Origin of the sequence: Massilia sp. TSP1-1-2 (assembly GCF_049896185.1) — a bacterium.
Lineage (GTDB): Bacteria > Pseudomonadota > Gammaproteobacteria > Burkholderiales > Burkholderiaceae_D > Telluria_A.
Genome location: NZ_JAFCTU010000006.1, coordinates 1 through 115,343, shown reverse-complemented (window position 1 = coordinate 115,343; position 115,343 = coordinate 1). Strand labels below are relative to the sequence as shown.

Annotated in this window: 91 protein-coding genes and 2 tRNA genes (1 of these 93 running past the window's edge); 51 read left to right on the top strand and 42 right to left on the bottom strand. The window is 62.4% G+C overall.

The window, feature by feature from the left end; all coding sequences use genetic code 11:
- Positions 1 to 1,556, top strand: the 3' portion of a protein-coding gene (locus ACP7BV_RS07315) for a ShlB/FhaC/HecB family hemolysin secretion/activation protein (protein WP_426103033.1). 115 nt of this gene lie to the left of the window's left edge; the window shows 1,556 of its 1,671 coding nt (coding positions 116–1,671); its start codon lies off the left edge, out of view; its stop codon occupies positions 1,554 to 1,556.
- Positions 1,557 to 1,566: 10 nt separating this feature from the next.
- Here the strand turns inward: ACP7BV_RS07315 and ACP7BV_RS07310 are convergent, their stop codons facing one another.
- From ACP7BV_RS07310 to ACP7BV_RS07280, 7 genes are all read right to left on the bottom strand, one after another.
- A complete protein-coding gene (locus tag ACP7BV_RS07310) occupies positions 1,567 to 2,412 on the bottom strand; it encodes an endonuclease/exonuclease/phosphatase family protein (protein ID WP_426103031.1) in 846 nt (281 codons plus the stop codon).
- Positions 2,413 to 2,548: 136 nt separating this feature from the next.
- The gene (gene tsaD, locus ACP7BV_RS07305) at positions 2,549 to 3,589 is read right to left on the bottom strand and encodes a tRNA (adenosine(37)-N6)-threonylcarbamoyltransferase complex transferase subunit TsaD (protein WP_426103029.1); all 1,041 of its coding nucleotides are present in this window, start codon (positions 3,587 to 3,589) and stop codon (positions 2,549 to 2,551) included.
- A 170-nt stretch (positions 3,590 to 3,759) separates the two neighbouring features.
- Positions 3,760 to 4,818, bottom strand: a complete 1,059-nt coding sequence (locus tag ACP7BV_RS07300) for a 3-deoxy-7-phosphoheptulonate synthase (RefSeq protein WP_426103027.1) — start codon at positions 4,816 to 4,818, stop codon at positions 3,760 to 3,762.
- Positions 4,819 to 4,968: 150 nt separating this feature from the next.
- Positions 4,969 to 6,093, bottom strand: a complete 1,125-nt coding sequence (locus tag ACP7BV_RS07295) for a HupE/UreJ family protein (RefSeq protein WP_426103025.1) — start codon at positions 6,091 to 6,093, stop codon at positions 4,969 to 4,971.
- A complete protein-coding gene (locus ACP7BV_RS07290; protein WP_426103023.1) occupies positions 6,093 to 7,277 on the bottom strand; it encodes a tetratricopeptide repeat protein in 1,185 nt (394 codons plus the stop codon). The genes ACP7BV_RS07295 and ACP7BV_RS07290 overlap by 1 nt, the downstream gene beginning before the upstream one ends.
- A gap of 112 nt (positions 7,278 to 7,389) precedes the next feature.
- Complete coding sequence (locus ACP7BV_RS07285) at positions 7,390 to 7,644, bottom strand: hypothetical protein (protein WP_426103021.1); 255 nt, start codon at positions 7,642 to 7,644, stop codon at positions 7,390 to 7,392.
- Between the two features lie 24 nt (positions 7,645 to 7,668).
- Complete coding sequence (locus ACP7BV_RS07280) at positions 7,669 to 9,183, bottom strand: DUF4331 domain-containing protein (RefSeq protein ID WP_426103019.1); 1,515 nt, start codon at positions 9,181 to 9,183, stop codon at positions 7,669 to 7,671.
- 120 nt (positions 9,184 to 9,303) lie between these two features.
- On the opposite strand from ACP7BV_RS07280, the gene ybiB reads away from it, so the two are divergent.
- The 8 genes from ybiB (at position 9,304) to ACP7BV_RS07240 (ending at position 18,152) form a co-directional block, all read left to right on the top strand.
- Entirely contained in the window at positions 9,304 to 10,293 is a 990-nt protein-coding gene (ybiB, locus tag ACP7BV_RS07275) for a DNA-binding protein YbiB (RefSeq protein ID WP_426103017.1), read from the top strand.
- Positions 10,277 to 11,068 carry a uroporphyrinogen-III C-methyltransferase gene (gene cobA / locus ACP7BV_RS07270; protein ID WP_426103015.1) on the top strand — a complete coding sequence of 264 codons (792 nt, stop codon included), beginning with the start codon at positions 10,277 to 10,279 and terminating at the stop codon, positions 11,066 to 11,068. Before ybiB ends, cobA begins: the two co-directional genes overlap by 17 nt.
- Before the next feature lie 69 nt (positions 11,069 to 11,137).
- A complete protein-coding gene (locus tag ACP7BV_RS07265) occupies positions 11,138 to 12,352 on the top strand; it encodes an NAD(P)/FAD-dependent oxidoreductase (RefSeq protein ID WP_426103013.1) in 1,215 nt (404 codons plus the stop codon).
- Positions 12,353 to 12,472: 120 nt separating this feature from the next.
- Positions 12,473 to 12,685, top strand: a complete 213-nt coding sequence (gene rpsU / locus ACP7BV_RS07260) for a 30S ribosomal protein S21 (protein ID WP_008451879.1) — start codon at positions 12,473 to 12,475, stop codon at positions 12,683 to 12,685.
- Between the two features lie 132 nt (positions 12,686 to 12,817).
- Positions 12,818 to 13,267 carry a GatB/YqeY domain-containing protein gene (locus ACP7BV_RS07255; protein WP_426103010.1) on the top strand — a complete coding sequence of 150 codons (450 nt, stop codon included), beginning with the start codon at positions 12,818 to 12,820 and terminating at the stop codon, positions 13,265 to 13,267.
- Positions 13,268 to 13,459: 192 nt separating this feature from the next.
- Entirely contained in the window at positions 13,460 to 15,256 is a 1,797-nt protein-coding gene (dnaG, locus tag ACP7BV_RS07250) for a DNA primase (RefSeq protein WP_426103008.1), read from the top strand.
- A gap of 523 nt (positions 15,257 to 15,779) precedes the next feature.
- Entirely contained in the window at positions 15,780 to 17,987 is a 2,208-nt protein-coding gene (gene rpoD, locus ACP7BV_RS07245; protein WP_426103227.1) for an RNA polymerase sigma factor RpoD, read from the top strand.
- Positions 17,988 to 18,073: 86 nt separating this feature from the next.
- Positions 18,074 to 18,152 (top strand) — tRNA-Ile (locus tag ACP7BV_RS07240).
- Positions 18,153 to 18,421: 269 nt separating this feature from the next.
- On the opposite strand, the gene ACP7BV_RS07235 is transcribed toward ACP7BV_RS07240, so the two are convergent.
- On the bottom strand, positions 18,422 to 18,697 hold the full coding sequence (locus tag ACP7BV_RS07235) for an EAL domain-containing protein (protein ID WP_426103006.1): 276 nt from the start codon (positions 18,695 to 18,697) through the stop codon (positions 18,422 to 18,424).
- A 248-nt stretch (positions 18,698 to 18,945) separates the two neighbouring features.
- Entirely contained in the window at positions 18,946 to 20,016 is a 1,071-nt protein-coding gene (locus ACP7BV_RS07230; RefSeq protein WP_426103004.1) for a flavodoxin family protein, read from the bottom strand.
- A gap of 888 nt (positions 20,017 to 20,904) precedes the next feature.
- Between ACP7BV_RS07230 and ACP7BV_RS07225 the strand changes: the two genes are divergently transcribed.
- Positions 20,905 to 22,044: a glutathione-independent formaldehyde dehydrogenase gene (locus ACP7BV_RS07225; RefSeq protein WP_426103002.1), complete on the top strand. Its 1,140-nt coding sequence runs from the start codon at positions 20,905 to 20,907 to the stop codon at positions 22,042 to 22,044.
- Between the two features lie 444 nt (positions 22,045 to 22,488).
- On the opposite strand, the gene ACP7BV_RS07220 is transcribed toward ACP7BV_RS07225, so the two are convergent.
- Positions 22,489 to 23,160, bottom strand: coding sequence for a tetratricopeptide repeat protein (locus tag ACP7BV_RS07220; protein WP_426103000.1), 672 nt, complete (start codon positions 23,158 to 23,160; stop codon positions 22,489 to 22,491).
- Positions 23,161 to 23,320: 160 nt separating this feature from the next.
- Between ACP7BV_RS07220 and ACP7BV_RS07215 the strand changes: the two genes are divergently transcribed.
- Positions 23,321 to 25,222: a PAS domain S-box protein gene (locus ACP7BV_RS07215; protein WP_426102998.1), complete on the top strand. Its 1,902-nt coding sequence runs from the start codon at positions 23,321 to 23,323 to the stop codon at positions 25,220 to 25,222.
- A 29-nt stretch (positions 25,223 to 25,251) separates the two neighbouring features.
- Positions 25,252 to 25,683 (top strand): DUF1801 domain-containing protein, encoded by a 432-nt coding sequence (locus ACP7BV_RS07210; protein WP_426102996.1) that lies wholly within the window; start codon positions 25,252 to 25,254, stop codon positions 25,681 to 25,683.
- Here ACP7BV_RS07210 and ACP7BV_RS07205 read toward each other — a convergent pair.
- Entirely contained in the window at positions 25,661 to 26,590 is a 930-nt protein-coding gene (locus ACP7BV_RS07205) for a prolipoprotein diacylglyceryl transferase (RefSeq protein ID WP_426102994.1), read from the bottom strand. The genes ACP7BV_RS07210 and ACP7BV_RS07205 overlap by 23 nt on opposite strands.
- Positions 26,591 to 27,204: 614 nt before the next feature.
- Between ACP7BV_RS07205 and ACP7BV_RS07200 the strand changes: the two genes are divergently transcribed.
- The 5 genes from ACP7BV_RS07200 (at position 27,205) to ACP7BV_RS07180 (ending at position 35,030) form a co-directional block, all read left to right on the top strand.
- Entirely contained in the window at positions 27,205 to 30,171 is a 2,967-nt protein-coding gene (locus ACP7BV_RS07200; protein WP_426102992.1) for a TonB-dependent receptor, read from the top strand.
- Between the two features lie 122 nt (positions 30,172 to 30,293).
- Positions 30,294 to 31,805 (top strand): tryptophan halogenase family protein, encoded by a 1,512-nt coding sequence (locus ACP7BV_RS07195; RefSeq protein WP_426102990.1) that lies wholly within the window; start codon positions 30,294 to 30,296, stop codon positions 31,803 to 31,805.
- A 24-nt stretch (positions 31,806 to 31,829) separates the two neighbouring features.
- Positions 31,830 to 32,528, top strand: coding sequence for a SapC family protein (locus ACP7BV_RS07190; protein ID WP_426102988.1), 699 nt, complete (start codon positions 31,830 to 31,832; stop codon positions 32,526 to 32,528).
- Positions 32,521 to 33,513, top strand: a complete 993-nt coding sequence (locus ACP7BV_RS07185; RefSeq protein WP_426102986.1) for a cupin-like domain-containing protein — start codon at positions 32,521 to 32,523, stop codon at positions 33,511 to 33,513. The genes ACP7BV_RS07190 and ACP7BV_RS07185 overlap by 8 nt, the downstream gene beginning before the upstream one ends.
- Positions 33,514 to 33,524: 11 nt before the next feature.
- A complete protein-coding gene (locus tag ACP7BV_RS07180) occupies positions 33,525 to 35,030 on the top strand; it encodes a tryptophan halogenase family protein (RefSeq protein ID WP_426102984.1) in 1,506 nt (501 codons plus the stop codon).
- Here the strand turns inward: ACP7BV_RS07180 and ACP7BV_RS07175 are convergent.
- Both ACP7BV_RS07175 and ACP7BV_RS07170 read right to left on the bottom strand, forming a co-directional pair.
- Positions 35,027 to 36,319 carry an ATP-binding protein gene (locus ACP7BV_RS07175; protein ID WP_426102982.1) on the bottom strand — a complete coding sequence of 431 codons (1,293 nt, stop codon included), beginning with the start codon at positions 36,317 to 36,319 and terminating at the stop codon, positions 35,027 to 35,029. The genes ACP7BV_RS07180 and ACP7BV_RS07175 overlap by 4 nt on opposite strands.
- 78 nt (positions 36,320 to 36,397) lie before the next feature.
- A complete protein-coding gene (locus ACP7BV_RS07170; RefSeq protein WP_426102980.1) occupies positions 36,398 to 37,672 on the bottom strand; it encodes a ferritin-like domain-containing protein in 1,275 nt (424 codons plus the stop codon).
- A 163-nt stretch (positions 37,673 to 37,835) separates the two neighbouring features.
- Between ACP7BV_RS07170 and ACP7BV_RS07165 the strand changes: the two genes are divergently transcribed.
- From ACP7BV_RS07165 to ACP7BV_RS07145, 5 genes are all read left to right on the top strand, one after another.
- Entirely contained in the window at positions 37,836 to 38,801 is a 966-nt protein-coding gene (locus tag ACP7BV_RS07165; protein ID WP_426102978.1) for an extracellular catalytic domain type 1 short-chain-length polyhydroxyalkanoate depolymerase, read from the top strand.
- A gap of 191 nt (positions 38,802 to 38,992) precedes the next feature.
- Complete coding sequence (locus tag ACP7BV_RS07160; RefSeq protein ID WP_426102976.1) at positions 38,993 to 45,808, top strand: HAMP domain-containing protein; 6,816 nt, start codon at positions 38,993 to 38,995, stop codon at positions 45,806 to 45,808.
- On the top strand, positions 45,793 to 46,638 hold the full coding sequence (locus ACP7BV_RS07155) for a hypothetical protein (protein ID WP_426102974.1): 846 nt from the start codon (positions 45,793 to 45,795) through the stop codon (positions 46,636 to 46,638). The genes ACP7BV_RS07160 and ACP7BV_RS07155 overlap by 16 nt, the downstream gene beginning before the upstream one ends.
- Positions 46,639 to 46,686: 48 nt before the next feature.
- Entirely contained in the window at positions 46,687 to 47,031 is a 345-nt protein-coding gene (locus ACP7BV_RS07150; RefSeq protein WP_426102972.1) for a DUF5710 domain-containing protein, read from the top strand.
- On the top strand, positions 47,028 to 47,285 hold the full coding sequence (locus ACP7BV_RS07145; RefSeq protein ID WP_426102970.1) for a hypothetical protein: 258 nt from the start codon (positions 47,028 to 47,030) through the stop codon (positions 47,283 to 47,285). The genes ACP7BV_RS07150 and ACP7BV_RS07145 overlap by 4 nt, the downstream gene beginning before the upstream one ends.
- 24 nt (positions 47,286 to 47,309) lie before the next feature.
- Here the strand turns inward: ACP7BV_RS07145 and ACP7BV_RS07140 are convergent, their stop codons facing one another.
- Positions 47,310 to 49,184, bottom strand: a complete 1,875-nt coding sequence (locus tag ACP7BV_RS07140; RefSeq protein WP_426102968.1) for a prolyl oligopeptidase family serine peptidase — start codon at positions 49,182 to 49,184, stop codon at positions 47,310 to 47,312.
- Positions 49,185 to 49,508: 324 nt separating this feature from the next.
- Positions 49,509 to 50,267, bottom strand: a complete 759-nt coding sequence (locus tag ACP7BV_RS07135) for a hypothetical protein (protein WP_426102966.1) — start codon at positions 50,265 to 50,267, stop codon at positions 49,509 to 49,511.
- Positions 50,268 to 50,405: 138 nt separating this feature from the next.
- Here ACP7BV_RS07135 and ACP7BV_RS07130 point away from each other — a divergent pair, with 138 nt between their 5' ends.
- Genes ACP7BV_RS07130 through ACP7BV_RS07120 form a run of 3 tightly spaced genes read left to right on the top strand, consistent with a single transcriptional unit; the run spans position 50,406 to position 52,279 of the window.
- On the top strand, positions 50,406 to 51,128 hold the full coding sequence (locus tag ACP7BV_RS07130; RefSeq protein WP_426102964.1) for a substrate-binding periplasmic protein: 723 nt from the start codon (positions 50,406 to 50,408) through the stop codon (positions 51,126 to 51,128).
- Positions 51,128 to 51,622 (top strand): cupredoxin domain-containing protein, encoded by a 495-nt coding sequence (locus tag ACP7BV_RS07125; RefSeq protein ID WP_426102962.1) that lies wholly within the window; start codon positions 51,128 to 51,130, stop codon positions 51,620 to 51,622. Before ACP7BV_RS07130 ends, ACP7BV_RS07125 begins: the two co-directional genes overlap by 1 nt.
- 39 nt (positions 51,623 to 51,661) lie before the next feature.
- The gene (locus ACP7BV_RS07120) at positions 51,662 to 52,279 is read left to right on the top strand and encodes an LON peptidase substrate-binding domain-containing protein (RefSeq protein WP_426102960.1); all 618 of its coding nucleotides are present in this window, start codon (positions 51,662 to 51,664) and stop codon (positions 52,277 to 52,279) included.
- 46 nt (positions 52,280 to 52,325) lie between these two features.
- Here ACP7BV_RS07120 and ACP7BV_RS07115 read toward each other — a convergent pair whose 3' ends face one another.
- On the bottom strand, positions 52,326 to 52,862 hold the full coding sequence (locus tag ACP7BV_RS07115; protein WP_426102958.1) for a hypothetical protein: 537 nt from the start codon (positions 52,860 to 52,862) through the stop codon (positions 52,326 to 52,328).
- A 92-nt stretch (positions 52,863 to 52,954) separates the two neighbouring features.
- A complete protein-coding gene (locus ACP7BV_RS07110; RefSeq protein WP_426102956.1) occupies positions 52,955 to 54,193 on the bottom strand; it encodes a S8 family serine peptidase in 1,239 nt (412 codons plus the stop codon).
- Between the two features lie 196 nt (positions 54,194 to 54,389).
- Here ACP7BV_RS07110 and ACP7BV_RS07105 point away from each other — a divergent pair, with 196 nt between their 5' ends.
- Together ACP7BV_RS07105 and ACP7BV_RS07100 are read left to right on the top strand one after the other, a co-directional pair.
- Complete coding sequence (locus ACP7BV_RS07105) at positions 54,390 to 54,896, top strand: RNA polymerase sigma factor (protein WP_426102954.1); 507 nt, start codon at positions 54,390 to 54,392, stop codon at positions 54,894 to 54,896.
- Positions 54,893 to 55,645 carry an anti-sigma factor family protein gene (locus ACP7BV_RS07100; RefSeq protein ID WP_426102952.1) on the top strand — a complete coding sequence of 251 codons (753 nt, stop codon included), beginning with the start codon at positions 54,893 to 54,895 and terminating at the stop codon, positions 55,643 to 55,645. Before ACP7BV_RS07105 ends, ACP7BV_RS07100 begins: the two co-directional genes overlap by 4 nt.
- A gap of 248 nt (positions 55,646 to 55,893) precedes the next feature.
- On the opposite strand, the gene ACP7BV_RS07095 is transcribed toward ACP7BV_RS07100, so the two are convergent.
- Positions 55,894 to 58,968, bottom strand: a complete 3,075-nt coding sequence (locus ACP7BV_RS07095) for a diguanylate cyclase domain-containing protein (RefSeq protein ID WP_426103225.1) — start codon at positions 58,966 to 58,968, stop codon at positions 55,894 to 55,896.
- Between the two features lie 493 nt (positions 58,969 to 59,461).
- On the opposite strand from ACP7BV_RS07095, the gene ACP7BV_RS07090 reads away from it, so the two are divergent.
- On the top strand, positions 59,462 to 60,970 hold the full coding sequence (locus ACP7BV_RS07090; protein WP_426102950.1) for a DEAD/DEAH box helicase: 1,509 nt from the start codon (positions 59,462 to 59,464) through the stop codon (positions 60,968 to 60,970).
- Between the two features lie 87 nt (positions 60,971 to 61,057).
- Here the strand turns inward: ACP7BV_RS07090 and ACP7BV_RS07085 are convergent, their stop codons facing one another.
- On the bottom strand, positions 61,058 to 61,915 hold the full coding sequence (locus ACP7BV_RS07085) for a sulfurtransferase (RefSeq protein ID WP_426102948.1): 858 nt from the start codon (positions 61,913 to 61,915) through the stop codon (positions 61,058 to 61,060).
- Positions 61,916 to 62,107: 192 nt separating this feature from the next.
- Between ACP7BV_RS07085 and ACP7BV_RS07080 the strand changes: the two genes are divergently transcribed.
- The 3 genes from ACP7BV_RS07080 to ACP7BV_RS07070 all read left to right on the top strand — a co-directional run bounded on the left by ACP7BV_RS07080 (position 62,108) and on the right by ACP7BV_RS07070 (position 69,426).
- On the top strand, positions 62,108 to 64,543 hold the full coding sequence (locus tag ACP7BV_RS07080; RefSeq protein WP_426102946.1) for a DUF1631 family protein: 2,436 nt from the start codon (positions 62,108 to 62,110) through the stop codon (positions 64,541 to 64,543).
- Between the two features lie 303 nt (positions 64,544 to 64,846).
- Positions 64,847 to 68,395, top strand: coding sequence for a DNA polymerase III subunit alpha (gene dnaE / locus ACP7BV_RS07075; RefSeq protein ID WP_426103223.1), 3,549 nt, complete (start codon positions 64,847 to 64,849; stop codon positions 68,393 to 68,395).
- Positions 68,395 to 69,426, top strand: coding sequence for a glycosyltransferase family 9 protein (locus ACP7BV_RS07070; RefSeq protein WP_426102944.1), 1,032 nt, complete (start codon positions 68,395 to 68,397; stop codon positions 69,424 to 69,426). Before dnaE ends, ACP7BV_RS07070 begins: the two co-directional genes overlap by 1 nt.
- A gap of 340 nt (positions 69,427 to 69,766) precedes the next feature.
- On the opposite strand, the gene ACP7BV_RS07065 is transcribed toward ACP7BV_RS07070, so the two are convergent.
- Entirely contained in the window at positions 69,767 to 70,870 is a 1,104-nt protein-coding gene (locus ACP7BV_RS07065; protein WP_426102942.1) for a glycosyltransferase family 2 protein, read from the bottom strand.
- Between the two features lie 123 nt (positions 70,871 to 70,993).
- Here ACP7BV_RS07065 and ACP7BV_RS07060 point away from each other — a divergent pair, with 123 nt between their 5' ends.
- Complete coding sequence (locus ACP7BV_RS07060) at positions 70,994 to 72,055, top strand: glycosyltransferase family 4 protein (RefSeq protein WP_426102939.1); 1,062 nt, start codon at positions 70,994 to 70,996, stop codon at positions 72,053 to 72,055.
- Positions 72,056 to 72,091: 36 nt separating this feature from the next.
- Here ACP7BV_RS07060 and ACP7BV_RS07055 read toward each other — a convergent pair whose 3' ends face one another.
- Both ACP7BV_RS07055 and ACP7BV_RS07050 read right to left on the bottom strand, forming a co-directional pair.
- Positions 72,092 to 73,315 (bottom strand): glycosyltransferase family 2 protein, encoded by a 1,224-nt coding sequence (locus ACP7BV_RS07055; RefSeq protein ID WP_426102937.1) that lies wholly within the window; start codon positions 73,313 to 73,315, stop codon positions 72,092 to 72,094.
- Between the two features lie 110 nt (positions 73,316 to 73,425).
- Positions 73,426 to 74,517 carry a glycosyltransferase family 2 protein gene (locus ACP7BV_RS07050; RefSeq protein WP_426102935.1) on the bottom strand — a complete coding sequence of 364 codons (1,092 nt, stop codon included), beginning with the start codon at positions 74,515 to 74,517 and terminating at the stop codon, positions 73,426 to 73,428.
- A gap of 335 nt (positions 74,518 to 74,852) precedes the next feature.
- Between ACP7BV_RS07050 and msbA the strand changes: the two genes are divergently transcribed.
- A complete protein-coding gene (gene msbA / locus ACP7BV_RS07045) occupies positions 74,853 to 76,577 on the top strand; it encodes a lipid A export permease/ATP-binding protein MsbA (RefSeq protein ID WP_426102933.1) in 1,725 nt (574 codons plus the stop codon).
- Positions 76,574 to 77,599, top strand: a complete 1,026-nt coding sequence (gene waaF / locus ACP7BV_RS07040) for a lipopolysaccharide heptosyltransferase II (RefSeq protein WP_426102930.1) — start codon at positions 76,574 to 76,576, stop codon at positions 77,597 to 77,599. Before msbA ends, waaF begins: the two co-directional genes overlap by 4 nt.
- A gap of 364 nt (positions 77,600 to 77,963) precedes the next feature.
- Here the strand turns inward: waaF and ACP7BV_RS07035 are convergent, their stop codons facing one another.
- Entirely contained in the window at positions 77,964 to 79,040 is a 1,077-nt protein-coding gene (locus tag ACP7BV_RS07035) for a substrate-binding domain-containing protein (protein ID WP_426102928.1), read from the bottom strand.
- A 125-nt stretch (positions 79,041 to 79,165) separates the two neighbouring features.
- Between ACP7BV_RS07035 and ACP7BV_RS07030 the strand changes: the two genes are divergently transcribed.
- From ACP7BV_RS07030 to ACP7BV_RS07000, 7 genes are all read left to right on the top strand, one after another.
- Complete coding sequence (locus tag ACP7BV_RS07030) at positions 79,166 to 80,803, top strand: OFA family MFS transporter (protein WP_426102926.1); 1,638 nt, start codon at positions 79,166 to 79,168, stop codon at positions 80,801 to 80,803.
- Positions 80,804 to 80,869: 66 nt separating this feature from the next.
- On the top strand, positions 80,870 to 82,573 hold the full coding sequence (locus ACP7BV_RS07025) for an NAD(P)H-dependent oxidoreductase subunit E (RefSeq protein WP_426102924.1): 1,704 nt from the start codon (positions 80,870 to 80,872) through the stop codon (positions 82,571 to 82,573).
- Positions 82,570 to 85,389 carry a formate dehydrogenase subunit alpha gene (gene fdhF, locus ACP7BV_RS07020; protein WP_426102922.1) on the top strand — a complete coding sequence of 940 codons (2,820 nt, stop codon included), beginning with the start codon at positions 82,570 to 82,572 and terminating at the stop codon, positions 85,387 to 85,389. Before ACP7BV_RS07025 ends, fdhF begins: the two co-directional genes overlap by 4 nt.
- Positions 85,390 to 85,391: 2 nt before the next feature.
- Complete coding sequence (locus ACP7BV_RS07015; protein ID WP_426102920.1) at positions 85,392 to 86,252, top strand: formate dehydrogenase accessory sulfurtransferase FdhD; 861 nt, start codon at positions 85,392 to 85,394, stop codon at positions 86,250 to 86,252.
- Positions 86,252 to 86,953 (top strand): ABC transporter permease, encoded by a 702-nt coding sequence (locus ACP7BV_RS07010; RefSeq protein ID WP_426102918.1) that lies wholly within the window; start codon positions 86,252 to 86,254, stop codon positions 86,951 to 86,953. Before ACP7BV_RS07015 ends, ACP7BV_RS07010 begins: the two co-directional genes overlap by 1 nt.
- Positions 86,950 to 87,606: an energy-coupling factor ABC transporter ATP-binding protein gene (locus ACP7BV_RS07005; RefSeq protein WP_426102916.1), complete on the top strand. Its 657-nt coding sequence runs from the start codon at positions 86,950 to 86,952 to the stop codon at positions 87,604 to 87,606. The genes ACP7BV_RS07010 and ACP7BV_RS07005 overlap by 4 nt, the downstream gene beginning before the upstream one ends.
- A 143-nt stretch (positions 87,607 to 87,749) precedes the next feature.
- Positions 87,750 to 88,514: a substrate-binding domain-containing protein gene (locus tag ACP7BV_RS07000; protein ID WP_426102914.1), complete on the top strand. Its 765-nt coding sequence runs from the start codon at positions 87,750 to 87,752 to the stop codon at positions 88,512 to 88,514.
- On the opposite strand, the gene ACP7BV_RS06995 is transcribed toward ACP7BV_RS07000, so the two are convergent.
- Both ACP7BV_RS06995 and ACP7BV_RS06990 read right to left on the bottom strand, forming a co-directional pair.
- A complete protein-coding gene (locus ACP7BV_RS06995) occupies positions 88,503 to 90,170 on the bottom strand; it encodes a cation acetate symporter (protein WP_426102912.1) in 1,668 nt (555 codons plus the stop codon). The two genes, ACP7BV_RS07000 and ACP7BV_RS06995, sit on opposite strands and share 12 nt — an antisense overlap.
- The gene (locus tag ACP7BV_RS06990) at positions 90,170 to 90,475 is read right to left on the bottom strand and encodes a DUF485 domain-containing protein (RefSeq protein WP_426102910.1); all 306 of its coding nucleotides are present in this window, start codon (positions 90,473 to 90,475) and stop codon (positions 90,170 to 90,172) included. Before ACP7BV_RS06990 ends, ACP7BV_RS06995 begins: the two co-directional genes overlap by 1 nt.
- Before the next feature lie 138 nt (positions 90,476 to 90,613).
- Here ACP7BV_RS06990 and ACP7BV_RS06985 point away from each other — a divergent pair, with 138 nt between their 5' ends.
- Both ACP7BV_RS06985 and ACP7BV_RS06980 read left to right on the top strand, forming a co-directional pair.
- Positions 90,614 to 91,282: an NAD-dependent epimerase/dehydratase family protein gene (locus ACP7BV_RS06985; RefSeq protein ID WP_426102908.1), complete on the top strand. Its 669-nt coding sequence runs from the start codon at positions 90,614 to 90,616 to the stop codon at positions 91,280 to 91,282.
- A gap of 4 nt (positions 91,283 to 91,286) precedes the next feature.
- Positions 91,287 to 91,613 (top strand): hypothetical protein, encoded by a 327-nt coding sequence (locus tag ACP7BV_RS06980; RefSeq protein ID WP_426102906.1) that lies wholly within the window; start codon positions 91,287 to 91,289, stop codon positions 91,611 to 91,613.
- 16 nt (positions 91,614 to 91,629) lie between these two features.
- On the opposite strand, the gene ACP7BV_RS06975 is transcribed toward ACP7BV_RS06980, so the two are convergent.
- The 10 genes from ACP7BV_RS06975 to ACP7BV_RS06930 all read right to left on the bottom strand — a co-directional run bounded on the left by ACP7BV_RS06975 (position 91,630) and on the right by ACP7BV_RS06930 (position 101,276).
- Positions 91,630 to 93,387, bottom strand: coding sequence for a rhamnogalacturonan lyase B N-terminal domain-containing protein (locus ACP7BV_RS06975; RefSeq protein WP_426102904.1), 1,758 nt, complete (start codon positions 93,385 to 93,387; stop codon positions 91,630 to 91,632).
- Between the two features lie 710 nt (positions 93,388 to 94,097).
- Entirely contained in the window at positions 94,098 to 94,751 is a 654-nt protein-coding gene (locus ACP7BV_RS06970) for a ribonuclease T2 family protein (RefSeq protein WP_426102902.1), read from the bottom strand.
- 77 nt (positions 94,752 to 94,828) lie between these two features.
- A complete protein-coding gene (locus ACP7BV_RS06965; protein WP_426102900.1) occupies positions 94,829 to 95,836 on the bottom strand; it encodes a tetratricopeptide repeat protein in 1,008 nt (335 codons plus the stop codon).
- A gap of 94 nt (positions 95,837 to 95,930) precedes the next feature.
- Positions 95,931 to 97,394: a ribonuclease G gene (rng, locus tag ACP7BV_RS06960; RefSeq protein ID WP_426102898.1), complete on the bottom strand. Its 1,464-nt coding sequence runs from the start codon at positions 97,392 to 97,394 to the stop codon at positions 95,931 to 95,933.
- Between the two features lie 65 nt (positions 97,395 to 97,459).
- Complete coding sequence (locus ACP7BV_RS06955) at positions 97,460 to 98,080, bottom strand: Maf family protein (protein WP_426102896.1); 621 nt, start codon at positions 98,078 to 98,080, stop codon at positions 97,460 to 97,462.
- A 12-nt stretch (positions 98,081 to 98,092) separates the two neighbouring features.
- Positions 98,093 to 98,563: a 23S rRNA (pseudouridine(1915)-N(3))-methyltransferase RlmH gene (gene rlmH, locus ACP7BV_RS06950; protein WP_426102894.1), complete on the bottom strand. Its 471-nt coding sequence runs from the start codon at positions 98,561 to 98,563 to the stop codon at positions 98,093 to 98,095.
- Positions 98,564 to 98,569: 6 nt separating this feature from the next.
- Positions 98,570 to 99,274, bottom strand: coding sequence for a ribosome silencing factor (rsfS, locus tag ACP7BV_RS06945; protein ID WP_426102892.1), 705 nt, complete (start codon positions 99,272 to 99,274; stop codon positions 98,570 to 98,572).
- Complete coding sequence (locus ACP7BV_RS06940; protein ID WP_426102890.1) at positions 99,274 to 99,924, bottom strand: nicotinate-nucleotide adenylyltransferase; 651 nt, start codon at positions 99,922 to 99,924, stop codon at positions 99,274 to 99,276. Before ACP7BV_RS06940 ends, rsfS begins: the two co-directional genes overlap by 1 nt.
- Positions 99,921 to 100,832: an oxygen-dependent coproporphyrinogen oxidase gene (gene hemF / locus ACP7BV_RS06935; protein ID WP_426102888.1), complete on the bottom strand. Its 912-nt coding sequence runs from the start codon at positions 100,830 to 100,832 to the stop codon at positions 99,921 to 99,923. Before hemF ends, ACP7BV_RS06940 begins: the two co-directional genes overlap by 4 nt.
- A gap of 165 nt (positions 100,833 to 100,997) precedes the next feature.
- Complete coding sequence (locus ACP7BV_RS06930; protein WP_426102886.1) at positions 100,998 to 101,276, bottom strand: hypothetical protein; 279 nt, start codon at positions 101,274 to 101,276, stop codon at positions 100,998 to 101,000.
- A gap of 351 nt (positions 101,277 to 101,627) precedes the next feature.
- Here ACP7BV_RS06930 and ACP7BV_RS06925 point away from each other — a divergent pair, with 351 nt between their 5' ends.
- Both ACP7BV_RS06925 and ACP7BV_RS06920 read left to right on the top strand, forming a co-directional pair.
- Positions 101,628 to 101,954, top strand: coding sequence for a hypothetical protein (locus ACP7BV_RS06925; protein WP_426102884.1), 327 nt, complete (start codon positions 101,628 to 101,630; stop codon positions 101,952 to 101,954).
- The gene (locus ACP7BV_RS06920) at positions 101,902 to 103,812 is read left to right on the top strand and encodes a hypothetical protein (protein ID WP_426102882.1); all 1,911 of its coding nucleotides are present in this window, start codon (positions 101,902 to 101,904) and stop codon (positions 103,810 to 103,812) included. Before ACP7BV_RS06925 ends, ACP7BV_RS06920 begins: the two co-directional genes overlap by 53 nt.
- Positions 103,813 to 103,888: 76 nt before the next feature.
- On the opposite strand, the gene ACP7BV_RS06915 is transcribed toward ACP7BV_RS06920, so the two are convergent.
- From ACP7BV_RS06915 to ACP7BV_RS06890, 6 genes are all read right to left on the bottom strand, one after another.
- A complete protein-coding gene (locus ACP7BV_RS06915; RefSeq protein ID WP_426102880.1) occupies positions 103,889 to 104,254 on the bottom strand; it encodes a hypothetical protein in 366 nt (121 codons plus the stop codon).
- Positions 104,251 to 104,757: a DUF2199 domain-containing protein gene (locus ACP7BV_RS06910; RefSeq protein WP_426102878.1), complete on the bottom strand. Its 507-nt coding sequence runs from the start codon at positions 104,755 to 104,757 to the stop codon at positions 104,251 to 104,253. The genes ACP7BV_RS06915 and ACP7BV_RS06910 overlap by 4 nt, the downstream gene beginning before the upstream one ends.
- A gap of 48 nt (positions 104,758 to 104,805) precedes the next feature.
- Positions 104,806 to 105,192 carry a VOC family protein gene (locus ACP7BV_RS06905; protein WP_426102876.1) on the bottom strand — a complete coding sequence of 129 codons (387 nt, stop codon included), beginning with the start codon at positions 105,190 to 105,192 and terminating at the stop codon, positions 104,806 to 104,808.
- Between the two features lie 325 nt (positions 105,193 to 105,517).
- Positions 105,518 to 105,700 (bottom strand): cyclic-phosphate processing receiver domain-containing protein, encoded by a 183-nt coding sequence (locus ACP7BV_RS06900; RefSeq protein WP_426102874.1) that lies wholly within the window; start codon positions 105,698 to 105,700, stop codon positions 105,518 to 105,520.
- 9 nt (positions 105,701 to 105,709) lie between these two features.
- Positions 105,710 to 106,978 (bottom strand): phosphoribosylamine--glycine ligase, encoded by a 1,269-nt coding sequence (gene purD / locus ACP7BV_RS06895; protein ID WP_426102872.1) that lies wholly within the window; start codon positions 106,976 to 106,978, stop codon positions 105,710 to 105,712.
- A gap of 9 nt (positions 106,979 to 106,987) precedes the next feature.
- The gene (locus ACP7BV_RS06890) at positions 106,988 to 107,713 is read right to left on the bottom strand and encodes a YebC/PmpR family DNA-binding transcriptional regulator (protein WP_426102870.1); all 726 of its coding nucleotides are present in this window, start codon (positions 107,711 to 107,713) and stop codon (positions 106,988 to 106,990) included.
- A 110-nt stretch (positions 107,714 to 107,823) separates the two neighbouring features.
- Here ACP7BV_RS06890 and ACP7BV_RS06885 point away from each other — a divergent pair, with 110 nt between their 5' ends.
- From ACP7BV_RS06885 to ACP7BV_RS06875, 3 genes are read left to right on the top strand one after another with little or no spacing between them, the layout of a single operon-like run.
- Positions 107,824 to 108,744 (top strand): DMT family transporter, encoded by a 921-nt coding sequence (locus ACP7BV_RS06885; protein WP_426102868.1) that lies wholly within the window; start codon positions 107,824 to 107,826, stop codon positions 108,742 to 108,744.
- 17 nt (positions 108,745 to 108,761) lie between these two features.
- Positions 108,762 to 109,154, top strand: a complete 393-nt coding sequence (locus ACP7BV_RS06880) for a methylglyoxal synthase (protein ID WP_426102866.1) — start codon at positions 108,762 to 108,764, stop codon at positions 109,152 to 109,154.
- Positions 109,155 to 109,156: 2 nt separating this feature from the next.
- Positions 109,157 to 110,131 carry a quinone oxidoreductase family protein gene (locus ACP7BV_RS06875; RefSeq protein ID WP_426102864.1) on the top strand — a complete coding sequence of 325 codons (975 nt, stop codon included), beginning with the start codon at positions 109,157 to 109,159 and terminating at the stop codon, positions 110,129 to 110,131.
- 9 nt (positions 110,132 to 110,140) lie between these two features.
- Here ACP7BV_RS06875 and ACP7BV_RS06870 read toward each other — a convergent pair whose 3' ends face one another.
- Entirely contained in the window at positions 110,141 to 110,791 is a 651-nt protein-coding gene (locus ACP7BV_RS06870) for a DUF4136 domain-containing protein (protein ID WP_426102862.1), read from the bottom strand.
- Positions 110,792 to 110,972: 181 nt separating this feature from the next.
- Here ACP7BV_RS06870 and pepN point away from each other — a divergent pair, with 181 nt between their 5' ends.
- The 3 genes from pepN (at position 110,973) to ACP7BV_RS06855 (ending at position 114,842) form a co-directional block, all read left to right on the top strand.
- Complete coding sequence (pepN, locus tag ACP7BV_RS06865; RefSeq protein ID WP_426102860.1) at positions 110,973 to 113,618, top strand: aminopeptidase N; 2,646 nt, start codon at positions 110,973 to 110,975, stop codon at positions 113,616 to 113,618.
- Positions 113,619 to 113,680: 62 nt separating this feature from the next.
- Positions 113,681 to 114,682 carry a class 1 fructose-bisphosphatase gene (locus ACP7BV_RS06860; RefSeq protein ID WP_426102858.1) on the top strand — a complete coding sequence of 334 codons (1,002 nt, stop codon included), beginning with the start codon at positions 113,681 to 113,683 and terminating at the stop codon, positions 114,680 to 114,682.
- Between the two features lie 84 nt (positions 114,683 to 114,766).
- Positions 114,767 to 114,842 (top strand) — tRNA-Thr (locus tag ACP7BV_RS06855).
- The last annotated feature ends 501 nt before the right edge of the window (positions 114,843 to 115,343 follow it).

Genomic DNA, 115,343 nt, shown 5'->3' with positions numbered 1-115,343 from the left:
CGCAGGTGGCGCCCACGCAGATCGACCCGGCCGCCTTGCAGCGCCAGGAAGCCGAGCGGCGCCGCTTCCTCAACGAGCAGGCGCCGCCGGCAGCGCCTGCACCGGCGGTGATTCGCGACGAGACGCGCGAGCAAGCCAAACCGGCGCCGGCCAGCGGTCCCAAGTTCATGCTGCAACAGGTGGTGTTTGGCGAGAGCGCCTTCCTGAGCAAGGACGAACTGGCCGCGATCGCGGCGCGCTACGTGGGCCGTGAAGCGGACTTTGCGCTGCTAACCAGCATGGTCGAGGAAGTCAATGCGCGCTACCGGGCGCATGGCGTGGTGACGGCGCGCGCGGTGATCGGCGCGCAGAAAATCCAGAACGGCGTGGTCAGGATCGACCTGGTCGAAGCGCGCCTGGCGGGCGTCAGCGTAGCCGGCGCCACCTACACCAGCAAGGCGTTCGTGGCCGAGTGGTTCGCGCCCCAGCAGGGCAAGACGCTGGTCGTGGGCGACCTGGAACAGCAGATCAAGCGTTTTAACCGCAGCGGCGAACTGCAGATCGAGGCGGGCCTGCGGCCGGGGGCAAGCGTCGGCCAGACCGACATGCTGCTCACCGTGCGCGAACCCAAGCGACTGCAGTTGCGCGCCTTTGCCGGCAATGAAGGCGCGCGCAGCATTGGCGAAGCGCAGGTCGGCTTTGACGCCGCCGTCAACGGCCCGCTGGGCCTGGGCGACCGCGCCTCGGTCTATGTGTCGCGCTCGCGCGGCGCCACCTCCGGCACGTTTTCGTACGCGGTGCCGATCAACCACCTGGGCGGCCGGCTGACCGAGACATACAGCGACAGCGTGACCGACATCGTGGCCGGACCCTACCGGGAACTGGGCATCAGCGGGCGCTCGAAGTCGGTGCAGATCGGCGTCACGCAGCCGCTGTGGCGCACCGGCGGGTGGTGGTTCGACCTTGGCGCCACGGCGGGCAAGACGCGCAGCCGCAACCAGGTTGGCGCTCTTGAGCTGAGCCGCACCAGCATCCTGAATCAGTCGCTGGTGGCCAGCGCCGCCGGTACGTTCGAGCAGCGCACGGTCAACCTGGGCCTGACGGTGACGCATGCCACGGAACAGTCGGCGACCGGCCAGGAACGCAGCTTCAACCTGCGCCAGTTGAGCGGCAGCTGGGCCGAGACGATGGGAGCGAAGCAGTTCGCGCTGCTGCGCGCCAGCGTGCAGGATACCAGCGTGGTGAACCTGTCGCCGTCGCTGTTGTTCCAGCTTGGCGGCACCGGCACGGTACGCGGCTACGAGGCGGGCGCGCTGTCGGGCGACCGCGGCTACCTGCTGAACCTGGAGCTGCACCGGGCGCTGCGCGAGAACGTCGACGCCTATGTGTTCGCCGATGCGGGCGAAGTGCGCACCACCGGCGTGCTACGCCAGCGGGCACACTCGGCGGGCGTGGGCACCGACTTCCAGCTGGGCGCCAAAATGCGGGGCAATATCACCGCCGCGCGCGCGCTGAAAAAAGTCATGCCGGACCAGTCCGACTGGCGCGTGACGGGCCGGGTCAGCTACGAGTTTTGAGCCTTGCCGGCTAGTTGATGTCGAGCACGATTGGCTGGTGGTCGGACGCGGCTGTTTCAGACTGCACTTCGCACTCCGCCACCCGGCCCACCAGGTCTTCGGTCACGAAAAAGTAATCGAAGCAATCGGCCCGCTCGGGCCACTTGAAACCATGCAGGCCGGCGGTAGGCGCGCGCGCCACATGGGGATGCTTGAAGCGCCAGGCGTCGACCAGCGGCAAGGCGACGCCTTCATCGGGCGCGATCAGCTCCTTGTATTCCGGCGTATCCGGCACAAAATTAAAGTCGCCGCAATAGATGGCCGAGCCCGGTCGGAAACCAAGCTGGTAGGGTGATTCGAGCGTGGGATCGGGCTGGAAGATGCGGGCCCGTTCGCACGCTTCCCAGTGCAGGTACTTGACATGCCGGACCTGCGCCATGCGCTGCACGGGCGAGTAATATTCAAGGTGGGTGGTCAGCACGCGCACCTTGCCACCCGGCGCTTCGATCACCGCTTCGATCAGTCCGCGCGGCATGCCTGCGGGGCTGTGCGGATCGGGCGGCCACGGCAGCAAATAGCGGTGCACTTGATTGATCCTGAACTTGGACAGAAGCAAGTTGCCGAACTGGCGCGGCATATTGTTCTGGTAAATTTCACTGGTCGGTTCAAGCACCGGCTGGTAGCCGCCAAAAGCCCCCGCCAGCTGGCGGAACTGGTTCGCGTTGGCGTTGCCTTCCAGCTCCGCATGATTGGCTGCAACTTCTTGCAGGCAGATGATGTCCGGGTTCAACTTGCGCAAGACGTCGATAATGGCATGGATGCGAATCCGGCCATCCTTGCCACAACCCCAATGAATATTCCAGCTGACAACACGCATAAAAAGCACCTCTGGAAAAACACAACCGGTCGAGTTTGCCATTGATTACGAATGGGCGGTCACACCGTAGGATCGGCGCGGGCCGCGCGAGTTCACTGGTGAAGCAGGAAATTGGCGCGCTCAACCGGCTGGGCCGTCAGACGACCTTGATTTCGTCGAGCGGCCAGCGCGGCCTGACGTTAAAGCTGTAGTCGCGCCGGGCGGCTTCGGGATTGATCATCAGGCGCATGGCGCCGGCAAAGGCGATCATGGCGCCGTTGTCGGTGCAGAACTCAAGTTCCGGATAATACACGCGAAATTTTTTAGCCACGGCGGCCGCATTCAAGGCTTCGCGCAGCTGGCTGTTGGCGCCCACGCCGCCGGCGATCACCAGGCGCTTGAGGCCGCTGTGGCGCAGCGCGCTGATGCATTTGGCCGTTAGCACATCGACGATGGCGTCGACAAAGCCGCGCGCGATGTTGGCCTTGTCCTGCTCGCAGATATTGGCGATGATTTTTTCTTCATGGTTTTTCACCACGGTGAGCACGGCTGTCTTCAGGCCTGAAAAGCTGAAGTTGAAGTCCTTGGAATGGAGCATCGGGCGCGGCAGCTTGTAGGCGCTGGGATCGCCAAATTCAGCCAGGCGCGAGATGGCAGGGCCCCCCGGGTAACCCAGGCCGAGCAGCTTGGCGGATTTGTCGAAGGCTTCGCCGGCGGCGTCGTCCAGCGTTTCGCCCAGCAGCGTGTACTGGCCCACGCCGTCGACCCGCATCAGCTGCGTGTGGCCGCCCGAGACCAGTAGCGCGATGAACGGGAACTGGGGCGGGTCGCTCGCCAGCAGCGGCGAGAGCAAATGGCCTTCGAGGTGATGCACGCCGAGCACCGGCTTGTCGAGCGCCAGCGCCAGGCTGCAGGCGATCGAGGAGCCGACCAGCAGCGCGCCGGCCAGGCCCGGACCCTGGGTGTAGGCGATGGCGTCGATGTCGGCCAGGGCCAGGTTGGCGCCTTTGAGCGTTTGCTCGAGCAGCGGAATGGCGCGCCGGATATGGTCGCGCGAGGCCAGTTCAGGGACCACGCCGCCGTACTGCTCGTGCATGGCAACCTGCGAGTGCAGGGCGTGGGACAGCAGGCCGCGTTGCGTGTCGTATAACGCAAGACCAGTTTCATCGCAGGAGGATTCGACGCCGAGGACAATCATGGGGGACAGTAGATGTTCTTAATGCGCCATTGTAAAGCACGGCGTCGGCGGGCCATGGCGGAATGCGCGCTGCGCGCTTTTCCGCCCTACATGGTCCTGGCCGATCGTAGAGTCAATCGTAGGGCGGAAAAGCGAAGGCGCATTCCGCCAAGCGCCGCCGACGGCTCGCTTTAAGGCCGGTTCAGCAATTCCGCATGCGCGCTGCGCAGCATCGACTCCGTTGCAGCCCAGTCGATGCAGCCGTCGGTCACCGAGCAGCCATACTGCAACTGCGACAAATCCGACGGAATCTTCTGGTTCCCGCCCACGATGTTCGACTCGATCATCACGCCCACCAGCGAGGTGTTCCCGTGCTTGATCTGCTGGATTACGTCCGACATCACCAGCGGCTGCAGCTCGGGCTTTTTGTAGCTGTTCGCGTGCGAGCAGTCCACCACCAGGTTAGCCGGCAGCTTGGCCTTGGCCAGCGCCTGCTCGGCAATGGCGATCGACACCGAATCATAGTTCGGCCTTCCATCGCCGCCGCGCAGCACCACGTGGCCGTAGGCGTTGCCCGCGGTGCGCACGATCGATACCTTGCCCTGGCCGTTGATGCCCAAAAACGAGTGCGGATGCGCCGACGATAAAATGGCGTTGATCGCAATGCTGATATCGCCGTCGGTGCCATTCTTGAAGCCGACCGGCGTCGACAAGCCCGACGACATTTCGCGGTGGGTCTGCGATTCGGTGGTGCGCGCGCCGATCGCGGTCCATGCGATCAGGTCGCCCAGGTACTGCGGCGAGATCGGGTCCAGCGCTTCGGTGGCGGTCGGCAAACCGAGCTCGCACACGTCGATCAGGAACTGGCGCGCCTTTTCCATGCCTTCGTTGACGTGGAACGAGTCGTCCATGTCCGGGTCGTTGATGTAGCCTTTCCAGCCGGTGGTGGTGCGCGGCTTTTCGAAGTACACGCGCATCACCAGCAGCATGCTGTCGGCGACTTCTGCCTGCAGCGCCTTGAGGCGGCGCGCGTAATCGAGGCCCGCGACCGGGTCATGGATCGAGCACGGGCCGACGACGACGAACAGCCGCTTGTCCTTGCGGTCGATGATGTCGCGCAGCGCCGCGCGCCCTTTCATGACGGTGGCAAAGGCGCTGTCGGTTAGCGGCAGGCGGGCATGCAGTTCCTCGGGCGTGGGCATGGTCGCGAACGAGGTGACGTTGGTATTTTCAATATCTGGCGTGATCATGAAGTGCACTTTTCGGTGTATTTACTATAAGGATCCTTGATTTTAGACTGAAATTACGTTTGTTGCATTGCATCAGCCAAAAAAAACGGGCGGTCCGCGTGCAGCACGCAGAACCGCCCAAAAACCACGCACTTACCCTTCACTTGCTCATTACACCGGCATCAGCTTCATGTCGAACGCCCGTTCGACCAGCCATACCGCCGCCAGCAGGGCGATCAGGGCCGAGCCGCTGGTCATCAACTGCCGGTAAAACCAGGTCCGGCGCGCCAGGAAGGCGAGCGGCAGGAACACGGCGACGATGGCCAGTTGGCCGATTTCGACCCCCACATTAAAGCCGGCCAGCGACAGCGCCAGCGTGCCTTGGGGCAGGCCCAGGTCGGCCAGTACGGTGGCAAAACCGAAACCGTGCAGCAGCCCGAACGCAAAGGCGGCGTGCGGGCGGCGGCCGCGAAACAGCGGAAAAATATTGTTCAGCGCCGCCAGCACGACCGACGCCGCAATGGCCGATTCCACCCAGCGCGAAGGCAGCGCCACCACGTGCAGGCTGGCCAGCGTGAGCGTGATCGAATGCGCCAGCGTGAACGCCGTCACCACCTTGAGCACGTCGATCAGGGCGCCCCGGAAGTTTTGCGCCTGCTCGGACGCTTTGTGCATCAAGACGGCCGGCAGCAGCAGCGAGAGCAGGAACAAGATGTGGTCAAAGCCGATCCAGATGTGCCAGATGCCTTCCTTGACGTAGTCGGCAAACTGGGTCCACTTGCTGGGCGCGCGCAGCGACAAGGTCTGGCTGGCATGCTCGGGACTGAAGATGGCGGTGGAGGTGACGCCGTCGCTGACCAGTTTGAGCAGCCCTTTGTGCTGCGGATCGAGTTCGGCGAACAGGCGGTAGTTCACGCCCAGCGTCGCGAGCTTGCCGGGGCAGGCCGCGCTGAAACGCAGCACGGTGTAAGCGCCGTCGGTATGGTTGTCGATCAGCTGTTCGCCGGCGCGCACCACGCAGGCCTGCTCGCCATTGGTCAGCGCCAGGCGCCCCAGCGCGTAGGCGGCAATTGCGCCATGCTGGGCGCGTACTTCGTCCCAGGTCAATTCGCCATTGCCGTCCTGGTCCAGGTTGAGCGCGAAATCGAGGTCGCGCAAGGCGATGTCCCATTGACCGGTGACTTTGTCGCCGGCGACGTTGACGGTCAGGTAGCTGTCGCTGGGCTTGTGGGCTTGGGCCGGCAGCATCGGGCACAGCAACAGCAGGGCGAGCATGCAAGAGAGCAGGGCGCGCATCAGGCACCGCCTTTGAGCTGCCGGGACAGGCGCGCCACCACCACGTCCTCGGTGCGGTTGTTGGCGATCCAGTCGAGCACCGGCGCGGCGGCGGCCTTGTTGCCCGCCTTGAACGCCGCTTCCAGCAGCACGCGGATGTCGGCCGATTCCTTTTGAACCTCCCAGTTTTTTTGCGCCAGCGTCAGCGCGGTTGCTGCGTCGCCGCGTACGTGCAGTTCATAGCGGGCTTGCTCGCGCTGATGCACGGTGTCGCCGCGCTGCATGGCGGCGCTAAAGCGCGCTGCCAGTTCGGCGTCGGCAGTGCGCAGCGCTTCGTTAGAACCGGGTGTCTGCTTGAGCGCCAGCGCATAGCGCAGCAGCAGGCCGTCGATGCGCCGCTGGTCCTTGACCAGTGCGATCACTTCGGCCGGGCGTTTTTGGTCGAGCAGGAAGTCGGCGTAGGCGCCCACCAGGTAGCTGTCCTGGGGACTCATGGCCAGCGCCTTTTTGTAGCGCGCCTCGGCGGCGGCGCCATTGCCGCGCCGTTCGGCGATTTCGGCCAGCAGCGTCAGCACCCACACCTGCAATTCCGGGTCGGCGTCGGCATTGCGGGCAAGCGTGGTGTCGAGCAGCGCTTCGCTGGCCCCCGCGCGCCCCGTCATGGCGCCCACGCTGGCGATGCAGGTCAGGCTGACCAGCTGCTCGGTGATGCTCGACAGGCGCGCACAGCTGGCGGTGGCAGCCTGGTAATCGCCGCGCACGGTCTGGACCGTGGCGCGCGTGAGCCAGGCCTGCACGTTTTGCGGGTCGGCCGCGACGATCGCGTCCAGATCGCGCATCGCTTCGGGAAAGTGGTGGGTGCTTTGCAGCAGCGTGGCGCGCAACAGGCGCACGGCGCTTGGCGGGGCCGCCAGCGACCACCAGGGCGCCAGCGCGGCCTGGGCGTAACCGAGGTAGCGCGGATCGGTCTGGCTGCGGGCGGTGGCAATGTGATGCTGGGCGACCGAGGTGGCAAGCGTCACGTCGGTGGGGTTGGCGGCAAGCTGCTTGCGCAGGCGCTGCAGCTCAAGCTGGGCGGGATCGTTGCGGCGCGGGAGGCGCTCGACGACGTCGCTGCCTTTGGCGGGAATGTAGGGCGCGGCGTGAGCCGCGGGCGCAAGCAACGCGCAGGCAACAGCGGCGATCAATGCAGATCGAATCAACATGGTATTTTCTCAGTGCGTGAGAACGACTATTTTTATGAATGCTGCTCCGGCCGGGGGTGGTCCCCCGGTCCGGATTATTGCTGCGATGCACTACTTCGATTACTGCTGCCTGTTACGTGAACTCGACCGGTTCCGTGTCTTCAGGCTGGGTGGCTACTACTTCATCGATTGGCGTGGCGTCGGTGTCCTCGCTGGTGGGCGAGAAGTACTGCGTCACCATGGTGTAGAACGCGTCGACCATGGTAGAGGGCGGCGTGGGAACGCCTCCGTCCGTGGGCGAACCGTTGTTACTGCTGCTACTGCTGTGGCACGCGCTCAGCAGCAAGGTGGCGCACACGGCGCACAGCAAGCTCAGTTTTTTCATCATGCTCTCCTTGTGAATGCGGCCGGCTTATTGCTGTGGCGAGCCAGGAATTGGCGACTTCAGGTACGGGAAGGTGGTGTTGGTCATCTTCTCGTCAAGGAAGGCGCCGTCGGTGAACTGAATCGTGCCGGCCGGTGCATCAGCTGGTGCGCAGCCAATGTTCAGCGTGCACAGCTTGCCCATGACGACGCGCAGCGAAATGTCGACTACGTCGTCGCCAGGACGGCGGCCGTTCGGGTAGCCGGCGGTATCGCCCCCGATCACGCCCAGGCGCTTTTGCGAACCGGCGGCAGTGATGTCCTTGCTTGTATCCAGGCGCAGCATTTCCGACGCAACAGGTTTCGGGTTGGCTGTCGGCTTGTTGATGCCGGTAATGCCGGTCAGGAAGGTAGCGACCAGGTCGGCACGGGGGAACTTGGTCGGTGCCTTGGCGCCCTGCGCACCGTACAGGATTTCGATCAGCGCCGGGAACGTCGGGTTGGTCACATAGTCCCCGAATTGCATGTCGGCCACTGGTTTGCTGGCATTGAAACGGTCTTTGTCCTTCAGACCAATGACCACCTCATTGACAAGCGGCATGCCCAAACGCGATACCTGGGTCCAGGCGCCACCTTCGCGGCTGACGTCGGCATCCGACTTCGGCGATGGGTTGATCAAGCGGCCCTGGCGCAGGCTGGCCGTGGTCCAGGCACCGATGACCGGGTCAGGCGCGGTGGTGCTGATCAGGCAGGCGGTCGGCACTTCCACGCTCAGCGTGGTGACGTTTTTGAAGCGCAGGTCGTCTTTGGCGTTGCTTTCGGCGCCCGGGAGGAATTCGACGGCCGGGGCCTTGATGTTGATCAGGTCGAATGTTTCGCCCAGGTTGACGACGAACGGGTCCTTGCGCTGGCCGACGAACATGCGGCCCGGGGTGGCGCAGCCAGGAATATTGATGTCGTACACGTGCTTTGCCGCATAGGCTTCATAGTTGGGAATCGACTTGTTGCCGATGTTGTCGAGCGGCTTGTCGAATGTAGCGCCGCCGCCGGCGGCATTGGTCACGGCAGTGCGGGTGCCCGAGCGGCGGTTGCCACGGACCACATTGACGGTGAAGGTTTCGCGCACGTTGGCGCCTGCCGCGTTGGCCTCGGCGATCGCGCCGCCATTGATGACCAGTGGAATGGCCATGTCTTTGCCGCCGATTTTCAGCGTCGTGTTTTTGTTCAAGTTCTTGAAACGGAACTGGAAAGTGATGTCTTCGACAGCGTCGGCGTTGTTGTCGACGTGAATTTCATACAGCGCTTCCGGGTCCATCATGAAATAATTCGGGCCGCCGTAAGCGTCTTGCAGGGGAACGTAGTTGGCAATCAGCGTCGTGTACGCGCTGCGGCCTTCCTGGTAGCTGCGGAACATGTAGAAGTCGGTCGCATCTACTTTCGGATGCTTGGTGATGAAGGGTGCTTCGCGGTGGCTCGAGGCCATCGCTGCGGGTGCCAGCATGGCGGCGATGACGTTGCCTACCAGTACAGCGCCGATCGTTGCCCGCAGTCTCAGTTGTTTCATTTTTCGCTCCTTAATAGGGTTTTACACCAGTGTGTGATTTTTTATACGGGGCGGTGGTTCAACTGGATTCATTTAGTTACAAATATTTTTTAACGCATTGCACCGTATAGACTGCTACCCATGAACACTTCCAACGAACCATTCCTCGCCGCTACTGTTATTAAAGATATCGGACGTGGCAAAAAGGGTGCGCGTGATTTGCCAAGGCAAGACGCGCGCGATTTGTACACTGCCATGTTGAACGGAAACGTCTCCGACCTTGAGCTGGGCGCGATCCTGATGGCAATGCGCATCAAGGGCGAATCGGTCGAAGAAATCGGCGGCTTCATGGATGCGGCCGACGCCTCGTTCCAGCGGATTGCCGCCGTTGACAGCGCCTATGCGCCGATCAGCATTCCAAGCTACAACGGCGCGCGCAAGATGGCCAACCTCACGCCCTTGCTGGCGCTGCTGCTCGCGCGCGAAGGCGTGCCGGTGCTGGTGCATGGCGTGTCAACCGACCCCGGGCGCGTGACGACGGCGGAAATTTTCGCTGCGCTGGGCCTGGCCCCGGCACAATCGGTGGCCGACGCGCAAGCTGCTTTCGCGCAGCGGCAGCCGAGCTTCATGTCGATCGAATTGCTGGCGCCTAAAATGGCGCATCTGCTGTCGCTGCGCACGATTCTTGGCGTGCGCAGTTCGACCCATACGCTGGTCAAGATCTTGCAGCCATTCGACGGACCAGCCTTGCGGCTGGTTTCCTATACCCATCCGGAATACCTGGAAATGCTCGGCGAATACTTTATGACGGCCACGCCGCATGAGCGGGGCGACGCTTTTTTGATGCGCGGCACGGAAGGCGAAACCGTGGCCAACGCCAACCGGGCGCAGCAGATCGACTGGTTCCATCAGGGGCAACGCACCTTGTTGGTGCAGCGCGATGCACCAACAGATGAACTTGCGCAAGTTCCCGAGGGGCGCGATGCGGCCACCACGGCTGCCTGGATTGCCCGGGCGCTGCGGGGCGAGATGCCGGTGCCGGCATCGATTGCCAGCCAAGTGGCACAGTGTTTGCTAGTTTCAAAGGAACTTAACGCAAATACGGGTGGTCGCCATGGAGAACAACGGTAAGGTGTATCTGGTCGGTGCAGGTCCAGGAGACCCGGAACTGCTGACATTGAAAGCGGTCAAAGCGATCGCGGCGGCCGATGTGCTGCTGGTGGACGACCTGGTCAATCCCGACGTGCTAGTACACGCGTCGCCCCACGCGCGCGTCGTTCCCGTTGGCAAGCGGGGCGGTTGCCGGTCCACGTCGCAAGCCTTCATTGAACGGCTGATGATTGCCGAAGCGCGCGCCGGCAAGCGCGTGGTGCGCCTGAAAGGCGGCGACCCGTTCATTTTCGGGCGCGGCGGCGAAGAGCGCGCACACATCATGGCGGCCGGCATCGAAGTTGACGTCATCAACGGTATCAGCAGCGGTCTGGCCGCGCCCGCCTCGATCGGCGTGCCGCTCACCCACCGCGACTGGAGCTCGGGCGCCATCTTCGTCACGGGGCACGAGCGCGCCGATGACGCGGGCAGCGCCCGCACGCCCGACTGGGCATTGCTGGCGCAAACGGGCCTCACGCTCGTCATCTATATGGGCGTGGCGCGTTGCCGCCAGATCCAGGCGGCCTTGCTGGCCGGCGGCAAGGCTGGCGCCACCCCGGTGGCGGTGATCCAGTCGGCCAGCGGGGCAGGGCAGGCCCAGTTGCTGACCACGCTTGAAAATCTGTCCGAAGACCTGGCCGCCTCAGGCTTGGGCAGCCCCGGCATTATTGTGATTGGCGACGTGGTGCGCTGCGCCACCCGCGCCGGGCAAGACTTGTCGCAACTGGAAGAACGATTCACCGCCACGGCAAGTTGAGAAGGACGGCCGGGCCGCCCAGCGTTTACAATCACGTCTTTAAGTGATTAGCGGAAATCGGCAACAGCCATGGCAAAACAATTTGATGTAGCGGTGATCGGCGCCGGCGCGGCCGGCATGATGTGTGCGGCCGTTGCCGCAGGGCGCGGCAAGCGCGTGGTGTTGATCGATCATGCCGAGAAACTTGCCGAGAAGATCCGCATTTCCGGCGGCGGACGGTGCAATTTCACCAACGTCAATGCCGGGCCGGCCAATTTTTTGTCCGACAATCCCCATTTCTGCAAAAGTGCCTTGTCGCGCTACACGCCGGCCGACTTTGTTGCGCTGGTCAAAAAGCACCGCATCGGCTACCACGAGAAACACCGTGGACAATTGTTTTGCACGGAGTCGGCAGAACAGATCATCCAGATGCTCAAGGAAGAATGCGCCTCGGTCGACGTTACCTGGCGCATGCCCACCAGCGTGGCGTCCATCGACAAAACCGATGAGGGTTACCTCTTGATCACCGACACTGGCGACATTATTGCCGACAGCGTCGTGATCGCCACGGGCGGCCTGTCGATTCCCAAGATCGGCGCGACCGACTTTGGCTACCGCATCGCCACCCAGTTCGGCCTGAGCATCGTGGAGACGCGCCCCGGCCTGGTGCCGCTGACCTTTGACGGCCCCAGTTGGGAAGCGTTCGTGCCGCTGGCCGGTATTGCGCTGGAAGTGGAAGTGGAGACCGGCAGCAGCAAGGGCAAGGGCAAGGGCAACAAGGGTGGGTTTTTCAAGGAAGACTTGCTGTTCACCCACCGCGGCCTGTCGGGTCCGGCGATCCTGCAAATTTCCAGCTACTGGCAACCGGGCACACCCATCATCATCAATCTGCTGCCCGAGATGGATGTGACGCAAGCGCTGATCGAAGGCAAGAGCACGCTCAAGAAGCAGATGGGCAATGTCTTGTCGCAATGGCTGCCGACCCGCCTGGCCGAAGGCTTGCTGCTTGCCAATGGCATCGAGCTCGACGCCCGTCTGGCCGACATGCCCGACGCCAAGCTGCGTAAATTGGGCGACGCCATCAACCGCTGGGCCATCGTGCCGACCGGATCGGAAGGCTACCGCAAGGCCGAAGTGACGCTGGGCGGCATCGATACGCGCGAGCTTTCCCAGCAAACCATGATGGCGAACAAGGTGCCGGGCCTGTATTTTATCGGCGAAGCGGTGGATGTCACGGGCTGGCTCGGCGGATACAATTTCCAGTGGGCATGGGCCTCCGGCGTAGCTGCCGGGCAAGCTGTTTAAGTGGCGTTTCAGTGGCGTTTTTGCGTCGCCGTGGTGGGTCAGGCAAGTGAAAAGCTTCCCTTCATTACCAAACGGTGCTATGATCTCGTTCTTCCCCTAATCTAACGGTTTGATTTTTACATGACCACTATTCGCCTTAAAGAAAACGAGCCGTTCGAAGTCGCTATGCGTCGCTTCAAGCGCACCATTGAAAAAACTGGTCTGCTGACCGAACTGCGTGCTCGCGAGTTCTACGAAAAGCCTACGGCTGAGCGCAAGCGCAAGCTGGCTGCTGCTGTCAAGCGCCACTACAAGCGTATCCGCAGCCAACAGCTGCCTAAGAAATTATTCTAAGATTGCAGTAAATAACGCATCCGGTGACGGCGTCAGCCTGTCCGGATGACTGTTTTGCTGAAGTCGCAGGCCCGCTCCGGTTTACCGCAGCGGGTTTTGCTATTTTATACCTACCAAATTGCGAGGATTGACATGGGCCTGAAAGCACAAATCACAGAAGACATGAAAAATGCCATGCGCGCGAAAGAAGCGAGCAAGCTGGGCACGATTCGCCTGATCATTGCCGAAATCAAGCGCAAGGAAGTCGATGAGCGCATTGACGTTACCGACGACCAGGCCTTGGCCATCATCGAAAAAATGATTAAGCAGCGCAAGGATTCGATCAGCCAGTTTGAAACGGGCAACCGCCAGGATCTGGCCGATATCGAAAAGGCTGAGCTGGTGGTGTTGAATGCCTACATGCCTGCCGGCTTGTCGGATGAAGAGATCGCCGCTGCCGTCACGGCTGCTGTGGCCGAGTCCGGCGCTGCCGGTCCGCAAGACATGGGCAAGGTCATGGCGATTTTGAAGGCAAAAATGCCTAAAGGAACTGACATGGGCACCGTCAGCGGCCTGATCAAAAAAGCCCTGCAGCCCGCATAATCTATTCGTAGGGCGGAAAAGCGCAAGCGCATTCCGCCAGAGCCGCAAGCGACGCATGGCGGAAAAGGGGGGGGCGCCTAGCCCTGCGCTTTTCTGCCTTACGTTTTGCTGCAGAAGCCTCCATTGTTCTATATCAATAGAAACTTTGCCCCTGCGGTATAGTCTGACTCAACACAAAGACTGTTCGTTCAAGTGATCCCACAAACCTTCATTACCGATTTGCTCAACCGGGTCGATATCGTCGACGTGGTGGGCAAGTACGTCCAGCTGAAAAAGGGCGGGGCCAACTTCATGGGCCTGTGCCCGTTCCACAGTGAAAAATCGCCCAGCTTCACGGTCAGCCCCACCAAGCAGTTCTACCATTGCTTCGGCTGCGGCGCGCATGGCACCTCCATCGGTTTCCTGATCGAATACTCGGGCATGGGCTTCGTGGACGCCGTCAAGGACCTGGCCCAGAACGTGGGCATGGTGGTCCCCGAAGCCGACGATAAAATTCCGCCCTTGCAACGCGCCGCCAACCAGGCCCAGGCATTGGCCCTGACCGACGCCATGACCCAGGCCTGCGACTATTACCGCGGACAACTGCGCGGCGCCCCGAACGCCATCGCCTACCTGAAAAACCGCGGCCTGACGGGTGAAGTGGCGGCCCGCTTCGGCATGGGTTACGCGCCGTCCGGCTGGGACAGCCTGCGCGCCGTCTTTCCCGACTACGAGGCGCTGGCGCTGGTCGAATCGGGCTTGGTGATCGACAAGGTCGATGAAGACGGCGGCAACAAGAAACGCTATGACCGCTTTCGCGAACGCATCATGTTCCCCATTCGCAACACCAAAGGCCAGGTCATCGGCTTTGGCGGGCGTGTGCTCGACTCGGGCGAGCCGAAGTACCTGAACTCGCCTGAAACCCCGCTGTTCCAGAAAGGTTATGAGCTGTACGGCCTGTTTGAGGCGCGCCAGGCGATCCGCGACAGCGGTTACGTGCTCGTCACGGAAGGCTATATGGACGTGGTGGCGCTGGCCCAGCTTGGCTTTCCGCAAGCCGTCGCTACGCTCGGCACCGCCTGTACCAGCACTCACGTGCAAAAACTGTTGCGCCAGACCGACACCGTTATTTTCAGTTTTGACGGCGACCGTGCCGGACGCAAGGCTGCGCGCAGGGCGCTGGAAGCGTGCCTGCCGCAAGTGACGGACAACAAGACCATCAAATTCCTGTTCCTGCCCACCGAACACGACCCGGACAGTTTTGTCCGCGAATTCGGCGCCGAAGCTTTTGAGCAAGAAATCCATGAAGCCATGCCTTTGTCGCAATTTTTGCTGCGCGAAGTATCCGGTGAACATGACCTGTCGACGCCGGAAGGGCGCGCGCGCGTCCAGTTCGACGCCAAGCCGCTGTTGCAAGCGATGACGCCAACGTCGCTGCGCCTGCAAATCGTGCGCGGCCTGGCCAGCATGACCGAATCGTCGCCAGCCGAAATCGAAGCCTTGTTCGAGCTGGCCAAGCCAGTGTCGGTGGCGCGCAAGGCCCCGCCGCGCCAGGGCCGTCCGCAACCGGTGGGCCTGGAGTTGCAGATCCTGCGCCACCTGGTCGCCCATCCGCCGCTGAGCCTGGAGCTGGACGAGTCCGCTTTGCTGGCATTTAATTTCTTCGGTCCCGAGTCAGGCGAGCGATTGGTGCAATTAGTGGCTGCCGGACAGGCACTTGGGCCGAACGGAGGCTTCGCCGCGTTGTCTCAGCATCTAAAGGAAACGAGCCCGGAATACGATGATTTAATAGCCGAGATCGCCGCCGAGCCGGAATCCGACTTCGACAGCGTCAAGCTGTGGCTGTCAGGAGCTGTGAGGCAGATCAAACTTGATGCATTAAAACAGGAGCTGAGCCAGTTGTTTTCTTCCGGACTGACCTCAGATCAGATGGGAGTGCGGTATCGTGAAATCACTGCTGAACAGGACCGGCTGCGCCGCGACGACGACGCTGAAAAGGCCCCCCGCTAAGAGTGAAAAGTGGCCCTTGGAACGGGGTCTGTTCATGACTGGAAAAAGATTGGGTGCGTGCTATAATAAAACGATAAGTGTTGTATTCGCAGAAATTTTTCTGATGGTCCGCAGTTGTTTTTCTTTCAGTAAGTGTGGCTCTTGATCGGCGCGGCAACACAGGCGTCGGCGGCCAGGGCCAGCTTTGGTTGCGGCGGCGCATTGCGTCGTTGACGGCAAGCGATCGTTTGCCATTCAATCACTACCGGCTCTCGCCTCCAACCGTTGTTGCTTTACAGTAAACCGCATGCCGAAGTTTGCCCGGTGGGGCGATGGCGGCGGAACTTGGCGAGCCATGGATCGTGCCTGCAAAGGTTATGTAAAGGTGTAAAAGTGCAGCAGTGCCGGGTTGGCCCGCATGGCGACCAGGAGACGTAGGCAACAAACTTTATCTTAATCCACCATAAAGCTAGTCGTTGTGACATCGAAAGCGCCTGTGCCAATCAAGAAACCTGAAACCCCAGTGGCTGAACAGCCAACGCGCATGTCCGCTCCGGCCGACAAGGCGCAAGACAAGGCAGAAACCCGCACGGCGACTCCCGCCGCGGGCGCCTCGCCTGCCGTGAGCCAGACTACCGACGCCGCCGCACTGGCCGCGATCGATACGTCCGGCTATGTCCTGCCGTCGGTCAAGGTCCCGGGCCGGCGCGGTCGCAAGCCGAAAGAATTCCAGCCCGAGAACGACGAAGTGGCCGCGCTCAACGCCGTGGAACGCGCTGAACTGAAGGCGGTCGACAAGGCCAAGGCCAAGGACCGCAAGGCCAAGGAAAAAGCACTGCTGAAGGACGCGTTCTCGTCGGACACCGAAGCGAGCGAGGAAGAGCTTGAGCGCCGGCGCCAGAAGCTCAAGACGCTGATCAAGTTCGGCAAGGAACGCGGCTTTCTGACGTACGCCGAGATCAACGATCACTTGCCGGAAAACATAGTTGATCCGGAAGCGATCGAAGGCATCATCGGCACCTTCAACGACATGGGCATTGCCGTGTACGAACACGCGCCCGATGCCGAAACACTGCTGCTGTCCGACAACGTCGCGACCGTCACCAGCGACGATGAAGCCGAAGCGGCTGCCGAAGCTGCACTGTCCACCGTCGACTCCGATTTTGGCCGCACCACCGACCCGGTACGCATGTACATGCGCGAAATGGGTTCGGTCGAGCTGCTCACGCGCGAAGGCGAAATTGAAATTGCCAAGCGCATCGAAGATGGCCTGAAAGACATGATCCAGGCAATTTCCGCATGCCCGGTCACGATCGCGGAAATCATTTCCGCCGCCATCCGCATCCAGAACGAAGAGATCAAGATCGACGAAATCGTCGACGGCATGGTCGATCCGGACGTCGAAGACGCCCCGCCGGTGGCCGCGCCGGTCGCCTCCGATGACGACGAGGACGACGAAGAAGGCGAAGAAGGCGAAGAGGAAGAGGAAGAAGAAAACAATGCTTCCGGCGCCGCTGGTTTTTCAGCAGAACAACTTGAAGCGCTGAAAAACCAGGCGCTGGAAAAGTTTGAAGTCATCTCCGTGCAGTTTGACAAGATGCGCAAGGCCTTCGAAAAAGATGGCTACAACTCCAAGGCCTACGTCAAGGCGCAGGAATCGATCTCCAACGAATTGCTCGGCATCCGCTTTACGGCCAAGGTTGTTGAAAAGCTGTGCGACACGCTGCGCGGCCAGGTGGACGAAGTGCGCCACATTGAAAAGCAGATTCTCGACGTTGCCGTGAACAAGTGCGGCATGCCGCGCGCCCACTTCATTAAGGTTTTCCCGGGCAATGAAACCAATTTGGTCTGGGTCGACGGCGAAGTGAACGCGGGCCACGCGTATTCCGCCATCCTCGGGCGCAACATTCCAACCGTAAAAGAATTACAGCAGCGCTTGATTGACCTGCAAGCGCGGGTGGTATTGCCGCTGCCCGACCTGCGCAACATCAACCGCCAGATGGCGGCCGGTGAAATGAAGGCGCGCAAGGCCAAGCGCGAAATGACCGAGGCCAACTTGCGCCTCGTAATTTCGATCGCGAAAAAGTACACCAACCGCGGCCTGCAATTTCTCGACCTGATCCAGGAAGGCAATATCGGCTTGATGAAGGCCGTGGACAAGTTCGAGTATCGCCGCGGCTACAAGTTTTCGACGTATGCAACATGGTGGATCCGCCAGGCGATCACGCGTTCGATTGCCGACCAGGCGCGCACCATCCGCATTCCCGTGCACATGATCGAAACGATCAACAAGATGAACCGTATCTCGCGCCAGATCCTGCAAGAAACGGGCGCGGAACCGGATCCGGCCACGCTCGCGATCAAGATGGAAATGCCGGAAGATAAGATTCGGAAAATCATGAAGATCGCGAAAGAGCCGATCTCGATGGAAACGCCGATTGGCGACGATGACGACTCCCACCTGGGCGACTTCATCGAAGACAACAACACGCTGGCCCCTTCCGATGCAGCGTTGCACGCTTCGATGCGCGGCGTGGTCAAGGATGTGCTCGATTCACTGACTCCGCGGGAAGCCAAGGTGTTGCGCATGCGTTTCGGAATTGAAATGTCGACTGACCATACGCTGGAAGAAGTAGGCAAGCAGTTCGACGTCACGCGCGAGCGGATTCGCCAGATCGAAGCGAAGGCGCTGCGCAAGTTGCGCCATCCATCGCGCTCCGACAAGCTCAAGAGCTTCTTGGAAGGCAATTAAGCCTTGACGGGCAGCCGCAAAAAGCAATATCCTCACGCCACTCCAACAAGGGTGGCGTAGTTAGCGGCTGCCCCAACACCATTTTCGGGCCTCTAGCTCATGCTTGGTTAGAGCAGCGGACTCATAATCCGTTGGTGCCGTGTTCGACTCACGGGAGGCCCACCAAAAAAACCACGGACTTAGCGCAGCAAATGGTAGACCGCCTATGCCTGGTCCACCTGCGTTTTGTTCTCGAAGGCGAGAGGGAGAAAGCATCCGCTTATCGCCTTTCGTACGTCCATCGGCGGCGTAGTTGTTCCTATCTGTTGGGTTCACCCTACGCGAGTCTCACCGTACCATTGCGATTATGCGATCGGCGTGCGACGCTTTGCGCGGCGGCACGACCGCGTGCATCGAGAATACGCAGCGCGGCGCTGCCGGCATGCGCTGCGCCGTCAACATCCTCCCTCCCTCTTGATCGCGCCAAGGATGTCCATTACCTGTTCCAGGTTCTGGATCACCATGTGCTCGGTCAATTCAAGCTCGAGCAAGGATAGGTCCATGCCAGAATGAAGCAGCGCGCTGCGGATGTCCGCCAGCAGCGAAGCATTGCCGAATTGAAGCGCAGACAAATTGATCCCCATGCTAATTGGTGGAACGCCCATTCGCTGCCATGCCACGTTTTGCGTACAAGCTTCGCGGAGCACCCAGCGGCCGCTTGAAATGAGCACACCGATACACCGATATCCCCGGCAAGGCGCAGAAATTGCGCCGGTAAAAGCTCGCCAAGATCCGGATGCTGCCACCGAATCAGGGCTTCAACGCCGGTAAACGCACCAGTTTTTAGTTCTTGCGACGAAAATCGTGGATGACGTCGCGGCGCTGCTGCGGTCGAACATGAAGGATTTGCATACCCGGATTTAACCAGCGGAGCGACGTCCTGAACAGTTTGGGGTTAATGGATCACTTACCGAAGAAGTCATTTCGGGCGAGGGGAATGTAAATTTCTATCCGGTTTGAGAAGAGTTCCTCCTCGCAATTGTCCAACGGCATGGGTCACAGCACGAGCAACATTACGGACTTCTTCCTGCACCGCTGTGTCGCGATCAAGTGCCTCGTGGCTTTCAGCATATGACTCGTAATAGCCGATAAAACGGTCGAGCCGTGATCGAGGGCCGGAGTCTATCAGGCCCATCCAGTCGAGCCAATCAGACAGGCCGCGGCGGACACCCTCGATCCCGGCAACGTCGCCATGCACCACCAATCCATACGCCCGACCCGCAAGGTGCTTGGGATAGTCCCAGCCACGCAGTTCCAAGTCCTTAGCTAATTGTGCGTTCTTGCCAGCCGTGGTAGTTGGGTCGGAATTGCCGCCATCAGCGCAGACCAAACGGTCTATCATTAATTTCAACACGCTCGGCGTCTGATACCAATACACGGGCGTAAAAATAATGATGGCGTGCGCCGCCGTCCACTTTTCGTAAATCTCTGCCATCCAATCATTGGTTTGGCGTTGGCCGTGATTTGGATAGCAGCTGCAAGGCCAATGACACAACGGCATTGCAGTGGAAACACAACCTTTACATGGATAAATATGCTGATCATAACCGGAGGTCAGCAAGCTTAAATCGAGAACATCTACTTCGATACCACCAGCGTGAAGAATTTCGCTTGCCCACGACGTCATCCGGAAAGATTTCGAAATTTCGCCTGGGCAGCTGCCGTCGTTGCGGGCCGCTCCACAAATCAAGAGTACGCGCGATTTGGTCGTGGGGTCTTTCTGAATTTTCTCCGCGACCAAAAGGCGGTCACGCGTGGCTTTCCATTCCGCTGACAGATCGTAGTCTGGATCGACAAACTCCTCGCCAGCCTTTTCCGTAATCGGCGCTTTTCGTCCTTTGCTGTAGTTGTCCCACGCGACTTCCTCCACTTTGGACAGCGCATCCTTGACTGTATCAAACGCGGGGTCGACGAACGAGCGAAAAAATTGCAGATGAAATTCATTCCGTTCTAGCGGCGCTGGAGCTTGGCCTTTGCGTACTTGAATCATGGAGAACCTCTGCCTAAGAATAGGTAAGCGTACGAAGCAACGCGGCTGTTGCAGATGGCCCGATCCCCCATTCGGCATGGGGCGCATTTGGGGAGGGATTCGTGATCGTAACAGTAATGACGTCGGCGAAGCGCTCGGTTCGAAGCAATCTGGCCCCGCATGCTCATTGCGCATCAGCCGCTTGGAGCATTGGCAGGACCGAACGTGTATCGGCAGCAAAATATTGACGCAGAGTTCCTGAAATCTACGTCAGCCCGGGAATGCGCGCGCCGGTTTATGTGCATCCCAAGTCCAAGGCGTTGTATGCCGTTAGCGGCGACACGTGACTGGGAACCTCGGATAGGTGTTCAGCGGGTCATGGTTCAGGCAACAGCATTGTGGTCCGACAGGGTCCACCAATGCTTCTCATGGCGCTGGTCCCTAACCGCGCAAAGGCTTTGCGATGATACTGCAAGACAGTTCACTCCCGCCGACAATGTTGGTAAAACACTGGACACGGAAAGGGCGGTGTCACGCAGTTGTAGGCGGCAACGAAGAGCTGCAGAGGTAGCAATCGTGTTCCAGGAAGTTTTCGCTTTTGTGTCGATTATGGTCCGGAAAAAGACCGGACACTAGGACCGTGGGTTCCAGAAACCATAGCGCCAACCTATGATGGTTGGCGCTGCGAGAACGATGTTTTTGATGGCCCGGGGCGGAATCGAACCACCGGCGCACCGACACACGGTTTTTCAATGTACTGTCCCGACAACTGAACCGCGATCTTGGCAACACTGAAATCAATGCCTCTGTTAGTTAGCGCACCGCGCCAATTGGGCACGTGCCCCACAGTGGTCAGCTTGGGTGGCGGCACCCTGCCGCGACCCAAAATTTTTACGCCAAAGGATTATCATGAAAGCACTCGTATATAACGGACCCTGCGACGTCCAGGTCATGGAGGTGCCGGATGCAAAAATCGAAAAGCCGACTGACGTGCTGGTGCGCATTACCACGACCAATATTTGCGGATCTGACCTGCACATGTATGAAGGTCGCACCAGCATGGAGAGCGGCCGCATCCTCGGTCACGAGAACATGGGCGAGGTGATCGAAGTCGGCAAGGCAGTCGACCGCGTCAAGGTCGGCGACATGGTGTGTCTACCATTCAATATTGGCTGCGGATTTTGCGAGAACTGCGAGCGCGGCTTGTCCGGATTCTGCCTGACGGCCAATCCAGGGACTGCCGGCGCGGCCTACGGCTTCGCCGGCATGGGCCCATACAGCGGCGGCCAGGCCGAACTGCTGCGCGTCCCCTACGCTGACTACAACTGCCTCGTGCTGCCGGACGATGCGCAGGAAAAGGAAAACGATTATGTCATGTTGTCCGACATTTTTCCGACCGGCTACCACGCCACGGAGCTGGCCGGTATGCGACCCGGCGACTCGGTCGTGGTCTATGGAGCCGGCCCTGTCGGCCTGATGGCGACCATGTCGGCCTACCTCAAAGGCGCCAGCAGAGTGTTCGTGGTCGATACCCACAAGGACCGCCTGAAGCTGGCCGTAAAAATGGGCGCGATCGCGATCGACGATACCGAGCAGGGCGGCGTGCAGCAAATTCTTGACCTGACCGATGGCAAGGGTGCCGATTGCGGCTGCGAATGTGTCGGCTACCAGTGCTGCGACAAGCATGGCAAGGAAGTGCCGAACCTGACGATGAACAATCTGGTCCAATCGGTCAAGGCCACCGGCGGCATCGGCGTGGTGGGCGTGTTCTTGCCGCAGGATCCAGGCGCCAAAGATGAACTCGCCAAGGAAGGCAAATTGGCCTTCGACTTCGGCCAACTTTGGTTAAAAGGGCAGCGTATCGCCACCGGCCAGGCCAACGTCAAAGCCTACAATCGCCACCTTTCCAAGCTGATCCAGGCGGGCCGCGCCAAACCGTCGACGATCATTTCGCACGAACTCGCGCTGGACGAGGCGCCGAAGGGCTATCAACAGTTCGACAAGCGCACAGCTGGGTGGACCAAAGTGGTGCTCAAGCCAGGCAAATAAAGCGCTTCCCGGATGCCGGAAACAAAAACGCCAACCTTTGTCATGCCTAAGGCATGGATCAGTTCGGCGTGTGGGGTTTCGTCTTGCGGGGGAAATTTGGTTGCCATGGAAGCCAGTGTTGTTACTTTCCGCAGCATTTTAGGGGCGGCATCCCATCCTATTCGAGGGTGAATTTTCGGACTTGTCTCGATGTTTTTTCGAAAGTCCTTTTCCGCAACCGATCCTGGGACGGGGTTTATTACGATGGCGCAGAGTTAATGCGCCGGCCGCGTGACTCATGCCTTTGCAGTTGCGCCAGGTGGGCTTCCCACTCGGCCTTGCCGAGGTTGGCGGCAGACAAATCCTGAAAATGATTTCCCAACATGAGCTCGGGCGTCACGCCGCTTTTCTCCAGCGCCAGCCCGGCCACATAGGTGATGAAAAACTGTCACGGCCGGCCTTTATTTAATTCGCTAACGCGGTCGCGAAGTCATTCAAGGAGGCCGCATACTGCGCTGCGGCGAAATGCTGCTGGATCAGCATGTCAAAAAAGCCGTCCGTTGCGGCAAACGTCTGCGCCTTTTGTACCACTTGCAAGGCCATGGAGTGATTGGCGCCCCGTGCAAACACCTTGACTTGGGTGGCGCGGATGTGACCTTCGCACCAGCGGAAGTTCACTTGCCTGGCGGCCACGAGCCCGGCGTCGAGATAGGCCATTGCCCGCCCCAGTTCGCTACGCGCCAAGGCTAGCTTGCCAAGATAAAAATTTGACTCTGCTAAATAGTCCGACAAGCCATGTACAGCGCAAATGGTGAATGCTTCCTGCAATACTGTCGCGGCTTCGTCGAGGCGTGCGCTGTCGATCAGGACCACGCCCAGGTTGATCTTAACTTTGGCGTTCAAGTGCTGATCGCCCACTTCTTCCGTCCTGGACTGCGCCTCGGCCAGCATCGTCAGGCTGTTGGCGTGATCGCCTGCGCCTTGGTAGACTTGCGCCAAGCCGACTTTTGCCAAAATCCATGTTTCGGCATCACCGCCTGCCTTGGTGGACACGTCAATGCAACGATCCCAATATTGAATGGCTTGCCGGTAGTCGCCGCCGGAATAGTAACCGCGCGCAATACGCTCAGGGGCCACAAGTAGCCTTCAAACCGGTTGTCCTGGCGCCAGTCGCCCCAGGCGCCTGTGAAAAAACGGCGATGCGCAACGAATAACGCGCCCACTTTTCGAACTGGGATATAGTTGTTCTTCCCATAGATGCGGCCCAATTGCCGGGGCGCTAAAGCTCGCCAGCGACATGATTAAATCACCCGCTTCCACGCCGCCGCCCGCCACCTCCGACCGCTTCCAGCAACTGGTTGCCAGCGTCACGGATTACGCCATCTACATGCTGTCCCCGGAAGGGGTGATCAACACCTGGAACGCTGGCGCCCAGCGGTTCAAAGGCTACACCCCAGAAGAAATCATCGGGCAGCATTTTTCCCGTTTCTACACGCCGGACGACCTGGCAACCAATCTGCCCGCCCGTGCGCTGGCAACTGCCAGAAACGAAGGGCGCTTCGAAGATGAAGGATGGCGCGTGCGTAAGGATGGCACCCGTTTCTGGGCCAGCGTGGTGATCGATCCGGTACGCGCGCAAGACGGCGAGCTGATCGGCTTTGCGAAAGTGACGCGCGATATTACCGAGCGCAAGCGTGCCTCGGAAGCCCTGCATGCGAGCGAGGAACGTTTCCGTCTGTTGGTGCAAGGCGTCACCGACTACGCCATCTACATGCTTTCGCCCAAGGACGAGATCACCAACTGGAACGCCGGTGCGCGCCGCATCAAGGGTTTTGACGACAATGAAGTGATCGGCAGTCATTTTTCAAGGTTCTATACCCCGGAAGACCGGGCGCATGGTTTGCCGATGATCGCCCTGGCGACGGCCGTCAAGGATGGCCGCTTCGAAAGTGAAGGCTGGCGCATGCGCAAGAGCGGCGAACGGTTTTGGGCGCACGTCGTCATCGATCCGATCCATAACGAGCTCGGCGAGCTGATCGGCTTTGCCAAGGTGACGCGCGACATCACCGAGCGGCGCGACGCGGCGATCACGATTGAAAAGGCGTCGGAAGCCTTGTTCCAGTCGCAGAAACTGGAAGCGATCGGCAAACTGACCGGCGGCGTAGTGCACGACTTCAACAATTTGCTCAGCGTTATTTCCAACGGGCTGACCGTGCTCAAGACGCGCCTGACCGATCCGGCCGACTGGCGCGTGCTCGAGGCCATGGACCGGGCCGCCTCGCGCGGTGCCACGCTGACCCAGCAACTGCTGACCTTCGCGCGCCAGCAGCCCCTCAAGCAGGACAACTACGATCTCAACGAAGTCATCGCCTCATTCGAGGCGGTGCTGCGGCGCGCGGTGCGCGGCTCGGTTGGCTTCGACTTGCAGTTGGGCGCCGACCTGCCGCTGGTGCTGGTCGACGCCCCGCAAGTGGAGGCGGCAATTCTCAATTTGATCGTCAATGCGCGCGACGCAACGCCCGACGGCGGCCGGATCACGGTCTCGACCCGCGTGACGGCACTGCGCGAACTACAGGTAGGCAATCTTCCGGCCGGATCCTATGTCACCATCCGGGTTGACGATACGGGCGAGGGCATGAGCGCGGACGTTATCTCGCACGCCGTCGAACCCTTCTTTACGACCAAGCCTATCGGCAAGGGAACGGGCCTTGGTCTTAGCCACGTGTATGGTCTCATGCACCAGTCCGGAGGTGATCTTGCCATTACGTCAACGCCCGGTGCGGGCACTTCCGTGGCGCTTTATTTTCCCGCACTTGCCGCCGATGCCGAAGAGTCGTCCGGCGACACCGGGCGCGAAAAGGCGCTCGTGGTCGATGATCAGATTGACGTGCTGGACATGGCGGTCGAGTTATTCCGCACGCTTGGCTATGACGTGCTTTCTGCCAATAACGGGGCGGAAGCCTTGGCCATCTTGCAACGCACGAGCGGGATTGACGTACTGTTTTCAGACGTGGTCATGCCCGGCATGAGCGGTATCGAACTGGGCGCCCAGGCGCGGCGCCTGTATCCCGACATGAAAATTATCCTGGCATCGGGCTACGCAACGGCGGCGCTGAAAGAACTGGACGGTGAAGCGCCGCAATTTCCTATCATTACCAAACCGTATTCGATGGCACAAATCCTGCGCCAGTTGCGGTAAACATTCAACCGACGGGGGCCACCGTGAACGTGAACAAGACTAGCCCGGACAATCATGTTGCGCACGATGCTGCCACGCTGATTGACGAGAAAATTGCCGCACTGGGCGACTGGCGGGGCGCCACGCTGGCGCGCATCCGCGCCCTGATTCGGCAGGCCGACCCCGGCGTGCTCGAGGAAGTCAAATGGCGCGGCGTTCCGGTCTGGTCGCACGATGGCATCATCTGCACCGGCGAAACGTACAAGAGCACGGTCAAAATGACGTTTGCCAAAGGCGCGTCGCTGGACGACACTGCCGGCTTGTTCAACGCCAGCCTGGAGGGAAACACGCGGCGCGCGATCGACATGCATGAAGGCGAAACCATCGACGAGGCCGCATTGCAAGCCTTGATCCGCGCCGCCGTCGAGCTGAACCAGGCAACAGTTGCCAAGCGCGCGGTCAAGCGTCCAACGACGCCTTAGTCTGCGGCGCACCAGTGCGGTCGCGCCGGCCCAGCACGCCGATGAAATTGAGCCCCAGCACGATCAGCACAATGGCGATCACTTCCGCTTGCGTCAACTGGAAACCGAGCACATCGAATTTTGGGTTGACGCGCAACTGTTCGATCGCGAAGCGCTCCACGCCTGCCAGCAACAGGTACACGGCAAACAGCCACCCGGTTTTGAAGGGATGCTTGCGCAGCGCCCACAGCACGCCAAAGCAGGCGAGCGCCATCACCGTTTCGTAAATGGACGTTGGATACACGCCCGGCGCTGCAATAACTTCGCCAAAAATATTGTTTTGATAGGTCTGCGCCCAGAACCAGGTCGGCAGCCAGTCCGGCTTCAAAGCCATGTTGGCCGCCGTTCCCCAGTCGCCGTCGCCGGAGATCTGGCAACCGATCCGCCCGATGGCGTAGCCCAGCATCATGGCCGGCGCGACGGCGTCGAGCATCGCGGCGGCGCTCATGTGCCAGCGCCGGATGAAGAGCAATCCCGCGATCGTGCCCAGGATCAAGCCGCCGAACACGCTGAAACCGGAGCGGCTGAAGATCATGTCCCACGGCGCAGCCGCGAATGCATCCAGATGCTCGACGATATGAAACAGCCGCGCGCCCACCACGCCCGTCAGCATGACGATGGTGGTCAGGTCGGAGACGATCTCTTGCGGCGCGATCTCGATCCACGTCACGCTGCCGTCGGCGGCAACAAGCTTGCGCCTGGCGTTGCCGATCTGACCTGCGGCGTGCATGCGCCGCAACTGCGCGGACAGGCAGGCGGCAGCGGCGAACATGGCGCACACCACCAGCATGCCGAACAAGGGAATAGGCAAGGGCAGGTCAAGCCCGGTCAGGGCGCGCACTACATCACTCAGGTACGGATACGACATCGACGGCTTTCTTCGTAATGCTTTAATGCAAGGACGGCTATGGTGACACCGAACAAGTTCAACGTAAAGCCGCTCAACGTGGAAACCTTACCAAATTGAGCGCGGAAAACTGCCTGTGTGCAGCTCCCAGCCCCCGCGTCGGCCGCTCCCATCAGCAAGCGGCGCTACTGCCCCTTTGTGGTGTATCGATGCAACACCGTTGTAAAAGGCGGTTGCAGATCAATATTTTATTGACAAATTGTTTGTTAGCCCGCAATATTTAGACGTGGCATGGAAACGCTTCCACTCGGCTCTAAATCATCAGGGATGAGGCAAGACAAGCGCCACGAACGCGTTCGGCAAGGCGGGGCCGGTTGCCCACTGTGTCGTTTACGTGCAGTACGCCGCGCTTGTTGGCAGGTGATGTCGTCCGGGAGAGTGTGCGGACGATATGGCGCACGCTTGAGTGTGGAATCGTTTCCAAGGCAGGCATTTTCCAGATCGGTCGCAGACCGGCGGCGGGAAGGGCAGGCGGGCAGCAGTAGTGGCGGCAAGCGCGGTCCGGGCAAGCGGAGCGCGTGCGGGACAAGGGAAATGTGGCTACAGGCCATGTTCTTAAAATCAGAGGAGACCGAATGTATTACCCAAAACAGAAATTGTTATGTTTGGCTGTGGCCAGCGCCTGCGCAACGCTGACGCTGCCAGGCTATGCCCAGGAAGCAACCGTAGCCGCATCGACCAACACCACCGCCACCGCACCAGTACTGCAGTCCGTAACTATTGTCGGCCTGCGTAACAGCCTGGGTTCATCGATGAATCTCAAGCGCAGTTCAGACGGCATCGTCGACGGCATCATCGCCGCCGATATCGGCAAGTTCCCGGACACCAACCTGGCCGAATCGCTGCAGCGCATCACCGGCGTCTCGATCGACCGCACCATCGGCGAAGGCTCCAAGGTCACCGTGCGCGGCGTCGGTCCCGATTTCAACATGGTGCTGCTCAATGGCCGCCAGATGGCCACCTCCAATTTGGGCGACCTGAACGGGCGCGCCTTCGATTTCGCCAACCTGGCGTCCGAAGCCATCTCGCAAATCCAGGTCTACAAGACCAGCCGTGCGGAAACACCGGCCGGCGGCATCGGCGCCACCCTGAACGTCATGACAGCGCGTCCCTTCGATGCGCCAGGCTTGCATTCGAGCGTGGGCTTCAAGCTGGTGCACGACACGTCCAACAACAACCTGCCGGCCGACGTCAAGGCCGGCACATCGACGACGCCGGAGTTTTCCGGGATCTTTAGCAATACCTATGCGGACGGCAAGTTCGGCGTGGCGCTCAGCGCCAGCTACCAGGAACGCAATCTCGGCTACAACACGGCGGCCGTGTCGAACGGCTGGCGCGGTCCGTTCCGCGGCGACGAGAACAACTGGGGCACGATTCCCCAGCCAGGCCCAGGGGTAACGGGCGTTACCAACCGTCCGAAGCCGACCGACATCTACAGCGTCCCGCAAAACTTGAATTACAGCATGAGCGGCGTGAAGCGCCAGCGCACCAACGGCCAGTTGACGCTGCAATTTGCACCGATTAAGTCGCTCGTGACAACGCTCGACTACACCTATTCCGAAAACAAGATCCAGACCAAGCGCAGCGATCTGTCGGCCTGGTTCAATTTCGGCCCGTCGACCAGTTCCTGGACGAACGGCCCGGTTGCCGCTCCCCTGGTCTACACCGAACTGATTCCGACGGCAAACAGCGACATCGCCATGGGTGCCGCCAATTTCGCGACCAAGACCCAAAACAAGGCCATCGGCTTTAACGCCGCCTGGCGCGTGAGCAACGACTTGAAGCTCGAATTCGATGCCCACAAGTCGACCGCCGAATCGACGCCGGACAGCCCGTATGGTTCGAACAACACGCTCGGCACCGCCAGCTTCAGCCGCGGCGACACCACCGCCGACTTCACCAAGGATTTCCCGGTGCTGAGCATCAAGGGCGCCGACTATCTGCGCGCACCGCAGCAAGTGACCGGCTCGACATTTCAAAACGGTTACATGAAAGGCGAAGTCGAGCAGGAGCAGGTCAGCGGGCGCTTGAAGATGCTGGAATCGTCCAACCTCAAGTTCGGCCTGGCCGCGACCAAGGTCGAGAACCGCTCGGCCTTTTCGAACCAGCAGCGCGACACCTGGGGCGGCGCCACCAGCCCGGCCGATTATCCGAGCAGCGTGTTCCACGCGGACACGATTCGCCAGTACTTCAACAAGCTCGACGGCAGCGATAATCCGGCCCTGTTCAACCAGTTCAATACCTTTAACTTTGAAGAAGTGCGCGCGCTCGCCGCTGCCGCCTCCGGCAAACCGGAGCTGTACCTGCCCAAGTCCACCTACGACACCGACCAGCGCACCGCCGAAAAATCGAAGAGCGCGTATCTGCAGCTCAATACCGACTGGGATACGCGCTTGCCGATGCACACGGCTATCGGCCTGCGCTACGAAAAGACGGACGTTGTCTCGACCGCGCTGGTGCCAAGCGCCACCGGGATCACGATGGTCTCGGCCAATGAATTTTCGGTCGGCTTCGGCGCGCCGACCTTTACCACGCTGACCGGTTCTTACAAGCACGTGCTGCCAAGCTTCGACTTCGATGTCGACGTCAGGAAGGACATGAAACTGCGCGCCAGCTACGGCGTCACGATCGGCCGTCCGCGTTACGACCAGATCGCCGGCGGACAAGTGCTCAACGCGGGCGCGCGCATCAACGGCGGCACCGGCTCGCAGGGTAACCCGGCGCTGCTGCCAGTCAAGTCGAAAAACCTGGACTTGTCGTACGAGTGGTATTACGGCAAGCAGAGCTATCTGTCGCTTGGCTTGTTCCGCAAGAACGTTGAAAACTTCCCTGGCCAGTCGGAACTGACCGCCACGCCGTTCAACTTGCATACGCCCGTGGGCGGACCGCTGTGGACCGAAGCGGTGGCGTCCGGGTGCGGCTCGGATACGGTATGCATCCGTAACTTTATCTTCCGCAACCATCCGACGGCACCGGGGGTGACGCGTGGTGCAAACGATCCGAGCGGCAACGCAACGGGCACCATCCTCGGCCAGCCTAACGATCCAATCGCCAACTTCGTCATCACCACCACGGCGAACAAGGATGCGACCAATGTGCACGGCGTGGAAGTCAACCTGCAGCACATGTTTGGCAACACCGGCTTTGGCCTGCAAGCGAACTATACTTTTGTGCGCTCGGGGCTGGAGTACAACAATGCGAGCAAAGGCGACCAGTTCGCGCTGCCCGGTTTGAGCAACTCGGGCAACCTGGTGGGGATCTACGAGGATGCCAAGTGGACAGTGCGCACTGCCTACAACTGGCGCGGCAATTTCTTGTCGGCGACCCGTGACGGTTCCGGCTTCAATCCGAACTACGTCGAATCGTTCGGCCAGCTCGACGTGTCGGTCGGTTATGCGATCGATGAGAAGACCAGCCTGCAGTTCGAGGTGATCAATGCCACCAACGCCACTGTGCGCGTGCATGGCCGTAACGAACGGCAAGCCTTGTTCGTGACCCAGGGCGGGCCACGCTACATGCTGGGCGGACGCTACAAGTTCTGATCGGCAGCACATTTCTTCTGTTCCTGGACGAAATGTGCTCTTCTGAAACAAGGCCGCTGCCCGTCAGCGGCCTTTTCGGTTAGACTTTCCTGCGAACATTAAGTAACGACATGGAACATCGCATGGCAAGCAGCACCATTGAACACATCGTCATTGTGGGCGGCGGCTCGGCCGGCTGGCTGAGCGCCGGCGTGATCGCCGCCGACCATCGGCACTTGAAAGTGACGGTCATCGAATCGCCCGATGTGGCCCCGATCGGGGTGGGCGAGGGCACCTGGCCCACCATGCGCGATACGCTGCGCAAGATCGGTGTATCCGAAAGCGATTTCTTCCGCGAGTGCGACGCCTCCTTTAAGCAAGGTTCCAAATTTTGCGGCTGGCGTACCGGGCAAGAAAGCGATTACTATTTTCATCCCTTCGTGCTGCCGCAAGGCTACGGAGAGACCAACCTGGCTGCCCGCTGGCAAGCGTGCCACGCGCACGTACCCTTTGCCGACCTGGTCAGCTTCCAGCCGCACCTGTGCGCGCACGGCAAGGCGCCCAAGCAAGCCAGCACGCCGGAATACGCCGCCGTGGCCAACTATGGCTACCATCTGGACGCCGGCAAGTTCGGCGTGTTCCTGCGCAAGCACTGCACCGACAAGCTGGGCGTAACCTATATCGCCGACCATGTCACGGGCATCGATTCGCATGAGAACGGCGACATTGCCGCCCTGCAGACGCGCGCCCACGGCCGACTTGCCGGCGACCTGTTCGTCGATTGCAGCGGCATGCAGTCGCTCTTGTTAGGCCAGCATTTCGGCGTCGCGTTCCTGTCGCAAAAACACGTGCTGTTCAACGACACAGCACTGGCGATCCAGCTTCCCTATCCGCGCCCGGACAGTCCGATCAGTTCGCACACCACCTCCACCGCCCAAAGCGCCGGCTGGATTTGGGACATCGGCCTGCCCACGCGGCGCGGGATTGGCTACGTGTATTCCAGCGCCCATACCAGCGATCAAGCGGCCCAGCAAGTCTTGCACCGCTACATCGGCCCAGACCAGGACGCGGCAGTGCGCAAGCTCAGCTTTCAGCCCGGCTACCGGCGCCAGTTCTGGCACCGCAACTGTGTGGCGATCGGCTTGTCGGCCGGCTTTATCGAGCCGCTCGAAGCGTCCGCGCTGGCGCTGGTGGAGTTGTCGGCCGCCATGCTCAGCGACGACATGCCGGCCACGCGCGCCGTGATGGACATTGTCGCGCGCCGCTTCAATGAAGCCTTTACGTATCGCTGGGAACGGGTGATCGATTTCCTCAAGCTGCACTACGTGCTGAGCGAACGCCGTGACGCCGACTACTGGATCGACAACCGGGTCGCGCCCGAGCGCCTGGCCGAACTGCTCGCGCTGTGGCGCCACCGGCCGCCGTCGCGCAACGACTTTGGCCGCATCGATGAAGTGTTTCCGTCGGCCAGTTACCAATACGTGTTGTACGGCATGCTCTTTCACACGGAACACGCCGCCAGCCGCCACAACCCGGAACAGGCGGACGGCTATTTTCGTCAAGCCGCCGCGCTGACCGCGAGCATGCTGGGCGCGTTGCCGGGCAACCGGGCGCTGATCGACCATATACAACGCCACGGTCTGCAGACCATTTGACTAACTAAACGCCGGGACACCACCATGCCACACCATGTTTTGCTAAACAATATCGAGCACAAGGATGTGCGCATCGTCACCCGCCGCGGCGCCGCCCATGGGGACGATGTCATGCTCGCCATCACCTTCCCGGCGGAATTTCGCGACTTGCAGGCGCATTATCCGATCGTCTTTCGCAAGACGCCCGACGGCACGGGTTTCGAGCCGGTAGTGCTGTTTGGTTTTCAGGAACGGGAAAACCTGTTCCTCGGTCCGAACGGCTGGGACGCAAGCTATGTGCCGCTAGCAATTGAGCGTCAACCCTTCCTGATCGGCATCACCAACGGCGAACCGATGGTGCACATTGACCTGGCCAGCCCGCGCGTGAGCGCGGCCGATGGCGAAGCAATTTTCCTGGCCCATGGCGGCAATACGGAGTTCCTGGAACAAATCAATTCCATCTTGCTGGGCATTTACCAGGGCGTGCAGGCAACGGCGCCCTTTATCACCGCCTTGCTCGAGCATGCCTTGCTCGAATCATTCGTTGTCGACATCGAACTTGACGATGGATCGCAAAACCGGCTGGCCGGCTTCTACACGATCAATGAAGACAAGCTGGGCGCACTTCCCGGCGACGCCGTCGCGCGCTTGCACCAGGCCGGCTACCTGCAAGCCATTTACATGGTGCTCGCATCGATGTCGAATTTCCGCGCGCTCATCGCGCGCAAGAACCGCCATGCGTGAGCTGCATGGCGTCGATGCGCATTCGCTCAGCGAACAATTGCTGCAGTCGACGGAACCGGTCGTGCTGCGCGGCCTGGTCGCCGCCTGGCCGGCGGTGCGGGCCGGCCTGGCGTCGGAGCACGGCGCCGAGCAATATGTGCGCCGCTTCTACCGCGACGCCACCGTGGTCGCGTTCCTGGGTGCACCGGATATCGATGGCCGCTTTTTCTACAACGAGGACTTGAGCGGCTTTAATTTCGCCCCGATCCGGGCCCGGCTCGACGCCATCCTCGATGAAATAACCGCCCACCGCAACGACGACAAGCCGCCCTCGGTCTATGTCGGCTCGACCACTATCGACACCTGCCTGCCAGGGTTTCGCGATGAAAACGACGTCACGCTGGGCCAGCGCGATGCGCTCGCCAGCATCTGGATCGGCAACCAGACGCGCATTGCCGCCCACTACGACTTGCCCGACAACCTGGCTTGCATCGTCGCCGGCCACCGGCGCTTTACGCTGTTCCCGCCAGACCAGTTAACTAATCTGTACATCGGCCCGCTCGACTTTACGCCCGCCGGACAAGCCATCAGCCTGGTCGACTTCAAAAAGCCGGACCTGCATCGTTTCCCGAAGTTCGCCGACGCCATCGAGCACGCGCAGGTCGCCGAACTCGGTCCCGGCGACGCTATTTTTATTCCGAGCATGTGGTGGCACCACGTCGAGGCGCAAGACAACTTCAACGTGCTGGTCAACTATTGGTGGCGCCAGTCGCCCGACTACATGGATACGCCCACCAATACGCTGATGATGGCCTTGATGAGCATGCGCGACTTGCCGCGCGAACAGCGCGCAGCGTGGCAGGAAATTTTTCGCCATTACGTATTTGAAGCCGACGCGGCCACCTCCGCCCATATCGGCAAAGACGCGCAGCGCGTGCTGGCGCCACTGAACGAAGACACTGCCCGGATGTTGCGCGCGCAGTTGATCAAGAAAATGAATCGTTGAAGGAGACTGCAATGCAAGAGCAATCCAGGCCACAACACCGTCCCGTGCGGCGCGTCGTCATCGCCGGCGGGGGCACTGCGGGCTGGATGGTCGCGGCCGGCCTGTCCAAGGTGCTGGGCAAGCTGCTCGATATCAAGCTGATCGAGTCTGACGAGATCGGCACCGTGGGCGTGGGCGAAGCAACCATTCCCACCTTGATGAACTTCCACAGCTTGCTGGAAATTAACGAACAGGAATTCATGGCCGCCACCCAGGCGACCTTTAAACTGGGCATCAGTTTTGAAAACTGGCGCAACTGCAAGGAAGACTATATCCATTCCTTCGGCCTGACCGGCACCGATCACTGGACTGCGGGTTTCCAGCACTTCTGGATGAAAGGTCGCGAACGGGGGCTGGCAGGCGACTATGGCGACTACTGCCTGGAACTGAAAGCGTCGCAGGCGAACCGCTTTGCGCACTTGCCGCGCAATGGCATGAATTACGCGTACCACCTGGATGCGAGCCGCTACGCGCGTTACCTTCGCACATTTTCCGAGCCGTTCGGCGTGCAGCGCATTGAAGGCAAGATTGCCAAGGTCAACACCGATGCGCTGAGCGGCGACATCACCTCGCTGCTGCTCGCCTCGGGCGCGCTGATCGAAGGCGACCTGTTCATCGATTGCACGGGTTTCCGGGCGCTGCTACTGGGCGAGGCCATGAAGGAAGCATACGAGGACTGGTCGCACTGGCTGTTTTGCGACAGCGCCATTGCCGTGCAGACCGAATCGGTGGGCCCGGCCATACCGCTGACGCGTTCGATCGCCCATGATGCCGGCTGGCAGTGGCGCATTCCGCTGCAACACCGCGTGGGCAATGGCATCGTGTTTTCGCGCCGCTACACGGACGACGACACGGCCCGCGCAACGTTACTGGGCAATATTGAAGGCATGGCATTGACTGAGCCGCGCGTGATCCGCTTTACGCCGGGACAACGGCGCAAGACCTGGCGCGGCAATTGCGTGGGCATTGGTCTTGCCAGCGGCTTTCTGGAGCCGATCGAATCGACCAGCATTCACCTGATCCAGCGCGGCATTATTCGCCTGCTGCAAATGTTCCCGACCGATGGCATTCGCCAGAGCGACGTGGACGAATACAATTTCCAGACCAGCAGTGAAATCCGGCACATCCGCGACTTCATCATCCTGCACTATCACGTCACGAACCGGCGCGACACGCCGTTCTGGCGCGACGCGGCCGGCATGGACATTCCTGCTTCGCTGCGCCACCGCATCGAGCTGTTCCGCGAAACGGGGCGGGTATTTCGCATTCCCAACGAATTATTTGCGGAAAACTCCTGGATCCAGGTCATGCTGGGGCAGGGCATCATGCCGCAGCAGCACCATCAAACGGCCGACTTGATGGGCGACGAAGAACTCGGGCAATTTCTGGGCGCGATACGCGACGGCATCAACAGGACGGTGGCGCAATTGCCACCGCATCAATCGTACATGGAGACTTACTGCGGAGCGCGCCCTTAAGCCGCGCTGTGCGGGACGCGCACCAGGAAGGTGCCGCCGTGCCCCATGCCGTCGCTGGCGGCGCTGACGGAGCCGCCATGCGCTTCCAGCAAGCTTTTGACCAGCGCCAGGCCCAGGCCCAGGCCGCTGCTGCCGCGCTGCGTGCTCTGTTCTGCCTGGACGTACAGGTCGAACAGGCGCGGAATCAATTCCTTGGTGATGCCGATGCCATTGTCGGTAATGCTCAGTTCGACCATGCCGGCGCTGCGCGTCAGCGCCACCGTGATGGCGCCCCCATCGGGCGTATACCGGATCGCGTTCGCCAGCAGGTTGCCCGTCACTTGCACTAGGCGCACCGCTTCGCCCGATACCATGCAGGCGTGATCGGGCAAGGCGACGTCGAGCGTGTGGTGCTTGGCTGCGGCCCCCGCCGTATGCTGTTCAATGGCGTACTGGACCACCTCGCGCATGTCGACCGGCGACTTTTTCAGCAGCACCGTGCCGCGGCTGATGCGCGACACGTCAAGCAAGTCTTCCACCATGCGCGTCATGTGCGTGACCTGGCGCGAAATCAATTGGGCCAGCTGGGCCTGGCGCTCGGGCGGCACCGACGGCGTCTCCAGCATCTGGGCCGCCATGCCGACCGCCGACAGCGGACCGCGCAGCTCGTGGCTCAGGATGGCCAGAAATTCATCCTTGCGCAAGTCGGCCAGTTCCAGCGTGGCCGCTTTTTCATCCAGGCTGGCATTTAGCGCCAAGACCGTGCTGTTGGACGTTTCCAGCGTTTCGGTGAGCAAGACCAGTTCTTCCTGCTTTTCCTGCAACGCTTCCACGGTGCTGGTCAGTTCCTTGTTCTGGTCCTGGACTCCCGACAACACCACGTGGCCGGGCAGCTGCGCTAGTTGCCGGCTAAACGCTTCAATCACGGCCGGCGTAAGCAAGGCGCCGTCCTGCGGCAGCGGCACCTGCAGCACGATCGTAGTGCCGCCTTCTGCATCGGTGCTGATGTCGTATTGGTCGATCAGACGCCGCACGCCGGCGGTGTCGTCCTCGCTGCGGCGGCGCGCGCCCGGTTCCTTGATCGACACCACCAGCAACTGCGGCAGTAGCGCGTCTTCCACGGCGAACGCGACACTGCCCGCTCCGGAATCGTTGATGATGTTGCGGGCCAGTTCAGACACGGCCGTCGAGATGCGCGCCTGGTCGCGCGGCAGCAGGCCGGCCAGCGACGCGATCTGCCGCGCGCGCTGGCGCGCTGCGACAACCTCCAGTTCGGCTTTCACGGCAACAGTCAGGATCGAATGGGGCATGCTCTACAATTTCACTTAAATAATTCTCGGGAATATACAGGCAATTTCGTTTCCCAGAAGTAAAGTATTGTAACGCGACTAGGTAAGCTCCTGCAGCTGCGCGGCCAGTGCGCGCAGCTGGCCGCCGAGGCTGGCGTCGACAGCCGGCCAGGCGGCGGCCGCAGTATCGAGTGCGAGCGCGATTTCGTTGGCGCGCTCGGCCATAAACAGGGTGCCCGCATGGCGTTGCGGCAAGGCCAGCGCGGAGCGGGGCAAGTGAAAGTTCATGCCCGCGCACACAGTGCCTTGGTCATCGGCCGGCAGCGTGGTCAGGGCGACTGCCAGTGAATTGATCACATGCATCAGGCCGACGGCGCCGTCGATATCCACCCGGCGTCGCGCGGCCGTGCCGCGTTCCATGCCGGTGCCGCTGGCCAGCAGGCGCAGCATCAGGCCATACACGGCGTTCGCCAGGTCGAGCACGCGCGCCGCCTCTAGCGCCTCGACATGCGTGGTGCCGCAAGGATCAATTGGCGCCAGCATGACAGGGTCGCTGGCCAGCGCGCGGTGCGGCACGAAGCCGGGGTCCTCGCGCAGGAAGGCATCGTATTGCTCGCCCATGGCCGAAAAGCGCGCGAAGTGCGATTCGGCGGCGTCCGGCCGCCGGCTTTCCCGGCCGCCTTCACCTTGCTCGATGATCACCTCGATGGCCTTGCGCGCGCTGGCCAGGTCGGTGACGGCGAACAGGCCGTCCAGGTCCATCAGGTCGCGCCCGAGCTGTGCTTCCGGGTTGCCGATAAACAGGATTGCCTCACCCATGCTTGCCGATAATTGCTCAAAGCCTTGCTCGATGCCGCGGTACAAGTGGCCGACGGTATCGTAGTCTTCGGCGGTGGGCGTGAGCGTGGAGGTGGGGCTGCGCCGTTCATAGTCCAGGGGCGATTCAAAGCCGCGCGCCTGCGCCATTTCCATGCCTTCGGGACGCTCCAGGTAAATAAAATGCGCCAGCGTATCGCGCGTTAACGGCGCCAGCCGCACCACCAGGCTGGACGGATGGTAGCCGGGCGGCACCGGGAAATTCTGGCGCCGGAAGTGGGGCGGCGAGCCTATGCTCATGAGCATGTTGTTGACCATCGCCAAGTGCACCATTTCTTCCATGGCAACGCCGCGTATTTGCTTGCGCCAGCGTTCGATGCTGGCCAATTGCTCGGGCGTGACGCCTTCGTCGACGGTTCGCTTGAGCGACCAGCCGGCGTACAGGTAAGTGCACATCAGGCCGTGCTCGATTTCCGCCGCTTCGGTCAGCAGGTAAATGAGCTGTTCACGGTCGTTGACCCGCACATCATGCTGGTCGGTATTGAATGGCTTTTCCATGGGCGAAGTATACCTGATCTAACAGCGCTGATCTGCCAGCGCGCTTAGTCGTTCTCCTACTCCGATTCGCGACAAACGCCGACGTAGAAGGCAGCAAGCGCCGTGCATACTCATCAAAAAACATTGGGGACTCATCTGTCGCCTTTCTTCTGGAGCGTTATCAATGTTAAATCCAATGTTCGATGCCTGGGCCAGCCTGTGCTCCGTCAACCCTTTTGCGTGGGATTGCGGCCAGCTTGATGTCGCTGTCGCACCAAGCCGCGCCAGGGCGGCCAAGTTGCCGCCTTCGCTGATCGCGCAACGCCTCGTCACGGACGCCGGCTCGCTGGACTATAAATTGTATGTGCCGGCCAGCTATACGGGGCGTCCTGCGGCCTTGCTGGTAATGCTGCACGGTTGCAGCCAGGACGGCGCCGATTTTGCGCGCGGCACCGGCATGAACGAGCTTGCCGAACAGTACCAGTGCCTGGTGGCGTATCCGGAACAGTCGTCTTCCAGCAACGGCGGCAAATGCTGGAACTGGTTCGAGGCTGCCCACCACCACCGCGGCGGCGGCGAACCTGCCCTGATCGCCGGCGTTGCGAACAAGGTGATGGACGAGTACGTGATTGACCCCGCCAAAGTCTTCATCGCCGGTTTGTCGGCCGGCGGCGCCATGGCCGTGGTACTGGGCAGAACGTATCCGGACCTGTTTTGCGCGGTTGGCTGCCACTCGGGCCTGGCGCACGGGTGCGCAGTTGGCACCGGCCAAGCCATGCAGGCAATGCAATACGGCGAAGCGGCCGGCGCCGCGCCGCTGGCGGGCGCCTTGCCGCTGATTGTGTTCCATGGCGACATGGACAGCACCGTCCATCCACGTAACGGCGATGGCGTCATTGCACAGTCGGTCGATCTGAGCCGGTTGCGGCCGGGCACGGTGCAGACGGGCCAAGCCACCGGGCGCAGCTTTACGCGGACGATTCACCGCGGCCCCTCGGGCGCCGTGATGGCGGAACACTGGACCGTGCACGGCAGCGGCCACGCATGGTCGGGCGGCAGGCGCCAGGGCAGTTACACGGACGCCAGCGGACCGGATGCGAGTGGCGAAATGATGCGTTTTTTCATGGAGGTGAGTGACCAGCGGAAATAGAGTTTTCCTTGGATTACGCTGTCAAGGCGCCAACCTGCAGGCAATTCCGGCTGAATGCGGCGCTCGCGCCGCTGGACGCAGGTTTTGTCTGTCGCTTCATCCCAAAAAAAAGGGCTAGTTTCAATAGAACATTGCTTGCAAGCATAATGATTGACATTCAAAATGTCTGCTCACAAACAAGGAGCAGTCACATGGATGTCATAGCAGAATCAAACGAAGTTCTCGATTCAAAGTTACTGCTGACTGCTTTGGTAGCGTTGCGCCGAGGTGACTTTTCCGTGCGGCTGCCTTCCGACTTGACGGGCATGAACGGCAAGATCGCCGATACCCTCAACGACATTATTGAAAACAGCGACAAGATCGCGGAGGAAATTGTCAGCGTGAGCCGCGTGGTCGGCCATGACGGCCGCCTGCTGCAGCGCGCAGCCTCGCCCACCGTGGGCGGCGGCTGGGCCACGATCATCAATTCGGTCAATGCCTTGATCGACGACCTGGTGCGCCCGACCACTGAAATGGCGCGCGTCATTGGCGCCGTGGCAAAAGGCGACCTGTCGCAAAACATGGCGCTGGAAGTGGACGGGCGCCCCTTGCGCGGTCAGTTCCTGCGCGCCGCATCGACCGCGAACACGATGGTGGACCAGCTGTCTTCTTTCGCCTCGGAAGTCACGCGCGTGGCGCGCGAGGTGGGTACCGAAGGTAAATTGGGCGGCCAGGCCAATGTGCCGGGCGTTGCCGGTACCTGGAAAGACTTGACCGACTCGGTCAACTCGATGGCCGGTAACCTCACTTCCCAGGTGCGCAATATTGCGGAAGTCACGACCGCGGTGGCCAACGGCGACTTGTCCAAAAAAATCACGGTCGACGTGCGTGGCGAAATCTTGCAGCTGAAAGACACGATCAACACCATGGTGGACCAGCTGCGCTCGTTCGCCTCGGAAGTGACGCGCGTGGCGCGCGAGGTCGGCACCGAAGGCAAACTGGGCGGCCAAGCTTACGTGCCCGGCGTGGGCGGCACCTGGAAGGATTTGACCGACAACGTGAACTTCATGGCGTCCAACCTGACGGGCCAGGTGCGTAACATTGCCGAAGTGACGACCGCGGTGGCGAATGGCGACTTGTCCAAAAAGATCGCCGCCGACGCCAAGGGTGAAATCTTGCAGTTGAAGGACACCATCAACGTGATGGTGGACCAGCTGTCCTCGTTCGCCTCGGAAGTGACGCGTGTGGCGCGCGAAGTGGGTACCGAAGGCAAGCTGGGCGGCCAGGCGCAGGTGAAGGGCGTGGGCGGCACCTGGAAAGACTTGACCGACTCGGTGAACTCCATGGCCGGTAACCTGACCGGCCAGGTGCGCAATATTGCCGAGGTGACGACGGCGGTGGCGAACGGCAACCTGTCGAAGAAAATCACCGCAGACGCCAAGGGCGAAATTCTCGAGCTCAAAAATACGATTAACGTGATGGTGGATCAATTGTCTTCCTTTGCGTCCGAGGTCACCCGGGTGGCGCGCGAAGTCGGTACCGAAGGAAAACTCGGCGGCCAGGCGCAGGTGAAGGGCGTGGGCGGTACCTGGAAAGACTTGACCGAAAACGTCAACTCGATGGCCGGTAACCTGACGCGCCAGGTGCGTAACATCGCGGAGGTGACGACGGCGGTGGCAAACGGCAACCTCTCGAAGAAAATCACGGCGGACGCCAAGGGCGAGATCCTGGAGCTGAAAGACACGATTAACGTGATGGTGGATCAATTGTCTTCGTTCGCCTCGGAAGTCACGCGCGTGGCGCGCGAAGTGGGCACCGAAGGCAAACTGGGCGGCCAGGCGCACGTGCCCGGCGTGGCCGGTACCTGGAAAGACTTGACCGACTCGGTCAACTCGATGGCGGGTAACTTGACGGGCCAGGTGCGTAACATTGCCGAGGTGACGACGGCGGTGGCGAACGGCGACTTGTCGAAAAAAATCGCGGCCGACGCCCAGGGCGAAATCTTGCAGCTGAAAGACACGATCAACGTGATGGTGGATCAATTGTCTTCCTTCGCCTCGGAAGTCACGCGGGTGGCGCGCGAGGTCGGTACCGAAGGCAAGCTGGGCGGCCAGGCAAACGTGCCGGGCGTTGCGGGTACCTGGAAAGACTTGACCGACTCGGTGAACTCGATGGCGGGTAACTTGACGGGGCAGGTGCGCAACATCGCCGAGGTGACCACGGCGGTGGCGAACGGCGACTTGTCCAAAAAAATTGCGGCCGACGCCCAGGGCGAGATTTTGCAGTTGAAAGACACGATCAACGTGATGGTGGACCAATTGTCTTCGTTCGCATCCGAAGTGACGCGCGTTGCGCGCGAGGTGGGTACCGAAGGCAAGCTGGGCGGCCAGGCGCAGGTAAAGGGCGTGGCCGGTACCTGGAAAGACTTGACCGACAACGTGAACTTCATGGCCTCGAACTTGACGGGCCAGGTGCGCAATATCGCGGAAGTAACCACCGCAGTGGCCAACGGCGAGCTGTCCAAAACCATCACGGCGGATGCAAAAGGCGAAATTCTCGAGCTCAAGAATACGATTAACGTGATGGTGGACCAGCTCAATTCCTTCGCCTCGGAAGTGACGCGCGTGGCGCGCGAGGTGGGTACCGAAGGCAAGCTGGGCGGCCAGGCCAATGTGCCCGGCGTGGCAGGCACCTGGAAAGACTTGACCGACTCGGTGAATTCGATGGCCGGTAACCTGACCGGCCAGGTGCGCAATATTGCGGACGTGACGACGGCGGTGGCAACGGGCGACTTGTCCAAAAAAATCACGGCAGACGCCAAGGGCGAGATCCTGGAACTGAAAGACACCATCAACGTGATGGTGGACCAGCTCTCCTCGTTCGCCTCGGAAGTGACGCGCGTGGCGCGCGAAGTGGGCACCGAAGGAAAACTCGGCGGCCAGGCGCAGGTGAAGGGCGTGGCCGGCACCTGGAAAGACTTGACCGACAACGTGAACTTCATGGCCTCCAACCTTACCGGCCAGGTGCGCAACATCGCCGAGGTGACCACGGCGGTGGCGAACGGCGACTTGTCCAAGAAGATCACCGCCGACGTCAAGGGCGAGATCCTGGAAATGAAAGACACCATCAACGTGATGGTGGACCAATTATCCTCCTTTGCCTCGGAAGTGACGCGCGTGGCGCGCGAGGTCGGCACCGAGGGTAAATTGGGCGGGCAGGCCAACGTGCCGGGCGTTGCAGGTACCTGGAAAGACTTGACCGACTCGGTCAACTCGATGGCCGGTAACCTGACCTCGCAGGTGCGTAACATTGCAGACGTGACGACTGCGGTGGCGAACGGCGACTTGTCCAAGAAGATCACGGTGGACGTGCGCGGCGAGATCTTGCAGCTGAAAGACACCATCAACACCATGGTCGACCAATTGCGCTCGTTTGCCTCGGAAGTGACGCGCGTAGCGCGTGAAGTCGGTACCGAAGGGCGCCTGGGCGGCCAGGCCAATGTGCCGGGCGCCTCGGGCACCTGGAAAGACTTGACCGACAACGTGAACTTCATGGCGTCCAATCTCACCGGCCAGGTGCGTAACATCGCTGAAGTGACCACCGCGGTGGCAAACGGCGACTTGTCCAAGAAGATCACCGTGGACGTCAAGGGCGAGATCCTCGAACTGAAAGACACCATCAACGTGATGGTCGATCAACTGTCCTCCTTTGCGTCGGAAGTGACGCGCGTGGCGCGCGAAGTGGGCACCGAAGGAAAACTCGGCGGCCAGGCGCAGGTGAAGGGCGTGGGCGGCACCTGGAAAGACTTGACCGAGAACGTGAACTTCATGGCCGCCAACCTGACGGCGCAGGTGCGCGGTATCGCCGGCGTGGTGACCGCCGTGGCAAAAGGCGACATGAAGAAAAAGCTGACGGTCGCGGCGCAAGGCGAGATCGCATCGCTGGCCAACACCATCAATGAAATGACCGATACGCTGGCCGTGTTTGCCGACCAGGTGACGGGCGTGGCGCGCGACGTGGGCGTGGAAGGAAAGCTGGGCGGCCAGGCATCGGTGCCGGGCGCCTCGGGCACGTGGAAAGACTTGACCGAAAACGTGAACCAGCTGGCGGCGAACTTGACGACCCAGGTGCGCGCGATTGCCGAAGTGGCCACGGCGGTGACGCGCGGCGACTTGTCGCGCTCGATCCAGGTCGAAGCGCGCGGCGAAGTGTCCGACCTGAAGGACAACATCAACGAGATGATCCGCAACCTGAAAGAGACCACGCAAAAGAACGCCGAGCAGGATTGGCTCAAGACCAACCTGGCGCGCTTTACGCGCCTGTTGCAAGGCCAGCGCGACATCGAGGAAGTGACCAAGCTGATTCTCTCGGAGCTTGCGCCGCTGGTCTCGGCCCACCATGGCGTGTTCTTCATGATGGACGCCCATGACCTCAAGCCGCGCCTGAAAATGATCGCCAGCTACGGCTACCGGTCCGACCGCGAGCTGCCTACCTCGTTTGCTCCCGGCGAAGGGCTGGTTGGCCAGTGCGCCATTGAAAAGCAGCGCATGTGGCTGACCAACGTGCCGCGCGATTATGTCGTGGTGTCGTCGGGCCTCGGTTCCGCGCCGCCCACCAACATCGTGGTGTTGCCGATCCTGTTCGAGCAGGAAGTCAAGGCCGTCATCGAGATCGCCTCGCTCGACCGCTTCACGCAAACCCACATGGGCTTTCTGGACCAGTTGATGGGTTCGATTGGCGCGGTGTTGAATACGATCGAGGCCAACAGCCGCACCGAGTCGCTGCTGACGCAGTCGCAGTCGCTGGCGCAAGAACTGCAGCAGACCAACCAGGAGCTGGCCGAAAAGGCGCGCTTGCTGTCGGACCAGAACAGCGAGGTGGAACGCAAGAACCGCGAGGTGGAACAGGCCAAGCTGGCGCTGGAAGACAAGGCCACGCAGCTGGCGCTGTCGTCCAAGTACAAGTCCGAGTTCTTGGCCAATATGTCGCACGAGCTGAGAACGCCCCTGAACAGCCTGTTGATCCTGGCGCAGCAGCTGGGCGACAACCCGAACGGCAACCTGTCCAAGAACCAGGTCGAGTATGCCAAAACCATCCACGGCTCCGGCTCCGACCTGCTCACCCTGATCAACGACATTCTCGACTTGTCCAAGATCGAGTCCGGCACGGTGACGCTGGAAGTGTCGGAGTCGCGTTTCCCGGTGCTGGCCACCTACGTGGAGCGCACCTTCCGCCACATGGCCGAAGCCAAACTGGTCAAGTTCTTCATCGAGATGGATCCGAGCCTGCCGCTGGCAATGATGACCGACACCACGCGCTTGCAGCAGATCCTGAAAAACCTGCTGTCGAACGCGTTCAAGTTCACCGCCAACGGCGAAGTCACGCTGCGCATCGGCATGGTGCAAAGCGGCTGGACCCCGGAACACCCCACGCTCGACCGCGCCGACGCGGTGGTGTCGTTCTCCGTCACCGACACCGGCGTGGGCATTTCGGCCGACAAGCTGCAGCTGATCTTCGAAGCGTTCCAGCAGGCCGACGGTTCGACCGCGCGCCGCTACGGCGGCACCGGCCTTGGCCTGTCGATCTCGCGCGAACTGGCGCGTTTGCTGGGCGGCGAAATCCGGGTCAGCTCGGTGGTCGGCAGCGGCAGTACCTTTACCTTGTTCCTGCCGTATAACCATTCCGGCTTTGGCGCCTACCAGCTGTCCATGGAGCCGGCGCCGCTGCGCCAAATCGCCAACGAGCTGGCGCCCATGCCGATTCCGGGCGTGGTCACGCTGCCGTTCAACGGCACCACGCCGCGCGTGAACCTGCACGATCCGGACTTCGACGACCGCAACCTGGTGTCCTCGGGCGACCAGTCGGTGCTGATCGTCGAGGATGACTCGCGCTTTGCCAACATCGTGCTCTCGCAGGCGCGCGCGCGCGGCCTGAAAGGCATCGTCACCTTCAGCGGTGAATCGGTGCTCACGCTGGCGCGCGACTACCTGCCGATCGCCATCCTGCTCGACCTGGACTTGCCCGGCACCGACGGCTTTACGGTACTCGACCGCTTGAAGCGCGACCCGACCACGCGCCACATTCCCGTGCACGTGATGTCGAGCATGCGCGAGCGCGAAAAGGCGCTGCGTGCCGGCGCCATCTCGTACCTGAACAAGCCGGTCAAGCCGGAGCGCCTGGACGAGGAATTCAGCCAGATCCTGCGCTTCATGAGCCAGACCCGGCGCAGCCTGTTGATCATCGAGGACGACGAAGTGCAGCGGCTCGACATCACCCAGCTGATCGGCGACTCGGACCTGGAACTGGTGGCCGTCGACACCGGCGCCAAGGCGCTGCAAGTACTCAATGAGCGCCGCTTCGACTGCGTGGTGCTGGACCTGTCGCTGCCGGACATGGACGGCTTCACGCTGTTGGACACCATTAGCAAGGACCCGAATTTGCGCGACCTGCCGGTGGTGGTCTACACCGCCGCCGAACTCTCGCGCAAGGAAGTGACCAAGCTGAAACGCTTTGCCAAGACCATCGTGGTCAAGGATGCGCGTTCGCGCGAGCGCCTGCTGGACGAAACGGCGCTGTTCCTGCACCGTTCGCCGGCGCGCCTGCCCGACGAGCAGCGCCGCATGCTCGAGCAGGTGCAGGCTTCCGAGGGCGACCTGGTGGGCCGCAGCGTACTCGTGGTCGATGACGACCTGCGCAACATCTTCGCGCTGACGACCGTGCTCGAACGCTACCAGATGAAGGTGCACTTCGCCGAAAACGGCAAGGACGGCATCAAGATGCTGGAAGAAACCGAGGGCATCGAGATCGTCCTGATGGACATCATGATGCCGGAGATGGACGGCTACGACACGATGCGCGCGATCCGCAAGATCGCCCGCTTCAAGACGCTGCCGATCATCACCTTGACGGCCAAGGCCATGAAGGGCGACCGCGACAAGTGCATCGCCGCCGGCGCATCCGACTACATCACCAAGCCGGTCGACGTGGCGCAACTGCTCTCGCTGATCCGCGTATGGCTCGGTCATTGACAGTGGCCGACGAGGCCAGCGTCGCGCAGCTGGAAACGAGCCTGCTGGTCGAAGGCATGTACCGGCGCTACGGTGTGGACTTTCGGGGCTTCGAACCGGTGGCCCTGGAGCGCAGGATCGACGCGTTCGTGGCGCACGCCGGCGTTGACAGCATCTCGGCCTTGCAGGGCAGGGTGCTGCACGATGTCGGCTTTGCCAGGGAAACGATGCGCCACCTGAGCCAGGGCGCCAGTGGTTTTTTCACGGGGCCGCAGTGCTTCATGGCGATGCGCTGCGCGGCCTTGCCGGTGCTGCGTTCAGCGTCCTGGCCGGTGGTGTGGCTGGCAGAATGCGCGGACCCTGGCCTGGTGCTGCAGCTGGCCGTCATGCTCGAGGAAGAAGGCTTGCTCGGCAAGACGCAGCTGTTTGTCACCAGCGCCAATGACGACGTGCTGGGCGAGGTGGCGGCTCTTGCCGTCACCGGCGCGAGCATGCTTGAGCGCGACGAGCGCCATTTGAAAGGGGGCGGGCGCCATTCGCTGCTGGCGTACTGCGAGCGCGTGGGCGAGCACTACAAGCTGCGCGCGGATTTGCGCCAGAACATCGTGTGGGGCCAGTACGACCTGGCGAGCGACGCCTCCTTCAATGAGTTCCACCTGATCGTGTGCCAGCGTCCGCTCAAGGATTTCGACGTGCCGCTGCAGCGGCGTGCGCTCGGCCTGTTCAGCGAAAGCCTGTGCAACTTCGGCATCTTGCAGGTGGAGCCGCCCAGCGACTTGCTGGGCACGGAGTTCGCCAAGGACTTCAGTTGCGTGCTCGGCGAGCAAGGGGTGTACCGGCGCCTTCCATAGTGGGACAATACGGCATCCTGTCAGGGGCGACTACATGAAAGCGACCACATGAAATTCTTGAAAGTTCCGTTCGCGGAAAAAGACGAAGCAAAATCCCTGGGCGCGCGCTGGAACCAGGACCGCAAGGCCTGGTACGTGCCCGACGGCGTGGCCGACGCACCCTTTGCGCGCTGGCTCACGGCGGGAGGCGAGGCGCCGCCCGTGAAAGAAAAGGCGGCCAAGCTTGACACCTATTCGGGCAAACCCGTCGTCGGCAAGCAATACTTTGAACTGGAGCATGGCTGCAATCCCTTCAGCGCCTGCGCCCAGTGCGCGCCGGTGCTGGCCAAGGCCGGCTGGAGCGCGGCCAATGATGCCGTGCGGACCATGCTGGCGGCCATGCCGGCCAGATGAGCGCGCCCGAGTGCAACCGCACCATGGAACAGGCGCGGCGCGACTTTGCGCTCGGGCGCCTGAGCGGCGCGATGCTGCTGCGCGTGCCGATGACCGCAGGCCACTGGAACGTGCGGCTGGTGGGCGCCAAGGGCGACGCCGGCATGCTGCTTGAGGTCAAGAACCTCGCGCCACAGGTGTTTGCCAGCCTGGACCAGGCGGTCCAGGCGCTCGAGCAGATCGGCTTTGCCTTCACCCAGCTCAAGGTACAGTAAGGGGGCAGCAAGGGTGCAGCAAGCCTATTTGGCCAGGTGCTTGCCCAGGAAAGCTTCCAGCCGTTCGTAGAATTCCTGCTGGCGCTTGGCGTCGTAAAAGCCATGGCCCTCATCCTTTTCCAGGATCCACTCCGGCGGACGGCCAGCCTTGATGAGCGCCTCGCGCATCATCAATGCCTGGTTCAGTTCAGTGACCTTGTCATTGCCGCCGTGGACCAGCAAGACTGGCACGGTAATGTTGGCAGCGAGCGTTGCGGGCGACTGCTGGCGCAGCTGCGCTTCGTCACTACCCATTACCTTGGCCAGGTAGTTCTTGGCTTGCTTGTCACCGATCAAGCGGTCCGTTGTATAAGCGTGGGGCAAGTAGTAGATGCCCGAGTAACCGACCGCGCATTTGAACATGGCAGGTGCGCGGACCGGCAGCATCAGCGCCGCGTAGCCGCCGAAGCTGGCGCCGAACACGCATACCCGACTGGCGTCGATCTCGCTTTGGGCGCCGGCCCATTTCACGCCGTCGATCAGATCGTCCATCATCTTGCCGCCCCATTCTTTGTGGCCGGCCGCTTCGAAGCGCTTGCCGCGCCCGCCCGAGCCGCGGAAATTGACTTGCAGTACTGCGTAGCCTCGGCTGGCCAGAAATTGCGCGTCGGTATCGAAGTACCAGTCGTCGGCAATGCCGATCGGTCCCCCATGGGGCAGCAGCACCATCGGCAATTTGCCCTTGCCCGGATTGGCCGGCAGCGTGATGAAACCGGACACCGGCAGGCCGTCGCGGGCGGTGAAGGTGAACGGGCGCCGCTCGGCCATCTGGGCGGGATCGATTTTCTCCATGTTGGAAAACAATGCGTCCGCTTGCGCCGTCTTTTTGTCGTACAGATAGTAGGTGCCGGGATCGCGGTCGCTGCGCACGCTAAAGAGCAAATGCTGGCCGTCGTCGCTGAAATTAATGAAGGAAACGTAGGCGTTGGGAAAAGCGGCACTGAGTGTCTTGTGCAGCACGGCGTCGGGCAGCTTGTCGTCGAGGTAGGGCGCGCGCGGAATGCCCACGGCCGACGAGTAGGCGAACGGCACGCTGGGCCTGGCGGTGTATTCAAAACGGTCGATATTGCCTAGCGGATCGCTGGCAATCGGGGTGCGCGCTCCGCTTGCCATGTCTTCGCGCAAGATGCTGTATGGCCCGCCATTTTGGGCCTGGCTGACGTACACCGCCTTGTCGTCCGGCGTGAACGCGAACGGGTGGTAGCGTGAACCTGGCGTCTCAAAGCTGACCGGGCGCCATTGGCTGCTGCCGTCGTCGAGGCGGAACAGCACCGCCTGGTTGTTCTCGTTTACGCCCGAGGCAAAACGCGGCTTGCCATCATGCTGGACTTCAAAATCAAGATCCTCCGCCGGTATGTCAGCAAGCAATTTTCGGGCCGAGGTCACGGAATCGATGTCGTACAGCATGCTGCGCTTGCTATCCCAATAATGGCTGCCCAGCAGCACATGGCCATCGCGCTGCTCCGGGATGTGGGTTACATGCGCATAGCCATAATCGTCGCCATAGCGGTCGCCCTTGCTCGACTGCCTGAATCCTTTATAGCCGAATAGATATTGCTGTTGCGTGCCGTCGAGATTAACGGCAACGACCTCACCGGTTGCAACCGGTTTTTCGCGCAGGCCGATTTCCCGGCCCTTCTTGACGGCCAGCCGCTTGTTGGTAAGCCAGAGAAAATCCGCGGGGATTTCGAAAGCGGGCAAGCCGATCGAGCTGACGTGTTTCAGTTCAGGTACGGTGTAGACCGACAGCGTCGGAATCATCCTGCCATTGCGTTCCATCCTGACATTGATGGCGACATGCTTGCCATCGGGCGCAAGGCGGGCCTGGCTGTAAGTGGCGGCCTCAGTAAAATTCTGCACGGGGACGAGCGCGTCGGCCGCAGCCGCGTCTAAGACCGCGAGCGACAGCAGACAGGGGATAAGGCAAGATCTCATGGTTAGGTTATCAAAAAAGTAATTAACCGATGGTAACATTGTTTATTGGCGATGATCGAGATTTTGTTTTGGCATGGTTTTCTTTTTGCAACAATTTGTACTCCACGATCTGCAGGCGACAAGAATTATCCAAATTTACATATTATTGATATGATAAGTTTATACATGAGCTCGCTTCACTTGTAAAAGAGTTACCAATGAACCGTTACTTGAAGGCAGCGTTCCTGACTGTTTGCCCCGGGTGAGGATTTAGTAGTGGCGCCGCCGGGCGACCTTGTCCCATACCCGCGAGACCCAGCTTGGCTGCCATGAAACGCCCGCGCTTTTTTCGTGCGGGGAGCGGGAATCGAACTGCTCGTTCTGGGCGCTCGGCTGGATCGCCACTACGCCCGGCCCGCTGATCGGGATCGTCACGCCCAGTTCGGGCATTTCCTTTTCTACCGTGCAGTTGCACCCGATCAGGTCGAGCGTGCGCGAGAAGCGCTGCGCCGTCACGTGGTCCAGCCGGCGCTTGAGCACCGCCTTGGGCATGGCCAGCACCTCGCGCACTTCTTCGGGCGAGCGCTTGAACAGCGGCACCAGCTTGGCCACGATTGCTTCGCGGTCGACATTTTTCTGGATGCTGTCGAGCGTGATGCTGAACGTCGCCGGGCGGTGCACCTTGTCGGCCTGCTCGTCCAGCACGGTCAGCGCGAGCGCACCCGCCCGGCGCAGCAGGAAGGGAATGACTTCCACGTTGCGCGCGACAATCTGTATGGCGCCGGCGTCGCCGGTGAACCCTTCCATCAGCGGTACGTGGCCCCACGGACACACCGGGCTGCCTTCGGCGTTGTCGTAAATGCCAGTCGACGGGCACGGAAAACGGGCCGTGAGTGCATCGTGGAACTGAATCAGCCGGGGCGACGGCGCCAGCCCTGCTGACTCGCGCAGCAAGTTGTCCGCAAATCCATAGGCATCATGGTTGTACGGGGGCACCGTGGGCACGACAATTTTTAATATATAGTTCATAAGAAACTAATGTTAGCGCGAAGAAACCTCAATTGTATTTCATTTGAGCATGGACTTCGGCAAATTCGTGGAGTGTGTGGTTTTGTCGGTGTTACCATTTCGCTCGTTGTACAAATTATCTTATGTGAGCAATCAAGCATGTTCAAGCACATCGTTTGCATCCTCGCCGCGCTGGCGGCAGCAGGCACGGCCACCGCCGGCAACGACCAATTGCGTATGATCGCGCCGCTCAACCATGCCATGCCGCTGGCCAGTTTCAAAAGCGACAAGCTGAGCGGGGGTATTTTGAAGGACCTGGGCGAGGCCATCGCACGCCGCCTCGGCCGCAGCATCATCTTTATTAGTGTAGCAGGCGACCAGGTCGGCGCCGCACTTTCGGACGGCAAGGCCGACGGTGTCTGTTATGTGCGGCCGTTCTGGATCGACGGCGATTTTGACTGGAGCGCTCCGCTGCTGCCCGATACCGAAGTCGTCGCTTCCCACCCCGACATGCCGGTGCTGCGTTCGCTGTTGGACTTGCGCGACCGTCCGGTAGGCACCGTCACCGGCTACCGCTACCCGCGCGTCGAGCAAGTGCTCGGTTTGCGTTTTCTGCGCAGCGATTCGCCCACCATGGAAGAGAACCTGCACAAGCTCATGCTGGGCCACGCGCGTTACACCGTGATCGTGCAGTCTACGCTGGCGTACCATGCAAAGATGAACAAATCCCTGAAGCTGCGACCTGACCTCACGGTTGCTTCCTTTTCGGCGCAATGCGCATTTTCGCGCCGCAGCCACCTGCCGTTCGCCGACGTCGACAAGGCGATCAATGGCCTCATTGCAGACGGCAGCGTGCAGCGGATTCTGGCGAGGTATCGCTAGTGTCGTCGCAACCACCGCCGCCAGCGCCGCCGCCAGCGCCGCTACCGCACGCTGCGCTCGAACACGCGCGCCGCCATGCGCTGCTCTCGCTGCTGTTGTTGATCGCCGTGATCGCACTCGCCTGGGCCGCGTTGGCGCCGCTGGGCGCACGCGAGCGCACTCTCCTGCTCAAGATTGCGCCAGGCACACAGACACGGCGCCAGTCTGGCGACATGACCGGCGCCTTGCCCCCGACAGTGCGCCTGACGCTGGGCGTGCGCGACGTGCTGCACATAAAAAACAATGACACGGCCCCGCACTTCCTGGGCGCCATCTTGGTCAAGCCGGGGCGAGAAATGCACCTGCCGTTTGAGCAGGCCGGCAGCGAAGAGTTCACCTCAAGCGCGCATCCCGGGGGCAAGCTGACGGTGCTGGTCGAACCCTGGCCCGATCCCGGCACCGCGCGCCTGCGCTGGCGCCTGCGCGCACTGGTGCAGGCTGTCCGCCACTATTAATGGTGCGCCGCCATGCGCGGATTCTGGCATGATGGACGCATGGCCGCTCTTACTTTTCCCCTGTTCCCGCTTGGCACCGTGCTGTTTCCAGACGGCGTGTTGCCGCTGCAAATTTTCGAGGTGCGCTACCTCGACATGATCGGCCGCTGCATCGCCGACGGCACGCCGTTCGGCGTGGTGTTGCTGACCGAGGGCGGCGAGGTGCGCACGCCCGAGGGGCAGGAACGCTTCCTGCCAACGGGCACCCTGGCCTCGGTCCAGGACACCACCGCGTCCGCGCCGGGCTTGCTGCACGTTAGCTGTCGCGGCGGCGCGCGCTTTCGCATTCTTTCCAGCGAACGGCGCGCCAACGGCCTGTGGATGGCCAACACCGAGCTGGTGGAAGACGACCGCAGCATCCCGATCCCGTCCGAACTGCAAGGCGCCGCCGACGCGCTCGACAAGGTGTTCGCGTCGCTGCACGAAGTACCCGAGCAGCGCTGGCCGGTGCTGCCGCCATTCCGGCTTGACGACTGCGGCTGGGTGGCCAACCGCTGGTGCGACTTGCTGCCCTTGCCCAATCTGCAAAAGCACAGCCTGCTGATGCTCGACAATCCCGTCATCCGCCTCGAACTGATGCATGACATGCTCGACGAGCACGGCCTGATCACCTCGTAAATAGCAAGGCGGCCGTGCCAGCGGCGGCAGGATCGTGCTGCGTCGCTTACTGGCTCGTGGACTTGGTCTCGCTCTCGCCCCCGGCCGTGCCGTTGCCGCCGGCGGCGCCGCTGCCGTAGGCCGAACCGCCCGCATTGATATTGACCGATTTGTCGACCTGAACCGAACCTGCCGCGTCGCCTGCCTGGCGTGCACCGTTCTGCGCTGCGCCGCGTGCGTTGCCCACAGTCGAACGCGCGTAGCCGCCCGTGCTGTCGGCCTGAGCGCGCGCCGCATCGCGCACGGTGCCCGCCGTGCGGCGCCCGCCGCCGGCAAGGTCCGCATTCATGCCGCTTGATGCCGAGCCCGAAAGCGCACCGGAAAGAGTGCCGTTGCCGCCACCCTGGCTGCCCATGCCGCCGCCCATGCTGCCGTCCATACCGCCGCCCATGCCGCCGCCCATACCGCCGCTGCCGCCTAGCATGCCGCCCAGCGATCCGCCAAGGCCGCGGCCGCCGCCGCCCAGTAATTGGGCCTGGGCCGAAGCGGCCATGCCAAAGGATGCGATGAGGGCGATGTGGATGGCGATGTGTTTAATTTTCATGATGTTCTCCTGTAAGCGGTGCAGCCTGTCTGCAACCGTTACAAGGAAAACGAGCGGGCTCGACGGTTTATTCCCTGCGTCCGAAAAAAAAGTTAGCGCAGCGTTTCCGGATCAACCCGGAACGCCTGTCCCACCACCCCATGGCCGCTGTCCGCAGCGCCAGCCTTGACCGCCTGCGCGGCCAGCGCCGCCAGTGCGAGCGCCGAGCGCCCCTGGTCAGGACGCGGCAGCGCGCTCGCCAGCATGGTCGCCACGATGGGGGCGGCGAACGAGGTGCCGCGCACTTGCCGATAGGGCGGCTCGCCCGGCGCGGCGCTGACCATATTGTTGCCTGGCGCGGCGAACATGACTTGCGGCCCGCGCCCCGCTTCGGGCAATACGCGCCCGCGCTTGTCCACCGCGCTCACACCCACCACGCCCGGATAGCTGGCCGGATACAGCGGGGCGGCGGCGGGCCCGTCGTTGCCGACCGCCGCCACCAGCAGGTGGCCGCGCCGCACCATCGCCGCGACCACGCGTTCGAGCGTCCGGTTGGCGGGGCCGACGATGCTCAGGTTGATCACGCCAACCTGTTCCGTGGCCAGCCAGGCCAGCGCGCCGGCGATCTTGTCGGCCGAGCCGCCACTGGCGCTGTCGCAATAAATATCGGCAGCAAACAAGTGCGCCTGCGGCGCCACGCCGCGAAAGCGGGGCGACTGGCCCACCATTAACGCCGCCACGGCAGTGCCGTGGGCAGCGGGGCGCACCACATCGCCGCAGCCCCAGCGCCGGATGCGCGCATCGCGAAACACATCGTGTCGCGTGTCGACGCCGCTGTCGACCAGACCCACGCTGACCGCGCCGAGCGAAGCGCTTGCGGACCCGGACTCGGACCCGGCCTCCGCCGGCGCGGCTGCCGCGTTTGCGCCGCCGCTGCCCATATACAGATGGTTGAAGTCATACGCGCCGTCCGGGTCCAGTGCGCGTAACTGCTCCAGCACGCGCGCGGTATCGGCCTGTTCGGGCACGCCCAGCACCACGATCACTTCGTCCAGGCCGCCCAGGCGCCGCTCGCGCAGCACCGTCAGGCCGGCTGCCTGCGCCGCCGCCAGGCCTGCCGGACCGGGCGACCAGGCCAAAATCTCGCGCCGCACGACGGGCTCGCCGCGCGGGTCGGCTTCGAGCACATCGCGATGTTGTCCGAGCAAGATTTTTACCTGGTCCAGGCGCACGTGCCGCAAGTCGGGCAGGGCGCGCAGCGGACCCGGGCTTGCCGCGGCAATGCCCGGCAGACCGCTGCCCCAGGGCAAACCGGCCTGAGGGTGCGGCAAGGCCAGTGAGGGAAGGCGCAACTGGGCGCTAGCGCGGGAGGCAGTCGCCGCGAGAGTAAGCGCTAACACCAGGCGCCAGGCGCGAGGCGCACGAAACGGGGATTTTGTCTTCATTCGTCGGATGATAGTATAGGGATTGATGGTCTTGTTAATTAAACGAACGGGACTGGGATTAAAATCCCTCGCCCCAACGTTTACCCGCTATCTATGAATGTTTATGACACTTGACGCCACCACCATCCACGCTGACATCGGGGCCTTGCTGCCCCGGCTGCGCCGCTTTGCGCGTTCCATCACCTTCAACACGGAAGATGGCGACGACCTGGTGCAGGTGGCGGTGGAGCGCGCGCTCAAGCGCAGCGAACAATGGGAAGCGGGGACGCGCCTGGACAGCTGGCTTTTCCGCATCATGAAAAATGCCTGGATTGACGAAGTGCGCAGCCGGATCCGGCGCGACCAGGTGTTCGCCCCCGAAGAGTCGGGCGAGCATGTGGGCGACAATTCCGCCGAGGCGCACCAGCAGCGCCTGGCGATCCGCAAAGCGATCAGCCTGCTCTCGGACGACCACCGGGTCGTGATCGCCCTGGTGCTGGTGGACGGCATGGCCTACAAGGAAGCGGCCGAGGTCCTGGAAATTCCCATGGGTACCCTGACCAGCAGGCTGGCGCGAGCGCGCGAGGCGCTGCAGGGATTGTTGTCAGATCAAGCGAGGACTGTAGCATGAGATTTACCGAAGAAATCATAATGGCCTACGCCGACGGCGAGCTCGACGACACAACGCGGTTCCAGGTGGAGCTGGCCATGCGCCAGGACCCGGCCCTGGCCGAAAAGATCCGCCAGCACCAGGTGCTGCGGTCGCACGTGTTTGGCGCCTTTGCCGGCACGCTGGCCGAGGAGGTGCCCCAGCGGCTGCAGGCGGCCACGCGCTCGGGCAAGGTGATCCATCTCGACAGCGTGCGCCAGTTGCGCACGCCGCCGCCGCCGCGGCCTGCGCCCGACAAGCACGGCTGGCGCTGGCCCGAATGGGGTGCGCTGGCGGCCACGCTGGTGGTGGGCGTACTGGCCGGGGTGTTTGGTGCGCAAGGCTTGGGCGGTGGCGCGCAGCTGGCCGGGTTGGACGCCGGCAGCGGGGCGCTGAAGGCGCAAGGCCGGCTGGCGCAGGCGCTAACTGCGCAGGCCGGGCCGGTGGCGGCCGATGCGCCGGTACGGGTCGGGCTCAGCTTCGTGGCCAAGGATGGTCATTATTGCCGCAGTTTCATGCTGTCCAACATGGCGGGGCTGGCCTGCCGCAGCGGCGACGAATGGCGCATTCCCGTGATGGCGGGCGCCGCTGCAGTCGCGCCCGGGGCGTACCGGCAAGCCGGGAGCCAATTGCCGCCGGCAGTGCTCGAGGCGATCGATGAACGCATTGCCGGCAAGGCGCTCGATGCGGCGGGCGAGCGCGCGGCGGCGGCGCAGCTCTGGAAGCGCTGAATGGGATAGGCATGCAAAAATAATGCTACAGCGGTGTCGCGAACGCGGATGTTGCAAAGCGTTTTGCCACCAGTTGACTGCACAAACACCACGAAATGTGCAAACCCCACACTGCATCGTCCCCGCGGTTGTGGCCGTTGCACAAGGATTGTGGGAGGATACTTTGCACTGCCAAGGGCAGTAGGGCGGAAAAGGGCTAGCCCGCATTGCGCCATGCGTCTCGACGGCGCTCCCGGGTGATTTCAGCATCACTCCCCCAGCACCGCCCGGTTCCGCCCCGCCTGCTTGGCCCGATACAGCGCCTTGTCCGCCTGCTCGATCAGCGTGCTCCAGCTGAGCGCTTCATCCGGCATCGACGTTGCCACGCCAATACTGATCGTCACCACGCCATGTGGCGACTTGGCATGCGGCAGCGCCAGGCGCGCCAGCTCTTCGCAAATTTCCTGGGCGATCGCCAGCGCGTGCGCGGCATCGGTCGCCGGCGCCAGCAAGGCGAATTCCTCGCCGCCGTAACGGGCCACCAGGTCGCTGGTGCGCCGTCCGTGCGCGGCAATCAGGTCCGCCACGCGGCGCAGGCAACGGTCGCCCGCCTGGTGGCCATAATGGTCGTTATAGGCCTTGAAATGGTCAACGTCGAGCATTGCCAGCGCCAGCGGATAGCCGTTGCGCGCCGCGCGCCGCCATTCGCTCTCAAGCGCGGCATCAAAACCGCGCCGGTTGTTAATGCCGGTCAGGCCGTCGGTGCTCGACAGTTCAGCCAGCTTGGCATTGCTGTCTTCCAGTTCGTGCGTGCGGGCCGCCACCATCGCTTCGAGCTGGACCTGGCGCCGCGTCAGGTGCCGCACGCGCGCGCGGTAAGCCGTCGACAGCAGGCTCACTGCCGCAAAGCTGGCCAGCAGGCGGAACCACCAGGTGTGGTACCAGGGCGGCAAAATCTCGATCCTCAAACTGGTCGGCTCGTCATTCCACACCCCCTGGTGATTGGCGGCCTTGACCATGAAGGTGTAGCGGCCCGGATCCAGATTGGTATAGGTGGCGCTGCGCCGCGTGGCGTCGGTCCGCACCCAGTCGCGGTCGAAGCCGTCGAGCCGGTAGGCATAGGTATTGCGCGCCGGATCGGTGTAATGCAAGGCCGCAAATTCAATCGTGAACACCGATTCCTGCACCGACAGCGTGAGCGCCGACGGCGACGTGACGCCGCCTTCGAGCTTGATGCCGGGCACGGGCTGCCCATTTTTGAGCGAATGGTTGAACACGCCAATGTCGGTGAAGGCCACCTGCGGTTTGACCGAGTCGCTGCGCACCAGTTCAGGGGTGATGCCGGTCATGCCCTTGACGCCGCCAAAATACAGCTTGCCGTCGGGCGCGGCGTAGGCGGTGGACACCGAATAGCCCTCCGACAGGCCATCCGCATTGGTGTAGCGGCTGACCTTGCCGGAGTCGGGATCGACCCGCAGCAAGCCGCCGGCCGTGCTCATCCACAACTTGCCGGCCTTGTCGCTGCGCATGGCCAGGATCTTGACTTCGCCCACGCTGTCCTTGGCGCCGTAGCTGCGAAAACTGATGCTGCCGTCAGCCGCCGTCAAGACCTGGTTGACCCCGCGCGAGGTGCCGGCCCAGACTCGGCCTTGCGGATCCTGGTACAGCGAGGCGACGTTGTCGTCGGCCAGCGAGGCCGGATTGGCTGCGTCGTGGCGCAGGTGGCGGAACTTGCCGGTGTGCGGATTGAGCACGTCGAGCCCGCCGCCGCTCCATTCCGAACCCATCCACACGCGGCCCAGCTTGTCCTCGAGAATGACAGTACTGTTGTTGACGCTGCGGCTGTTGGCCTCTAGCGTGCTGTGGGCGTAATTGGTCCAGGTGCCGGCCACGGTGTCGTAGCGGATCACTTGGCTGCCGGTGCCGAGCCATAAGGTGTTGCCCGCGCCGGGGGCGATGGCATTGATGAAGTCCGCCCCCACGCTGCCAAAATTGATGACCTTGAACGGCTGCTCCGGCGAGTCGAGCCGGTTCAGGCCGGCCGAGGTGCCCACCCACAGCGGCCCGCCCGGCTGCTGGTACAGGCTGTAGACCACGTCGTTGGAAAGTGAACCGGGCTTGCCGGCGTCGGCGCGGAATGTCTTGAGCACGTCGCCATTGGCCGGATCGAACAGCGCCAGGCCCGAGTTGCCGCTTAACCACATGCGCCCGTCAGGCGCGCCTTCGATGGCTTTCAGCGAGTTGTCGGGGCGCAGGTTGTGCGCTTCGACATCGAAAGGAATGAAGCGCTGGAAGCCCTGGCTGTTCAGGTTAGCCAGGCTGATGCCGTCCGAAAACGAACCGACCCACAGCATGCCGCTGCGGTCTTGCATGACGGCCCGGATATAGTCTGATGGCAGGCTGTTCGAATCGTTGGCGCGGTGCACGTATTGCACAGGCTTTGCCGCGCCCTTGTCCCAGCGCAGCAGGCCGGCGGCCAGCGTCCCGGCCCACACCGTGTCATTGCGGTCGCCATACAAATAGTTGATGCGGGTGGCCGGCGAATTCAAGGTGCGCGCGTCCCAGTCGGTGCCGGCCTTCCAGGTAATCACGCCGTTCTGGGTGCCGACCCACAAGGTGTGGTCGCGGCCGTAGTGCAGAGCGCGCACGATATTCAATTTCGGGTCGGGCGCGGCATCGCTGTCGAGGCGGTGGTGAATCACGTCGACCTTGCCTTGCGGCAGATAGTCCAGGCCGCCGGGCCAGGTGGCGGCCCACACGCCGCCGCGCTCGTCCATGGCAATGGCGTTGACGTCGTTGCTGGCCAAGCTGCCGGGCCTTTTGTCGTCATGCAGGTATAGCGTGAAAGCGGCGCGCGACGGGTCGAAATGCTGCAGGCCGCCCCAGGTCGCCAGCCACATGCCGCCCTTGCCGTCGCCGATGATCGACTTGACGATGCGCTGCGCGGCCGGGCCGTATGGCGGCACGAAGCGGGTGAAATCGTTGGTCTTCGGGTTGTAGCGTGCCAGCCCGTTCTGGGTGCCGGCCCAGATCACGCCCTGCTGGTCTTCATACAGGGTCGAGACGCGGTCGTGGGGCAGGCTGTTCGGCTCGGCGGCGCTGCTGGTGTACTTGACCGCATGGTAGCCGTTGTAGCGGTACAAACCGCCGCTGAGCGTGCCGATCCACACGAAGCCCTGGCGGTCCTGCATCATGCTCAGGATGAGCAGGTCGTCCGAGTCGATCGACCCGAGCCGCTTGAAGCGCAGCGTCGAGGTCGGCGTCGCCAGCGCCGACAGCGACAGCGCCAGCAGGCACAGGAGGGCGCAGCCGCGGCGCAGGACGGTGGAGAGGGCGAATGGCATCGTCAAAAGTTTGTCTTTATGCGAATAGCTGGGATGGTTCCCAAGGGACGCGCGCTATTTATGACAGCGCCGCTTAAAACTGGCGTCAGCTTAACATTGCCTAATGTAAATTGCACACGATGTAAGCCTTTTGACATGCAATTTGTGCAAGCGCGAAACTTCCTGTTTCTAATCGGACACTGCCACCTGTCATGCCGACCTGCCCGGGATACCGCTCTGCCGGGGCGATTGTTAATTTTTTGACGCCGGTTCGCGGTCAGAACCCTTGGCCTGTTACCAATGATCTATCCTGCCGCTCTGGGGGAAACACATATTCCATATACAGTTGCCCGCTTTTAGGGTATCGTTTACGGCACTATTACTGCATCTACGTCCGCGCGTCCGCTTGTCAAAGGGGCGTTTCGCGACACTATTTCGAGCTGGCCGCCGGTCTTTCCCTGTGTCGGCCTTCAATCTGGGCGTAGAGCTTATCGAACATTCGCCCGGAAAATTTATGCCAGAAACACCGATCACCATTGAAGCTGACAGCGCGCCTACCGTGCGTTTTGCCGACTTCGGCCTTGCTCCCGAAATCCTGCGCGCGCTGACCGACCAGGGTTATGTGCACCCGACGCCAATCCAGGCGGCCGCCATTCCCATCGTGCTGCAAGGCCGCGACGTCATGGGCGCCGCCCAGACCGGGACCGGAAAAACGGCCGGTTTCTCGCTGCCGATCATCCAGTTGCTGATGGCGCACGCCAACCCCAGCATGTCGCCCGCGCGCCACCCGGTGCGCGCGCTGGTGCTCACGCCCACGCGCGAGCTGGCGGTGCAGGTGGCGGAAAACGTCAAGGCTTACGCCCAGCACACGCCGCTGCGCTCGACCGTGGTGTTTGGCGGCATGGACATGAAGGGCCAGACCACCATCCTCAAGGGCGGCGTCGAAATCGTCATCGCCACGCCGGGCCGACTGCTCGACCATGTGGAACAGAAAAACGTCAACCTGGGCCAGGTGCAGATGCTGGTGATGGACGAAGCGGACCGCATGCTCGACATGGGGTTTTTGCCGGACTTGCAACGCATCATTAACATGCTGCCGAAAAAACGCCAGAACCTCATGTTCTCGGCGACTTTTTCCGGCGAGATCAAGAAGCTGGCGAACAGTTTCTTGAACGATCCCGTGATCATCGAAGTGGCGCGCAGCAATGCGACCGCCGACAAGGTGACCCAAGTGGTCTATAAGGTGACTGAAGAGAGCAAGCGCGACGTCGTCGAGCACCTGATCCGCGGACGCGACCTCAAGCAAGTGCTGGTGTTTTCGAATACCAAGATTGGCGCGTCGCGCCTGTCGCGCCATCTGGAGCAGGCCGGCATCAAGTCGACCGCCATTCATGGCGACAAGACCCAGCAGGAACGCATGGCCGCGCTTGACGCGTTCAAGAAAGGCGAGACCGATGTGCTGGTCGCCACCGACGTGGCCGCGCGCGGGCTCGACATTTCAGACTTGCCATGCGTGATCAATTTCGACTTGCCGTACAACGCGGAAGATTATGTGCACCGGATCGGCCGCACGGGTCGCGCGGGCGCCTCGGGCGACGCCATTTCCGTGTATTCGGAGAAGGACGAGCGCCTGCTGACCGATATTGAAAAATTGATCAAGCAGACCATCACCCGTGGCGAGCTGACCGGCTTTGCCGCGCCATCGCGGGCGCCGCGCGAAACGTCGGAGCGTCCACCGGAGCGCCGCGCGCGCCGCGGTGAAGGCGAGGCGCCGGTGCGCAGTAGCAGTAGTAGCAGTAGTAGCAGTAGCAGCGGTAGCAGCAGCACCGGCGGCGAACGCAGCGAACGTGCGCCGCGCACCAGTGGACCGATGCCGCGCCGCGAAAAAGTCGATCCATGGTTCCTCAAACCGTACGAGCCGAGCGTGAGCTCGGCGCCATTGGCGCCGGCGGTATCGAGTTCGTCGATCAAGCCGGGCAAGCAAAAAATTGCGGCCTTACTGGGTGGAATGCCGAAGCCATGATGCATGGCGCAATGCGGACTGCGTCCTGTTGCGCCCTACGATTGTCGCCAAATTCCCCACATTTTTTTGCGCCACCCGGGCGCCAGGCTAGGCCGCTATGCTATCTGCACGATAGCAATGCGGACACGACACCCCGTACACATACTGCGCCGACAGCTGTTCGCGCGGCGTCACCACGGCGCGGCAAGCAAAACACTGGGTGGTGGTGACCGCTTCAAGCTGGGGATTGAGGGCCGTGCGATAGTCGAATACAAAGCAGTCGCCCGTGTAGTGCTCCCCGCCCACGTCCTCAAAATATTTCAGAATCCCGCCTTCGAGCTGGTACACGCTGTCGTAGCCGATATTCTGCATGTGGATGGCCGCTTTTTCACAGCGAATGCCGCCAGTGCAGAAGGTGACGACGGTCTTGTCGGCCAGCGCCTCCTTGTTGGCGGCGATCACCTCGGGAAATTGCGTGAATTTGTCGATCCGGTAATCGATCGTGTTGTTGAAGGTACCCACGTCGACCTCGAAGGCGTTGCGCGTGTCGACCATCACGACCGGTTTGCCATTGTCGTCATGCCCCTGGTCGAGCCAGCGCTTGAGCGTGGCCGGCGCCACTGCAGGCGCGCGCCCCAGCTCGGGCTGGATCAGCGGCATGCGCATGGTGATGATTTCCTTCTTCAGCTTGACCAGCATGCGCTTGTGCGACTGCTCTTCGGAATAGCTTTCCTTGACCTCGATGTCGGCAAAGCGCGCGTCGCCGCGCAGCCAGGCCAGAAAGTGGTCGATCTTGTCGCGCGGGCCGGACAAGAACAAGTTGATGCCTTCCGGCGTGAGCAGGATGGTGCCCTTCAAGCCCAGTTCGTGGCACAACGCCTGGTACTGCGGGCGCAATTCTTCGGTATTGTCGAACGTGACAAATTTATAGGCGGCTATATTGACGTGGGAAGTGGCAGATGACATGGCGTTTCAGTGCAAGGGGACAGCCGGTATTATAAGGCAGCGGCCGCCGCTGGCGTTGTAGATCGACTTTTGGTATTTCTCTCATGTAACAAATTGCAACGCGGAACGGTACTGCGCGTGACAATCTGACGCAACGCGCTATGATGGAAGCAGACATTGCGTAGCAGTTACCTATTCGATAGCCGAAGATCCATGCATATACCGAACCGTATTATTCGCCTTGCCAAGGAGCGCGCGCTGGAAAGTTTCTCGGCGCTGGCCGAACAGACCGTGGTCGAGGCAGACAGCATGACCACGCGCGCTATGAGCGGGGCCAGCGGCGTGGCTCTGGCCGACCTGGTCACCGTGCGCAATTTTTTGCGCGGGGAAGCACGCACCCTGCGCGCGCGCATGGACCGCCACTTTGCCAGCCTGCTCGAGCGCGCCATGGTCACCATGCACGCACAGCAGCAAAAGGCGGCGGCCCAGGAAATCAACTACGCGACCCTGACCCTGATCGACGACGACGTCGTCACGCGCCAGATCGAAATCGAGCGCATGGTCGGGCGCCTGCGCGAAGCCGAGCAGGTCGAGCTGGGGCGCGTCAACCTGACCATCGCGATCATGCACGACGACCGCGAGGCGCGCGAGCGCGAAAACCCTTTCAGGCCCTACCTGCTGGCGCGCGCGCTGTACGAGGCGCTGCGCGAACTGATGTGGGAAGAATCGCAGTCCAAGGTGCTCTACGATGCACTGGGCATGGCGATGGCCCACCGGCTGCCCGGTTTTTACGCCGGCATTCTGGACGTGTTCGAGGCGGGCGGCATCACCGCGCGCCTGGCCGCGCGTCCATCGGCCATGAAGCGCGGCGACAGCGAGCGCGCAGCCTGGTCGCGCGCCGCCCAGGATGTGCGCGGCGTGGCTCCCGCCGGCGTGCGCGTCACCGAGCTTAGCGACGAACAGCAGCTTGCCCATGCGCGCCTGATGGACAAGCTGCAGCGGCTTTTTGAGCTGCAGCAGATCGATGACCTGCCGCGCGCCAGCGTGCCGACCCGGCCCGACCAGCTGGCGCTGCCCGACGCGCGGGCGCAGCCGGGCGACCTGCCGCAGCGGGACCCGCCGCACCCGGACCTGCCGCAGCTGGACTTGCAGCTGGACTTGCAGCTGGACCTGCAACCGGACCTGCAACCGGACCTGCAACCAGGCCGGCAACCGGCCGGTCCCGCTGCCGCGACGCGTAGTCAGGATCTGCTCGACGTCGTGTGGGACACCTTCCACAAGCCCAAGGGTACGCCAGTCCCGCGGTCGGCGCGCCCGCACGGCGAGCGCCCATTGCTGGACCAGGCGCTGTTGGGGCTGCAACAGGAAGTGGCCGCCGGCGTAGCGCCGCTCAAGCCGCTCGCACTGCGCGGGCTGCTCGACCCGGCCGATATCGATCTCGAGCAGCGCCGCATCCTCGACATCGTCGCCCTGCTGTTCGAATCGATCATCGCCGACGACCTTGTCGGCGTCCAGATGCAGCACCAGCTCGCGCGCCTGTACTTGCCGTTCGTGCGCGCCGCGCTGCAGTACCCCGAGCTGCTGTATGAAGCGCAGCACCCGGTGCGGCGCCTGCTCGACCGGCTTGGATCGGTGGGGGCGGGCGTCACGCCGGCCGCGCCCTGCTTCGCCGTGCTGGAACCGGAAGTGAGCAACATCGTGGGCGCCGTGCTTGACCTGTTCGACGACGACCTGCTGCTGTTTGGCGACTCCGAAAGCGCACTTGACAGCCACGTGTCCGAGTTGCTGGCCGGCTGCGACGCAGCCATGGCGCGCTGCTTTGCCGCCGTGGCCGAAGCACAGGCCGACAGCGCGCGGCTGGCCGGCGCCGGACGCGCATTGTCGGCGGCGCTGCAGCCGCTGCAGGTCGACCCGCGCCTGGCCGACTTCATCCTCGGCACCTGGGCCCGGGTGCTCAGCCACCCCGGCTGCAGCGCCGAGGAAGGCATCGCGCTGCTGCCCGAGCTGCTCTGGAGCGCGCAGGAAAAGACCACGCCGGACGACCGCGCGGCGATGATGCGCATGCTGCCCGATCTGGTCAAGCGCGTGCGCGGGGGCATGGCCTCGATCTCGCTGCCGGAGGCGCCCTCCAAGGCCGCCTTCGACCGGCTGGTGGCGGTGCACATGGACGTGTTGGGGAACAAGCAGGAGCGTGCGCGGCGGCTGATGTCGCTCGACGCTTTCCGCCAGCATTTTGCCGGCTTCGCGATCGATGCGGTGGTGCCGTCGGCCGACAGCGAGCACTGGGTCGGCAAGTTCGAGCTGGAGGCGGCGCTGGCGCGGCGTGGCGTGCAGGCAAGCGCGCACGCCAAGGCTGCGGCCAGGATGGCGCGTCCGTCGGACGCAGACTGGCTGTCGTGGGCGCGTCCCGGGACCGGGTTCGAGCTCAAGATCGACGGGCAGTACCGCACGGCGCTGTTGTGTGCGGTGTCGGCGGGCGAGGGCGCCTTTGTGTTCAGCGTGGCCGACGAGCAGCAGCAGGTCATCTTTTTGCGCGCGCCGCTGCTCGAGGCCATGGAACTGGGCAATTTGCGTCCGCTGGAGCCGGCGCCCTTGTTCGACCGGGCAGTGGAGTCCCTGATGGCGGGCGCCAAATCGTTGTCGGCATAGTCAACGCTGATCAAGTCCCGGGCGGCGCATGGCGGAATGCGCTTCGCTTTTCCGCCATGAGTCGCCTGGGACACGACAAGCGTGATTTTATCGGCAAGAGTTTGGCCGCCGCCGTCATACCCCCGACCGGCCCGTGGAACAGCGGCGCCGGTTAGCCACGCCATTGCCGCAGGCGGCGCATGGTCCAAGTCGCTTTGCTTCTCCGCCCCGCCATGTACCTCGCACTGTCGGGGCTCTGCGCCTCCGACCGCTCCGGCGCGGTAAAATAGCGTCTTTGTACAGCAGGCGAATCGGAACATGAGTATGGATGTCATTGAAGTTGGCGGCGCAGCTGCCGCCGCGGCCCCCCACAAGGCCGCCGGCCCCGCATTCGTGCACCTGCGCCTGCATTCCGAGTATTCCATCGTCGACGGCCTGGTGCGCATTGACGACGTCATCGCCGCCGCCGCCAAGGACAAGCAGGCAGCGCTGGCCATCACCGATCTGTCCAACCTGTTCGGCATGGTCAAGTTCTACAAGGCCGCGCGCGGCAAGGGCGTCAAACCAGTCGTCGGCGTGGACGCCTGGATCACCAACGACGACAACCGCGACAAGCCTTCGCGCTTGCTGCTGCTGGCAAAAAACCACATGGGCTACCTGCAGCTGTGCGAACTGCTCTCGCGCGCGTGGATCGAAAACCAGCACAAGGGCCGCGCTGAAATCCGTCCCGAATGGCTGGACGCGCTGGCCACCAGCGAATCGACGCTCCACCCCGGCCAGAGCCAGGCCTGCGGCCTGATCGTGCTTTCGGGCGCGCATTTCGGCGACGTCGGCACGGCGATCGAAAACGGCAACCTGGCGCTGGCCGAGCGCTGCGCGCAGCGCTGGGCGCGCATCTTCCCGGGCCACTTCTACATCGAGATCCAGCGCGCCGGCCAGGCCAACCAGGAGGCGCAGGTGCGCCACGCGGTTGCCCTGGGCGCCAAGCTTGGCCTGCCGGTGGTGGCCACGCACCCGATCCAGTTCCTCTCGCCCGACGAATACATCGCCCACGAAGCGCGCACCTGCATCGCCGAAGGCGAAATGCTGGCCAACGCCAAGCGCGTCAAGCGCTTCAACGAGGAGATGCGCTTCAAGACGCAGGCCGAAATGGCCGAGCTGTTCGCCGACATGCCCGCCGCGCTGGCCAATTCGGTCGAAATCGCCAAGCGCTGCAACCTGGTGCTCACGCTGGGCAAACCGCAGCTGCCGAACTTCCCGACGCCGCCCGGCATGACGATCGATGAATTCCTGGTCTCCGAATCGAAGGCGGGCCTGGAACAGCGCCTGATCCACCTGTACCCGGACCCGGAAAAGCGCGAGGCGCAGCGCGAGCGCTACGAGTCGCGCCTGAAGTTCGAGACCGATACCATCTGCAACATGAAGTTCCCCGGCTACTTCCTGATCGTGGCCGAGTTCATCAAGTGGGCCAAGGAAAACGGCGTGCCGGTGGGGCCGGGCCGTGGTTCCGGTGCCGGTTCGCTGGTGGCCTATTCGCTGCTGATCACCGACCTCGATCCCTTGCAATACAACCTGCTGTTCGAGCGTTTTCTCAATCCTGAACGGGTATCGATGCCCGACTTCGACATCGACTTTTGCCAGGAAGGGCGCGACCGCGTCATCCAGCACGTCAAGGATTTGTACGGCAAGGAGGCGGTCTCGCAGATCGCCACCTTTGGCACCATGGCGGCCAAGGGCGCGATCCGCGACGTCGGCCGCGTGCTCGATTTCGGCTACAACTTCTGCGACGGCATTTCCAAGCTGATTCCGTTCAAGCCGGGCAAACCGGTGACGATTGCCGACGCCATCGAAGAAGAGCCGATGCTCAAGGAGCGGCTCGAGAACGAGGACGAAGTCAAGCAGCTGCTGGCGCTGGCCCAGCAGGTCGAAGGCATCGCCCGCAACATCGGCATGCACGCCGGGGGCGTCTTGATCGCGCCGGGCAAGCTGACCGACTTCTGCCCGCTGTACACGCAGGGCGGCGACTCGGGCGTGGTGTCGCAGTACGACAAGGACGACGTGGAAGCCGTGGGCCTGGTCAAGTTCGACTTTCTTGGTTTGACCACGCTGACCATTCTCGACCGCGCGGTGCGCTACATCAAGCAGCTCGACCCGGCGCATGCCGACTTCGCGCTGGAAAAGCTGCCGCTCAATGACAAAGCCTCGTACGACCTGCTGACCAAGGCCAAGACGGTCGCCATCTTCCAGCTCGAGTCGCGCGGCATGCAAGGCATGCTGAAAGACGCGCGGCCCGACCGTTTCGAGGACATCATTGCGCTGGTCGCCCTGTACCGCCCGGGCCCGATGGACTTGATTCCCGACTTTTGCAAGCGCAAGCACGGCGAAAAATTCGACTATCCCGATCCGCGCACCGAGTCCATTTTGTCGGAGACCTACGGCATCATGGTGTACCAGGAGCAGGTCATGCAGATGGCGCAGATCGTGGGCGGCTACTCGCTCGGCGGCGCCGACATGCTGCGCCGCGCGATGGGTAAAAAGAAGGCCGAGGAAATGGCCGAGCACCGCGAGATTTTCCGCGCGGGCGCCGCCAAGGATGGCCTGTCGGCTGCCAAGGCTGACGAAATTTTCGACTTGATGGAAAAGTTCGCGGGCTACGGCTTTAACAAGTCGCACGCCGCCGCCTACGCGCTGCTGTCGTACCATACGGCTTACCTGAAGGCGCACCACACGGCCGCCTTCATGGCCGCCAACTTGTCGCTGGCAATGGACGACACCGACAAGATCAAGATCCTGGTCGAAGATTCGCTCGAGGTCTGCAAACTCACCTTGCTGCCGCCCGACATCAACTATTCGGACTATCGCTTCGTGCCCGAAGGGCCGCCGCCGTCGGTGACCAACAAGCGCGTGACCAACATCCGCTATGGCCTGGGCGCCGTCAAGGGTTCCGGCCAGGGCGCCATCGAGGCGATCATCGCCGCGCGCCAGAACGGCGGCGTGTTCAAGGACCTGTTCGATTTTTGCAAGCGGGTCGACCGCAAGCAGATCAACCGCCGCACGATCGAGTCGCTGATCCGCGCCGGCGCCATGGATTGCTTTGGCGTGGACCGCGCCATTTTGCTGGCGTCGGTCGCCTTTGCGGTCGAAGTGGCCGACCAGGCGCTCGCTTCGATCAACCAGGTCAGCCTGTTCGGCGGCGACGACAGCGATCTGGTGGCGCCGCCCGATTATGTCAAGGCCACGCCGTTTACCGACCGCCAAAGGCTGGCCGAAGAAAAGGTAGCGCTGGGCTTTTATTTGTCGGGCCATATGTTCGACTCGTTCGCGCTCGAGGCACGGCGCTTTGCGCGCACCAAGCTGGCCGACCTGGACCCGTCGCGCGACCCGCGCATGATGTGCGGCGTGATCACCGGCGTGCGCACGCAGATGACCCAGCGCGGCAAAATCCTCATCGTTTCGCTCGACGACAAGTCGGGCGTCGTCGAAGTGACCGTCTACCCCGAGGTGTTTGACGCCAACAAGAACGTGTTCAAGGAAGATGAATTTTTGGCGGTGGTGGGCAAGGTGTCCGAAGACCGCTTCAATGGCGGCCTGCGCATCACGGCCGAGAAAGTGTATGACATGACGATGGCGCGCGTGCACTACGGGCGCCAGCTTGGCCTGATGCTGCCCGGCGCGGTGGCTTCGCACCGGATCGTCGAAGTGCTCAAGCCGCACCGCCTGGAAAGCGGCCTGCCGGTGGCGTTGCGCATCAAGCCGCAGGGCGTGGACTGCACGCTGCAGCTGGGCGAAGCGTGGCACGTGGCGCCGTCGGACGCGCTTACGGCAGCGCTTGAGCAAGTGCTCGGCGCGCGCGAAGTTCAGGTGGAGTACTAATGGCGCGCGAATCGCTCAAGCTTGAGCGCATCCTGATCTGCCGCACCGACAACATCGGCGACGTGGTGCTCACGCTGCCGCTGGCTGGCTACCTGAAGCAGCGCTTCCCGCAAGCGCAGATCGACTTTTTGGTGCGCGCCTACGCTGCGCCCGTGGTGCGCCAGTGTCGTTTTGTGAACCAGGTGCTGGCGATCGAAGAGCATGGCGACCATCGCCGCATGTTCGTCGAAGGCGAATACGACACCGTCATCTTTGCTTTTCCCAACCGGCGCCTGGCGCAGGCGGCGCGGCGCGCGCGCGTGGCGAACCGGGTCGGCACCAGCCACCGGCTGTTCCATCTGTTTAGCTGCAACCGGCTGGCGCACTTCAGCCGGGTCAAGTCGAATTTGCACGAAGCGCAGTTAAATTTCATGCTCCTCAAACCGTTGGACATGGGGCATATTCCTTCGTTGGCCGAGATCCCGGCGCTGTACGGCCTGGAGGCCCCGCGCCTGCATGACGTCGATCTACTCGCCGCCCAGGCGCCTTTTAATGTGATCCTGCATCCCAAGTCCAACGGCAACGGGCGCGAATGGCCGCTCGCGCGTTACACCGAGCTGGCGCGCTTGCTGGAGCAGGACAGGGGCGTGTGCCTGTGGGTGACCGGCAGCGCGGCCGAGGGTGAACTGATTGCACGCGGGGCACCCGAACTGCTGGCCATGCCGCACGTGCGCAACCTGTGCGGACGGTTCGATCTGGCCGGCTTGACGGCGCTGATCGGCGCGGCCGACGGCCTGGTCGCCAGCGGTACCGGACCGCTGCACATGGGCGCGGCGCTGGGGCGGCCCGTGCTGGGCCTGTTCCCCCCGATTAAACCGATTGATCCGGCGCGCTGGGGCGCGCTGGGCGCGCAGGCGCGCAACCTGTGCGCGGACGAGCGCTGCGCCACCTGCACCGGGGCAGAGCGCTGTACCTGCATGCAGGCGATCAGCGCGGAGCAGGTGGCGGCCGTCGTGCTGGACTGGCGCGCGGGCCAGCGCAACGACGCCTGACTGCGGCCTGGGAATCACAGGCGGAAAAGCGGTACGGGCATTGCGCCAATGCGTACGCCGACGGGGCGCAAGCATGGTGGAACGCGCTCTCGCTTTTCCGCCCTACGTGCTGTTTCCGGACCGACGAAATGCATCGTAGGGCGCAAAAGCGGTACGCGCATTGCGCCAATGCGTACGTCGACGGGGCGCAAGCATGGCGGAATGCGCTGTCGCTTTTCCGCCCTACGTGCTGTTTCCGGACCGACGAAATGCATCGTAGGGCAAAAGCGGTACGCGCATTGCGCCAATGCTGACGTCGACGGGGCGCAAGCATGGCGGAATGCGCTCTCGCTTTTCCGCCCTACGTCTTGTTTTGCGCCCCTCGCTGCGTGACGAGGTGCCGGCGCAATTTGCGCCCCTGGCGCCACATCTTGTACTTGCGGCTGGCCGCTTGCCTGAAGTGGAACAGCAGGTCGCCGGACAAGACCTTTTTCAGCTCGGCCAGCATGCGCTGATCCTGCACGCGGTCCTTGGTCTGCAACTGCCCGGCACCGGCCGCCGCGACCAGGCCGGCGTAGTCGCCGAACATATTTTCCAGAAAGCTCGCCTTGATGCGCGCGCGCGTGCGCTGGCCGACAGCGTGCGGCAGCTGGTAGCTGCTCTTGACCAGGCTCATGTAAAAATGCGCAATCATCATGTCGAACTGGCGTTGAACCGCCGCGTTCGCACCGCGCCGCTGCAGATGCAGCCGGGCCACCGGCAGCGCCGCGACAAAATCCATGCACCAGGCTTCTGAAATGGACTGCGTGATGCTGGTCGGATGCTGGCGGTAGTCCACGATCAAGTGCGGCACGTGCAGCAGGCTGGCGCACTGGCTGACCAGGCGCGGCAAGGTGGCCACGTCTTCGAAGACGCGCCCGGGCGGGAAAATCGGCATGGGCAGCTGCGCATAAATATCGCGCCGGATGACATGGGCCCACACGTACATGTGGCGGTTCGCCAGAAAGGCGGTCAGCAGCGCCTGCGGATCGCGCAGCACGCCGGCCGGATAATGCAGGGCGATCTCGTGGGTCTTGGCCGGCTCGTTCGGATGCCACATCCTGAAGTCGAAGGCGATCAGGTCCGGGCGGTGCGCGCCGATGGCGTCGCCGAGCGAGTGCAGCGAGCCCGCGCGCAGCACGTCGTCGCTGTCAAGAAAGGCGATATAGTCGCCCCGGGCCGCAGCAATGCACGCGTTGCGGGTGGCGGCAATACCCTGGTTGGCTTGGGTATGCACGTGAAAGTTTGCATGCGGCCAGGCTTCCTGCAGGCGGGTCAGCACTGCCAGCGTAGCGTCGGTTGAACCGTCGTTGACGACCACCAATTCATGCTGCTCGCCCAGCTGCGCAAGGACGGACTGGACGCACTGCTCGATGTAGAACTGGACGTTATAGGCGGGAATGACAACGCTGATCGTGGGTGGCATGGCTGGCTGCGCATCATGGCGCCGTTTTGCGAAAGTCTTCGGAGAACGCATAATAGAAGTTTTCCGCGCCGAAAGCTGCAAGTATTTCGCTGCGCACAACCGAGAAACGAGAAGACTGCATCGATGAAACCGGAAATCCTGATCACGCTCGACTCCATGCGACACGCCAATACCGGCCTGTACACCTTCGGCAACAGCCTGGGCCGCGAAATCCTGCGCCAGGTCGGCAGCGAGTTTGGCGTGCACATCTACGCCCACCCGGACCAGCGCGCGGTGCTCGGCGAGGCTGCCGGCTACGTGCGGCACCGGCATTTTCACCGCCTGTTTTTTCCCTCGGGCGGCCGTTTCGACGTAGTTCATTTCGCTGACCAGTACTGCCGTTTCGGGCCATCCAGGGTGCGCGCCAAGACCATCATGACGGTGCATGACATGAACCAGATCTACGAGCAGCAGAGCGGCACGCCCAAGCTGGCGCGCTACATGCGCCGGATGGCGGCCAAGATTGCCGGCGCCGACCGGGTGGTGACGATTTCGCAGTACGTGGCAGCTGACCTGGTGCGCCATTTTCCGGCCGTGCGCGACAAGCTTTCAGTGATCTACAACGGCGCCGACGCCAGCTGGGCGCCGCCCGGCCATCAACCCGTATGCGATCCGGGCGCGCCGTTTCTGTTCACCCTCGGCATGCTGTGCGCGAAGAAAAATTTCCATGTGCTGGTGCCACTGCTGCACGGCAACGAGCGCAAGCTGGTGATCGCCGGCATCGTCAAGGAAGAGTACAAGCAAAAAATCCTGGCGGAAGCGGCGGCGCATGGCGTGAGCGAGCGCGTGATCATCACCGGCCCGGTCAGCCAGCACGACAAGGATTGGTATTACGCGCACTGCGAAGCGTTCGTGTTTCCTTCGCTGGCCGAGGGCTTCGGCCTGCCAGTCCTTGAAGCGATGCATCACGGAAAACCCGTGTTCTTATCGACCCATACCACCTTGCCCGAAATTGGCGGCGCCGCCGCCTATTATTTCGACAATTTTGATCCCGACAACATGCGGCGCGTGCTGGAGCATGGTCTGCTTGACTTTGCCGCCAGCGGCGGGGCCGACCGGGTGCGGGCGCACGCAAGTCAGTTCACCTGGGAAAAGGCGGCGGCCGCTTACCTGGCCCTGTATCGCACCCTTGCAAGTGGGGCTTGACGCCCGGCCGTGTGCGGCCTGAGTTCCCGGCCGCTTTCAGACGCCCTCGGCCGCTTTCAGCGCCGCCGCATGGCGCCGCAACTTGCGGGTACGGCGCCACAGCTTGAGATTGCGCGTGGCGCTCTGGGCAATGCGGAAGAAGAGGTTGCCTGCCAGTACCAGGCGTACATGCCGGACCATTCGCAGGTCTTTCCGCCGGTTGTCAGAAACTGTCGCGGCGCTGCGGCTCGTTTCAAGCATGCTTTCGCAATTGCCGAACAGGTTGTCGATGAACGATGCCGTGATCGATTCCCGCACCCGCTTGCGCGCCGCGCGCGGCAGGTAGTAGGTACTCTTGATGGTGTCAAGGAAAAAGTGGCCGGCCGTGATGTCGAAATGGCGCCGCACGGCGTCCGACACGCCGCGCGCTTGCAGATGCCTTCGCGCAACCGACATGGCAAACGAAAAATCGATGCACGATGCCTCCGAAATCGACTGCGTGATGCTGGACGGATGCTGGCGGTAATCGATGATGGGCACAGGCAGGTACAGCAGGCTGGCGCACTGGCTGAGCAAGCGCGGAACCGTCGAGACATCTTCGTACACGCGACCTGGCGGAAACACCGGGCCGGGCAGTTGCGCGTAGATGTCGCGCCTGAAAACGGTCGCCCAGATATAGTTTTTGCGGCAGGCGAAGAATCGGGTCAGAATCGCGTCGGCGTCGCGCAGCATGACGTTGTCGGGATAGCTGAAGGCGACCGGGTGCGTCTTGGCCGGCTCTTGCGGATGCCACATGGTGTAGTCGCATACGATGACGTCCGGACGGTGCCGCGCGATCACCTCGTCGAGCTTGTCCAGTATCCCGCCTTGCAGCACATCGTCGCCGTCGATCCAGACGATATAGTCGCCTGTCGCTGCCCGCACGCCGTGGTTGCGCACGCCGGCAATGCCTTCGTTGGCTTGGCTTTTCACGTGGAAGTTTGACCCGGGCCACGCTTGCTGCAGCGTGGTGACCAGCGCGAGCGTATTGTCGGTCGAGCCGTCGTCGATGACGATCAGTTCATGGTGCTCGCGCAACTGGCCGAGGATCGCGCGCACGCATTGCTCGACATACCGCGCCAGGTTATAGGCTGGCACGACGATGCTCAGGACCGGATGCGTGTCACGGCGGGCGCAGGTTTGGGAGGGGGGCGAGTACGACAAAGGAGTTGGCAGAAAGGAGGGGGCTTGCCGGAGACGCCGGATTGCTGAATTGTTAAAGTGGGCAACAGTCCCAGACATTATAGGTTAGCAACTATCATCTGTAAAACAATTTATTTATTGATATGATAATACCCGGCTGAATGCCACTGGGCAAGGTACGAAGCGGTAAAGGCGGGGAGCGAAGCCGGTCAGTCCGGTGCAGGTGCGAAGTGGCCGTGTTTTTTCGCCATGCGCAAGCGGCGCCACAGCTTGAGCTTGCGGCTCGCGGTGCGCTTGAAGTTGACGACCACGCCGCCGGCCAGCGCGCTTTCGACCTGGCGAATGATTACCGCGTCGAGCGTGCGGTCGTTGGAGACCATGTCGGCGCGCCCGGCCGTGGCCACCAGCGTATCGCAGTTGCCAAACAAGCCGCCCACGAACAGGGGCTTGATCAGGGTGCGCACGCGTTTGCCGTCGGCGCGCGGCAGCCGATAGGAATTCTTGACGGCGCCGACAAAAAAGTAGGCGGCCGCGATGTCGAAATGGCGGCGCACCGAATCGGCCACGCCGCGCGCTTGCAGATGGCGCCTGGCCAGCGGCAGCGCCGCGGCGAAATCGAGGCACCAGCGTTCCGACACTGCGTTCTCGGCGGCGTGCTGGCGGTAGTCGATGACGGGGTGGGCCAGGTGCAGCAGGCTGGCGCAGTGGCCGAGCAGGCGCGGCACGGTGGCCACGTCTTCGAACAGACGCTCGGGCGGGAACACGGGTGCGGGCAACTGGGCATATACGTCGCGCCGGAACACGTTCGACCAGATGTACATCTGGCGGTCGGCAAAAAAGGTATTCAAGATCGCTTCCGGGTCGCGCAGCAGCCTGCCCACCGGGTAGCCAAGCCTGACGCTACGCGACTTGGCCGGTTCGTCCGGGTGCCACATGCGAAAGTCGCAGGCGATGACGTCGGGGCGGTGCTCGGCGATGGCCTGGTCCATGGCGGCCAGGGAACCGGGCAGCAGCACGTCGTCGCCGTCGATAAAGGCGATGTAGTCGCCCTGGGCCACGCGCAGGCAATGGTTGCGCGCGCTGGGGATGCCTTCGTTGGGCTGGCTAAAGACATGGAAGTTCGCGCCCGGCCAGGCTTCCTGCGCCTTGAACACCAGCGCCAGGGTGTTGTCGCTCGAGCCGTCGTCAATGACGATCAGTTCGTGCGCCGCGCCCAACTGGCCGAGGATCGAGCGCAGGCACTGCTCGATAAAACGCTGCACATTGTAGGCGGGGACAACGACGCTGATCGATACCTTCATGGGCGTCTCCCCCGGTGTGGGGCAATGCACGCCTCCACAACGGCGGCCGGGGCGTCCGGCCGGTTGTAAGGTGTCGCGACAGCTGAGATGAAGGACGCTTGCGGCATGGGTAGTGAGTTAGACCTGTAGGCACATATGGTATCAAAATTATTCGCACTGAAGCCAAATGAACAACAAGCTGGCGAATTCGCGGTCAAGGCGAGCCTGTTTCATGCCTTGATCGTCGTTGTAATGGCCGCCTTACGCCTTCAGCCTGAATGCCCGATCTGGCGGCAACTGCGCGCACTGTGCGAGAATGCTGCCTTGAATTGTTCGAGGCAATGCCAGGGAAATCGATGGAAAACAAGGACATCGTCCGGCGACTGCTGGCGATCATGAAACCATACCGCGCCCGCGCGGCGCTGTCGTTCGTGGCCATGGTGGGCACCGCGGTCACCGAGCCGGCGCTCACCTTGTCGTTCAAGCTGCTGATCGACAAGGGGTTTGAACACAAGGTGCCATTTAGCCTGTGGCTGGTGCCGCTGATTCTGCTGTCCATCTTCGTCGGCCGCGGCGTCTTCAGCTTTGCCACCGCCTACCTGAACAACTGGATCATGAGCCGCGTGCTCAATGACCTGCGGCGCATGGTCTTCGAGCGTCTGCTGCGCCTGCCCGTGGCGCGTTTCCACGACGAGTCGCCGGGGCGCATCATCAACACCGTCATCGCCGAGGTGCGCCAGGTGGTCGACATGGTCAATTCCGTGTTCATCGCCTACGTGCGCGACTCGCTGATCATCGTCGGCCTGCTGGCAACGCTGCTGTGGCTGAACTGGCGCCTGACGCTGATCGCCATGGTCATCATGCCGGTGACGGCGCTGATCGTCAGCACCACCGCCAAGCGCATGCGCCGCCTGTCGCGCGACAACCAGCGCGTCACGGGCGAAATGACACAGGTAGTGGAGGAAGCGGCGCGCGGGCACCAGGTGATCCGCGTGTTTGCGGGCGAGCGCTACGAGCGCATGCGCTTCGAGCAGCGCAGCGAAGCACTGCGCGGTTTTTCGCAGCGCATGACGGTCGCCAGCGCCGCCGTAATGCCCATTACCCAGACCACCACCGCCATGGCAGTGGCGCTGGTGATCGTGATTGCCATTAGCACCGGCATGAGCCAGGGCGACTTCGTCGCTTTTATTACCGCCATGCTGATGCTGCTTAACCCGCTCAAATCGCTGGTCGGCGTCAACGGGCCGCTGCAGCGCGGCATGGCGTCAGCCGAAATCGTGTTTGCGATGATCGATGCGCCCATCGAACGCGATACCGGCACCCGGGAGCTCGGGCGCGCGCAGGGACATGTGCGCTTCGAGCAGGTGAGCTTTCGCTATCAAGACGGTGGCGTGCCCACGCTGGACGACATCTCGCTTGAAGTACTGCCAGGGCAGACCGTGGCGCTGGTCGGCACCTCGGGTGGGGGCAAGTCGACCCTGGTGAACCTGGTTACGCGGTTTTATTCGCCCGCGAGCGGGCGCATAACGATTGACGGCGTGCCCTACGACGAGCTCACGCTGGCCAGTCTGCGCGCACAGCTGGCGATGGTCAGCCAGAACGTAGTGCTGTTTGACGACACGCTGGCCGCCAACATTGCCTACGGCGTCGAAACGGTCGACCGCGCGCGTTTGGACGCGGCCATCACGGCGGCGCACTTGGACTCGGTGGTTGCGGCGCTGCCGGACGGCGTGCAGACGCTGATCGGCGAGAACGGCAGCCGCCTGTCGGGCGGACAGCGCCAGCGCGTGGCGATTGCGCGCGCCATCTACAAGGACGCGCCCATCCTGATTCTGGACGAAGCCACCTCCGCGCTGGACAATGAATCCGAACGCGCGGTGCAGGCCGCGCTCGACACGCTGATGGCCGGGCGTACCACGCTGGTCATCGCGCACCGCCTCACCACCGTGGAGCGGGCCGACCGCATTGTCGTGATCGACCATGGACGGATCGTGGAATCGGGCCGGCACCATGAACTGCTGGCGCTAAACGGCATGTACGCCAAGCTGTACCAGCTGGACCTGACCAAAGGCGGTGCATGAGCCGCACGTTGGTCATTTCGCCGAACTGGATTGGCGACGCCGTGATGGCGCAGCCGTTGCTGCAACTGCTCAAGCAGCAGAACCCGGGCGCGGCCATCGACGTGCTGGCGCCGCCGTCAGTGGCGCCTGTCTGGCGCGCCATGAAGGAGGTGGACAGCGTACTGGAAACGCCGTTCCGGCATGGTCCGCTGCAGCTGGGCGAGCGCTGGCAGTACGCGCGCCTGCTCAAACAACAGGGATATGCGGCGGCCTACGTGCTGCCCAATACGCTCAAGTACGCGCTCATTCCCCTGTTTGCCGGGATCGCAACCCGGGTGGGCTACAAGGGCGAAATGCGCTTTGGCCTGATCAACCGCATGCACCGCGACGACGTGCCGGCGCGGCCGATGGTGCCGTTCTATGCGGCGCTGGCCGGCGCCCCGGACGCACCGCTGCGCCTCGATGTGCCCAGGCCCGCGATGCAGGTCGAGCGCGGCGCGATCGATGCCTTGTGCGCGCGCCTGGGGATCGATCGTGCGCGCGCGCTGGTGGTGTTTGCGCCGGGCGCCGAATTTGGCGCCGCCAAGCGCTGGCCTGCGCGTCATTTTGCGGCGCTGGCGCAGGCGCTCGTGGCGCAGCAGCCGGGGACGCAGGTAGCGTTGCTGGGCTCGCCCAAGGACAAGGCGGCGTGCGACGAGATCGTGGCGATCACGGGCGCGGCCGGCGTTTTCAATTTGGCCGGGGTGACTCAACTCGACGAGGCGATCGCGCTCATTGCCGGCGCGGCGGCGGTGGTGGCCAATGATTCGGGATTACTGCATATTGCGTCGGCGCTGAACCGGCCGGTGATTGGCCTGTACGGTCCGACGGACCCGGACCATGCGCCGCCGTTTTCGGATATGGCAAAGGCGATGTCGCTACGGCTCGATTGCTCGCCCTGCAAACAGCGCGAGTGTCCGCTGGGGCATCACGATTGCATGGAGAAGATGGATGCGGGGGGGGTGTGGCGGGAGCTCAAGCCGATGATGAACGTGAGTCGATGAGCAGCGTAGGTCGGATAAGCACAGCGCAATCCGACAAGCGTCGCGTTGACGCACGTCGGATTGCGCTGGCGCTTATCCGACCTACCGTCCGAACCCGAAATAACTTGCGCGCCTAGACGCTCTCGCCAAAGGCCTGTTCCGTTCCCGGAGCGGGGCAACGATGCCGGGTTACTGCGACTTCGCGAACCGGGCTGTCGCAGAACATCCTGCGCCCCAGGGGTAAACGTGTGAGTCAATGAGGAGCGTAGGTCGGATAAGCGCAGCGCAATCCGACATGCGTCGCGTTGACGCACGTCGGATAAGGGGGCCGCCCAGGCCTAACGCTTATCCGATCTACCGTCCGAACCCGAAATAACTTGCGCGCCTAGACGCTCTCGCCGAAGGCCTGTTCCAGCGACATGATGGTCCCTGTATCGGTGGCGTCGTAACCTGTCAGCTCATTTACCTTTGCGTGATAATCGCCCGTCTGCAGCACCGTGACCAACTGGCGTATCAGCGGGTCGGTCAGGGCGTCGATCCGGATCGCGAAAAAATAGCGTTCTCTCACCAGCGGCAAAAAGTCGAGCTTGAAGCGCTGCGCGGCGGTGCGCACGCCGAAGCCCACGTCGGCCATGCCGCTGGCGATGTAGGCGGCAACTGCCGAATGGGTAAACTCGGCGCTGTTAAAGCCGCCGATATCGTGCGGCGACACGCCAGCGTCAGCGAGCATCACCTCGAGCAGCATGCGCGTGCCCGACCCTACCTGGCGGTTCACGAAGCGCACGTCGCGCCGCGCCAGGCTGGCCAGGCCATCGATCAGCAGCGGGTTGCCGGGCGCGACAAACAGCCCTTGGTGGCGCACCGCCAGGTGAATCAGACAATGCTCCTTGGGGTCCAGCCAGCGCGTGTACCACGCCACAGCCGCCTGCTCGAACTGCCCGGTCGGCACATGAAAGCCGGCCAGGTCGCACTCGCGGCGCGACAACGCCGCCACCGCGTCGGTGCTGTTGCGGTAGCGTAGTTCGACCGGCATCTCGACCTTGTTCAGGTGGACCATCAGCGCCGCCACCGCAAAACCGTGGCTCGCATCCATGCGCACCATGCGCAGGCGCTCGGCCGCCATCTTGCCCAGTTCCGCTTCCAGTTCCGAGGCCAGGCTTTCAAGCGTGGGCGACAGGCGCGCGCTGATGCGCCGGTCGGCCCAGACCAGTTTCTGTGCCAGCGGGGTGAGGGTGGTGCCGCGTCCGCGTCCGGTTTGCAGCAGGTTGTCGCCGAACAGCGTTTCAGCCTCGCGCAGCAAGCCCCAGGCGTAGCGGTAGGACAATTTGACAGTCTTGGCGGCTTGCGCGATTGAACCGGTGTCCTGGACAGCGATAAGTAGCGATAGCAGTGCCGCCGTGTCGAGCGGGGCTGCGCCATCGAAGCTGATTTCCCAGTGCGGGCGAATGTGAACTTTGAACATAGGTTAAAAATAGCCTATTTCGATTCATCTTGCATAGTGATATTCTCCAGAAATAATAAAAGTTGTTAGAGATATATGCTTAAAAAAGCATATTGTGACGGTAAAATAAAAAACGGAGTGAGACAATGGCATTTCTCGACATATTGGACAAAGAGCATACGATTGCCGGTCCGACGTTCAATCGGTGGCTGGTGCCCCCGGCGGCGCTGGCAATTCACCTGTGCATCGGCATGGCGTACGGCTTTTCGGTATTCTGGCTGCCGCTCTCGCGCGCGCTGGGCATCAAGGAGCCGCTGGCCTGCAAGGACATCGGCCTGATGGCTGAACTGTTCAGCAGCACCTGCGACTGGCGCATCTCGTCGCTGACGATCATGTACACGCTGTTCTTTTTGTTCCTCGGTTCCTCGGCCGCGCTGTTCGGCGGCTGGCTGGAACGCGCCGGTCCGCGCAAGGCGGGTGTGGTATCTGCCCTGTGCTGGTGCGGCGGCCTGGTGATCTCGGCCATCGGCGTCTACCACCACCAGTTGTGGATGATGTGGCTCGGTTCCGGCGTCATCGGCGGCATCGGGCTTGGCCTGGGCTACATCTCGCCGGTGTCCACGCTCATCAAGTGGTTCCCGGACAAGCGCGGCATGGCGACCGGCATGGCCATCATGGGCTTTGGCGGGGGCGCCGTGATCGGCGCGCCGATGGCCGACAAGCTGATGAAGCACTTCGCCAGCGACATGTCGGTCGGCGTCTGGCAGACCTTCCTGGTCATGGCGGCCGTGTATTTTGTCTTTATGATGTCGGGCGCGCTCGGCTACCGGGTGCCGGCGTCGGGCTGGAAGCCGGCTGGCTGGGTACCGCCGCCGGCTGCGGCCAAGGCCATGATCGCCACTCGCCATGTGCACGTCAAGCGGGTATGGGGCATTCCGCAATTCTGGCTATTATGGGCGGTGCTGTGCCTGAACGTCACGGCGGGCATTGGTATCCTGGGGATGGCCTCGCCGCTGGTGCAAGAGATTTTCGCGGGCCGGCTGATCGGCATCGATGTCGCCTTCAATGACTTGAGCGTGGCGCAAAAAGGCCAGATCGCGGCGGTCGGCGCCGGCCTGGTCGGGCTGCTGTCGCTGTTTAATATCGGCGGGCGCTTCGTGTGGGCGTCGTGCTCCGACTACATCGGTCGCAAGCGGACCTACATGGTATTCCTGATCCTGGGCGCGATCCTGTATGCGTCGATCCCAAGCTTTGCACACGCCAACAACCTGTTCCTGTTTGTCGCTTCGCTGTGCATCATCCTGTCGATGTACGGCGGTGGCTTTTCGACCGTGCCGGCCTACCTGTCCGACCTGTTCGGCACGCAGATGGTGGGCGCCATTCACGGCCGCCTGCTGACCGCCTGGTCGGTGGCCGGCGTGTTCGGCCCGTTGCTGGTGAACTATATCCGCGAAAGCCAGATCGCCAGCGGTGTGCCCAAAGCACAGGCGTATGATGTGACGATGTACGTACTGACGGGGATGATCGTGCTTGGCCTGCTGTGCAACCTGCTGGTTCGCCCCGTTGCCGACAAGTACTTCATGACCGATGCCGAGCTGGCAGCCGAGAAAAAGCTGGCGCACGACCGCGATATTTCGAGCGTGGCGGGGGCCGCTGGCGCCGCGTCAGGCGTTGCCGTCAACCGCAACCTGCTGGTGACCGCGTCTGCGTGGGCGGCAGTTGGCATTCCACTGGCGATCGGCATCTGGCTGACGTTGCAAAAAGCGGCAGTGTTCTTCAAATAAAGACAGAAGCGGCGCCGCCTTCGGGTGCGCGCCGCTGTTTGAAATTGTCATGACCAGGACTTCACCATGAACCACCCCATCATTCCCATCGCCGTGCAAGGCAGCACGCGCGAGCGCAAGCGCCAGGCGCCCAAAGGCCGGCGCGTCGATCCCGAAGCGCTGCGCGAAGTGCAAGACCTGCTCGGCGCGCACTCGCGCCAGGCCGACCTGCTGATCGAGCACCTGCACAAGATACAGGATGCTTTCGGCTCCCTGTCGGCCGCGCACCTGGCGGCGCTGGCCCAGGAAATGAAGCTGGCCCAGGCCGAAGTATATGAAGTGGCGACCTTTTACCATCACTTCGACGTGGTCAAGGAAGGCGAGGCGGCGCCCGCCGCGCTGACGGTACGCGTGTGCGACGGCTTGTCGTGCGAACTGGCCGGCGCGCGCGAACTGCTTGCCAAGCTGCCCGCCATCCTGGGGCGCGAGGTGCGCGTGATCGGTGCGCCCTGCATCGGACGCTGCGAGCAGGCGCCCGCCTGCGTGGTGGGGCAAAACCCGGTGCCGCGCGCCACCTGCGAGACGGTGCAGGAGGTAGTGCAGGCCGGGCGTACGCAACACATGCCGGAAGACTACCTCGACTACGCCGCCTACCGCGCCGGCGGCGGCTACGCGGTGCTGCGCGATTGCCTGAGCGGCGCGCGCCACGTCGAGAGCGTGATTTCGACCATGGAGGGTTCAGGCCTGCGCGGCCTGGGCGGCGCCGGTTTTCCGGCCGGGCGCAAATGGCGCATCGTGCGCGCCGAACCCTCGCCGCGCCTGATGGCGATTAATATCGACGAGGGCGAGCCCGGTACCTTCAAGGACCGCTACTATCTTGAGCGCGACCCGCACCGCTTCCTGGAAGGCGCGCTGATCGCCGCCTGGGTCACCGGCATCGATACCATCTACGTCTACCTGCGCGACGAATACCACGGCTGCCGGGCGCTGCTCGAAGCTGAACTGGACAAGCTGCGGGCCGATCCTCCGATTCCGACCATGCCGCAAATTATCCTGCGGCGCGGGGCCGGCGCCTACATCTGCGGCGAAGAGTCGGCGATGATCGAATCGATCGAGGGCAAGCGTGGCATGCCGCGCCTGCGCCCGCCGTATGTGGCGCAGGTAGGCCTGTTCGGCCGGCCTACGCTGCAGCACAACTTTGAAACGCTGCACTGGGTACGCGAAATTCTCGAGCATGGCCCGCACTGGTTCGGCACCCATGGACGCCACGGCCGCAAGGGCTTGCGCTCGTTTTCGGTCTCGGGCCGGGTGCGCGAGCCCGGCGTCAAGCTGGCGCCGGCTGGCATCACGATCACGGAGCTGATCGAGGAATACTGCGGCGGCATGGCCGACGGCCACCAGTTTTATGCCTATCTGCCAGGCGGGGCGTCGGGCGGTATTTTGCCGGCGGCGATGAACGCCATTCCGCTCGACTTCGACACCTTGCAGCCGCACGGCTGCTTTATCGGCTCGGCGGCGGTGGTGGTGCTGTCGGACCAGGATACGGCGACGGCGGCGGCGCGCAATACGCTCAGGTTCTTCAAGCATGAATCGTGCGGACAGTGCACGCCTTGCCGCGTGGGTACCGCCAAGGCGCTCACGCTGATGGAGCAGCCACAATGGGACACGGTGCTGCTGGGCGAACTGTCGCAGGTGATGCGCGACGCGTCGATCTGCGGCCTCGGGCAGGCGGCGCCAAACCCGTTCGACTGCGTAATCAAATACTTTCCACATGAGCTGGTGACATCATGAACGCGATAACCAGATTGGGCCGCACTGCGCTGCAGGGCGCGGCCGTCAGTTTTGAAATGAACGGCCACCATGTCGAGGCCTTTGCCGGTGAAACCCTAATCGAAGTGGCCGCGCGCGAAGGAATCGACATTCCGCGTCTGTGCTACAAGGAAGGCATGGAAGCGGTCGGCAACTGCCGTTCGTGCATGGTGGAGATCGACGGCGAACGCGTGCTGGCGCCATCGTGCTGCCGCTACCCGGCCACGGGCATGAAGGTCACGACCGACAGTGCACGCGCCGTCGCCGCCCAAAAAATGGTGCTTGAACTGCTGTTGTCGGACATGCCGGAAACCGAATACACGCGCCACAATGAAGTGGATTTCTGGGCGCGCAAGCTGGCGCTGGGCAAACCGCGTTTCGCTGCGCGCAGCCAGCCGCGCCAGGATGCGTCGCATGCGGCGATCACGGTTAACCTGGACGCTTGCATCCAGTGTACGCGCTGCGTGCGCGCCTGCCGCGACGAGCAGGTCAATGACGTGATCGGCCTGGCGTTCCGGGGCGACCATGCGCAAATCGTGTTCGATATGGACGACCCGATGGGCAACTCCACATGCGTTGGCTGCGGCGAATGCGTGCAGGCCTGCCCGACCGGCGCCTTGATGCCGGCGCGCGAAGTGGCCTTGAGCGTGCCTGACAAAAAAGTCGACTCGGTGTGTCCGTATTGCGGTGTTGGTTGCCAGCTGACCTACAACATCAAGGACAACAAGATTTTGTTCGTGGAAGGGCGCGACGGCCCCGCCAACCATGAACGCCTGTGCGTGAAAGGGCGCTACGGTTTTGACTACGCCCACCATCCGCACCGTCTGACGGTGCCCTTGATCCGGCGCGCCGATGCGCCCAAGCGCGGCGACTTCACGATGGACCCGGACCGTGTGCTTGACGTGTTTCGCGAGGCGACGTGGGAAGAAGCGCTGGCGCTGGCCGGCGGCAAGCTGGCGTCGATTCGCGACACCTACGGCAAGCGCGCGCTGGCCGGCTTTGGCTCGGCCAAGGGCAGCAATGAAGAAGCCTACCTGTTCCAGAAGCTGGTGCGCACCGGCTTTGGCAGCAACAACGTCGACCATTGCACCCGTTTGTGCCATGCGTCGTCGGTGGCCGCGCTGCTCGAAGGAATTGGCTCGGGTGCGGTCTCCAATCCGGTGATGGATGTGACAAAGGCGGAAGTGGTCATCGTCATCGGCGCCAATCCGACGGTCAACCATCCGGTGGCCGCCACCTGGATCAAGAACGCCATCAAGAACGGGACCAAGCTGGTGGTGTGCGATCCGCGTCGCTCGGATTTGGCGCGCAGCGCGCACCGCTTCTTGCAGTTCAAGCCCGATACCGACGTGGCGCTGCTCAATGCGATGATGCATGTGATCGTCACTGAAGACCTGGTCGACAAGGACTTTATCGCCAGCCGCACGATTGGCTACGAAGAGCTTGAAAAGAACGTCGCAGGCTACAGCCCGGAACTGATGGCGCCGATCTGCGGCATCGATGCCGAGACCATACGCTACGTCGCGCGCCTGTACGCCACCTCCAAAGGGTCGATGATCCTGTGGGGGATGGGCGTTTCGCAGCACATCCACGGCACCGACAATGCGCGCTGCCTGATTGCGCTGGCCTTGATGACCGGTCAGATCGGCCGCCCCGGCACGGGTCTGCATCCGCTGCGCGGGCAAAACAACGTGCAGGGCGCGTCGGACGCGGGCTTGATCCCGATGATGTTCCCGGACTACCAGCGGGTCGACAATCCCGCCGCGCAAGCCAAGTTTGAAAAGGCCTGGGGCGTGGCGCTCGATCCGCAGCCTGGCTTGACGGTGGTTGAGATCATGCATGCGATCAAGCGCGGCGAGATCCGCGGCATGTACATCATGGGCGAAAACCCCGCCATGTCCGACCCCGACGCCAACCATGCGCGCGAGTCGCTCGCGGCGCTGGACCATCTGGTGGTGCAGGATATCTTTTTGACCGAAACGGCGTATCTTGCCGACGTGATTTTGCCGGCCAGCGCGTTCCCGGAAAAGACGGGCAGCTTCACCAATACCGACCGCCTGGTACAGATTGGCCGCCAGGCGATCGACCCGCCGGGACAGGCGAAGCAGGACTTGTGGATCATCCAGCAATTGGCCGGCAAGCTTGGCCTGGACTGGAACTACACCCACGTCTCGCAAGTGTTCGACGAGATGCGGCGCACGATGCCGAGCATTGGCGGCATCACGTGGGAGCGGCTTGAGCGCGAGAATTCGGTCACCTATCCATGCGCCGCAGAGGGCGATCCGGGTGAGCCGGTCGTGTTCACCGACGTGTTTCCGCGCGAAGGCGGCCGTGCGCGCTTTGTTCCGGCCGATATCATCCCGGCCGACGAACGGCCGGACGCCGAGTACCCGATGGTGTTGATCACCGGGCGCCAGCTCGAGCACTGGCATACCGGCAGCATGACGCGCCGCACGGCGGTGCTGGACGCGATCGAACCGGATCCCGTCGCGCTGGTGCACCCGCTCGACCTGGCGGCCATGAACGGCAAGCCGGGCGACGTGATCACGATCACCTCGCGCCGCGGGCAAGTTGTGCTGTATGCGCGGGCCGACGACAGCTCGCCGCGCGGTGCACTGTTTGTCCCGTTCTGCTATTACGAAGCGGCGATCAACCGGCTGACCAATGCGGCGCTCGATCCGTTCGGGAAAATCCCCGAATTCAAGTACTGCGCGGTGCGGGTGGCGCTCGGGGGCGAGGTGGAGCAGCAGGGCAGCTACGGCGGCGGGCAAGTCCTCGACGGCTTGCGCCTGCGGTGAACATGGCAGCGCACCCCGGCCGCTACCAGCCGCTCCTGTCCGACGCTAGGGCCGACCTGACGCATGAAGTCGAGGTTGTGGATGAACGCGGCCGCGTTTCGACGATCGCCATTCCGGCGGAGCGGGCGCTGACGGTGTACGTGGACAAGCGCGAACTGGTGACCTTGATGACGCTGGGTGGCGCGCCCGAGGCGCTCACGCTTGGCTATCTGCGCAACCAGCGGCTGGTCAAGTCGATGCAAGACATCGTCTCGGTACAGGTCGACTGGTCGGTCGATGCGGTGGCGGTCGTCACGCGCAGCGGCATTGCCAACGTCGAGGAGCGCACTTCCAAAAAAGTCGTGACGACCGGCTGCGGGCAGGGTTCGGTGTTCGGCGGCCTGATGGATGAAGTCGACCTGATCGCGCTGCCGCTGGACGCACGGCTGCGCCAGTCGGTGGTGTACCGGATCGTGGAGACGATCCGCACCCAGCAGTCGATCTACAAGCAGGCCGGTTCAGTGCATGGCTGCGCGCTGTTTTCCAGCAGCGGCGAGCTGCTGTATTTTGTCGAAGATGTGGGCCGCCACAATGCAGTCGATGCAATCGCCGGCAAAATGTGGCTCGATGATGTGGACGGCGGCGACAAGGTGTTCTACACCACCGGCAGGCTCACGTCCGAGATGGTCATCAAAGGCGCGCAGATGGGCATTCCATTTTTGCTGTCGCGCTCCGGGACTACGCAGATGGGGCATATGGTGGCGGGCAAGGTCGGCATGTCGCTGCTGGCGCGCTGCACCGGCAAGCACTTTTTGCTGCTGAACGGGCGCGAGCGGCTGGAATTCGAACCGGGCCTGCTCGACCCTCAGTTAAAGCCGCTCTGATGTTGGCCGCAACCGGCAGCGCTTTTGATCTGCTGCTGTCGGGCGACGCGCAGCTGTGGCGTATCATCTGGATCTCTGTCAAGACCAGCTTTACTGCGCTGCTGCTCGCGGCGCCGCTGGCGGTCGGCATCGGTTATGCGATTGCGAGCTTTCGCTTTCCCGGCCGGCGCCTGGTGATCTGGCTGGTGCAGGCGGCGCTGTCGCTGCCAACGGTGCTGGTCGGGCTGCTGCTGTATCTGCTGCTCTCGCGCCATGGGCCGCTCGGTTCACTGCAGCTGCTGTTTACGCAGGGCGGCGTGGTGCTGGGTCAGGTGGCTATTGCCCTGCCGGTGCTGGTGGCGTTCACGCTGGCGGCGGTGCAGGCGGCCGACCCGCGCTATGCGCAGACGGCTATTGCGCATGGTGCGTCGCGCTGGCGCACCATGCTGACCGTGCTGCACGAGGTTCGCTTTGGCGTGATGGCGGCGGTGATCAGCGGATTTGGGCGTGTGATTTCAGAGGTGGGATGCGCGCTGATGGTCGGCGGCAATATCGCGGGCGAGACGCGCACGATCACGACGGCCATTGCCCTGGAAACGAGCAAGGGCGAGTTTGCGCAGGGGATCGCGCTCGGGATGGTGTTGATCGCGCTGGCGCTGTTGATGAACGGCGCGCTCATGGTCCTGCAGGGTGACGCGCATGCGGTGCGGGGGCGCGCATGAGCGCCTTGCTGACGGTGGAGCGCTTGCGCAAGTTGCATGGGGCGCGGCTGCTGTTTGATATCGATGCGCTGGCGCTGGAGGAAGGTAGCGCGTATGTGCTCACCGGCGTCAATGGCGCCGGCAAGAGTACCTTGCTGCGCATGCTGGCGGGGCTGGAAGATGCCCAGGCGCAGGGTGTGGCGTGGTGTGGAAAGAGCGTGGTGCTGGCGCCGTATCCGCGCGCGCTGCGCGCCGCTGTCGTGTACGTGCATCAGCATCCGATCATGTTTTCGACGAGCGTGGCGCATAACGTCGGCTACGGGCTCATAGCGCGCGGAGTGGCAAAGGCGGAAGTGGCACGCAAGGTGAGCGAGGCGATGGATTGGGCGGGAGTTGGGCATTTGCGCGGCAGCGATCCGGCGACGTTGTCCGGTGGCGAGGTGCAGCGCGTAGCGCTGGCGCGCGCCAGGGTGCTGGAGGCGAAGTTGCTGCTGCTTGATGAACCGACGGCCAATCTGGACGGCGCGGCGCGCGAGCAGGTGATTGCGCTCATTCCGGCGCTGATTGCGCAGGGCAGTACGGTGGTGATGGCGTGCCATGACCGGGATTTGATTGGGTTGCCGGGCGTGCAGCGCTTGAAGCTGCGCGACGGAAAACTGGAGTATAAACAATGAGTGCCATCGGGAGTGCCATCGTGCGAGATCGAAAAGTGGACCGTAGGGCGGAAAAGCGGATCGCATTCCGCGTCGCATGCTCAGCATGGCGGAATGCGCTGCGCTTTTCCGCCCTACGGTTGGCGACGGTTGCCGCGCTGGGTTTGGGCGCAACTGCGCATGCCGAGCAAATCATCCGCCTCTCGACCACCACCAGCACCGAGAACTCGGGCCTGCTCGCCTACCTGCTGCCCGCTTTCGAGGTCAAAACCGGCGCCAAGGTCCATGTGATCGCCGTGGGCAGCGGCAAGGCGCTGGAACTGGCCAAGAATGGCGACGTCGACGTCACCCTGGTGCACGCCCGCGCAGCCGAAGATGCCTTCGTCGCGGCAGGCTATGGCGTGGGCCGGCGCGACGTGATGTACAACGACTTTATCGTCGCCTGCCCGGCGAGCGACCCGGCCCGCATCAAGGGTGGCAAGGATGTGATCGCGGCCTTTCGAAGAATCGCTGCCGCCAACGTCAAGTTCATTTCGCGCGGCGACAATTCCGGTACCGACGTCATGGAAAAAAGCTACTGGAAGCTGGCCGGCGCCATGCCGCCGGCGTCGCGCTACCTGTCAGCCGGCCTTGGCATGGGCGAGGTGCTGAACATGGCCGCCGAACTGCAAGCCTGCACCCTGGCCGACCGCGCCACCTACGCCACCTACCAGGCCAGGACCGGCCTGGCCGTAATGGTGCAGGGCGACCCGCGGATGTTCAACCCCTACGGCATCATTGCCGTCAATCCCGCACGCCACCCCGGCATCAACGACAAAGGCGCACGCGCGCTGATCGACTGGATCACGTCGCCGGAAGGGCAGGGCAAAATCGCGTCATTCCGGGTCGGCGGCCAGCAGTTGTTCGTCCCCAGCGCCTCAGTGCCCTGACGCACCGGAGGCCCCGATGCCCGTTTCCGAGCGCACTTTCTGGGCCGGGTAGCCGGCCCGGTCCAGCCGCGCGCGCTCGCTGGTGTCGGTGACTGAAAACAACCAGATGCCCAAGAAGCCCGCCGTCATGGAAAACAGCGCCGGTGAGGTGTAGGGGAATATCGCGGCCGGGTGGCCAAGTACGTCGACCCACACTGACTTGGACAGCACCGTCAGCACGAAGGCGCTGATCAGCCCCAGAAAGCCGCCGATGCAGGCGCCGCGCGTGGTGCAGTTGCGCCACAGTACCGCCATGAACAGCACCGGGAAGTTGGCCGAGGCGGCGATGGCAAAGGCCAGCGACACCATGAAGGCAATGTTCTGCTTCTCAAACACAATGCCCAGCACCACGGCCACGATGCCGAGCCCGACGGTGGTGATGCGCGACACCTTCAGCTCGTTCTCGCTGGTGGCCTTGCCATGCTTGAAAACCGTTGCGTACAAATCGTGCGAGACGGCCGACGCGCCCGACAGCGTCAGCCCCGCCACCACGGCCAGAATGGTGGCAAAGGCGACCGCGGACATGAACCCGAGGAAGACATTGCCGCCGACGGCATTGGCAAGGTGAATCGCCGCCATGTTATTGCCACCTAACATTTTCCCGGTCGCGTCGACAAAGGCGGGGTTGGTGCTGACCAGCACGATCGCGCCGAAGCCAATAATGAACGTGAGCACGTAGAAATACGCGATCCAGGTCGTTGCCCAAAATACCGACTTGCGCGCTTCCTTGGCGTTGGGCACGGTGAAAAATCGCATCAGGATGTGGGGCAAGCCAGCGGTGCCGAACATGAGCGCCATGCCGAACGAAATGGCCGAAATGGGATCGGTGATGAACGTGCCCGGCCCCATGATGGCTTGCTTTTTCGGATGCACGGCCACGGCCTGGGCAAAGAGCGCCTCCGGGCTGAAGTTAAATTGCATCAGCACCACAAAGGCCATGAAGCTGGCGCCCGACAGCAGCATGCCGGCCTTGATGATCTGGACCCAGGTGGTGGCGGTCATGCCGCCAAAGAGCACGTACACCATCATCAAGCTACCGACGATGACGACCGCGATCCAGTAGTCAAGCCCGAACAGCAGCTTGATGAGCTGGCCGGCGCCCACCATTTGCGCGATCAGGTAAAACGCCACCACCACCAGCGTGCCCGAGGCGGCAAACGTGCGGATGGGCGCTTGCCCGAAACGGTAGGCGGCAACGTCGGCAAAGGTGAAGCGGCCCAGGTTGCGCAAGCGTTCGGCCATGAGGAAAGTGATCACGGGCCAGCCGACCAAAAAACCGATGGAGTAGATCAGGCCGTCGTAACCGTTCAGGAAGACCGCCGCCGATATGCCCAGAAAGGAGGCGGCCGACATATAGTCGCCGGCAATGGCCAGGCCATTCTGGAAGCCGGTAATGCCCCCGCCCGCCGTGTAAAAGTCCGATGCCGAATTAGTGCGCTTGGCCGCCCACTTGGTGATAAACAGCGTGGCGAGCACGAACGCGCCGAACATGCCGATGGCAACCCAGTTGCGCGCCTGCTTTTCGGTCTCGCCGATGACGTCGGCGCCGAACGCCGCGCTGGCGACGGCGAGCAATGCGGCGCCGACAGCGGCTGCTGCCAACAGTGGGCGGCGCATCAGAGGACCTCCCGATGGATGGCCGCGGTCAAATCGTCATAGCGCTTGTTGGCATGGCGCACATAAATGCCGGTGATGAGGACGGTGAACAAAATGACAAACAGGCCGACCGGGATGCCGGTCGTGGTGACGCCGTCGCCGAGACGGATGCTGAGCGCTTCCTTGTCAAAGGCGATCAGCAGGATGAAGCCGTAATACACCACCAGCATCGCGAACGCCAGCAGCCAGCCGAGCCTGGTTCTATCCTTAACCAGCTGAATGTAATGCGGGTTCGTTTCAATCCTGTGCACAATGTCCTGGTCCATGGCAGCTCCCGAAGTCACGGCGCGCGTCGCACACCTTGCCAATTCGACCGTCCGCGCGCGCGGTCAGTTCCGTATCCCGGCGTCTGGTGCCATACTATCGCCAGCGTGGTTTAAGAAATCTCAACGAATGGAGGCGGCATGAAGGTATTAATTTTTGGCGCTACCGGCATGGTGGGTCAGGGCGTGCTGCGCGAGGCGCTCGCCGCGCCGGACGTTGAACTGGTGCAGACGATCGGGCGCGCGCCGACCGCGCAACAGCACCCGAAACTGCGCGAGGTGGTGCATGCCGACATGTGGCATTACGAGGGCATCGAGGCGGAGCTGGGCGACTTTGACGCCTGCTTCTTTTGCATCGGCGTCACCTCGTCGGGCATGGCTGAAAAGACCTACGCGCACCTGACATATGACATGACGCTGGCCGCCGCCGAGGTACTGGCCAGGGTCAATCCGCGCATGGCGTTCGTGTATGTGTCGGGTGCAGGGGCCGACAGTAGCGAGACCAGCAAGATCATGTGGGAGCGGGTGCGCGGCAAGACCGAGAACGCCTTGCTCAAGCTGCCGTTCCGGGCGGTCTATATTTTCCGGCCCGGCATGATCCAGCCGCTCGACGGCATCAAGTCCAAGACGGCCGCGTACCGGATTTTCTACACGCTGACCAAGCCCTTGCTGCCGCTGCTGCGCTCGGCAATGCCCCGCTACGTGCTGAGCACGCGGCAAGTGGGGCAGGCGATGCTGGCCGTGGTGCGCAGCGGCGCGCAAAAGCGCGTGCTTGAAAGCGCCGACATCAGCGTGCTCGGCAAAGCGTGAAGGCATGGCGCGCCGCTATCACCACAATGTGTATGTGATCGAGCTGGCGTATGACGTGATTTACGAGGCGCGCTTTAAAAAATCGAATCCCGATTATGAGCGCGGCAAGCCTTGCGTGTACGTGGGAATGACGGGCCTGAGTCCCGACCTGCGCTTTGACAAGCACAAGGCGGGGATTCAGGCAAACAAGTTTGTTCAGGAGTATGGCTTGCGGCTGATGCCGGAACTGTACGCCATCTATAACCCGATGCCCTACCGCGGCGCGGCCGAGATGGAGGTGGAGCTGGCCATCGCGCTGCGCGAGGCCGGCTACGGGGTGTGGCAGGCGTGACAGGCCACACTCTCGATCAAGGGTTTTTCACCATGTCCAGCGCGTCGAACGCGTAACCTGGACTGAGGTAGCCGGTGCCGCCGGAACCGCTGATGACTGACAGGTACAGGGTATTGTCGCCGACCACGAGCGCGCTGGCTGGCACGCTGAAGCTGTAGCGCGTATTGTTGCCCCGGTAAGTGCCCACCGTGAGCGTGCGGCTGGTGGGCTGGGTGGATGCGCTCTGGTTTGCCGCGTACCAGTTGTTCACCTGCACTTTGGGCCGCCCGCCGCCGAATGCGGTTGTGATGCCGATCCGAATGGTGGACGGGGCAATGTCCGCCTGCGTCAGCCGGAATTTGACGACCAGACTGCCGTTGACGTCTTTCCATTGATAGGCGGGAAAGCCGGTAGCCGGGCTGGACGTACCGATGACAAAGGGCGCCGTGGTCCATGCACTGATGCGAACGTCCGACGGGTGCATGCTGGTGACCTTGCTGCCGTTGAGTAATTCGGCAGGCGAGCCATCCCACGCGCCGATGCGCCACACCGGCGCCGTGCTTGCCGGGTCGCCACTGACGGCAATTGCCGCCATGGCGCTGGTCTTGCCGGCGGTAACGACCACGCTGCGCGTGTCAACCGCCAGTTCATTCTTGTACAGCTTGGCCGTGTAGGTACCGGGCAGCATGCCGCTGCTGTCGAACTCGCCGTCGGCGCGCACCGTGCTCCAGTACTGGGCGGTGGTGTTGGAAAAGCCGATCGTATAGTCGACGCCGCTCACGCGACCGCTGGCCACCGATCCGGTCACCCGGCCGCGCGCCGATGGCGCCGTGTAGCCGGTCAGTCCCATGTCGGCGAACCAGCTGGTGTCGAGCGCCGCCGGCGCGCCGCCGCCGTTAAATACCAGCGTATAGGCGTTCAGGATATTGGTGCGGTAGGCCTCGGTTTGCGCTTCGCCGTAGTTGATGATGTAGGTCAGTTCCTGGTTGGTGCTGGTCACTTGATTGAGCAGGCTGCGGTAGAACGGTCCGCCGGAATTGCCTTCGTTGTTATCGCGTACCATCCACATGCCCACGCCAGTGCCGGTGGCGCCGAAGTAGCGCCAATCCTTCAGGCGCATGTTGGCGTAGTGTTTGGAACGGGTTTCGCCGTTGGCCTGGGCGAAGATGTCGCCCGATTCGATGGTCTTGACCGTTGCGCGCAAGTCGCCTGCGGTGTTCCCGTTCGGCAGCACCGCAACCGGAATGCGCACGATGAAGCGCGCCAGGTTCAGCGTATCTGGCTCCACGTCGAAGATGGTGGCCATGTAGATGTCCGCGTTGCCGCGCCTGGCCAGGTAGTAGTGGGTCAGGCCGGCGCTTTTGACGGACACCTTGATATGGTCAGCATCCACGTTGGCGGCGCTCACGCTGACCGCGCTGATGCCCTTGTACAAAAAGTCGAAACCGGAATTGAGCTGGCTTCCGCGCGAAGCGTCCTGGTATTGCACACCCTTGTAGACCATTGAGGCGATGTCGCCCGCCGACTGGGTGCTGGCGCCCGTATCGTTGCGCCGGATCTTGAATACGAGTCCGGCGCCGGTATCGATGGTGTAGAAATTGATGTCTTGCGACAGGCCGAATGAGCTTGATGCGGTGGGGGCCGCTGGCGCTGGGACCGGTACCGGTGCCGGTGCTGGGGCCGGTGCTGGGGCTGGCGCTGGTGAAGGTGCGGGAACCGGCGCAGGGGCCGGCGCAGGCGCCGGCGCAGGCAGAATCACAGGCGCCGGCACCGGCGCGGGTGCTGGCTTGAGCACAATGACAGGTGCAGGTGCAGGTGCAGGTGCAGGTGTCGGCACAGGCGCAGAATTAGGCGCAGGCGCCGGTGCAGGTACCGGCGCGGGCAGGATCACAGGCAGCGGTACTGGCGCAGGGGGCAGTGGCGGCGTTGGCAATGGCATCGGTGCAGGCACCGCTGCCGGCACAGGTGTTGGCACCGGTGCTGGCACTGGCGCTGGCGTGGCCATTGGCGAAGGTTCCGGCGCGGGCGCGGGCATGGACTCGGGAGCTGGCGCCGGGGGCGGGGCCGAAACCGAGACCGGTACAGGCGCCGATTCCGTTACAAGGGCCGGCGGCAAAACCGGCGCGGGCGCCGCCAAGGAGGACTTGCTCGCTGACGAACCGCCGCCACAGGCGGTCAGGATTGCTAGCGCCAGTGATCCCATAACGCGCTTGTTGATTGTGCGGATATCCACGTGTTTTTCCCGGTCGGCTGTGCGCCGAATGACTGTCAAACCGGGGAGTATTCAGAAGGACTGCGCCTGGGTCAACCCAGGTTGTGGTGAAAATAAACGAATAGGGGCGAAATTAAAAATTTCATGGATGATGCTAAAAACGTCATGTCGCCGGGCCGATATGGGAGGCTAAAATATGGCAGGCATGACCATCACTCATGACGGTCATGCTGTAACAGTGCAGCGTGAAAGGCTTTAACGGCAGCGATGGCGCAGCGGCGAGTGAAGGGCAATCAGCGCGTACTCTGCAACAAGAAACTCTCCTGTCTGCAGCTGTTGTACGAGCGCTTGATCTCGCCGTTGCTGCAAGTGCGGGCAGCTCCTTCGCGGGTAAAGCAGGCGTGCACTTCGCGCAAAAAGCGCCCGCCGTCGCCGCAAAACGGCAGCACGCTGTCGACCGGCATGCCGGGATTGGCAGCGCGGAACAGCTGCACGAATTCGCCCGGGGTCGCGCGCACGGGCGCAGCCGGCTGCTGGTACGGCTTGGGAATGGCCAGCTTGTCTTTCAGACTGGACGACAGCTTGAAATACGCGGCCGGGTCAAGTCCCGAGCATGTTCCATGTTCGTCCCACTCGTGGCCGATCAGCTTGGGCGAAGGATAAATGGCCGCGTAGCTTTCGCGCACCGCAGTCGGCAGCTTTTCAATCGAACACTTTTGCGGATAGCCTTTTTCGAACTGAGGCCACAAGCCATGCAGCACAAAGCCCAGGCCGCGACCGCACTGGCCGGGATCCTTGTGCGTGGCGCAAAACGAGGGCGACCAGCTCAGGGCCACCGCGTAGTAATCGAACTGGCCTGGCGCGGCGGCGCGCTGCGGTTTGGCCTGGGCGAAGGCGGCGGCAGTGCACAAGGCGGTAATCAACAGCAGCTGGCGGGAAGTAGTCATATTGTTTTTTTCATTGTTAGTAATGTGATCGTCAAAGTTGCGGTGCAATCATGAGAGCAAGTCGCCTGTTACTACGTCTACATGTGAATGTGTAACCAAGGCCACCTAACTTGCCCGTGCCTGTCAGTGCGCATCGTAACGATGGCGCTTGAAAGTACGCCGTCGATGCCGTCGATCAGAAGCTGTTCCCGCTCGACGAATTTTTTGCGCATCGCCGCGTCGGGTTCCCACAGGACAGCTTCCTTGCACTCCATGAGCGCCGCGCGCTCCGCCAACACCCTTGGATGATTGAACAGCCAGCGGGTAAACGCAATGCTGTCGGGCTGGTTATGCCAGTACATGCCATACATCCGAACGTAGTCGGTTGCGGTCTCGGGTTCAGCCATGCTGGTCCCGTGCCAGATCGCGAGCGGCGCCGGATTTGGATTCCCGGCAAGGATTTCAGCGATGTAGAGGTTTGCGGCAAAGCCGCGCCGCAAGGCTGTGGCGGCAGCTATCCAGTCATTGCGCTGCATTTGGCACAGGGCCAATTCATAGTAGTACGGTGGGTAACTCGGTGCCTCTGCCTCCAACACAAATCGGGCGTGGTCGAGATCACCGGCTCGCAAAGCCTCGGAACCGAGCAAAAAGCGCACGCCCTGGTTGTCGCCCGGATTGCGAGCTAACATGAGTTCGATGATGATTACGGCGTCCTTGTGCCGGCGCAGGCGCATGTACGATAGCAGCGCGATGTGCATGGCGCGCAGGTAAGGCCGGTTGTCGAGGTGCCCCCATTCGATGCGACCTGTGAAGCCTTCGGGAATATGACGATTCGCTACGCTCAGACCCAGCAAGGCAGCGTCGAGCGCTTTCTTGGGCTTGCCTTGGCGGTGCCAGTGGGAGGCGATGTGGGCGTGCACGTCGACCAAATCCGGCGCCTCGGCAAGCAGCCGACTGAGAGAGGTAAGATATCGCGCATCGTTGAGTTCACCCGAATCGTGCGCGTCGAGCAGCCCGTCAAATTCGGCCAGAAGGCCGTCGTAACAGTCGTCCGGGTAAGTGAAGGCGCCAGACTCGGCATCGAAGGTTTCGAACTGTAATGGCATAGGTGGCTAAGCGTGGATTGTGGGCGGCGACGACGAATTTCCCAGCGCGACATGGGAGTGACGCCAAAAATGCATTCAACACTTCCGGGTTTTTCTACATCAAAATCACGTCGTACTGCTCCTGGTGATAAGTCGACTCCACCTGCAGCGAAATGCGCTTGCCGATGAAGTCCCCCAGCATCGCCAGGTGCTGCGACTCCTCTTCCAAAAACAAGTCCACCACTTCCTGCGACGCCAGAATCCTGAACTCGCGCGGGTTGAACTGCTTCGCTTCGCGCATCAGCTCGCGCAAGATCTCGTAGCAGATGGTGCGGCTGGTCTTGACCTGGCCCTTGCCCGCGCACGCAGGACAAGGCTCGCACAAGATATGCGCGAGCGACTCGCGCGTGCGCTTGCGCGTCATTTCCACCAGTCCCAGCGCCGAAAAGCCCGACACCGACACCTTGGTGCGGTCGCGCGACAAGGTTTTTTTCAATTCCTGCAGCACCGCATGGCGATGCTCGTTATTGTCCATGTCGATGAAGTCGAGGATGATGATGCCGCCCAGGTTACGCAGGCGCAGCTGGCGCGCGATCGCATGCGCCGCTTCCAGGTTGGTCTTGAAAATGGTGTCGGCAAAATTGCGCCCGCCGACAAAGCCGCCCGTGTTGACGTCGATCGTCGTCATTGCCTCGGTCTGGTCGACGATCAGGTAGCCGCCGGATTTCAGGTCCACGCGACGCCCGAGCGCGCGCAGGATTTCTTCCTCCACGCCATACAGGTCGAACAGCGGCCGCTCGCCGGTGTAGTGCTGCAGCCGCGTCAGTTCGCTCGGCGTGTAGGCCTGCGCGAACTCGACCAGCTTCTGGTGGTTCTCACGCGAGTCGACCTGGATGCTGGCCGTCTCGTCATGCACAAAGTCGCGCAGCACGCGCTGGGCCAGGTTCAGGTCCTGGTACAGCAGGCTGGTGGCAGGGCGCGTGCGCGCACCGTTGACGATCGCGCTCCAGGTCTTGCGCAGGTAGTCGACGTCGGCCGCCAGGTCGGTGTCGGACGCTTCCTCGGCCATCGTGCGCACGATGTAGCCGCCTTTTTCTTCGGGCGGCAGCAAGCCCTGGAGCCGGTTGCGCAGCAGTTCGCGTTCCGACTCCTTTTCGATTTTTTGCGAGATGCCGATGTGCCGGTCCTGCGGCAAATACACCAGCATGCGCCCCGCGATCGAGATTTGCGTCGACAGGCGCGCGCCCTTGGTTCCGATCGGGTCCTTGATCACCTGGACGGTGAGCACCTGGCCGTCGAACAGCACCTTTTCGATTGGCGTGGGCGGCAGGTTGGGCGTCTCGTGGCTGCGCGCTTCCCAGATGTCGGCCACGTGCAGGAACGCGGCGCGTTCCAGGCCAATGTCGATGAAGGCCGACTGCATCCCCGGCAGCACCCGCACCACCTTGCCGGAATAGACATTGCCGGCCAGGCCGCGCGTCAGCGTGCGCTCGATGTGGAGTTCTTGCACGGCCCCTTGCAAGATGAGCGCCACGCGCGTCTCTTGCGGGGTGATGTTGATGAGGATGTCTTCGTTCATGGTCCGCCGCAGCCAAATGTGCAAGCCATGATCATACACGGCCACGGGCGTGGCCGGGGCAGGGCTTATGCCAGGGGAATGCCGGCCTTGCGCAGCAAGGTCGCCGTTTCATACAGGGGCAAACCCATGATGCCGGAGTGGCTGCCGTCGATATGCTCGACGAACAGCGCGGCCAGGCCCTGGATGCCGTAGCCGCCCGCCTTGTCATACGGTTCCTGCGTGGCGCAATAGGCCCTGATGGACGCGGCCGAGAGCGTGGCAAAGCGCACCTGCGACACCTGCGTGAGCTGTTCGACCAGGTTTTGGTGATGCACCGCGATCGAGGTCAGTACCTGGTGGGTGCGCCCGGAGAGGCGCGCGAGCATGGCTTCGGCTTCAGCCTTGCCGGCTGGTTTGCCGAGGATTTCGCCGTCCAGCGTGACGGTGGTGTCGGCCGCCAGCACGGGGCGAATGGTCAGGCGCCGGGTCTGCACCATGGTCCAGGCAAAGGCCGCCTTTTCGCGCGAAACGCGCGCCACATAGTCGATCGGTTCTTCGCCTGGCAACACCAGTTCGGTGACGTCCGGTCCGCGCGGGGTGTCGTTGCGCAGCATGAGCAGCTCGAATTCGACGCCGATCTGGCGCAGCAGTTCGCGCCGCCGCGGGCTCTTGGAGGCAAGGTAAATTTTCTTCTCGATTGGTTTCATCGATTTCGCTTTTCAGACCCGATGGTAGGGGTGATTTTGTGTGATTGACCACGCCCTGTACAACTGCTCTGCAAGCATAACACGCACCATGCCGTGGGGGAGCGTCATAGAACTGATGCGAATAAGCCCCTCGGCGCGCGCCTTCAGTTCGGGATCGAGGCCGTCGGCCCCGCCGATCAGGAACGCGGTGTCGCGTCCTTCTTGTTGCCAATTAAGTAATTGCTGGGACAGCCCCACACTGGTGAGGTCTTTTCCGCGCTCATCGAGGGCGATGATGCGCACGTTCTTGGGCAGCGCGGCCTCGATGCGCTCGCGTTCGAGCGCCATCGCGGTGGCCGCCGTCTTGCTGCCGGAACGCTCGACCGGCTTGATTTCCTTGAGCACGATGCGCAGCTCGGGCGGCATGCGCTTCGTGTACTCGACAAAGCCGGTTTCGATCCAGGCCGGCATCTTGTGGCCGACCGCAGCAATGATCAGCTGCACCGGCGCTTACTCCGCGACTTTTTTAGCCACGCGCTTGATAACCTTTTTTTCAGGCACAGCGTCAGCCGGGGCCTTGGCAGCTTTTACGCGCGGTGTAGGCACGCGTTTTGGCGGCAGGTCCTTGAGCGCCTTGACTGCGGCAGCTTCCGACTTGGTCGGCGCGATCTTGACGACCTTGCCAACCGGCGTGGCCGCTTTTTTGGCGGCTGCCCGCTTTGGCTTGGCCAGGGCCGTGACGTCGGCCTTTTTGACCGGCGTCTTGCGTTCGCGCACAGGCTTGACTTCAGGTGCTTCCTGGGTCGAGGCGAGGTGCTTGGACTTCGGCTTGGCGATGGCGATTTCGGTCGCCTCCGCGGTGCCCTTGCGCTTGGCGGCGCCCAGCTTGACCGGCTTGTCGCCCCAGATTTCCTCGAGACGGTAGTACTGGCGAATGGCCGGCTGCATGATGTGGACGATCATGTCGCCCAGGTCGACCAGCACCCATTCGCCCGTGTCTTCGCCCTCGACGCCGATGACGTCGCCGCCGGCATCCTTGACCTTGTCGCGCACTGAAGCTGCCAGCGCCTTGGTCTGGCGATTCGACGTGCCCGAGACCACCGCGATGCGGTCGAACAGGCTGGTCAGGTGCACGGTATCGAATACCTGGATGTCCTGGCCTTTGATGTCCTCGAGCGCGTCGACGACGAGGGTTTGCAGTTTTTTAATATCCATTAGATTTTGTATAAATTATGTTGTTGAATATAGTCTAGCACTACCGGGGAGATAAGCGAGTTTGCCTGTTCTCCGCGTTGTAACGCCGCACGGACCTGGGTAGATGAGATGTCCACGGCCAGGTTTTCCGCCAGCAGCGCGTGGCCAGACGGGGTATTGCGAAGCTGCGCCAGGCTGCCCTGGCGCTGATCAATTTCTTCGGCCACCGCTTCGGGAAGCGCCGCCTCGGCCAGCGAATAGCCCGGGCGCGCAGCCACGCCGATATGGGCCAAATCAAACAGGGCGCGCCAGTCGCGCCAGGTATCAAGATGCTGCAGCTGGTCCGCGCCCATCAGGAACACGAGCGAGGCGTCGGGTCCCAGCTCTGCGCGCACATTGCGCAAGGTGTCGATGGTGTAGGTCGCGCTGCTGCGTTCAATCTCTTGCCGGTCGACGGTGATGGCCGGCGTCGCTTGCGCGAACGCCAGTTCGACCATCCGGACGCGGTCTTGGGCAGGGGCGCGCAGGGCGCTCTTCTGCCACGGGTTCCCGGCCGGGATGATGCGCAGCTGGTCGCTCTGGAGCAGGTTTGCAAACAGGGCGCCGAGCGCCACATGGCCGTTATGAACCGGGTCGAAACTGCCTCCCAGCAGCGCGACGCAAAACGTCACGTCTGCAGCCAGTCGCGATGGACCAGGAAGTCGGTGTACAGCGCGTGCTCGGCGCTGCCTGCTTCCGGCTGCCAGTCGTAGCGCCATTTGACGACGGGCGGCATCGACATCAGGATCGCTTCGGTGCGGCCGCCCGACTGCAGGCCGAACAAGGTGCCGCGGTCGAACACCAAGTTGAATTCAACGTAGCGGCCGCGCCGGTAAGCCTGGAAATCGCGTTCGCGCTCGCCGTACGGCTGGTGCATGCGCTTTTCCAGGATCGGCAGGTAGGCCGTCAAGAAGCTATTGCCCACGCTTTGCAGCATGGCATAACTGGCGTCAAAACCAGGCGCGTTGAAGTCGTCAAAGAAAATGCCGCCCACGCCGCGCGGCTCCTTGCGGTGCTTCAGGTAGAAATACTCGTCGCACCACTTTTTAAAGCGCGCGTGCAGGTCGTCGCCGAACGGGGCGAGCGCATCGCGGCAGCTCTGGTGAAAGTGGCGCGTGTCGTCTTCAAAACCGTAGTAGGGCGTCAGGTCCATGCCGCCGCCAAACCACCAGACCGGCTCCTGGCCCTCGGCGGTGGTGGTGAAAAAGCGCACGTTCATGTGGACCGTGGGCGCGTACGGGTTGCGCGGATGGAGCACCAGCGACACACCCATTGCTTCCCACGAGCGGCCCGCCAGTTCCGGGCGCCCGGCGGCGGCTGAAGGCGGCAGGTTCGCGCCCATCACGTGCGAAAAATTACAGCCGCCGCGCTCGAAGACATTGCCTTCCTCGATTACGCGCGAGACGCCGCCCCCGCCTTCGGGGCGCTCCCACGCATCGCGCAGGAAGCTCTTGCCGTCGACAGTTTCGAGCGCGAACACTATGCGCGACTGAAGATCGAGGAGCCAGGCCTTGACGGCTGCGGGTGTGGGAATTGACATGCGGACGGGATCGGGGAATAAAAAAGCGAGGACGAATTGTACACCGCCCGGGGCTTTTATGATATAGGGCGAGCAGCGGGGGACATTGGCCGCCCGGCAGGGTGGAAAAGCGCGCGGCGCGCCTGCCACCAGTCGGTGGCGCAGGCCCGAGTTGCCAAGCCCTGGTCAGGGATCTGCATCGATTTGCAGCGGCATTGCGCGCGCCGCGCGAAAGGCGGCCAGTACAGCTGGATCGCTCTTGTACAGCGCAGCCATCTTCGCTTCGTCGGCGGTGACGTCGTTGCATTTGTACTTGCGCATGGCGGCGGCAAGCTCCTGCATGGCTTGCTTGTCGGCGCCGGCTTCACCGGCCAGCTGCTTGCAGATGACAATGCGGTTAATCAGCGCCTTTACCTTGGGCGGCTGGCTTTTTTTCAGTTCCGGGATGATATCGTCGTTTGCCATGGCTGGCAGCGAAACTGCCAAGATTGAAAGAATGCAGATTGAATGCTTAAGCATGGAACCCTCCTCAAGGGATGGTGGTCGGCTTGCTTGCGTCGCGCGCCGGGAGCGCACATGACCTATCATAGGGAGCTGCCTGGGCCGAGTCGAACAGTCTTGGTGGCAGCTGCGGCACGAAACGCCGGTTGGCGCGCTATTCCAACAAATTGCTTCAACGACAGCCAAGCATTCGCCGAGACGGACTAGTCAGACGCGCTCAGGGTCGCAGGCCGGTAGCCGTTCCTGGTGTACGAGGAGAAAGTTTCATTGTAGTATTGCCCGCATTCCAGGCGGGCGTCTACAACCAGGCACGACATGACCACATTCCTTTTTCTGCAAAAATTCGACGGCGGCGTGCCGGTCAATCTGCCATACGGTCCATTGATGGCGCGGCTTTCCCAAGTTGGCCAAGTCGGTCGAGGGCGCGGCGATCTGGAAGTCGCGTTGCCGGTCGATACCATGGCTGCAACTTGCACGGTCATCGGCAGCGTCAACGATGGTGTGGCATGCATTGGCTTCGAGCGCCCCCCGTTTCGACGCTGCGCTGCGAGAACTGGTGTGGGATTGCATGGCGCAATTTGGCTGCGCAGTGTTCGACGACACGCTCGACACCGTCTACACAACGCCGCAGGGCAGGGCTGATTTGCCGGCCAGCTTGCTGCGCGCGTGCCAACCGGGCGCGCGCCGGGTCACCAGTGCCCAGCAGCTATGGCCAGAGGACTTCGAGATCGGTCAGCAAGGCCCGGCGCGTCCGGCATTGCGCTATTCAAATACCAATCCCAACGGCCCGGATCTTCAACCTTTCGACTATGCAGGAGACAATGGACGTGACTTGTATCTTGCCATCGGCATGCGTGCGCCGGCATGCAATCCTGGCACCTTGCGGGTGCTGCGCAACGTGGAATTGCGGGTCGATGCGGCGATCAGCGCCAATGATTCGTACGCCAGCGTGTACCGCTACAGCGAGCATGAAACCTCATTGCTGGTGCTCGAGTCGCCCAAGGCAGGCGAGCTGAAAAACCGGGCGACGATTGTCAGCCCGCCGCCCAGTGACCAGGTCAAGCCAGCCGATTTCGTGGCCGATCGGGGCGTTTTTGACAGCGAAGCCGTGCAAACCGATGAATTCATTCGGTATGCCCTGGCGAAGTACGCGCTCACGTTCGATGCCGGCATGCCGGGTATCGCCACGCTGGCCGGATTGCTCGACCAGGCGCACGCGGCGTACGCTGCTGAGCGCGATCGGCAGGGCGCCGGCGCCGCCTTTGTTAGCATCGGAGCGACGGCGTGGGCCAAAAAGGCGGGCGGCTATCTGGGGCACTTCATCGCACAACAGGTCGGCGCGCAATGGGGGTATATCACGCGGGCGCAACAGCGTCTGCTGGTGCTGCGCACCCTCGACGGGCGCATTTGCTGTCCGCATCACCTGGTGCTTGACCACGTCATCAACGGGCCGGGCGACAGCATCGTTCCCTTTGTCGGCGCACTCAAGCGTGATGAAACGATCGTCGTGCTGCGCGGCGAGGATCTCGTGCGTCAGATCCCGGTGCTGTGCGAGCAATTGCGCGGCGTAGGCCAGTTCGACGGTGGGAGCGACCTGCCATTTGCGCACCAGCTCGCGCGCGACAAGCTCGATTTCAGCGTTTCCTCGTTGCACTACCTTGATGATTACCTGGCCGCTGTGGCGCTCCGCTTGGGGGAGCTGTCCGACCAGGCCTTCACCGATGTGATACTGGCCGCGGGCGCCTATCTCGGCGAGACAATCCGCGCTGACGCCGCAGATGCCGGCCATTGGCGATGGATGACTTACGAGCATGTGGCTGGTCGGGACCCGGGATTCGCCCGGTTGAGACCGCGCGAAATAGGACTGCTTGCCATTTTGGAAAGCACGGAACAGATGCTCTTTCCGTTTATTCATGTGGCAGCGCTCCTGGATGGCTTGGCACGCGCGACTGCTTACGACTATGCGCGCACGTTGGGCGTAACAGGCGGCAAGGCCATTCCTGCTGAGAATGTCCAGAAAAGTGTTCAGGCCCAGGACGAAAGCCCCGCCGCGCGCTCTGCCAGGCATGCCGAGTGGTCTGAGCAATGGCATCGCGAGGAGCAACAGTTGGATGGGGTCGCTTCCTTGGTGATACTGTCGCTGCAGGTGCTCAACATGCTGGTGCTGGCCTATGGCGTGTACGCGGCATTGTCGTCGTTTGCTGGCGCCGCCCCTGCCATGGGGTTGGTAAAGCGCCTGTTTTACGGTGTATGGATCAGCGGCCCGAGCTTATTTCTGGCAGCCTGCTTGTTTAAAATCGAGCGGCGCTTTTTGCCCAAGGCCGCGATGTTGTTTGGCGGCGTTATGCTGATGTGTTTTGGCGTGGGCGCCTATGGCAGCAACCTTGCGCCAGAATTGGAGCCTGAGAATTTGACGGTGTTTCTTTTGGTGCCACTGGCGCAGTTTGTTTGGGCGGGAGGCTGGATGCTGCTTATGCGACCGTATGTTGAGGAAGCTTGAGCAGCGGGGCGATCAAGCTTGCAGCGAACAAAGTGTTTTGCTTGATGCGAGCAATTCGACGGACCCGGGCAATCGCTCAGATGCGCTCAACCTCGCGTGCCGAAAATAAAATACTTCCATGCGAACTTTCGAAATCCGCAACCTCGATACCAATGTCTCGCAGCGAGTCTGCAGACCGGTCATAAAAGACCATTCCCCCGGTTGGGAATGGAAACCCCGCTTCGATTGACAGATTGACCGGTTGCCAGAATCGAAGCGAAACTTCGTCGTCGTGGTGACGCAAGCGCATCTGAATAAATGACTGACGCGGCTCGTCCCAGTCGATGACGTATTTGAACTCCACAAGACGGTAATGGTTCGGGCAGTCGAGGATAGGATGGATCTTATGTTCAAACATGTTCCTCTGCAAATCGTAGTGGTTGTCAGGCCGGGTGATTTTCACCACGATCCGTGTAGTGCTGCCTCGGCGATATCGCGAACTCGCGCCATCGTAATGCCGTGTTGCTGTTCAGTAGCAAGTTGATGGGTTTCGGGTTCGACAGAAATACACGGACGTTCGCCGAACGGCATGGTTTGCAGCGACGCTTTCAAACTCAATGTGGGGAAGGGATACGGCAGCGCGCTTTGCAGCCATGCAAAGTACGGTGGCTCATTCTCCCGGCCTACGCTGTCCCACAATTCGCACACCCGATTAAAATTTTTCTCGCTCAAAGACACCCAAGCGAGCCAAACAAACGGATCCGGTCCATCTATTACCGGGATGATGATGCGGCCAAGGATGAAGAAGTGTTGACGATCGATGACGCACTGGTCCGAAGATAGCTCTGTGCGCCGGTCGCGTTCGTCAGGTGGGATCGAATTCCACAGCGCCGGGGCGTTGGGTCCCAGGCACATTGGCAGTTGATCATGGTATTGGCCGCACGTGGCGCACTGGAAGCCTGCCATCAGTTTGTACTTTCCGTGTGCAAGGGGTTTTCGGTGTAGGCGCGTGCTTCACGGCGCTTCGTGGCAGACCGCCTCGATGTTATGGCCGTCCGGGTCCCGCACGAATGCGCCGTAGTAGTTTGGATGGTAGTGCGCGCGGATGCCGGGCGGGCCGTTGTCGATGCCGCCCGCTTCGATCGCTGCCGCGTAAAATGCATCAACCAGCGCGCGCGTGGTGACGCGAAAGGCAATGTGGATGGGTGGCTTGTTCGGCTCGCCGCCGAGGATCCAGAAGTCCGGCATGGGCGCGACGCCCAAGCCGGCGACATCGGCGCCGCCGGTAACGCTGGCGGGAAATTCCTTGAGGACGGCATAGCCGATGGGTTTTAGTGCTGCGGTGTAGAAGGATTTGCTTTTCGCGAAGTTGCTGACGGTGACGCCGGTGTGATCGATCATGTTTTCTCCATTGGTGGGGAAGCGATTGACGAGCAGTGAGAGGGGATGAGTATAAGCCGGTTGGGGGTGTTGTGGTCAACGTGGCGCAGACCTTCGGCGGATTGCATCCGCCCTACGATGGGCCGGTGGTGGCCTTGTGTACGGAGGTTGCCATCGGCCAGAAGTCAACGTGGGGCGTGCCTTCGGCGGATTGCATCCGCCCTACGATGGTTCTGCGGTGGCTTTACGTAGGGCGGATGCAATCCGCCGAAAGTGTGCGTTAAGGTGAATTTGCATGCACCGCGGACGGCAGCAAGGTGGAAGGAGCCCAATCGGCCTTTCCACCCTATAGTTTTATGGCAAGCTTTCCGATTGCACGGATACCGGAGAGCATTTTGTTGCGGGCGGAGGAGTTGGCGGAGTGGACCAAGATCCTGGGCGGGACGAAGCCTTCGAGGGCGACAGCTTCCTCGATCCAGAGCACCACATCGTAGCCAGTCCCGCGCTCGTCGTCGAGGTAGACCCGCATCGGCCTTGCCTAATGCTTTAACCCGCGCCACCCAATATCGCGCCGGTACTGCGCACCATTGATATGGATCTGGTCCACCGTCTCGTAAGCCTGCTTCTGCGCCATCTTCACGCTGTCGCCCAGGCCCACCACGCACAGCACGCGCCCGCCGTTGGTGAGCAACTTGCCGGCCACTTGCTGGGTGCCCGCATGGAAGGTCACGCACTCCGGCGTTTCGGCCGGGATGCCGTCGATGACGTCGCCCTTGCGCGGCGTGTCGGGATAGCCGAAAGCTGCCATCACCACGCCCACGGCGGTGCGCCGGTCCCACTCCAGTTCCACCGTGTCGAGCGTGCCGTTGCAGGCGTGCTCCATCACCGTCACCAGGTCGCTTTTGAGGCGCGCCATGATCGGCTGCGTTTCCGGGTCGCCCATGCGGCAGTTAAATTCCAGCGTCTTCGGGTTGCCTTTATCGTCGATCATCAGGCCTGCGTACAAAAAGCCGGTGAAGAAAATGCCGTCCCTGGCCATGCCATGAATGGTCGGGTTGATGATCTCGCGCATCACGCGCGCATGCATCTCGGGCGTGACGATCGGCGCCGGCGAATAAGCACCCATGCCGCCGGTGTTCGGGCCTTCATCCTGGTCTTTCAGGCGCTTGTGATCCTGGCTGGTGGCCAGCGCCAGCACGTTTTTGCCGTCGCACATGACGATGAAGCTCGCTTCTTCGCCAGCCAAGAATTCTTCAATCACAATGCGCGCGCCGGCGTCGCCGTAGCGGTTGTCGGCCAGCATATGGTCGACCGCCTGGTGCGCTTCATCCTGCGTCATGGCGACCACGACGCCCTTGCCGGCGGCCAGGCCGTCAGCCTTGATGACGATCGGCGCCCCCTGCTGGTCGATGTAGGCGTGCGCCAGTTCGGCGTCGGTAAAACTTTGGTACTTGGCAGTCGGGATCCCGTGGCGCTGCATGAAGGACTTGGCGAAGTCCTTCGAGCTTTCCAGTTGCGCCGCTTCGCGCGTGGGGCCGAAAATCTTCAGGCCGCGGCCGCGAAACAGGTCCACGATGCCCGCCGCCAGCGGCACTTCAGGGCCGACCACGGTCAGCGCGATACCCTCTTGCTGGGCAAAGTCGGCCAGTTGCGCAGGGTCGCTCAATTCGACGTTGACGAGGCGGTTGTCGCGCGCCGTGCCGCCATTGCCGGGGGCGACGTAGACCATCTGGATGCGTTCCGATTGGGCCAGTTTCCAGGCCAGGGCGTGTTCACGGCCGCCAGCGCCGACTACCAGGATTTTCATAGGGACTCTTTAATCTTCGATCAGGGCGTTGGTAAAGACTTCCTGCACATCGTCGAGGTTCTCGAGCGCGTCGAGAATCTTTTGCATCTTGATCCCGTCTTCGCCGGAAAACACGGTCTCGGTGGCAGGCTTCATGATGATTTCTGCCACTTCGGCCTTGAAGCCGGCTTTCTCGAGCGCGTCCTTGACGACGGCAAACTGGAACGGGTCGCACAGCACTTCAAAGCCGCCTTCGTCGTCGGTCAGCACGTCGTCGGCGCCCGCTTCGAGCGCGCATTCCATCAGCTGGTCTTCGTCGGTGCCCGGCGCAAACAGGAACTGGCCGCAGTGCTGGAACATGAAGGCGACCGAGCCTTCATTGCCCATGTTGCCGCCGTTCTTGTTGAACGCGTGGCGCACTTCGGCCACGGTGCGGGTGCGGTTGTCGGTCATGCAGTCGACGATGATGGCGGCGCCGCCGATGCCGTAGCCTTCGTAGCGCACTTCTTCATAGTTGACGCCTTCCAGGCCGCCCGAACCGCGCTGGATCGCGCGTGTGACGTTTTCTTTCGGCATGTTGGCATCGGCCGCCTTGTCCACCGCCAGGCGCAGGCGCGGGTTGGTGGCGATATCCGGGCCGCCCATGCGGGCGCCCACGGTAATCTCCTTGATCAGGCGGGTCCAGACTTTGCCGCGCTTGGCGTCGGTGGCGGCTTTTTTATGCTTGATGTTGGCCCATTTGCTGTGTCCAGCCATGTCGAAATTTCCTTAGACGGTATGCAAGAGTGGCCAACATTTTACCATAGCGACACTGGCAAAATCCGCACCGTCAGGCTCGATGAGGCGATTCCATTTACAATTGTGGCATGACCAAAAGTGCAAGTGCTGCTGCTTCCCCCACCCAGGCCCGGCCCGCGCTGGTCGCCGGCCTGGCCATCGCCATCGCCGGTGCGGTGCTGTTTTCGACCAAGGCCATCGTCGCCAAGCTGATGTACCGCTACCACGTGGACGCCATCACCGTGATCGCCTTGCGAATGTTTTTTTCGGTGCCGGTGTTCGCTGCCGTCGCGATTTGGCAAATGCGCAACAAGCCAGCGCTGAGCGTGGCCGACCGCTGGCGCCTGGTTTGCATGGGCCTGGTTGGTTATTATTTGTCGAGCACGCTCGATTTCCTCGGACTGCAATTCATCTCGGTCGGGCTGGAGCGCCTGATCCTGTTTCTCACGCCCACCTTCGTGCTGTTGTTTACTTCGGTTTTCCTGAAGCGCCATATCAGCCGCATGCAGTGGCTGGCGCTGGCGGTATCCTACTGCGGCATTGTGCTGGTGTTTGCGCACGACCTGCACAACGGCGGCGCCGCCGTGGTGACCGGCGCCACGCTGGTACTCGGTTCGGCCATTGCTTACGCCGCCTACCTGTTGCTGTCGGGCGAACTGGTGCAGCGCATCGGCGCCACGCGCCTGGTGTCGTACGCCATGTGCGTGGCCAGCGCCGCCTGCATTGCGCAGTTTTTTGTACTGCGCCCGGCCGCCATGCTGGTCCAGCCGGCGCCAATTTACTGGCTGTCGCTGGTGAACGGGATCTTTTGCACCCTTTTACCGGTCTTTATGACGATGGTGGCGGTGCAGCGCATTGGCGCGGCCACCGCCTCGCAGGCCGGCATGATCGGCCCCGTCTCCACCTTGTTTCTTGGCGCGCTGATCTTGGGCGAGCCGATCACCGCCATTCAGCTGGGCGGTACCGCCCTGGTGCTGGGTGGTATTTATATGCTGTCGAGGAAAAAGTGAAAAACAGGAACCACGAAATGAAACCACGCATCGCCCTGATCGCGCACGACAAGAAAAAAGACGACATGATCACCCTCGCGGCCGAGTACCTCGACTTCCTGCGCGGCTGCCACCTGGTGGCCACCGGCACCACCGGCGGTCGCCTGGCCAATGAGCTGGGGCTGACGATCGAGCGCAAGCATTCCGGCCCGTTCGGGGGCGACCTGCAAATTGGCGCGCTGCTGGTGGAGGGCATGATCGACACCGTCATTTTCCTGCGCGACCCGATGACGCCGCAGCCGCACGAACCGGACATCAACGCGCTGGTGCGCGCCTGCGACGTGCACAACGTAGCATGCGCGACCAACGTCGCGACCGCGCACCTGGTGTTGTCCCAGCTGAAGCTGGCTTCAAAAAACAAGGGAGCATGAGCATGGCCAAGGCAATTCGCATCAGCCGCACGGGCGGCCCCGAGGTACTGGAATACGTGGATGTCGAGGTGGGCGCGCCCGGGCCGGGCCAGGCGCGCGTGCGCCACGAAGCCATAGGCGTGAACTTCATCGACGTGTACTTTCGCAGCGGGCTGTACCCGCAGCCGCTGCCGGCGGGGCTGGGCATGGAAGGGGCGGGCGTGGTCGAAGCGATCGGCGAAGGCGTGACCGAGGTGGCGGTGGGCGAGCGGGTGGCCTATACGGGCCGCCCGAACGGCGCCTACGCCGACGTGCGCAACATGCCGGCCGACATTTTGCTGCGCCTGCCCGACGCGATTTCGTTCGAGACCGGCGCGGCCATGATGATGCAAGGCCTCACCGTGCAGTATCTATTCAAACGCACCACCAGCCTCAAGGCCGGCGACACCATCCTGTTCCATGCTGCTGCCGGCGGGGTGGGCTTGATCGCGGCGCAGTGGGCGCGCGCGATCGGCGTGAACATGATCGGCACGGTCGGCTCGCAGGCAAAGGCCGACCTCGCCATGGCGCATGGTTGCGCCCATGTGATCAACTACAACACCGAGAATTTTGTCGAGCGGGTCAAGGAGATTACGGGCGGGAAGAAGGTGTCGGTGGTGTACGACTCGATCGGCAAGGATACCTTTATCGGTTCGCTCGACTGCCTGCGCCCGCTCGGGCTGATGGTCAGCTTTGGCAACGCGTCCGGGCCGGTGCCCGATTTTTCGCTGGGTGAACTGGCGTCGCGCGGGTCGCTGTTCATCACGCGGCCAACCCTGTTCAGCTATGCGGCCAGCCGGGCGGAGCTTGAGGAAATGGCGGCCGATCTGTTTGCCATGGTTGCCAGCGGCAAGGTCAAGATCGACGTACGCCAGCGTTACCCGCTGGCCGAGGCGGCGCGTGCGCATGCCGATCTTGAAGGACGCAAGACGACCGGTTCGTCGGTCTTGCTTCCCTGAACGGCGCCGTTAACCTTCCCGCTGGAGTTCTACCCTGCGCGCCACGCCGCTCACGCCGGGAAACCCGGTGAACGCGCTTTGCACCATCGCCGGGATGATCAGCGGCGACGATGGTTCGCGGCTGGTGTTGTGCACCGTTACATCGAACAGGCGCTTGCCATCGGCTGCGTCCTTGATGGCCACCTGCAGCTCGCGCTTGTAATGGTGCGACACCGACTCCGAATACATGGGCATGCCGTACCAGAACGGATCGTAGAACGGGCTGTAGAACACGCTACGATGCCGCCCGTAACCCCATGGCGAGCGATAAAATGGTGACGCGTAGCCAAAGCGCATGGAACCATAATACGGATAAAACGGTTCAATCACCCGCACCGGCACGTCGATCGTGCTGAAACGCATGGCCACGCGCAGCGCCGGCGCAGCGCCCGCGCCCGCTTCGCGAAAGCCGAGCCGGCCAAGTTCGCCGCGCACGGCATTTTGATAACTGCGCATCTCAAGCGTGTCGTCTTGCGCGGGCGGCGCCTCAAACACGTACGACTTGTCCGGCAAACTGGCCGGCCATTGGTGAAAGGTGGTGACGTCGCTATTGATGGTGCTGGCGCACCCCGACAGCAATACAGCGCAAGCAGCGGTAATCGTAACAAGCAAGCGTTTCATAATCTTCTCCATCCAGCAATCCATTTACCCAAGAATCAATTTACGTCTGAAATACAGATGTTCTTTAGTAATTTTACAGACTGTTACCCTGTGCACATCCGGGAAACACGGCATGCGTACGCCGGGCTGTGGCGGTATTGGTAAAATAGATGCCTGCCCACCGTCCCAGCCGAGTTTTACTATGCGAACAGACACTGCCCGTACCATCTTCCGCAAAGACTATACCGCGCCGGGCTACCTGGTCGAGACGGTCGAGCTTGGGTTCGATCTCGACCCGGAACGCACCATCGTCGCCAGTCGCCTGACCATGAAGCGCAATCCGGACAGCCCGGTGCGCGAGATTGAGCTGTACGGCGAGAAACTCCAACTGGTGGCGCTGCGCATGAACGGCAAGCCGCTGGGCAAGCGTGATTACCGCATCGACGGCAACCTGCTGCGCATCGCTAACGCGCCCGATGACGTCACGCTGGAAATTGAAACGCTGACGGCGCCCGTCAAGAACACCACGCTGAACGGGCTTTACGTTTCTAACGGCAACTTTTTTACGCAGTGCGAGGCAGAAGGCTTCCGCGCCATTACCTACTTTCCCGACCGTCCCGACGTGATGGCCCGTTTCACGGTCATGCTGCGCGCCGACAAGACCCTGTATCCGGTCCTGCTGTCAAACGGCAACCTGATCGAAGAAGGCGACCTGGGCGACGGGCGCCACTATGCCAAGTGGGAAGACCCGTTCAAAAAACCATCCTACCTGTTCGCGCTGGTCGCCGCGCGCCTGGTCTGCCAGGAAGAGTCGTTCAAGCTGGCCGACGGGCGCGACGCCTTGCTGCAGGTCTGGGTCGAAGCGGGTAACCTCGACAAGACCGACTACGCCATGGCGTCGCTCAAGAACAGCATCCGCTGGGATGAAGAACGCTTTGGCCTGGAGCTGGACCTGGACCGCTTCATGATCGTTGCCGTCTCCGACTTCAACATGGGCGCGATGGAAAACAAGGGCTTGAACATTTTCAATACCAAGTTCGTGCTGGCCAATTCGCGCGTGGCGACCGACACCGATTACGCTGGCATCGAAGCGGTAGTCGGCCATGAATATTTTCACAACTGGACCGGCAACCGCGTCACGTGCCGCGACTGGTTCCAGCTCTCACTCAAGGAAGGCTTGACGGTATTTCGCGACCAGGAGTTTTCAGCCGACATGATCGGCACCGAAAGCGGGCGCGCCACTTGCCGCATCGACCAGGTGCGCACGCTGCGCCAGGCCCAGTTCCCCGAGGACGCAGGCCCGATGGCGCACCCGGTGCGGCCCGACTCGTATGTCGAGATCAATAATTTCTACACCGTCACCGTCTACGAAAAGGGCGCCGAAGTCGTGCGCATGTACCAGACCCTGCTGGGGCGCGCGGGCTTTCGCAAGGGCATGGACCTGTACTTTGAACGGCACGACGAACAAGCTGTTGCCTGTGACGACTTCCGCAACGCCATGGCCGACGCCAGCGGGCGCGACCTGGCCCAGTTCGAGCGCTGGTACAGCCAGGCGGGCACGCCCGTGGTGCGGGCCGCCACCCGCTACGACGCCCAGGCACAGACCTACGAACTGACGCTCACGCAGCGCTGCCCGGCCACACCAGGCCAGGACAGCAAGCTGCCGTTCCACATCCCGGTCGCGCTTGGCCTGCTGGACGCCAAAGGACTGGATATGCCGCTGACCCTGGACGGCAAGGCGCTGGGCACGACCGCCGTGCTGGAATTGACCGAGGCGTCGCAAACCTTCCACTTCACCGGCGTAAAGCAGGCGCCCACGCCATCGATCCTGCGTGACTTTTCGGCCCCCGTGGTGCTGGAATACGACTACACCGACGCCGAACTGCTGCACCTGTTCAGCCATGACAGCGACCCCGTCAATCGCTGGGAAGCCGGGCAGCGCCTGGCGCTGGCACGCCTGCTCAAGCTCACCGCAGCGGTGGCGAGCGGGGGCAAGCTCGAACTGGACAGCACCTTTGTCGACGCCATGCGCGCCATCCTGACCGACGCTTCGCTGGACGCGGGTTTTCGCGAACAGGCCTTGCTGCTGCCGTCCGAAAGCGTGATGGCCGAGCAAATGGATGTCGTCAATCCGCAGGCGATCCATCTGGCGCGCCAGTTCGTGCGCCGTATCACCGGCGTGGCGCTGCGCGCCGACCTGCTGGCCCAGTACAAGGCCAACCAGACGCCGGGCGAGTACAGTCCGGACGCGGTATCGGCCGGCAAGCGCGGCCTGAAAAACCTGGCGCTGGGCTATATGGCGGCCGAACCCGACGCGGCCACCATCACGCTGGCGCAGGAGCAGTACGACAACGCGGGCAACATGACGGACCGGGTGGCGGCCCTGTCGGCACTGATCGACGCCGGCGCCGACAGCGTGCAGGAGTCGCTGCAGCGCTTTTACGATGAGTTTGAAAGTGAAGCGCTGGTCATCGACAAGTGGTTTTCGATGCAGGCCGCAGCGCCCACTACGGGCGTGGACGAGGTGCGCGCGCTGATGCGCCACCAGGCTTTCAACATCAAAAATCCAAACCGCGCGCGCAGCCTGATTTTTGCGTTCTGCACCGGCAATCCCTCGCAGTTCCACGCACCGGACGGCAGTGGCTACGCATTCTGGGTCGAGCAGGTCATTGCGCTCGACGCCATCAACCCGCAGGTGGCCAGCCGCCTGGCGCGCGCGCTGGACCGGTGGCGCCGTTATGCGCCGGCCTTGCAGATCCAGATGAAGCGATCCTTGCAACAGGTGGCCGGCGCCAAAAAGCTGTCGAAGGACGTGCTTGAAATCGTCACCAAGGCGCTGGCCAATTAAGGCGGCGCCGGTTTTGCCGGCGTCGTCCTGTACCAAACTATCCAACAAGAAAAAGGAAGTTCATGAAACGCGTCAGTCTCACGCAGCACCTGGTTGAAGAACAACGTAACCATAATTCCATCCCCGCCGAACTGCGCCTGTTGATCGAAGTCGTCGCGCGCGCCTGCAAGACCATCAGCCACTCGGTGGGCAAGGGCGCCCTGGGCGATATTTTGGGCAGCGCCCACACGGAAAACATCCAGGGTGAAGTGCAAAAAAAGCTGGACGTGATTTCCAACGAAATCCTGCTTGAAGCGAACGAGTGGGGCGGTCACCTGGCCGCCATGGCTTCCGAAGAAATGGAATCGATCCACCCGATCCCGAACCGCTACCCGATGGGCGAATACATGCTGCTGTTCGACCCGCTCGACGGCTCCTCGAACATTGACGTGAACGTCTCGATTGGCACCATTTTTTCGGTGCTGAAGGCGCCCGAAGGCATGGGCACGCCGACCGAGGCGGACTTCATGCAGCCGGGCAGCGCGCAGGTGGCCGCCGGTTACGCGGTGTACGGCCCGCAGACCATGCTGGTGCTCTCGACCGGCAATGGCGTGCACTGCTTTACGCTGGACCGCGAAATGGGTTCGTGGGTGCTCACGCAGCGCGACATGAAAATTCCGGCCGAGACGCGCGAGTTCGCCATCAATATGTCGAACGCGCGCCACTGGCATGCGCCCGTCACCCGCTATGTGGACGAGATGCTGGCCGGGGCCACCGGCGTGCGCGGCAAGGACTTCAATATGCGGTGGGTGGCGTCGATGGTGGCCGACGTGCACCGCATCCTGAACCGCGGCGGCATCTTCATGTACCCGGCCGACACGCGCGACACCTCGATGCCCGGCAAGCTGCGCCTGATGTACGAAGCAAACCCGATGGCGTACATCGTGGAGCAGGCCGGCGGCGCCGCCACCGACGGCCGCACGCGCATTCTTGATATCGCCCCGCACAAACTGCACCAGCGCGTGCCCGTGTTCCTGGGTTCGAAGAGCGAAGTTGAGCGCGTCAGCAGCTACCACGCACAGTAAAAGCGCCGTTTTGACGCGAAATTGGCAAAGAATGCTGTTCGGACTAGCAAGTTTGCCGGATTCTTTGCTAGAATACGCGTCTTCGCCGATTTAGCTCAGTTGGTAGAGCAGTTCATTCGTAATGAAAAGGTCGCCAGTTCGATTCCGGCAATCGGCACCAGTACACGGTATCAAGCGATGCCACGCAGCATTAAAAACCCGCACCGTCATAGGCGTTGCGGGTTTTTTCTTGACCCACGCAATAGCGTCCGTTATCAAGCCATTCCGTATTTTTTGGCGGTATCTTTGGCGGTATCTTGCACTCCCCCCCTTTTGAGGTAACGTCCAATGCCGCCCACCGAGACATTTGGCTAAGATGACAGCACGTGCTTTTCCCCGCGGCGTCGGGGCCGGCTGTAAGCGGCGGGCTCAGCTGGTCAGGTGCCGTCTGATTCTGGAGACGACACAGAAGCGCCGTAGGCCGTCTGCATACAGTGTTGGTGTGTGCTCATCCGGTTAGCAGCAAGCCATGTTTTCGCTTTACTCAAACTGCTTGCCCTGCGGGGCGAGTAGCGCGGCACGTTACTGTCTACAATGTCCCTAGTGTGACTGTTCAGCCGCTATGCTGCGAGCTGGATAGGATTGCCTGTGAAGGCCCGAAGCAAGACCTCCAGCATTCCAT

Coding starts and splice junctions, on each gene's coding strand:
- ACP7BV_RS07055 (WP_426102937.1), bottom strand. CDS start 73,315: ATGTCTGGGACTGTTGCCCACTTTAACAATTCAGCAATCCGGCGTCTC.
- ACP7BV_RS07165 (WP_426102978.1), top strand. CDS start 37,836: ATGTTAAATCCAATGTTCGATGCCTGGGCCAGCCTGTGCTCCGTCAAC.
- ACP7BV_RS07280 (WP_426103019.1), bottom strand. CDS start 9,183: ATGAAACAACTGAGACTGCGGGCAACGATCGGCGCTGTACTGGTAGGC.
- fdhF (WP_426102922.1), top strand. CDS start 82,570: ATGAACGCGATAACCAGATTGGGCCGCACTGCGCTGCAGGGCGCGGCC.
- ACP7BV_RS07050 (WP_426102935.1), bottom strand. CDS start 74,517: ATGAAGGTATCGATCAGCGTCGTTGTCCCCGCCTACAATGTGCAGCGT.
- ACP7BV_RS06905 (WP_426102876.1), bottom strand. CDS start 105,192: ATGATCGATCACACCGGCGTCACCGTCAGCAACTTCGCGAAAAGCAAA.
- ACP7BV_RS07135 (WP_426102966.1), bottom strand. CDS start 50,267: ATGAACTATATATTAAAAATTGTCGTGCCCACGGTGCCCCCGTACAAC.
- cobA (WP_426103015.1), top strand. CDS start 10,277: ATGGAGAACAACGGTAAGGTGTATCTGGTCGGTGCAGGTCCAGGAGAC.
- ACP7BV_RS07120 (WP_426102960.1), top strand. CDS start 51,662: ATGGCCGCTCTTACTTTTCCCCTGTTCCCGCTTGGCACCGTGCTGTTT.
- ACP7BV_RS06860 (WP_426102858.1), top strand. CDS start 113,681: ATGAAACGCGTCAGTCTCACGCAGCACCTGGTTGAAGAACAACGTAAC.
- rpsU (WP_008451879.1), top strand. CDS start 12,473: ATGACCACTATTCGCCTTAAAGAAAACGAGCCGTTCGAAGTCGCTATG.
- ACP7BV_RS07025 (WP_426102924.1), top strand. CDS start 80,870: ATGAACCACCCCATCATTCCCATCGCCGTGCAAGGCAGCACGCGCGAG.
- ACP7BV_RS07205 (WP_426102994.1), bottom strand. CDS start 26,590: ATGTCGTATCCGTACCTGAGTGATGTAGTGCGCGCCCTGACCGGGCTT.
- ybiB (WP_426103017.1), top strand. CDS start 9,304: ATGAACACTTCCAACGAACCATTCCTCGCCGCTACTGTTATTAAAGAT.
- ACP7BV_RS07080 (WP_426102946.1), top strand. CDS start 62,108: ATGCATATACCGAACCGTATTATTCGCCTTGCCAAGGAGCGCGCGCTG.
- tsaD (WP_426103029.1), bottom strand. CDS start 3,589: ATGATTGTCCTCGGCGTCGAATCCTCCTGCGATGAAACTGGTCTTGCG.
- ACP7BV_RS07310 (WP_426103031.1), bottom strand. CDS start 2,412: ATGCGTGTTGTCAGCTGGAATATTCATTGGGGTTGTGGCAAGGATGGC.
- ACP7BV_RS06890 (WP_426102870.1), bottom strand. CDS start 107,713: ATGGCTGGACACAGCAAATGGGCCAACATCAAGCATAAAAAAGCCGCC.
- ACP7BV_RS06965 (WP_426102900.1), bottom strand. CDS start 95,836: ATGCCATTACAGTTCGAAACCTTCGATGCCGAGTCTGGCGCCTTCACT.
- ACP7BV_RS07300 (WP_426103027.1), bottom strand. CDS start 4,818: ATGATCACGCCAGATATTGAAAATACCAACGTCACCTCGTTCGCGACC.
- ACP7BV_RS07255 (WP_426103010.1), top strand. CDS start 12,818: ATGGGCCTGAAAGCACAAATCACAGAAGACATGAAAAATGCCATGCGC.
- ACP7BV_RS07285 (WP_426103021.1), bottom strand. CDS start 7,644: ATGATGAAAAAACTGAGCTTGCTGTGCGCCGTGTGCGCCACCTTGCTG.
- rng (WP_426102898.1), bottom strand. CDS start 97,394: ATGAACGAAGACATCCTCATCAACATCACCCCGCAAGAGACGCGCGTG.
- ACP7BV_RS07130 (WP_426102964.1), top strand. CDS start 50,406: ATGTTCAAGCACATCGTTTGCATCCTCGCCGCGCTGGCGGCAGCAGGC.
- ACP7BV_RS06875 (WP_426102864.1), top strand. CDS start 109,157: ATGGCCAAGGCAATTCGCATCAGCCGCACGGGCGGCCCCGAGGTACTG.
- ACP7BV_RS07215 (WP_426102998.1), top strand. CDS start 23,321: ATGATTAAATCACCCGCTTCCACGCCGCCGCCCGCCACCTCCGACCGC.
- ACP7BV_RS07035 (WP_426102928.1), bottom strand. CDS start 79,040: ATGTTCAAAGTTCACATTCGCCCGCACTGGGAAATCAGCTTCGATGGC.
- ACP7BV_RS07065 (WP_426102942.1), bottom strand. CDS start 70,870: ATGCCACCCACGATCAGCGTTGTCATTCCCGCCTATAACGTCCAGTTC.
- ACP7BV_RS06985 (WP_426102908.1), top strand. CDS start 90,614: ATGAAGGTATTAATTTTTGGCGCTACCGGCATGGTGGGTCAGGGCGTG.
- ACP7BV_RS07295 (WP_426103025.1), bottom strand. CDS start 6,093: ATGCGCGCCCTGCTCTCTTGCATGCTCGCCCTGCTGTTGCTGTGCCCG.
- ACP7BV_RS07105 (WP_426102954.1), top strand. CDS start 54,390: ATGACACTTGACGCCACCACCATCCACGCTGACATCGGGGCCTTGCTG.
- ACP7BV_RS07190 (WP_426102988.1), top strand. CDS start 31,830: ATGCCACACCATGTTTTGCTAAACAATATCGAGCACAAGGATGTGCGC.
- ACP7BV_RS07030 (WP_426102926.1), top strand. CDS start 79,166: ATGGCATTTCTCGACATATTGGACAAAGAGCATACGATTGCCGGTCCG.
- ACP7BV_RS07225 (WP_426103002.1), top strand. CDS start 20,905: ATGAAAGCACTCGTATATAACGGACCCTGCGACGTCCAGGTCATGGAG.
- ACP7BV_RS06930 (WP_426102886.1), bottom strand. CDS start 101,276: ATGGCAAACGACGATATCATCCCGGAACTGAAAAAAAGCCAGCCGCCC.
- ACP7BV_RS07200 (WP_426102992.1), top strand. CDS start 27,205: ATGTATTACCCAAAACAGAAATTGTTATGTTTGGCTGTGGCCAGCGCC.
- ACP7BV_RS06885 (WP_426102868.1), top strand. CDS start 107,824: ATGACCAAAAGTGCAAGTGCTGCTGCTTCCCCCACCCAGGCCCGGCCC.
- ACP7BV_RS07265 (WP_426103013.1), top strand. CDS start 11,138: ATGGCAAAACAATTTGATGTAGCGGTGATCGGCGCCGGCGCGGCCGGC.
- ACP7BV_RS07085 (WP_426102948.1), bottom strand. CDS start 61,915: ATGTCATCTGCCACTTCCCACGTCAATATAGCCGCCTATAAATTTGTC.
- ACP7BV_RS06925 (WP_426102884.1), top strand. CDS start 101,628: ATGACCACATTCCTTTTTCTGCAAAAATTCGACGGCGGCGTGCCGGTC.
- rsfS (WP_426102892.1), bottom strand. CDS start 99,274: ATGGATATTAAAAAACTGCAAACCCTCGTCGTCGACGCGCTCGAGGAC.
- ACP7BV_RS07185 (WP_426102986.1), top strand. CDS start 32,521: ATGCGTGAGCTGCATGGCGTCGATGCGCATTCGCTCAGCGAACAATTG.
- ACP7BV_RS07195 (WP_426102990.1), top strand. CDS start 30,294: ATGGCAAGCAGCACCATTGAACACATCGTCATTGTGGGCGGCGGCTCG.
- ACP7BV_RS07180 (WP_426102984.1), top strand. CDS start 33,525: ATGCAAGAGCAATCCAGGCCACAACACCGTCCCGTGCGGCGCGTCGTC.
- ACP7BV_RS07155 (WP_426102974.1), top strand. CDS start 45,793: ATGGCTCGGTCATTGACAGTGGCCGACGAGGCCAGCGTCGCGCAGCTG.
- ACP7BV_RS07160 (WP_426102976.1), top strand. CDS start 38,993: ATGGATGTCATAGCAGAATCAAACGAAGTTCTCGATTCAAAGTTACTG.
- ACP7BV_RS06900 (WP_426102874.1), bottom strand. CDS start 105,700: ATGCGGGTCTACCTCGACGACGAGCGCGGGACTGGCTACGATGTGGTG.
- ACP7BV_RS07145 (WP_426102970.1), top strand. CDS start 47,028: ATGAGCGCGCCCGAGTGCAACCGCACCATGGAACAGGCGCGGCGCGAC.
- ACP7BV_RS07115 (WP_426102958.1), bottom strand. CDS start 52,862: ATGAAAATTAAACACATCGCCATCCACATCGCCCTCATCGCATCCTTT.
- ACP7BV_RS07230 (WP_426103004.1), bottom strand. CDS start 20,016: ATGATTCAAGTACGCAAAGGCCAAGCTCCAGCGCCGCTAGAACGGAAT.
- ACP7BV_RS06970 (WP_426102902.1), bottom strand. CDS start 94,751: ATGACTACTTCCCGCCAGCTGCTGTTGATTACCGCCTTGTGCACTGCC.
- ACP7BV_RS06995 (WP_426102912.1), bottom strand. CDS start 90,170: ATGCGCCGCCCACTGTTGGCAGCAGCCGCTGTCGGCGCCGCATTGCTC.
- ACP7BV_RS07015 (WP_426102920.1), top strand. CDS start 85,392: ATGGCAGCGCACCCCGGCCGCTACCAGCCGCTCCTGTCCGACGCTAGG.
- hemF (WP_426102888.1), bottom strand. CDS start 100,832: ATGTCAATTCCCACACCCGCAGCCGTCAAGGCCTGGCTCCTCGATCTT.
- ACP7BV_RS07090 (WP_426102950.1), top strand. CDS start 59,462: ATGCCAGAAACACCGATCACCATTGAAGCTGACAGCGCGCCTACCGTG.
- dnaE (WP_426103223.1), top strand. CDS start 64,847: ATGGATGTCATTGAAGTTGGCGGCGCAGCTGCCGCCGCGGCCCCCCAC.
- ACP7BV_RS06955 (WP_426102896.1), bottom strand. CDS start 98,080: ATGAAACCAATCGAGAAGAAAATTTACCTTGCCTCCAAGAGCCCGCGG.
- msbA (WP_426102933.1), top strand. CDS start 74,853: ATGGAAAACAAGGACATCGTCCGGCGACTGCTGGCGATCATGAAACCA.
- ACP7BV_RS06870 (WP_426102862.1), bottom strand. CDS start 110,791: ATGAAACGCTTGCTTGTTACGATTACCGCTGCTTGCGCTGTATTGCTG.
- rpoD (WP_426103227.1), top strand. CDS start 15,780: ATGTCCGCTCCGGCCGACAAGGCGCAAGACAAGGCAGAAACCCGCACG.
- ACP7BV_RS07175 (WP_426102982.1), bottom strand. CDS start 36,319: ATGCCCCATTCGATCCTGACTGTTGCCGTGAAAGCCGAACTGGAGGTT.
- ACP7BV_RS07010 (WP_426102918.1), top strand. CDS start 86,252: ATGTTGGCCGCAACCGGCAGCGCTTTTGATCTGCTGCTGTCGGGCGAC.
- ACP7BV_RS06910 (WP_426102878.1), bottom strand. CDS start 104,757: ATGGCAGGCTTCCAGTGCGCCACGTGCGGCCAATACCATGATCAACTG.
- ACP7BV_RS06980 (WP_426102906.1), top strand. CDS start 91,287: ATGGCGCGCCGCTATCACCACAATGTGTATGTGATCGAGCTGGCGTAT.
- ACP7BV_RS06990 (WP_426102910.1), bottom strand. CDS start 90,475: ATGGACCAGGACATTGTGCACAGGATTGAAACGAACCCGCATTACATT.
- pepN (WP_426102860.1), top strand. CDS start 110,973: ATGCGAACAGACACTGCCCGTACCATCTTCCGCAAAGACTATACCGCG.
- ACP7BV_RS07150 (WP_426102972.1), top strand. CDS start 46,687: ATGAAATTCTTGAAAGTTCCGTTCGCGGAAAAAGACGAAGCAAAATCC.
- purD (WP_426102872.1), bottom strand. CDS start 106,978: ATGAAAATCCTGGTAGTCGGCGCTGGCGGCCGTGAACACGCCCTGGCC.
- ACP7BV_RS07070 (WP_426102944.1), top strand. CDS start 68,395: ATGGCGCGCGAATCGCTCAAGCTTGAGCGCATCCTGATCTGCCGCACC.
- ACP7BV_RS07095 (WP_426103225.1), bottom strand. CDS start 58,968: ATGCCATTCGCCCTCTCCACCGTCCTGCGCCGCGGCTGCGCCCTCCTG.
- ACP7BV_RS07290 (WP_426103023.1), bottom strand. CDS start 7,277: ATGTTGATTCGATCTGCATTGATCGCCGCTGTTGCCTGCGCGTTGCTT.
- ACP7BV_RS07005 (WP_426102916.1), top strand. CDS start 86,950: ATGAGCGCCTTGCTGACGGTGGAGCGCTTGCGCAAGTTGCATGGGGCG.
- ACP7BV_RS07100 (WP_426102952.1), top strand. CDS start 54,893: ATGAGATTTACCGAAGAAATCATAATGGCCTACGCCGACGGCGAGCTC.
- ACP7BV_RS07060 (WP_426102939.1), top strand. CDS start 70,994: ATGAAACCGGAAATCCTGATCACGCTCGACTCCATGCGACACGCCAAT.
- ACP7BV_RS07170 (WP_426102980.1), bottom strand. CDS start 37,672: ATGGAAAAGCCATTCAATACCGACCAGCATGATGTGCGGGTCAACGAC.
- waaF (WP_426102930.1), top strand. CDS start 76,574: ATGAGCCGCACGTTGGTCATTTCGCCGAACTGGATTGGCGACGCCGTG.
- ACP7BV_RS06880 (WP_426102866.1), top strand. CDS start 108,762: ATGAAACCACGCATCGCCCTGATCGCGCACGACAAGAAAAAAGACGAC.